84 protein-coding genes, 1 tRNA gene, 1 pseudogene and 1 riboswitch are annotated in these 107,692 nt (G+C 72.1%); of the genes and pseudogenes, 47 read left to right on the top strand and 39 right to left on the bottom strand.

The window, feature by feature from the left end; all coding sequences use genetic code 11:
- Positions 1–246 precede the first annotated feature (246 nt).
- The 3 genes from DVR05_RS22555 (at position 247) to DVR05_RS22545 (ending at position 4,395) form a co-directional block, all read left to right on the top strand.
- Positions 247–528 (top strand): hypothetical protein, encoded by a 282-nt coding sequence (locus DVR05_RS22555; RefSeq protein ID WP_369974571.1) that lies wholly within the window; start codon positions 247–249, stop codon positions 526–528.
- 64 nt (positions 529–592) lie between these two features.
- Positions 593–3,121, top strand: coding sequence for a hypothetical protein (locus tag DVR05_RS22550; RefSeq protein WP_116247911.1), 2,529 nt, complete (start codon positions 593–595; stop codon positions 3,119–3,121).
- Positions 3,118–4,395 carry a PQQ-binding-like beta-propeller repeat protein gene (locus DVR05_RS22545; protein ID WP_157982512.1) on the top strand — a complete coding sequence of 426 codons (1,278 nt, stop codon included), beginning with the start codon at positions 3,118–3,120 and terminating at the stop codon, positions 4,393–4,395. The genes DVR05_RS22550 and DVR05_RS22545 overlap by 4 nt, the downstream gene beginning before the upstream one ends.
- 278 nt (positions 4,396–4,673) lie before the next feature.
- Here DVR05_RS22545 and DVR05_RS22540 read toward each other — a convergent pair.
- Positions 4,674–5,870, bottom strand: a pseudogene (locus DVR05_RS22540) (IS3 family transposase).
- 68 nt (positions 5,871–5,938) lie between these two features.
- Here DVR05_RS22540 and DVR05_RS27575 point away from each other — a divergent pair.
- Positions 5,939–6,274: a helix-turn-helix domain-containing protein gene (locus DVR05_RS27575; protein ID WP_232832267.1), complete on the top strand. Its 336-nt coding sequence runs from the start codon at positions 5,939–5,941 to the stop codon at positions 6,272–6,274.
- A gap of 47 nt (positions 6,275–6,321) precedes the next feature.
- Here DVR05_RS27575 and DVR05_RS22530 read toward each other — a convergent pair whose 3' ends face one another.
- The 7 genes from DVR05_RS22530 to DVR05_RS22500 all read right to left on the bottom strand — a co-directional run bounded on the left by DVR05_RS22530 (position 6,322) and on the right by DVR05_RS22500 (position 15,425).
- On the bottom strand, positions 6,322–7,680 hold the full coding sequence (locus DVR05_RS22530) for a site-specific integrase (RefSeq protein WP_116247909.1): 1,359 nt from the start codon (positions 7,678–7,680) through the stop codon (positions 6,322–6,324).
- A gap of 292 nt (positions 7,681–7,972) precedes the next feature.
- Positions 7,973–8,048, bottom strand: a tRNA-His gene (locus DVR05_RS22525).
- 67 nt (positions 8,049–8,115) lie between these two features.
- On the bottom strand, positions 8,116–8,766 hold the full coding sequence (gene orn / locus DVR05_RS22520) for an oligoribonuclease (protein WP_116247908.1): 651 nt from the start codon (positions 8,764–8,766) through the stop codon (positions 8,116–8,118).
- 82 nt (positions 8,767–8,848) lie between these two features.
- Positions 8,849–10,711, bottom strand: a complete 1,863-nt coding sequence (locus DVR05_RS27570; RefSeq protein ID WP_116247907.1) for a DUF2510 domain-containing protein — start codon at positions 10,709–10,711, stop codon at positions 8,849–8,851.
- 93 nt (positions 10,712–10,804) lie between these two features.
- Positions 10,805–11,440 (bottom strand): hypothetical protein, encoded by a 636-nt coding sequence (locus tag DVR05_RS22510; protein ID WP_116247906.1) that lies wholly within the window; start codon positions 11,438–11,440, stop codon positions 10,805–10,807.
- 159 nt (positions 11,441–11,599) lie between these two features.
- Positions 11,600–13,357, bottom strand: a complete 1,758-nt coding sequence (locus tag DVR05_RS22505; RefSeq protein WP_116247905.1) for a substrate-binding domain-containing protein — start codon at positions 13,355–13,357, stop codon at positions 11,600–11,602.
- Positions 13,358–13,688: 331 nt separating this feature from the next.
- A complete protein-coding gene (locus DVR05_RS22500) occupies positions 13,689–15,425 on the bottom strand; it encodes a substrate-binding domain-containing protein (protein WP_116247904.1) in 1,737 nt (578 codons plus the stop codon).
- A 408-nt stretch (positions 15,426–15,833) separates the two neighbouring features.
- On the opposite strand from DVR05_RS22500, the gene DVR05_RS22495 reads away from it, so the two are divergent.
- The 5 genes from DVR05_RS22495 (at position 15,834) to DVR05_RS22475 (ending at position 21,519) form a co-directional block, all read left to right on the top strand.
- Positions 15,834–16,421 (top strand): hypothetical protein, encoded by a 588-nt coding sequence (locus DVR05_RS22495; protein WP_116247903.1) that lies wholly within the window; start codon positions 15,834–15,836, stop codon positions 16,419–16,421.
- A 59-nt stretch (positions 16,422–16,480) separates the two neighbouring features.
- On the top strand, positions 16,481–17,299 hold the full coding sequence (locus tag DVR05_RS22490; RefSeq protein ID WP_116247902.1) for an RNA methyltransferase: 819 nt from the start codon (positions 16,481–16,483) through the stop codon (positions 17,297–17,299).
- A gap of 148 nt (positions 17,300–17,447) precedes the next feature.
- Positions 17,448–18,368, top strand: coding sequence for a 2-hydroxyacid dehydrogenase (locus DVR05_RS22485; RefSeq protein ID WP_116247901.1), 921 nt, complete (start codon positions 17,448–17,450; stop codon positions 18,366–18,368).
- A 142-nt stretch (positions 18,369–18,510) separates the two neighbouring features.
- Positions 18,511–20,181, top strand: a complete 1,671-nt coding sequence (locus DVR05_RS22480) for a bifunctional 3'-5' exonuclease/DNA polymerase (protein WP_116247900.1) — start codon at positions 18,511–18,513, stop codon at positions 20,179–20,181.
- 165 nt (positions 20,182–20,346) lie between these two features.
- A complete protein-coding gene (locus DVR05_RS22475) occupies positions 20,347–21,519 on the top strand; it encodes a C40 family peptidase (RefSeq protein ID WP_116247899.1) in 1,173 nt (390 codons plus the stop codon).
- Positions 21,520–21,887: 368 nt separating this feature from the next.
- On the opposite strand, the gene DVR05_RS22470 is transcribed toward DVR05_RS22475, so the two are convergent.
- Positions 21,888–23,687: a gamma-glutamyltransferase family protein gene (locus tag DVR05_RS22470; RefSeq protein WP_116247898.1), complete on the bottom strand. Its 1,800-nt coding sequence runs from the start codon at positions 23,685–23,687 to the stop codon at positions 21,888–21,890.
- Between the two features lie 393 nt (positions 23,688–24,080).
- Positions 24,081–25,607, bottom strand: coding sequence for a hypothetical protein (locus tag DVR05_RS26760; RefSeq protein ID WP_157982511.1), 1,527 nt, complete (start codon positions 25,605–25,607; stop codon positions 24,081–24,083).
- Positions 25,608–25,866: 259 nt separating this feature from the next.
- Here DVR05_RS26760 and DVR05_RS22460 point away from each other — a divergent pair, with 259 nt between their 5' ends.
- Together DVR05_RS22460 and DVR05_RS22455 are read left to right on the top strand one after the other, a co-directional pair.
- A complete protein-coding gene (locus DVR05_RS22460; RefSeq protein WP_116247897.1) occupies positions 25,867–26,832 on the top strand; it encodes a glycerophosphodiester phosphodiesterase family protein in 966 nt (321 codons plus the stop codon).
- A 123-nt stretch (positions 26,833–26,955) separates the two neighbouring features.
- Positions 26,956–28,200, top strand: a complete 1,245-nt coding sequence (locus tag DVR05_RS22455) for an alanine racemase (protein ID WP_116247896.1) — start codon at positions 26,956–26,958, stop codon at positions 28,198–28,200.
- Between the two features lie 121 nt (positions 28,201–28,321).
- Here DVR05_RS22455 and DVR05_RS22450 read toward each other — a convergent pair whose 3' ends face one another.
- Positions 28,322–29,917, bottom strand: coding sequence for a beta-N-acetylhexosaminidase (locus DVR05_RS22450; RefSeq protein WP_198659297.1), 1,596 nt, complete (start codon positions 29,915–29,917; stop codon positions 28,322–28,324).
- Between the two features lie 483 nt (positions 29,918–30,400).
- Here DVR05_RS22450 and DVR05_RS22445 point away from each other — a divergent pair, with 483 nt between their 5' ends.
- The 3 genes from DVR05_RS22445 (at position 30,401) to DVR05_RS22435 (ending at position 32,962) form a co-directional block, all read left to right on the top strand.
- Positions 30,401–31,297 (top strand): DMT family transporter, encoded by an 897-nt coding sequence (locus DVR05_RS22445; RefSeq protein ID WP_198659296.1) that lies wholly within the window; start codon positions 30,401–30,403, stop codon positions 31,295–31,297.
- A 10-nt stretch (positions 31,298–31,307) separates the two neighbouring features.
- Entirely contained in the window at positions 31,308–32,537 is a 1,230-nt protein-coding gene (locus tag DVR05_RS22440) for a glycosyltransferase (protein WP_116247894.1), read from the top strand.
- A gap of 95 nt (positions 32,538–32,632) precedes the next feature.
- A complete protein-coding gene (locus DVR05_RS22435; protein ID WP_116247893.1) occupies positions 32,633–32,962 on the top strand; it encodes a hypothetical protein in 330 nt (109 codons plus the stop codon).
- A 48-nt stretch (positions 32,963–33,010) separates the two neighbouring features.
- Here the strand turns inward: DVR05_RS22435 and DVR05_RS22430 are convergent, their stop codons facing one another.
- Positions 33,011–33,973, bottom strand: coding sequence for a LysR family transcriptional regulator (locus tag DVR05_RS22430; RefSeq protein ID WP_116247892.1), 963 nt, complete (start codon positions 33,971–33,973; stop codon positions 33,011–33,013).
- A gap of 132 nt (positions 33,974–34,105) precedes the next feature.
- Here DVR05_RS22430 and DVR05_RS22425 point away from each other — a divergent pair, with 132 nt between their 5' ends.
- Positions 34,106–35,434, top strand: coding sequence for a pyridoxal phosphate-dependent aminotransferase (locus tag DVR05_RS22425; RefSeq protein WP_116247891.1), 1,329 nt, complete (start codon positions 34,106–34,108; stop codon positions 35,432–35,434).
- Between the two features lie 106 nt (positions 35,435–35,540).
- On the opposite strand, the gene DVR05_RS22420 is transcribed toward DVR05_RS22425, so the two are convergent.
- Positions 35,541–36,797, bottom strand: a complete 1,257-nt coding sequence (locus DVR05_RS22420) for a glycosyltransferase family 1 protein (protein WP_116247890.1) — start codon at positions 36,795–36,797, stop codon at positions 35,541–35,543.
- Between the two features lie 215 nt (positions 36,798–37,012).
- Here DVR05_RS22420 and DVR05_RS22415 point away from each other — a divergent pair, with 215 nt between their 5' ends.
- Both DVR05_RS22415 and DVR05_RS22410 read left to right on the top strand, forming a co-directional pair.
- Positions 37,013–37,267 (top strand): DUF6457 domain-containing protein, encoded by a 255-nt coding sequence (locus DVR05_RS22415; protein ID WP_116247889.1) that lies wholly within the window; start codon positions 37,013–37,015, stop codon positions 37,265–37,267.
- A 180-nt stretch (positions 37,268–37,447) separates the two neighbouring features.
- A complete protein-coding gene (locus DVR05_RS22410) occupies positions 37,448–38,872 on the top strand; it encodes a sodium:alanine symporter family protein (RefSeq protein WP_116247888.1) in 1,425 nt (474 codons plus the stop codon).
- A gap of 104 nt (positions 38,873–38,976) precedes the next feature.
- On the opposite strand, the gene thiD is transcribed toward DVR05_RS22410, so the two are convergent.
- From thiD to DVR05_RS22395, 3 genes are all read right to left on the bottom strand, one after another.
- Positions 38,977–39,780 (bottom strand): bifunctional hydroxymethylpyrimidine kinase/phosphomethylpyrimidine kinase, encoded by an 804-nt coding sequence (gene thiD, locus DVR05_RS22405; protein WP_116247887.1) that lies wholly within the window; start codon positions 39,778–39,780, stop codon positions 38,977–38,979.
- Positions 39,769–39,868, bottom strand: a riboswitch (TPP riboswitch). It overlaps the preceding gene by 12 nt.
- A 48-nt stretch (positions 39,869–39,916) precedes the next feature.
- The gene (locus tag DVR05_RS22400; protein ID WP_116247886.1) at positions 39,917–40,846 is read right to left on the bottom strand and encodes a DUF368 domain-containing protein; all 930 of its coding nucleotides are present in this window, start codon (positions 40,844–40,846) and stop codon (positions 39,917–39,919) included.
- Positions 40,847–41,280: 434 nt separating this feature from the next.
- Complete coding sequence (locus DVR05_RS22395; protein ID WP_116247885.1) at positions 41,281–42,963, bottom strand: acyl-CoA synthetase; 1,683 nt, start codon at positions 42,961–42,963, stop codon at positions 41,281–41,283.
- A 376-nt stretch (positions 42,964–43,339) separates the two neighbouring features.
- Here DVR05_RS22395 and rocD point away from each other — a divergent pair, with 376 nt between their 5' ends.
- On the top strand, positions 43,340–44,614 hold the full coding sequence (gene rocD, locus DVR05_RS22390; protein ID WP_116247884.1) for an ornithine--oxo-acid transaminase: 1,275 nt from the start codon (positions 43,340–43,342) through the stop codon (positions 44,612–44,614).
- 25 nt (positions 44,615–44,639) lie between these two features.
- Here the strand turns inward: rocD and DVR05_RS22385 are convergent, their stop codons facing one another.
- On the bottom strand, positions 44,640–45,956 hold the full coding sequence (locus DVR05_RS22385; protein ID WP_116247883.1) for an SGNH/GDSL hydrolase family protein: 1,317 nt from the start codon (positions 45,954–45,956) through the stop codon (positions 44,640–44,642).
- A 48-nt stretch (positions 45,957–46,004) separates the two neighbouring features.
- Positions 46,005–47,264 carry an 8-amino-7-oxononanoate synthase gene (locus tag DVR05_RS22380; RefSeq protein WP_116247882.1) on the bottom strand — a complete coding sequence of 420 codons (1,260 nt, stop codon included), beginning with the start codon at positions 47,262–47,264 and terminating at the stop codon, positions 46,005–46,007.
- Between the two features lie 361 nt (positions 47,265–47,625).
- Between DVR05_RS22380 and DVR05_RS22375 the strand changes: the two genes are divergently transcribed.
- The 3 genes from DVR05_RS22375 to DVR05_RS22365 all read left to right on the top strand — a co-directional run bounded on the left by DVR05_RS22375 (position 47,626) and on the right by DVR05_RS22365 (position 50,670).
- Positions 47,626–48,963: an adenosylmethionine--8-amino-7-oxononanoate transaminase gene (locus DVR05_RS22375; protein ID WP_116247881.1), complete on the top strand. Its 1,338-nt coding sequence runs from the start codon at positions 47,626–47,628 to the stop codon at positions 48,961–48,963.
- Positions 48,960–49,670 carry a dethiobiotin synthase gene (gene bioD, locus DVR05_RS22370; protein ID WP_116247880.1) on the top strand — a complete coding sequence of 237 codons (711 nt, stop codon included), beginning with the start codon at positions 48,960–48,962 and terminating at the stop codon, positions 49,668–49,670. Before DVR05_RS22375 ends, bioD begins: the two co-directional genes overlap by 4 nt.
- Before the next feature lie 274 nt (positions 49,671–49,944).
- The gene (locus tag DVR05_RS22365; RefSeq protein ID WP_116247879.1) at positions 49,945–50,670 is read left to right on the top strand and encodes a bifunctional 2-polyprenyl-6-hydroxyphenol methylase/3-demethylubiquinol 3-O-methyltransferase UbiG; all 726 of its coding nucleotides are present in this window, start codon (positions 49,945–49,947) and stop codon (positions 50,668–50,670) included.
- A gap of 52 nt (positions 50,671–50,722) precedes the next feature.
- Here the strand turns inward: DVR05_RS22365 and DVR05_RS22360 are convergent, their stop codons facing one another.
- Positions 50,723–51,229: a DUF3291 domain-containing protein gene (locus tag DVR05_RS22360; RefSeq protein WP_198659295.1), complete on the bottom strand. Its 507-nt coding sequence runs from the start codon at positions 51,227–51,229 to the stop codon at positions 50,723–50,725.
- 123 nt (positions 51,230–51,352) lie between these two features.
- On the opposite strand from DVR05_RS22360, the gene DVR05_RS22355 reads away from it, so the two are divergent.
- Positions 51,353–52,828 (top strand): PLP-dependent aminotransferase family protein, encoded by a 1,476-nt coding sequence (locus tag DVR05_RS22355; protein ID WP_116247878.1) that lies wholly within the window; start codon positions 51,353–51,355, stop codon positions 52,826–52,828.
- Positions 52,829–52,915: 87 nt separating this feature from the next.
- Here the strand turns inward: DVR05_RS22355 and DVR05_RS22350 are convergent, their stop codons facing one another.
- Entirely contained in the window at positions 52,916–53,527 is a 612-nt protein-coding gene (locus tag DVR05_RS22350; RefSeq protein WP_017598778.1) for a superoxide dismutase, read from the bottom strand.
- A 951-nt stretch (positions 53,528–54,478) separates the two neighbouring features.
- Here DVR05_RS22350 and DVR05_RS22345 point away from each other — a divergent pair.
- The 3 genes from DVR05_RS22345 to DVR05_RS22335 all read left to right on the top strand — a co-directional run bounded on the left by DVR05_RS22345 (position 54,479) and on the right by DVR05_RS22335 (position 59,285).
- Positions 54,479–55,525 (top strand): O-methyltransferase, encoded by a 1,047-nt coding sequence (locus DVR05_RS22345; RefSeq protein ID WP_116247914.1) that lies wholly within the window; start codon positions 54,479–54,481, stop codon positions 55,523–55,525.
- Between the two features lie 77 nt (positions 55,526–55,602).
- Complete coding sequence (locus tag DVR05_RS22340) at positions 55,603–57,636, top strand: glycosyltransferase family 2 protein (protein ID WP_116247877.1); 2,034 nt, start codon at positions 55,603–55,605, stop codon at positions 57,634–57,636.
- 5 nt (positions 57,637–57,641) lie between these two features.
- Entirely contained in the window at positions 57,642–59,285 is a 1,644-nt protein-coding gene (locus DVR05_RS22335) for a glycosyltransferase family 2 protein (protein ID WP_116247913.1), read from the top strand.
- A gap of 72 nt (positions 59,286–59,357) precedes the next feature.
- Here the strand turns inward: DVR05_RS22335 and DVR05_RS22330 are convergent, their stop codons facing one another.
- From DVR05_RS22330 to DVR05_RS22315, 4 genes are all read right to left on the bottom strand, one after another.
- Entirely contained in the window at positions 59,358–59,813 is a 456-nt protein-coding gene (locus tag DVR05_RS22330; protein ID WP_116247876.1) for a MaoC family dehydratase, read from the bottom strand.
- A 68-nt stretch (positions 59,814–59,881) separates the two neighbouring features.
- Positions 59,882–61,072 carry an enolase C-terminal domain-like protein gene (locus tag DVR05_RS22325; protein ID WP_116247875.1) on the bottom strand — a complete coding sequence of 397 codons (1,191 nt, stop codon included), beginning with the start codon at positions 61,070–61,072 and terminating at the stop codon, positions 59,882–59,884.
- A gap of 237 nt (positions 61,073–61,309) precedes the next feature.
- Complete coding sequence (ald, locus tag DVR05_RS22320; protein WP_116247874.1) at positions 61,310–62,431, bottom strand: alanine dehydrogenase; 1,122 nt, start codon at positions 62,429–62,431, stop codon at positions 61,310–61,312.
- Positions 62,432–62,587: 156 nt separating this feature from the next.
- A complete protein-coding gene (locus tag DVR05_RS22315) occupies positions 62,588–63,820 on the bottom strand; it encodes a dihydroorotase family protein (RefSeq protein ID WP_116247873.1) in 1,233 nt (410 codons plus the stop codon).
- Between the two features lie 370 nt (positions 63,821–64,190).
- Here DVR05_RS22315 and DVR05_RS22310 point away from each other — a divergent pair, with 370 nt between their 5' ends.
- Positions 64,191–66,314, top strand: coding sequence for a cytochrome c oxidase assembly protein (locus tag DVR05_RS22310; RefSeq protein ID WP_116247872.1), 2,124 nt, complete (start codon positions 64,191–64,193; stop codon positions 66,312–66,314).
- Between the two features lie 127 nt (positions 66,315–66,441).
- On the opposite strand, the gene DVR05_RS22305 is transcribed toward DVR05_RS22310, so the two are convergent.
- The 5 genes from DVR05_RS22305 to DVR05_RS22285 form a co-directional block, all read right to left on the bottom strand.
- A complete protein-coding gene (locus DVR05_RS22305) occupies positions 66,442–66,867 on the bottom strand; it encodes a hypothetical protein (protein WP_116247871.1) in 426 nt (141 codons plus the stop codon).
- Positions 66,868–66,901: 34 nt separating this feature from the next.
- A complete protein-coding gene (locus DVR05_RS22300; RefSeq protein WP_116247870.1) occupies positions 66,902–69,901 on the bottom strand; it encodes an AAA family ATPase in 3,000 nt (999 codons plus the stop codon).
- Positions 69,901–71,046, bottom strand: coding sequence for an exonuclease SbcCD subunit D (locus tag DVR05_RS22295; RefSeq protein WP_116247869.1), 1,146 nt, complete (start codon positions 71,044–71,046; stop codon positions 69,901–69,903). Before DVR05_RS22295 ends, DVR05_RS22300 begins: the two co-directional genes overlap by 1 nt.
- Before the next feature lie 80 nt (positions 71,047–71,126).
- The gene (locus tag DVR05_RS22290) at positions 71,127–71,786 is read right to left on the bottom strand and encodes an O-methyltransferase (protein ID WP_116247868.1); all 660 of its coding nucleotides are present in this window, start codon (positions 71,784–71,786) and stop codon (positions 71,127–71,129) included.
- 71 nt (positions 71,787–71,857) lie between these two features.
- Entirely contained in the window at positions 71,858–72,571 is a 714-nt protein-coding gene (locus tag DVR05_RS22285) for a metal-dependent hydrolase (protein ID WP_116247867.1), read from the bottom strand.
- Between the two features lie 236 nt (positions 72,572–72,807).
- Here DVR05_RS22285 and DVR05_RS22280 point away from each other — a divergent pair, with 236 nt between their 5' ends.
- The 10 genes from DVR05_RS22280 (at position 72,808) to egtD (ending at position 84,467) form a co-directional block, all read left to right on the top strand.
- Positions 72,808–74,649 carry an ABC transporter substrate-binding protein gene (locus tag DVR05_RS22280; protein ID WP_116247866.1) on the top strand — a complete coding sequence of 614 codons (1,842 nt, stop codon included), beginning with the start codon at positions 72,808–72,810 and terminating at the stop codon, positions 74,647–74,649.
- Positions 74,646–75,716 (top strand): ABC transporter permease, encoded by a 1,071-nt coding sequence (locus DVR05_RS22275; protein ID WP_116247865.1) that lies wholly within the window; start codon positions 74,646–74,648, stop codon positions 75,714–75,716. Before DVR05_RS22280 ends, DVR05_RS22275 begins: the two co-directional genes overlap by 4 nt.
- Positions 75,713–76,699 carry an ABC transporter permease gene (locus DVR05_RS22270; protein ID WP_116247864.1) on the top strand — a complete coding sequence of 329 codons (987 nt, stop codon included), beginning with the start codon at positions 75,713–75,715 and terminating at the stop codon, positions 76,697–76,699. The genes DVR05_RS22275 and DVR05_RS22270 overlap by 4 nt, the downstream gene beginning before the upstream one ends.
- Positions 76,696–77,709, top strand: coding sequence for an ABC transporter ATP-binding protein (locus DVR05_RS22265; RefSeq protein ID WP_116247863.1), 1,014 nt, complete (start codon positions 76,696–76,698; stop codon positions 77,707–77,709). Before DVR05_RS22270 ends, DVR05_RS22265 begins: the two co-directional genes overlap by 4 nt.
- A complete protein-coding gene (locus DVR05_RS22260) occupies positions 77,706–78,863 on the top strand; it encodes an ABC transporter ATP-binding protein (RefSeq protein WP_116247862.1) in 1,158 nt (385 codons plus the stop codon). The genes DVR05_RS22265 and DVR05_RS22260 overlap by 4 nt, the downstream gene beginning before the upstream one ends.
- 29 nt (positions 78,864–78,892) lie before the next feature.
- The gene (locus tag DVR05_RS22255; protein WP_116247912.1) at positions 78,893–79,825 is read left to right on the top strand and encodes an arylamine N-acetyltransferase; all 933 of its coding nucleotides are present in this window, start codon (positions 78,893–78,895) and stop codon (positions 79,823–79,825) included.
- A gap of 209 nt (positions 79,826–80,034) precedes the next feature.
- Entirely contained in the window at positions 80,035–81,336 is a 1,302-nt protein-coding gene (gene egtA / locus DVR05_RS22250) for an ergothioneine biosynthesis glutamate--cysteine ligase EgtA (protein WP_116247861.1), read from the top strand.
- Positions 81,333–82,685 (top strand): ergothioneine biosynthesis protein EgtB, encoded by a 1,353-nt coding sequence (gene egtB, locus DVR05_RS22245; protein WP_116247860.1) that lies wholly within the window; start codon positions 81,333–81,335, stop codon positions 82,683–82,685. The genes egtA and egtB overlap by 4 nt, the downstream gene beginning before the upstream one ends.
- On the top strand, positions 82,685–83,440 hold the full coding sequence (egtC, locus tag DVR05_RS22240) for an ergothioneine biosynthesis protein EgtC (RefSeq protein ID WP_116247859.1): 756 nt from the start codon (positions 82,685–82,687) through the stop codon (positions 83,438–83,440). Before egtB ends, egtC begins: the two co-directional genes overlap by 1 nt.
- Before the next feature lie 52 nt (positions 83,441–83,492).
- Positions 83,493–84,467: an L-histidine N(alpha)-methyltransferase gene (egtD, locus tag DVR05_RS22235; RefSeq protein ID WP_116247858.1), complete on the top strand. Its 975-nt coding sequence runs from the start codon at positions 83,493–83,495 to the stop codon at positions 84,465–84,467.
- A 4-nt stretch (positions 84,468–84,471) separates the two neighbouring features.
- On the opposite strand, the gene DVR05_RS22230 is transcribed toward egtD, so the two are convergent.
- Positions 84,472–85,200, bottom strand: a complete 729-nt coding sequence (locus tag DVR05_RS22230) for a VIT family protein (RefSeq protein ID WP_116247857.1) — start codon at positions 85,198–85,200, stop codon at positions 84,472–84,474.
- Between the two features lie 60 nt (positions 85,201–85,260).
- On the opposite strand from DVR05_RS22230, the gene dapB reads away from it, so the two are divergent.
- On the top strand, positions 85,261–86,004 hold the full coding sequence (dapB, locus tag DVR05_RS22225; RefSeq protein ID WP_116247856.1) for a 4-hydroxy-tetrahydrodipicolinate reductase: 744 nt from the start codon (positions 85,261–85,263) through the stop codon (positions 86,002–86,004).
- A gap of 44 nt (positions 86,005–86,048) precedes the next feature.
- Here dapB and DVR05_RS22220 read toward each other — a convergent pair whose 3' ends face one another.
- The 3 genes from DVR05_RS22220 to DVR05_RS22210 all read right to left on the bottom strand — a co-directional run bounded on the left by DVR05_RS22220 (position 86,049) and on the right by DVR05_RS22210 (position 88,251).
- The gene (locus DVR05_RS22220) at positions 86,049–86,534 is read right to left on the bottom strand and encodes an NUDIX hydrolase (RefSeq protein WP_116247855.1); all 486 of its coding nucleotides are present in this window, start codon (positions 86,532–86,534) and stop codon (positions 86,049–86,051) included.
- A gap of 184 nt (positions 86,535–86,718) precedes the next feature.
- The gene (locus DVR05_RS22215) at positions 86,719–87,591 is read right to left on the bottom strand and encodes a 1,4-dihydroxy-2-naphthoate polyprenyltransferase (protein ID WP_116247854.1); all 873 of its coding nucleotides are present in this window, start codon (positions 87,589–87,591) and stop codon (positions 86,719–86,721) included.
- 105 nt (positions 87,592–87,696) lie between these two features.
- Positions 87,697–88,251: a GNAT family N-acetyltransferase gene (locus tag DVR05_RS22210; RefSeq protein WP_116247853.1), complete on the bottom strand. Its 555-nt coding sequence runs from the start codon at positions 88,249–88,251 to the stop codon at positions 87,697–87,699.
- A gap of 77 nt (positions 88,252–88,328) precedes the next feature.
- On the opposite strand from DVR05_RS22210, the gene DVR05_RS22205 reads away from it, so the two are divergent.
- The 9 genes from DVR05_RS22205 to DVR05_RS22165 all read left to right on the top strand — a co-directional run bounded on the left by DVR05_RS22205 (position 88,329) and on the right by DVR05_RS22165 (position 99,110).
- Entirely contained in the window at positions 88,329–88,709 is a 381-nt protein-coding gene (locus tag DVR05_RS22205; RefSeq protein WP_116247852.1) for a phage holin family protein, read from the top strand.
- Positions 88,710–89,056: 347 nt separating this feature from the next.
- Positions 89,057–90,028, top strand: coding sequence for a 4-hydroxy-tetrahydrodipicolinate synthase (gene dapA / locus DVR05_RS22200; RefSeq protein WP_116247851.1), 972 nt, complete (start codon positions 89,057–89,059; stop codon positions 90,026–90,028).
- A complete protein-coding gene (locus DVR05_RS22195; RefSeq protein ID WP_116247850.1) occupies positions 90,025–91,710 on the top strand; it encodes a ribonuclease J in 1,686 nt (561 codons plus the stop codon). Before dapA ends, DVR05_RS22195 begins: the two co-directional genes overlap by 4 nt.
- Before the next feature lie 228 nt (positions 91,711–91,938).
- Positions 91,939–94,440 carry a DNA translocase FtsK gene (locus DVR05_RS22190; protein ID WP_116247849.1) on the top strand — a complete coding sequence of 834 codons (2,502 nt, stop codon included), beginning with the start codon at positions 91,939–91,941 and terminating at the stop codon, positions 94,438–94,440.
- 179 nt (positions 94,441–94,619) lie between these two features.
- Positions 94,620–95,687: a helix-turn-helix domain-containing protein gene (locus tag DVR05_RS22185; protein WP_116247848.1), complete on the top strand. Its 1,068-nt coding sequence runs from the start codon at positions 94,620–94,622 to the stop codon at positions 95,685–95,687.
- A gap of 288 nt (positions 95,688–95,975) precedes the next feature.
- On the top strand, positions 95,976–97,415 hold the full coding sequence (gene rimO, locus DVR05_RS22180) for a 30S ribosomal protein S12 methylthiotransferase RimO (RefSeq protein ID WP_116247847.1): 1,440 nt from the start codon (positions 95,976–95,978) through the stop codon (positions 97,413–97,415).
- Positions 97,412–98,017 (top strand): CDP-diacylglycerol--glycerol-3-phosphate 3-phosphatidyltransferase, encoded by a 606-nt coding sequence (pgsA, locus tag DVR05_RS22175; RefSeq protein ID WP_116247846.1) that lies wholly within the window; start codon positions 97,412–97,414, stop codon positions 98,015–98,017. Before rimO ends, pgsA begins: the two co-directional genes overlap by 4 nt.
- The gene (locus tag DVR05_RS22170) at positions 98,014–98,550 is read left to right on the top strand and encodes a CinA family protein (protein WP_116247845.1); all 537 of its coding nucleotides are present in this window, start codon (positions 98,014–98,016) and stop codon (positions 98,548–98,550) included. Before pgsA ends, DVR05_RS22170 begins: the two co-directional genes overlap by 4 nt.
- Positions 98,551–98,753: 203 nt before the next feature.
- A complete protein-coding gene (locus DVR05_RS22165; protein WP_116247844.1) occupies positions 98,754–99,110 on the top strand; it encodes a helix-turn-helix domain-containing protein in 357 nt (118 codons plus the stop codon).
- 108 nt (positions 99,111–99,218) lie between these two features.
- Here the strand turns inward: DVR05_RS22165 and DVR05_RS22160 are convergent, their stop codons facing one another.
- From DVR05_RS22160 to DVR05_RS22140, 5 genes are all read right to left on the bottom strand, one after another.
- Entirely contained in the window at positions 99,219–99,683 is a 465-nt protein-coding gene (locus tag DVR05_RS22160) for an Rrf2 family transcriptional regulator (RefSeq protein ID WP_116247843.1), read from the bottom strand.
- 253 nt (positions 99,684–99,936) lie between these two features.
- The gene (locus DVR05_RS22155) at positions 99,937–101,406 is read right to left on the bottom strand and encodes a glycoside hydrolase family 3 protein (RefSeq protein WP_116247842.1); all 1,470 of its coding nucleotides are present in this window, start codon (positions 101,404–101,406) and stop codon (positions 99,937–99,939) included.
- 201 nt (positions 101,407–101,607) lie between these two features.
- Entirely contained in the window at positions 101,608–102,489 is an 882-nt protein-coding gene (locus DVR05_RS22150) for a carbohydrate ABC transporter permease (RefSeq protein ID WP_116247841.1), read from the bottom strand.
- On the bottom strand, positions 102,486–103,472 hold the full coding sequence (locus DVR05_RS22145; RefSeq protein WP_116247840.1) for a carbohydrate ABC transporter permease: 987 nt from the start codon (positions 103,470–103,472) through the stop codon (positions 102,486–102,488). The genes DVR05_RS22150 and DVR05_RS22145 overlap by 4 nt, the downstream gene beginning before the upstream one ends.
- Before the next feature lie 92 nt (positions 103,473–103,564).
- Positions 103,565–104,851, bottom strand: coding sequence for an extracellular solute-binding protein (locus tag DVR05_RS22140; RefSeq protein ID WP_116247839.1), 1,287 nt, complete (start codon positions 104,849–104,851; stop codon positions 103,565–103,567).
- Between the two features lie 254 nt (positions 104,852–105,105).
- Between DVR05_RS22140 and DVR05_RS22135 the strand changes: the two genes are divergently transcribed.
- Positions 105,106–106,314 carry an ROK family transcriptional regulator gene (locus tag DVR05_RS22135; RefSeq protein ID WP_116247838.1) on the top strand — a complete coding sequence of 403 codons (1,209 nt, stop codon included), beginning with the start codon at positions 105,106–105,108 and terminating at the stop codon, positions 106,312–106,314.
- Between the two features lie 48 nt (positions 106,315–106,362).
- Here DVR05_RS22135 and DVR05_RS22130 read toward each other — a convergent pair whose 3' ends face one another.
- Complete coding sequence (locus DVR05_RS22130) at positions 106,363–107,670, bottom strand: serine/threonine-protein kinase (protein WP_255423107.1); 1,308 nt, start codon at positions 107,668–107,670, stop codon at positions 106,363–106,365.
- Between the last annotated feature and the right edge of the window lie 22 nt (positions 107,671–107,692).

Raw genomic sequence — 107,692 nt, 5'->3', positions numbered from 1 at the left:
AAGAACAAAGCGGGTGCTACGAGCCGCTCCAGAGACAAGCAAGCAGCTTAAACGCCAAGCTAGGGCCTGTGGTGACTCACCCCTCGCGTGCAGATGGCTATAGTGTCGCCTACTCCCTGTAGTTGCGACATTGCTGCTGCGTGCCGTGTAACGACCCTTTTGGTGCGTGTCTTCGACCTGAGAGAGGCTGTCGGTATGTCAGGTGAGTCCGGTGGGAATCCGATCGAGGGCTATGAGGGCGCTCAGTTGGCTGAGGCTTTGGCCGAGTCCATGGCGGGGCTGGCCGACATGTTCGACCTGATCATGGAGGACGCCGAGACCGTCGCCCAGCGGGACGAGGTCTCCTCGGCGCTACGGGCGTACAAGGAGGAGTACGGCCCGGCCATCGTCGAGGTGCAGGAACACGGTCTGCAGCTCGCCGAGAACATCCAGGCGGGTGCCTCAGAGATCGCCCGGAATGACCAGGAGGCCGCCGGAGACTACCAGACCCCCTGGGACCTCGGCGTGAACCTGCAAGTCAACTTCTGACCCGCCAGCCCTGCCTGGCCACCCCTTCCCCCGCCACCCCCTCCCCCTGACAGCAGAGCGAACGATGGCCTCCTTCGACATCTCCTTCCTGGCCCGAACCACGTCCGCGAACCCCGAGGCGATCCGAACCCGAGCAGAGGAGCTGGACACCCTCCAGTCCCGACTCCTGGGCAGGGCGGACGACCTCGACGCCGACTTCAACGACACGGCCACCCAGTTCACCGACCTCATGGCCTGGAACATCCAGGCCCAGTCCGCCGAGGAACTCCAGCTGTGGCGGGACGCCGGAACGGCGATCGTCTACGCCTCCTCCATGATCGAGATGTGGGCGCGGTACGTGGAGGACTTCAAGGAGGAACGCTCGGCGCAGATGTCGGAGTGGTGGGAGTTCCTCAGGACGAAGCGGGCCGAGATCCCGGACAAGTACCAGGGCCAGACCATCACCGCGACCTACCCGGAGCGGGAGGGGCTGGGCTGGTTCGGTGACGAGAACAAGTGCCGTGACATCTACGACGAGGTCGTTGCCAAGGTGGCGGACCTGGAGGAACGGGAGCGCACCAACTATCAGGCGTTCGAGGACAACGCTGACGAGGTCGCCGACAAGCTGCGGCAGGGGCCCACGAAGGCCAACGTTCAGGCGCTCATCGATGCGGGGATCAACTCCTTCGCCTTCTACAACCTCGACCCGAACCATTACACGATGCTGGTCGATGGCCAGGAGCTGACCGAGGAGAACGCAGAGGAGTGGGCCGAGGAGCTGGGGGACTACTGGTCCGGCGAAAAGCCTCTGGACGAGCGCTATCACGAGCTCATGCTGATGATGAGCATGATCAATGCCAACGCCATGCAGGCCCAGCAGGGAGGCACGGGCTATCGAGAAGAGGAGATGGACTTCCTCCGAGCCTTCTACGACAGCCTGGAAGAGGCGAACCCCAACGGCAACGGCGCGCTTGGATTCCCTGCGGTGATGGAGGGCGACCATCTGACCGACGAGGAGCGTGAGCACGCGCTCGGTGTGCTTGGTGACGGAATCCTTGCTCTGTCAGATCACCGCCTTGGCGGGGGCTACTACGACCTGCCCGAGAGCGTACGCAGGGCAGCCGAAAGTCCGGCACTTCAGTCCCCGAACTCCACCGAGATCTACATGATCGATGAGTGGGCAGAGGACGCAGGTGCCCTGGCCGACCTACTCCGCCACACGAACCCCCATCTGGAAGGCGGCACCGGTTTGTCGAGCACTCTGATGCTCTCCATGGGTCTCTACGCGGGAGGAACGGAGTCGAACTTTGATGTCTGGTTGAGCCAGGAGGACGCGGGGTCCCTTCTAGACGCCTCGACTCGGAACGACGACGCGAACCACGCCATTCTCACCGGTGACTTCGTCCATCCCAACTTCAAGGATGAGAACGGGGAGTTCATACCGAACCTCGTACACGACTCTGCGGAGGGCATGCTCGACCACGCGCTGACGTCGTTGTTCACCTTCGATTGGGACGATGGTGGTGAGTCGGTTCGTGGCCTGACCGACTGGATTGCTGAGGACGCCGCTGATCCCGAGGATCGTGTACCCCCGAACGAGAACTCGGAGGTCCGCTCGGAACTCTCCCCTGAGGAACAAAGGTCCGCTGAAGCTCTCGCGGCGCTGGTGGAGCGTATGGAGGACGAGGACTTCAGGGAGGCTATGTTCTCCACCGGCCATGAGGTCACGGGCGATGACGACGTCACGTGGCGTGACGTTGCCGCCGGTCACCTCAATCCAGAACTTGCTGACTCCTGGTCCGACGTCTTCACCTCCTACATGGACGTCTTCGCCAACACGGAGGGCTTGGGCGACACCGACGATGAAACCGATTACAGCACGCGCTGGGACGACGAACAGAACCGCGTGTATCTGAGTCCGGACGGTCGACGGCACTTCATGGAAATCATCATGGGTGATGCCGACGCTGCGCAGAAGACCTACAACGAGGTCGTTTACTACGGGGCGGAGACGATGGGGGACTTCTCCCTGGCCGACGGACCGCGGGACCACGGCGGGGCCAACTCCTACGGTTCTCTGCTCGGGTTGGTCGACGTGGCGTTGGAGAACGAGAGCGAGCGTCGGTCGACTGACAACACTGAGGCTGTCAACCACGCGAACAAGGTGCGCAACGCGGTCGTGGACACCATCGGTGGATTCGCCGGGGACAGGAACGTGCCCGGAGTCGTTGTCGAGGTGGCGAAGTTCCTAGCCAAGGAAGCCCTTGAGATCTCGGACAATCCACCTGCAGGTGACAGCATCGATACCGCGGGCGACTGGATGCCACAAGAGGACATGCAGCTTCTCGCCATCACTGCTCTGGCGGCCAACGACCCGGATGTCATGGACGCCCTGGAGGAACTCCACCCCGGCGCCGTCATGGGTGAAGGGGAGGACCGCTATATCCCCCTGGATCCCCATGAATGGGACATCAACGAGGAGAGCCAGGACGCCGCACTAGCCAATATGTACGACTATGTCGACGAGAGGCCGTGGGTCGATGGCGAGGGGAGCACGAAGAGCGCGGTCGATAACTTCTTGGGGACCCTGGGAATGGCGTGGGGCAAGTGGTGAACGGCGGATTCGTGATGGGTGTGACGGGACGAACCCGGTTGTTGACGGTGGTGTGCGCTTCTCTGCTTCTGCCTTTGGCCGGTTGCGGGCTGTCCTCAGGTACGGGGCATTCTACGAACGACGATGTTCGGGAGCTCGCCTACCCCGAGCGGGTCGAGCGGGTCGGTTGGGAGTGGGAGGTACCGGAAGGGGCTCGACTCGTCGATACCGTTCCGGTGCCCGTCGGCATTGCCGTTCTCCTGGATGACGGCTTCGTCGTGCTGGCGGGGGACACGGGTGAGGAGTTGTGGGAGTACCGCGCGGGGGAGGATGCCCGTGCGGCGTACGCATCGCACCTGGGTGACTATCTGGCTGTCGAGATCGAGGATCCCGAGGACGGTTCCGCATTGGTTGAACTCGATCCGTCCACGGGGGAGGTGCTGCAGGAAGTCGCGGTCGAGGAGGCCACCAGCAGTGACAGGGGGATCGATGAGGGGTCTTTCAGCCGGAACGTGGCCGATGGTGTGAGGGTTGCTCGCGACCCCTTCGACGATCCCGCATTGAGAGCGCTCTCACTGGAGACCGGTGAGGCCCTGTGGGTTCAGGAAGAGCCCCCTGAGTGCACCACGGTCGACGGTCCGAGCAGGGACACCACCGCAGCCAGTGTCCTTGGCGAGGTCGTCCTGGAGGGGTTCTTCTGCACCGGCGGTGAAGATGGCGCCGGTCTGCTCGGCCGGAACCTGGCGACGGGTGAGGAGCTGTGGCGGTTTGAGGAGGACTTCGGGCCCTCCGAGCCTGACCTGGGCGCCCCCGAGCGCCGTTACGATCCCCTCACTGATCGGTACCTGGCGGAGAGGACCCTGAACGGTCCCACTCGAGTGTTCGATGTGGTGACCGGTGAACTCCTCGGTGAGTGGGAGGGGGCGGTGATCGGTGTCCTGGAGGACGAGTCGGTCGTCGTCCTGTACGCAGAAGAGGGTGAGTACCGGAGGGAGGACCTGTCGGGGGAGGTCCTGAATGCAATGCCCATTCCCAGCGGGGCCAGTCGGTCGGAATACCCAGCGGTCTTGGAGGGTGGTGTTATCGGCCACGGGCGCGACACACGCGATCAGGAGGTGCAGGTGTGGTTCCACGCATGGGGGAACGATGGTGAGCCTTCGGCGATTGACGTGAGCGATGCGGCTCTAGAGGACGACAAGGCCGCTCTGTCCACCACCGCTGTTCCCGGTGCTGTCGTCCTCAGTTATTCAGAGGACGGTGACGAGGGGCGGGAGGTCCTCCTCGGGCTGACATGAGGTGGTAAGCGGGAACAGAGGCTTTGGTGGATGCCTCGTGCCCGTCGTGATGTCCTGCTGTGCGGCTGATAGGAACCCGCGGCCCGTATCTACTTCGTGCCGGGTGTGATGGAGCCTTTGATGGGTGCTGGAACTCGGACTCAATCGTTAGGGGTGCCAGTGAGGAAACCGGCGGGTGTTCCGTGTCGGCCTAGGTCATGCAGGCGTGCCAAGGCACTGGCCCGGACCTCCTCAAGCCCTACCACGGGGCTTCCCCCCGAAGTGTGGACACACTCTGATCAGGCAGCGAGCCCCAGGCTAACCGCCCGCTGCTCGTAGACGAGCGGGCTGAGCTGCCCGTTCGCCGAATGCCGCCGTCGGGTGTCGTAGCGGCCGATCCAGGAGAACACCGCCAAGCGGGCCGCCCTGGTGCTCGCCCACCGCTTCAAACCCCGCCCCACGAGCGTCTCCCGCTTGAGCGTGGCGTTGAACGCCTCGGCCGCGGCGTTGTCCGCGCTGGAGCCGACCGCGCCCCTGGAGCGCACCACACCCCATCGGTCGCACACCGCGGCGAAGGCCGCCGACGTGTACTGGGTGAGTTCAACCGGTCGTTGCAACACCGGGCTGTTGGAGTGGAACACCGCCCCGGCCAGGGACCCGCGCTCGGCCCGGGCCGCCTCCAGCGCGTCCGTGACCAGGTCGGTACGCATGTGATCGGCGATCGATCAGCCCACCACCCGGCGCGAGAACAGGTCGATCACCGTCGCCAGATACGCCGAACCGGCCTTTCTCCACGGGCAGGTAGGTGATGTCACCGACGTAGCGGGTGTTTGGCTCGGTGGCGGTGAAGTCCCGCTCCAGCAGGTCCGGGACCGGCTGGTCGCAGGGGGCGGGCACAGTGGTGCGCACCCTCTTCCTCAGGTGCAGGCCGACGATCCCGGCCTCACGCATCAGGCGGGCCACCCGCTTGTGGTTGACCCGGTGCCCCTGCTCCCGAAGCTCAGCGGTGATCCTCGGCTCCCCCATCGCCGGATCGGCCTCGTGGACCTCGCGGATCTTCCCTGTGAGCTGCGCGTCCCGTGCCGACCGCTCCTGGCGTGCGGATCGGCCCTTGTGCCAGGCGTAGAAGCTCGACCGGGACAGGCCCAGCACCGTGCACAGCCGCTTGACGCCAAAGACGCCCCGGAACTCCTCGACGAAACCGAAGCGGCTCACGGTCTCATCTCCTGCGCGAAATAAGCGGCCGCCCGGCGCAGGATCTCCCGCTCGGTCTTGAGTTCGGCGTTCTCCTTGAGCAGCCGGGCGATCTCGGCGTCCTTGATCGCTTCCTCTGCCGCCCCGGGTGCTTCGGCCTTCTCCGCGGCCCGCACCCAGCTGCGCAGTGTCTCGTGGTTCACACCCAGCTCGGCGGCGATGTGCGAGATCGGCCGATCGCTGGAGCGCACCAGCTCGACCGCGTTGCGCCGGAACTCCTCCGGGTACTTGTAGGTCCCCACCAGGACATACTCCTCTCCTGGACTCTCATCCAGTGTCCGGTATGTCCACTACTCGGGGGGAACGCCCGATGAGCGACGCCAGTTCCGCACCGTCCGCCGTGACGAGAGCGAGGGAGGTGCGCGTGGTCGACGGCGAGCGACCTGACAACGATCACGAAGACAGGGTGCCGGAGCGGTTGTTGACGATCCCGGAGGCGGCTCGGGTGTTGGCAGTGCCCGAGTCGTGGTTGCGTGAGCGGGTGCGGTTGCGTCGGGTGCCGCATCGCAGGCTCGGCAAGCACGTTCGGTTCTCCAGCACCGATCTGGAGCAGATCGTGGAACGGGCCGCACAGCAGGTGGCCATCAGGAGGCGATCTTCCTATCGGTGGCCGCACGCACCGTACGGACAACAGGGAGAGCGGTAGAGCACCGGTGGGGCGGGTGAACACCCGCCCCACCGGCATATCCGGGGTCAGGAGATCAGGCGTAGGCGTCGTTCACCGTCGGGGTCGGTCCACGGCCCGGTGGGCGGGCCGTCGATGGCCTCGATCATGGTGTCGTCGATGTCGGTGACCAGGTGCCCGTACCGGTCCATCGTCGTGGTGATCGACGTATGCCCCAGGCGGCGCTGGATCTTGAACACGTGCACGTCCTTGTCGATCAGCCACGCCACATGGGTGTGCCGCAGGTCGTGGATACGCGGCTTCTTCCCCAACCCCCGCTTCTGGGCTTCCTTGACCCCGGGTACCCACCTGCGCCCGTAGAACGAGCTGTGTCGCCACCAGGATCCCTGCTTGGTGGTGAACACGAACTTCTCCGGTCCCTTGCCCTCCAAGCGGGGGCGGATGAGGTCGATGGTGCCGGGGGAGAGCGGGATGCGCCTGCGCGAGCTGCGGGTCTTGGGCGCACCCAGCTTGAAGGTGTTGTCGCTCTGGCGCTTCCACGCCCGCCGCACGTCCAGATAACCGCGCACCTGCGGCACCCCGCCCGGGCCGATGGTTCGGGTGAGGGTGATGTCGCGGACCTGGAGCGCGGTGAGTTCGCTGTAGCGCATCCCGGTGCGCACGAACACCTCCACCATGTCGCGGACGTCCTCGGCCATGGAGTCCCGCAGCAGCGTGAGCTCCTCGCGGGTGAGGAAGCACATCTCCCAGTCACCCTCGCCGTCGTCGATACGGGGTAGGCGGGTGCGCGAGGCCGGGTTCGACGGGCGTAGGGGTGGGTCTTCTCGGACGGCGGCCTCGCAGACGGTGAACAGCAGGGCGTGCAGGTTGTGGATCGACTTGGGGGACAGGGGTTTGCGCAGCCATCCCGGTTCCTTCTTGCGGCCTCGGCTGGGTGAGTCGGTCCGGTACGGGGCCGTGGGGTCGGGAGTGCCGATGCGCAGCTGGTTGACCCAGGCCCGCACGTCCTTGGGTTTGAGCTGGGACGTGTCGCGCAGGTTCACCTGCCCGAAGTGGGGGAGCAGGTGGTTGGTGAGGTCGCGGTGGTAGTCGGCGCGGGTGCGTTCCTCGATGCCGGTCATCGAGTCGATGAGTTCGCGGGCGAAGTCGGCGAACAGCACCGGATCCTCTTCGGGATCATCGTCCTCCTCGTCGGCCTTGACCCAGCCGTGGCCGGGGACCCACCCCTCAGCCCACCCCTGCCGGGGGATCCAGTTCTCCGGCCACTGATGGCCCGCTGCTTCGACGTGGAGTTTGAAGGTGTGGGCGTCGGCGTGGACGTCGAACGGCTCGGACTGGGGCGCTCCGCCACGTGTGCCGCCCAGGTGCCATTTGACCCAGTAGCGGGTGCGCCCGTCGGCCAGTGTGCGCTGGTTGATGGTTGCCATGGGGGGACCATCGCTTGGGTGGGCGGCGAAGCGAAGGGAATCGGCGAAAGATCTTCGAGAACCTTCGACCCGGGCGCCACTATGGTCGTTTCGTGCGCATGTATCCCGGGATGTCGGGCTATTGCCCCGGCCTGTGCACCCGGGTGCACCCACGCCCGGGGAGTGAGTGACGGGATGGGTGGTGCGCACCCGCCGGGGGAATCTTTGCCGCCGTGCACCCGCTGGTGCACCCCCGGCAACGCGAAAGGCCCTGACCGGCGGACGTTTCCGCAGGTCAGGGCCTTGTCGGCTCTGGGGTGAGTGACGGGACTTGAACCCGCGACTTCTTGGACCACAACCAAGTGCTCTACCGGCTGAGCTACACCCACCATGTCCGCCCGACCTCGCGGCCTTGCGTACATCCAGAATCTTAGCGGACTCTGAGCACTGCTTCGATCAGTTTTCGGTGTTTCGGCGATCCGCGGCGCTCTCCCGGGCCGACACGCCGGTGCCGCCCGCCGCCACCTCGGCCGCGATGGCGCGCGCCGTGGTGGAGCTGGGGCCCGGTTCGGGCACGAACACCGCCGCACGGTAATACCGCAGCTCACGGATGCTTTCGGTGATGTCGGCCAGGGCGCGGTGGCCGCCGTTCTTCTCCGGGCTCGCGTAGTACACACGCGGGTACCAGCGGCGCAGGAGTTCCTTGATGGAGGAGACGTCCACCATCCGGTAGTGCAGGAACTCGTCGATGCGTTTCATGTCACGTGCCAGGAAGGTGCGGTCCGTGGCGATCGAGTTACCGCACAGCGGTGCCTTGCGCGGTTCCTTCACGTAGCGGTGGATGTGCTCGAGGACCCGGTCCTCCGCCTCCTTGAGGGACACGCCCTTGTCCAGTTCCTCCAGGAGGCCGGAGGTGGTGTGCATCTCCCGGACGAAGTCGCCCATCTGGTCCAGTGCGGCCTGCGGCGGTTTGATGACGATGTCCACACCCTCGTCGAGGATGTTCAACTCGCCATCGGTGACCAGACACGCCACCTCGATCAGCGCATCGTGTTCGAGGTCGAGCCCCGTCATCTCGCAGTCGATCCACACCAGACAGTCATTCATACCGGTCAGCTTAGGCCGTGGCGGGAGCGGTGGGGATGGCGAAGGGCGGCCGGACCGGTCCGGCCGCCCTTCGTGACGGGGGTCAGATCCACACGTACTGGCCGGGGAAACCGACGTTGAGGACTTCGAACATCCAGTCGTAGGTGCCCGAGAACTGGAGGTAGGCCAGGGCGACGACGGCCACGAGAACAAGGAGGAAGGTGGTGCATCCGCAGCCGCATCCGCCGCAACCGCCCTTCTTCTTCCGCTGACCCTCAGGCGGAGGGTGGGGCCGCTGCGGCGGCTCTCCGCGACCGCCCGGCCCCTTGCGCCGTCCCCACCGCGAACGCCGGGGAGCGCCGGGCTGTCCGGGGGCGCCCTGGGGCGGCTGCCCGCCCACGGGAGGCTGGCCCGGGGCCGGAGGAGGCGGGTACGGCCCCTGGCGGGGGTAGCCCTGGGGCGGACGGTTCATCTGGTGCGGCGGCGGAACGGGACCACCCTGGGGCGGGCGGCCCGCAACGTTCTGCCCCGCGGGCGGCGGATAGCCGGGGGGCGCGTTGTATCCGGGAGCGTTCGGGGGCTGCTGGTACCCCGGACGCTGCTGGTACGGGCCGGGCTGCGGGTACCCGTAGGGCGGGGGCGGGGCGCCGGGTCCCTGCCGGGGGCCGGTGTACGGCTGTTGGGGTGCGCTGGGGGGCTGCTGGTACCCGTGCTGGTTCGGGTGGCCGGGGTAGGGCGGATACTGCTGGGACGCTCCCGCCGGGTGGGACTGCTGGGGGCCCGACGGCTGACCCGGGTACGGCTGCTGGGGGCCCGACGGCTGCCCGGGATAGGGCGGGTACGGCTGCTGCCGCGGGTGGTGGTCGTGGGCCTGCTGCGGTCCCGTCGCCTGACGCTGGTGCGGCCGCTGGGGACCGGACGCGCCCTCCTGGCCGGGACGCGGCTGTTCGGGTGGCGTCTCCTGGCGGGGAGCCCCCTGTTCCTGGGCCTGCTGGGGGGTGTCGCCCCCCGGAGCCCGCGCCGCGGCCCGGGCGGCCTCCTCCGCTCGCTTCCGGGCCTCCGCCTCCTTACGGGCGTGCTCCTCCTCGGCGGCCTTACGGCGCTGTTCGCGGCGTTCCTCGCTGAGGTCGGCCCATCCGTCCTTCAGGTTGCCGAGGAACCGGTTGAACCGGCCGCCCCTGCGCTCCTTCGGCTCCTCGGCCGCCCCTCCGGACAGCATCGGGTCGTCGGGGTCGAAGACCGCCGTGCCCGGTACCTCTCCGATCTCGTGCGGATCGAACACGGCGGTACGGGGGGTGTCGTCGATCTGGTGGGGGTCGAGCACCGCCGTGCGCGGGGCGTCGTCGATCGCGTCGTCGGTGATGTTGGAGGTGGGAAGCTCGTCCTCGGTGAGGTCGGCGGTCGGAAGTTCGTCCTCGTCCGTACCCGGGACGGGCAGGTCGGCGGGGTTGACGCGCACGGTCGCGCCCATGGCGCCCAGGTCCGCGGTCGGTTCCTCGTCCTCCCGGTCGCGCCCGGGCAGGTCGGCGGGGTTGACCCGGACCGTGGCGTCCATCCCGCCCGGGTCCGCCGTGGGGACCTCGTCCGCGGGCTCGCCGGAGTCGCGGATCACGGAGGGGTCGATGCGCACGGTGTCGGGGTCCTCGTCCACCGGGGCCGGGGTGGTGGAGGCTCCGGGGGCGTGCGCCCAGGACGGGTCGATCCGCATCGTGCTGGGCTCGTCGTCCACCGGCGTGGGGGCGGAGGACGGGCCGAGCCGCACGGTCCCCTCGTCGTCGGAGGGGTCGTGCTCCCCTCCGTCCAGTCGCGCCGTGTCCGCCTCCGCGTCGTCCGACGTACCGGAACCGCCCTGGAGTTCGCTCAGCGAACGGGTATGCCGCGTCCACGCCTCACCGTCCCACCATCTGAGCGTCTGCGCGTCGCCGTGCGGGTCCGCGTACCAACCCGGCTCGATAGTTCCACCCATGGCGGACAGACTAAGGGGTCGTAGCGTCGGGGGAGACCATCGGAGTCGGAATCCCTCCGTCTCCGACCACGTGGTCCCGCAGGTCGGCAGCCCTCACGGGATCGCCGACGGTTCCTGCGCCGGCTGACGCGGTGCCGGCGGCGGTCGAAGCTCCGACTCGGCCGCGACGGGGGCGGCGAACAGCCGGGTGCCGTCCAGCGCCCCCGGTCCGGCGGACGTCGACCCGGGTACCTGGTCGTGGCCGAAGTGCCCCCCGCGCGACCACGCCCGGGCCAGCTCCGCGACCGGTGTCCCTCCCCGCCCGGGAGGCCCCGCCGGCCACCGGCGCGGGACGTCCCAGGAGTCCAACCAGGCCAGGATCGGTGCCAGTCCGTGCATCGGGCCGTCGGTGAAGGGCTCCTCGGGCCGGGCGACCACCGCCACCGTCAGGCACACCCGCCCCTCGTGCCCGTGGTCGACGTGGAGCGAGTACCGGTTCGTGCGGCCCAGCGGCATCCGGCTGCGGCGGGTGGCGGCCAGCGACTGCACGACCTCACCGGTGAGCGGGTTCCACACCAGGTGCACCGACCGCCCCTCCTCGACCAACCGCAGTGCCTCCTCACGCGCCGACCACGCGTCGGGGCCGGAACCGGTCACCGTCCACACGGCACGGGGCGCACCGATCCCCGACGGCCCCGGGGCGGCGCCGCCGTCGATCCGTTCCGCGCCGGGCATCCACGCGTCGAACATGGCAGTTCCCCATCCGGTCGTCGTGCGTCCGGGCACCTCCTGACCGGGGCGGCGCCCGGACGGGTCCGGACCTCCACTGAGTACGCCAAGAAGGAGGAGAAGTCCATAGCCCTTTCCCACGCGGACAGGGTCATGTCACCCGCCGGTACCTCAGGGCCGCTACTCCTCGTCGTCCCCGGAGATGCGCAGGGAGAACGCCTGGAGGAAGATCTCACCGATCTCGGTCGGGTCCTCCGTCATGTACGCGGCGCCACCGGTGGCGGCGGCGATCCGCTGGAGCGGCTCCAGGTTCTGCACGTCCGGGCCGAACGCGATCGTGATGATCGGGATCGGGCGCGCCGGGCTCGCGATGTCCTCGAGCTGGGACAGCAGCTCCTCCAGTTCCAGTCCGCCCGGATTGTCGTTGTCCCCGTCCGTGAGCATGAGGATGACGTTGGTCCGGTCGGGCCGGTAGGTCCGCGCCATCTCCTGGTAGGCGGCCAGGTAGGTGTCGTACAGCGCCGTGTCGCCCTGCGGCAGGGGGGTCAGTGCGGCCAGGGCCGACGCCAGCACGTCGCGCTGGGGCGTCCCCTCCTCGTCCGTCGCCTGGAGTTCGCGGATCGGGGCGAGTTCCGAGTAGTGGAGGTTGTTGTTGACGTTGGTCGAGAACTGCCACAGCCCGAGCTCGGAGGTGGGCGTGAACATCTGGAGCCCCTCGGTGGCCGCCGCGCTGGTCACCTGCATCCGGGTCATCCCGGTACCGGGCACCTCGGCGAGCATGGAGCCCGAGACGTCCACGATGGTGAGCACCCGCGAGTCCATCTTCAGCTGGTTCCAGGTGCGGATCAGCTCGGTGACCGATCCCTCCGACGGCCTGGGCAGTTCGTCGGGGGCCTCCTCGCGGAAGCCGAAGTCCGCGGTCAGCACCGAGGTGTCCACCTCTCCCTCGGGGCCGCGGAACCCGTGGGTCAGCAGGATCGACCGGGCCCCGTCGGAGCGCACGGCGCCTCGGAACACCTCCGCGGCGCGGGTGATGTCGCTCTCCTCGCTGCGGACCACGTAGGGGTAGTCGAGGTAGTAGGTGCCGCCCTCCAGGTAGCTGGCCCGGGCGGTGGCGTCCTGGTGCGCGCTGTTGTAGCGCCACACGGCCTGCTCCGACATGATCATCACGGGCGGGGCCTCCTCGGTTCCGCCGCTGAGGGCGAGGAAGGCCGAGTCCTCGTCGGGCGAGGCGCCCTGGTGCAGCGCCTGGAGGGCCGCGGTCATGCGCGCGTTGTAGGTGGCCTCGTCGGGGCTGCCCTCCTCCAGGGCCCCGTTCAACAGGTAGAGGGTGCCCAGCCCGGTCGAGCTGCGCGCGGGGTCCACCACGCGGACGGTGCGGTCGCCCTGTTCCCCGGGGGCCGCCGTGGGGACCACGTCCGTCCAGCTGCGTTGGGTGTCGTCCTCGGCGAACTCGGTGAGTTCGGCCAGAACGAGCGGGGAACGGGCGACGGAGGTGCCGGTCTCGGTGATGACGGCGTCACCGGACTGGCTCCGCACCAGGCGCGGCCACACGGAGGAGTCGGGGATCCACACGTCCGAGTCGGTGTCGCCCATGGTCGCGCCCGCCCCGGTGATGCCGAAGGCGACGTTGGCGGAGTCGACCTGGCGGATCTCGGCGTGCACGCACCGCCCGTCCACGGTGTTCTCCTGGGCGTTGAAGTCCGTGGCCAGGCTGTCGAGGGCGGGGGCCAGCTCGGGGCTGACCGCCACGTCCAGTCGGATGTCCGAACCACGGCAGCCGTCGGTCTGCCCGAACATGTACACGCCCGCGGTGGCCAGGGCGACCACGATCACCAGTGCGGCGGCCAGGGCGGCGAAGGCTCCGCCGCGTCCACGGCGGCGCCGTCCCCGGCTCGGGTAGGGCTCTTCTTCGTATCTTCCGCGGTGACGTCCCACAGCTTTCCTCACGGGGTGGTGTACGGACGGGGGTCGGGGGTCGGCGCCCGGTCGGTCGCGCCTGTTCGGCGCTGGGTGGGGGACCGGCCGGGTGTTACTGGTCGGAACAGTACTCGTGCCGGTCAGGCCGGGTGCGGGTCGCACCGGCCGGTCCGGTGCGACCCCGCGGGGCCGCGTCCACTGTGATCGGCGTCGCGTTCCCGGTCACACGGGGGGATTCGGACGGAGCGGTCACCGACCGGCGTCCGGAAACGGTTCGTCCAGAAAACCGATCCGATATCCAATCGCAATCGCCTCGCGTTCGTTCGGAGCCGGAACCCGGTCCCAATGGTCAGTTATCGCAGTTCGGCACGCACAACCGCCGGGAGATCGAACTGAGGAAGATGTCTCCGATCTCGTCGGGGTCATCGGTCACGAACAGGGATCCGCTCGTGGCGGCCGCGATCTGGCGCAGTTCGGCCTCCTCGGACTGCGCCCCGAAGGCGATGATGAACATGCTGACCGGGCGCCGGGGGTCGAACCGGTCCTGTAGGGCCGCGACCAGCTCCGCGTGCGAGATCTCGCTCGAACCGTCGTCCCGGCCGGCGGTGAGCAGGATGACGCTGTTGATCTTGTCCTCGTGGTAGTTGTCCTGCACCTGGTCGTAGGCGTCCAGGATGTTGTCGTACAGCCGGGACTCCCCGCCGCGGACCGCGATCTCCTCCGCCACGTCGATGAGCTCCTGGCGTCTGGTGATGTCGCCGCTGCCGGACGACTCGCCCAACTGGCGCATCCCGGCGGCCTCGTCCCGGCCCTGGCGTCCGTACCGGTCCGACAGCAGCCACAGGCCCATGTCGGTCTCGTCGGGGAAGAGGGAGAGCCCCAGCAGGGCCGCCCGCTGGGCGACCTCCATCCGGCTGGGCCCGCCGTCGAGGTCCTGGGCCATGTTCTCGGAGGTGTCGGCCAGCACCAGGGAGCGGCTGGGCATCGACAGCCGGTTCCAGTCGGTGACCGAGGTGAGCAGCGCGTCCCCGGTGAGGTCGTCGTGCGTGGGCGGCTCCTCCGGAACGTCCCAGGGCTGCGCCTCCAGGGAGCGGGGGACATCGCCGCCGGGGCCGCGGAAGCCGAGGTCGCGCAGGTGTTCGCGGTGCTCGTCCCCGCGCAGGACCTCGTACAGGTCGGCGGCGGCCGACCGGAGCGCGGGGTCGTCGGTGGTGGTGACATAGGGGTAGTCGAGGCTGACCGTGCCCTCGGCGGGGTACCGGGCCACCAGCTCCGGCGCGGACGGCGCGCGCTCGTCGTTGTAGGAGGCGACCGCCTGCTCCGGAACCACGATCACCGGGTCGATCCGCGCGTCGGCCGCGGGGGAACCGGTGAAGAAGGTCGCCAGGTCGATCTCGCCGAACGCGCTGTCCAGCTGGACGTCCCGGACGAAGTCGGTCATGGCGGTGTCGGCCTCGTCCCCGGCGCCCAGGTGGCGGCGGACCGCGTGCATGACGGTCATACCGTCGGCGCCGCGGTTGGGGTCGACCATGACCAGGGGGCGCTCCGGGTCGCGCTCTCCGGGCAGGACCAGCGTCCAGCTCGCCTCCCCCGGGTCGGGGAGGCCCTCCGTTCCCGCTGGGGCGGTCATGACCACCGGCGAACTGGCGAGCGAGGGCGGATCGGTCTCGATGCTGTGCGTACCGCCGCCGGACACGCGGGCGAGCTCGACCCACACCGAGGATTCGGGCACCCACACGTGGGGGGCGATGGTGGAGTCGTTCCCCCGCCCCCCGGACAGGGCGGTCATGATGCGGTGCGGGGCGATCTCGTCGACCTGGGCGTATACGCAGTCGCCCCCGTAGTCGGGCTCCGCGTCGTTGAACTCGGTGGCGGCCGCGCGCAGGACCGGGGCGATGCTCTGCGTCGCGGACACGCGGAGGTAGCGGACGTCACCGCAGCCGAGCGCGTTCAGCCCGACCGGGATCGCGACCGCCGCGAGGGCGATGACCGCGACGGCGACGGCGGTGAACCCCAACGGTGACCAGGCCACCCGGCGTGTGGCGGACCGGGTCGGTGCGGGGAAGCGATGACGTCCACTGGGCAACGGGGATCTCCGGGGCGTAGTGGGGCGCGGCCCTCCGGCGGCGTCGCCGGAGAACCCGGTGGTGCGTGGGTCCGTGCGGCGCCGGGCCGTCGGGCGTCCGTACGAGGACGTGAACCATCGTGCGGCGAACGGCGTCACACAGGGTGAATCACGACCGACCAGCCGAATGTGACGAACGAAACTTCACCAGGACCTTACTCGTTGGTAATGGGGGAGCGAAAGTGGCCGAACGCCGACGTCGGACCGCCGCGTCCGGTCGGCGCGCGGAGACCCCTTTGTTACCGTGCCTCCCACAGAAGTACTCCGATCCCACGGATAGGCTTGGGCCTCTCCCGTCCCCCGCGGCAGACCCTCTCCCCTTCCGTGCCGCGGACGTCCGTGTGACCACCGACCCCCGAGGGTTATGGCATGTCCCAACAGCACCGAGACCACCGGAGCCGAGGCACGCTCGGCACCGCCCTGCTCACCGGCGCCTGCTGTGCCGGGGCGCTCGCCTACGCGATGCTCGCGGGCCCGTCGCTGCTGCCCGCGGAGGACGTCCAGGCCACGTCGGCGATGAGCCCGGACCTGGTCGGTCCGATCGCGGATGTCCCCGAGGCGAGGGTCGAGACCGGGCCGGTCGGTCAGCTGCGCATCCAGGTCAGCGACCGCGACCGTGCGTGGGTGCAGACCCTCGACTGCACCGGTGACCTGGAGGAGGACCCCCAGGCCTGCGCCGAACTGGCCCGGGTCGCCGCCGAACTCGACGGCGGGCACGGCGGGACCGGGAGGTACGGCGACGCGACCGCGCGCACGGCCACCGCCGACGGCACCGAGGAACTGTTCACCGAGGTGCGCGCGGGGACCGTGTGCACCGACCAGGTCTACGGGCCCCAGCGGGCCACGATCGAGGGCACCTGGGAGGGGCAGGAGGTCTCGACGACGCTGAGCCGGACGGGCTCCTGCGAGGAGGCGCGCTGGCAGCGGCTGCGTCCCCTCACCGAACAGCTCGGCTGAGACCGGTCAACCGAGGACACGGGGCCTCCCGGGTCGCGGAACCGGGATAATCGTCCTCCATGAGCGTCATCAGGGTCACCGACCCCGCCGATCCCCGCCTGGCCGACTACACCCGGTTGCGCGACGTCAACCTGCGCCGTCACCTGGAGGCCGAGCACGGACTCTTCATGGCCGAGGGCGACAAGGTGATCCGGCGCGCGGCCGCCGCCGGGTTCGAGCCGCGCAGCTTCCTGCTGACCGAGCGCCGGGCCGAGGCCCTCGACGACGTGGTCGCCGGCTCCGCCGCCCCGCTCTACGTGGTCGGCGAACAGACCGCCCGGCAGCTCGTCGGCTTCGACCTGCACCGGGGAGCCCTCGCCGCCTTCCACCGCCGCCCCCTGCCCGGGCTCGACGACGTCCTGACCGGGGCGCGCACGATCGTGGTGCTGGAGGACCTGGTGGATCACACCAACGTGGGTGCGATCTTCCGCAGCGCCGCCGGGCTCGGCGTCGACGCCGTGGTGCTCGCGCCCCGCTGCGCCGATCCGCTCTACCGGCGGGCGGTCAAGGTCTCGATGGGCGCGGTGTTCACCCTGCCCTACACACGGCTGGACGACTGGTACGGCGGGCTGGACACCCTCCGGGCGGTCGGTTTCCACCTCATGGCCCTCACCCCGGGGGAGGGGTCCCTGCCGCTGCGCGACGCGATGTCCGCACTCGGCCCCGACGACCGGGTCGGCCTGTTGCTGGGGACGGAGGGGGACGGCCTGTCCTCGCGCTGGCTGGAACGGGCCACCGCGCGGGTGCACATCCCGATGGCCGAGCGGGACGTCGACTCGCTCAACGTCACGGCGGCGGCCGCCATCGCCTGCTACGAACTGGCCCGATTCACCGGGTGACGTGCACGGCGGCCCCGCCTCCGGTCGCGGCGCGTCGGTCACACATGCCCTAGGGTGGCGCGTGACACGGATCTTGAGGCGTGTTCCCGGGAGCGCGTCCGAGACGCTTCGGAAGGGCGCGCCGCGGTAGAGCGGAGGGTACTGCCACATGGGCGGCCGAGCACTCGTGCAGTGGGAGCAGAACCGGGTGAACGCCCCCGATCCGCGCAGCGTGGACCTGTACACCGGCGGCGCCGCTCCGGAGTCGGGCCTGGACGAGGTGACCTTCTACCAGGTGCCCTACGCGCCCTCCACCCAGGGCGTCGACGAACGGCTCGACATCATCGGGCGGATGCCCGCCCTGGAGGTCGTCCAGCTCGTGTCCGCGGGCTACGAGCACGTCCTGGATCTGCTCCCCGACCACGTGACGCTGTGCAACGGGCGCGGCCTGCACGACGCCAGCACCGCCGAGCACGTGCTCGCGCTGATCCTCGCCGCCCAGCGCGACCTGCCGAGATGGGCCCTCGACCAGCACGACCACCGCTGGAGCCCCGTCCCGCTCCGGTCGCTGGCGGACTCGCGCGTGATGATCGTCGGCTACGGCAGCATCGGCGCGGCCGTGGAGAGCCGCCTGCTGCCCTTCGAGACCGAGGTCGTACGGGTGGCCAGCCGCGCCCGTCCCGACGAGGACGTGCACGGTGTCGACGAACTGCACTCCCTCCTGCCGGAGGTGGACGTCGTCGTCCTGGTCACCCCGCTCACCGAGAGCACCCGGGGGCTGTTCGGCGCCCGGGAGTTCGCCCTGCTGCGGGACGACGCGCTCGTGGTCAACGTGGGCCGCGGTCCGGTCCTGGACACGGCGGCGCTGCTGGCGGAGAACGGGCGGGTGCGGGCCGCCCTGGACGTCACCGACCCGGAGCCCGTCCCCGTCGACCACCCGCTGTGGGAGGCGCCGGGGGTGTTCCTCACGCCGCACGTCGCGGGCGGGTCGGCCGCCTTCTACCCCCGTGCCCGCGCGTTCATGGACCAGCAGCTCGCCCGCTGGGCCGCCGGTGAGCCGCTCGCGAACGTGGTCCGTCCGGGGCGCTGACACCTCCATCGACCGGGTTCCGTCGCGGGGCGACCCCACCGGCGTCCCCGTCGACCAGGCACCCGGCGGGGTTTCAGGGGACATTAACGGCTTTTGGTTGGTCTTTAGGGGTTTTGTCGGTGTCAGCGGCCACAGTGGAACCATGCGCATAGCGGTGGTCGCCGACGGCGAGGGCGGCGGCTGGCTCCAGGAACTGGAGCACGCCCCCGGCCCGGTCCGCCGCGTTCCCGACCTCGCCGACGCCGCCCGGCGGGCGGAGGACGAGCGTCCCGAACCCCCGCGCTGGGTCTGGTCGGCCAGCGAGGACGTCTACCCGGACCTGGTCCGGGCCGGGGTGCGCGTCGCGCGCTGCCACGACGTCGCGCTGACCGAGGCGCTCCTGCTCGGTTACCACGCACGCCACGGTGAGGCCCACTCCCTGGGAGCGGCCTGGGCCCGGTTGCACGGCCTCCCCGTCCCCGACGACCCGGTCCGCCCCCTCGGTGAGGGCATCGCCGCGCAGCCCGCCCTGTTCGAGGCCGACCGGTCCACACTGCCCCCGGGAACCGACCGCCTGGCCGCCCTGGTCGAGGTCCACGACGACCAGCTGCGCCGTCTCGCGGAGCTGCCCCACCCCCAGCGGATGCGACTGCTGACGGCCGTGGAGTCGGCCGGCGGCCTGGCCGCCGCCGAGATGAGCCACGACGGTCTGCCCTGGCGGCCCGACGTCCACGACGAGGTCCTCACGGAGTTGCTGGGCCCCCGGCCGCACACGGGGCAGCGCCCCGCGGTCCTGGCCGAACTCGCGGAGCGCATCAGCCGCACGGTCGGACGCGAGGTCAACCCCGACTCACCGGCCCAGGTGCTGCGGGCCATGGCGTGGATCGGCCATCCCGTCGAGTCGACCCGCTCCTGGGTGCTGGAACGCGTCGACCACCCCGTGATCCCCCTCCTGCTCCGCTACAAGGAGCTCTCCCGTCTGTACTCCGCCAACGGCTGGACGTGGTTGGACACCTGGGTGCGGGAACGTCCCGGCCCCCGCGGTGAGCGGCTCGGCCGCTTCCACCCCGACTACGTGGTCGGCGGTGTCGTCTCCGGCCGTTGGGCCACCCGGGGCGGCGGCGCCCTCCAGATCCCCAGGGCGGTGCGCTCGGCGGTACGGTCCGACCCCGGCTGGGCGCTCGTGCGTGCCGACGCCGGGCAACTCGAACCCCGTGTCCTGGCCGCCGTGTCCGGGGACGACGCCCTGGCGGCCGCGGCCGCCGAGGACGACCTCTACGCCCGCATGGCCGCGCACGTGGGCGGTGACCGGGAACGGGCCAAGATCGGCATGCTCTCGGCCATGTACGGTCAGACCTCCGGAGACGCCGCACCCCTGCTGCGCACCATGCGCCGCCTCTACCCCCGGGCGCTGGAGTACGTCGACCAGGCCGCCCGGACCGGTGAGAACGGCGGGATCGTCCGCTCGTGGCTGGGCCGGACCTCGCCCGCCCCGCAGGGGTGGGCCACCACCGTGTCCGGTCCCGACGGGGACCGCCGCCGTCGCGCCCACGGCCGCTTCACCCGCAACTTCGTCGTCCAGGCCACGGCCGCCGAGTGGGCGCTCGTCCTGCTGGCCGCGCTCCGGCAGCGCCTGCCGTCCCTGCCGGAGGGCGCCGGGATCGTCTTCTTCGTCCACGACGAGGTCGTCCTCCACGTCCCCCGCGAGCGGGTGGAGGAGACCCTCGCCGCCGTCGCCGACGCCGAGACCCGCACCAGGACCACCCTGTTCGGAGACACCCCGGTCCGTTTCCCCCTGGACACGGTCGTCACGGACGACTACGCGAAACGCTGACCCAATCCGGACACGGGGCGTTACGGGTCCGGTAACGGACGGCGTGGACTTCTTGCAAACTGGCCCGCCTGCACCCATTCTTGGACGCGGACGCAACCGTCAGCCCGCTACCACAGGGGTACCCCCACCCCTTGCGACGGTACACAGAAAGGGTGAGATCCCCCCGTGCGGAGCCGTTTCAGATCATGTGCGGGAACCACGGCCGCCTTCGCGGTCGCCTTCACCGCCTTCGGGGCGACCCCCGCGTGGGCGGACCCGGTCGTGGAGGACCGGCCCCCCATCGCCGACCAGCTCGCCGAGGACCACCAGAACACCAGTGGAGTCGACCCCCGCGGCTCCGCCACCCCCGCCCCTGACGTCGCCGATGCCGAGGCGCTGCGGCGCGACGCCCGTGTGGCCCCGTTCCGTGAGGCCCGCAGCGTCGAGTACTTCGCCGTGGCCCCCGACAGCCTGCCCCGTACGGTCGTCGACGCGGTCCGCGACATCGAGGACGTGGAACACGTCCTGACCGTGGACGCCGCGCGCGTCGGGATCGACGGCGAACCCACCTCCGTGCTGGGCGTCAACCCCTCCAGCTTCCGCAACCACGCCCCCGCGCCGTCGGCGGAGTCCGACGAGATCTGGCAGGGCGTCGCCGAGGGCCGTATCGCGCTGTCCAACACTGTCGGCACCGAGCGCGAACTCGACCTGGGCAGCGAGGTCAGCGTCGCGGGCGGTCACGGTGAGGTGGACCTGGAGGTGTGGACGCACGCCACCTCCGGTATCGCCGGGATCGACGCCCTCGTCTCCCGGGAACGCGCCGCCGAACTGGGCATGCCCAAGGGCAACGCGTTGGTGATCTCGGCCCCCGACGCCGACCTGTGGGCGCTCTACGACGCGCTGTCGGACGCCCTCGGCGAGGACGTCTCCCTCCAGTTGGTCGCCGACGCCGCCGAACCGGCCGAGCCGGGCGAGGCCATGCCCTCCTCGGTGATCGAGGAGGTCATCGCGCACGCGGAGAGCCAGATCGGTGTGCCCTACGTCTGGGGTGGTGAGACCCCGGAGGGCGGCTTCGACTGCTCCGGGCTGCTCCAGTGGGCCTTCCGCCAGGCAGGAGTGGAGATCCCCCGCGTCACCCACGACCAGTGGAACGCCGGCGAGCGGGTCGACTTCGAGGACGCCCAGCGCGGTGACCTGCTGTTCTGGCGGTCGGACCCGACAGCGCCCGACTACATCTCGCACGTGGCCATCTACCTGGGCGACGGCATGATGCTGGAGGCGCCGCGTACCGGCCTGAACGTACGGGTCACCGAGGTGCGGACCGCGAACTTCGCCGGAGTGGTGCGCGTGCGGACCTGAGGCCGCGGCCCCGCACCGTCGGGGAACGAGAGCGGGCCGCGGCGTCACCGCACTGGTGGCACCACGGCCCGCTCGTCTCTCCTTGTCCGAAGAACCCAGCCGGGAGGGGAAGGCAGGTCTCGGTTCAGGAGGGGGACAGGGTCGTCGCTGAGGGAGGGGGAGTCAGCGCACTGACCCTGTTTTCGGTGGTATTGAGTTCTGCGGGTACACGCCCGGATCAGCGCCGGGGCCCGTCGCACAGGGTCTACATAAGCAGTGCCCGGACGATTTGGCAAGGGGATCCGCACAGCTGGGCGCCCCCTTCCGGCGCGTGCTCGGCACACGTCGCCCGGACCTCGCCCAGGTGTTCGGCCGCGTTCTCCTGGCGTTCAGCGTCCCACCGCGTACCCCTGCGATCCGCGCGCGTCGGCGGCGGCCCGAAGCTCACCCGTGTCCGGATCGCGCGCCACGGCGGCCAGCCGGCCGAGCGTCCAGGCGTCGGCGACCTCGACCCGGTGCCCCCGACCGACCAGGTCGGCGATGACGTCCTCACCGATCCCGGGTTCGACGATCAGGTGTCCCGGCACGGTCTCCCTCGGGTGGAAGGAACTGGGGAAGGCGCTGGTGTGGAACATCGGGGTGTCCAGCGCCTCCTGGAGGTCGTCGACCCCGTGGAGGATCCGCAGCAGGGCGGTGAACGTCCACTGGTCCTGCTGGTCGCCGCCGGGCGTCCCGATCGCGAGGACCGCCTGGCCGTCCTCGCGGGTCACGAGGGTGGGGGACAGGGTGGTGCGCGGCCGTTTGCGGGGCGCGAGGACGTTGGGGGAGGCGGGGTCGAGCCAGAACATCTGTGCGCGGGTGCCGAGCGGGAAGCCCAGGGCGGGGATGACCGGTGAGCTGCTGAGCCACCCACCGCTCGGGGTGGCCGAGACCATGTTGCCGTGCGCGTCGACCACGTCCACGTGACAGGTGTCGCCGCGCCGGTCGGCCGGTGTGGCGCCGGTGGGGCCGACCGTGGGCTCGCCGGTGGTGCGGTCGCCGGGGGTCGCGCCGACCTCGTACAGGGGCGGGATGAAGGGGGCGCGTCCGGCGACCGGATCGGGTCGCGGCACGGGGACGGCCCGACGGTCGTCGACGCGGGCGGCGAGCCGGGCGGCGTGGTCGGCGGAGAGGAGCTCCTTGAGGGGGACGTCGACGTGCTCGGGGTCGCCGTACCAGGACTCCCGGTCGGCGAAGGCGAGTTTGGCGGCTTCGGTCACCCGGTGCACGAACTCGGCGCTGGTCCCCTCGCGGACGTCGTGGCCGGTGCCCAGGGCCTCGGCGATCCGCAGTTGCTGGAGCATGACCGGCCCCTGTCCCCACGGGCCGGTCTTGTGCACGGTGTGCACGCCGTGGGTGACGCTCACCGGGTCCTCGAAGGTGGCGCTCCAGTCGGCCATGTCCTGGGCGGTGAGCAGGGCCCGGCGGGGCACCCCCGACCCGTCGGGGACGGGTGCGGCGAGGAACGCCCCCACGGCCTCGGCGACGAACCCGTGCGACCAGGCGCGCCGGGCCGCCTCGATCTGGGTCTCGCGGTCGGAACCGGCGTGTTCGGCCTCGGTGACGATCCGACGGTAGGTGGCGGCCAGGGCGGGGTTGCGCAGGCGGGTTCCGCGCCCGGGGGCGGAGCCGTGGGGGAGGTAGACCTCGGCCGATCCGGGCCAGTGCCGGGTGAAGACCGGGGCGAGCGCGGTGACGGCCCCGGCGATCCGTTCCAGGACGGGGTAGCCGCGTTCGGCGAGGCCGATGGCGTGGTCGAGGACCTCGCGCACGGTCATGGTGCCGTGGTCGCGCAGGAGCAGCATCCAGGCGTCGAAGGCTCCGGGGACGGTGGCGGCGAGCACGCCGTTGCCGGGGATGAGGTCCATGTCCGCGAAGGCGTCCGGGGTGGCGGCGGCGGGGGAGACCCCCTGGCCGCACAGCACGCGGGGGGACCCTCCGGCGGGTTGGAGGAGTGCCGGAACCTCCCCACCGAGCCCGTTGAGGTGGGGCTCGACGACCTGGAGGGTGAAACCCGCGGCGACGGCCGCGTCGAAGGCGTTACCGCCGCGTTCGAGTACGGACATGCCGGTGGCGCTGGCGAGCCAGTGGGTGGAGGCGACCATTCCGAAGTCGCCGCGGAGCTGGGGGCGCGTGGTGAAACGGGGCATGGCTCTCCTCGGGGGTCGGGGACACCCGCCCGCTCCGGCGGACCCCGGGTACCGCGCGGACGTGACAGCGGTCACCGGATAGGGGCGTCGAGCCGACCGTATCCCAGGGCCGCGGCCCGTGGCGCTCTGTCCACAGGCCAGTGGCCCGAGGCTGGCGTCTCGACCCAACCCCGGGCCACCATTGGTATAGGGGCGCCCACGCTCCGCCCGCCTCGTGCTGCCCGGCCGGAGGCTCTCCCCCCGGCCCGGCCGGTCGGCACCCGGCCACGGCCACGGTCACGCGCCGCCCGTGCGGCTTCGGACCGCCCACGGCCGCGCGCTCAGCCGGTCACCCGACCACGGCCGCGCCCCGTTCCGGTCCCGCCTCGGCCGGGCCCCGCGGATCCGGCCGCCTCACGGCACCTCCATCTCGAAGCTCCACGGCAGGGAGTTCCACAGCTCCTCCCACTCCGCGTCGTCCATCGGTTCGAGACCACCGGCCTCACCCGGCCCGGACGCGTGCGTCTCGGTGGCCGAGTGGACGATCTCCTCCATGCCCTCGGTCGCCTTGGCCTCGGCCTCCTCGATCAGCCGGGCGATCAGGTCGGCGATCTCGGCGAGCACGGCCTCGATGTCGGAGCGCCGCATGTCGAGGCTGTCGGCGCAGTGGTCCGTGGCCGCGTTCTTCTCGACCTCGGTGCCGTGGTACCAGACGGTGGCGAGCAGTTCGTCGCGCTGCTCGTCGGTCAGCTGTGCACGGCTCAGCGGCTGCTCGGTGGTGTCGCCGGAGACGGCGGACGTCGATCCCCGGTCCTGCTCGGCGTCGGTGTAGTCGAAGACCACGAACTCGTCGATCAGGCACTCCTTCACCCGTCGGGAGCTGGTCGTCTCGGGCTGGTCGGATCCGGTGTCCGCCTCCTCCGCCCCGGACGCGTCGCCGCCGGTCGCCGCGACGTCCTCGGCGGTCACCTCGACCGCGTCGCCGTCCTCGGCGGGCACCTCCACCGCGGCCACCTCCTCGGCGGTCACCTCGACGGCGTCGGTGTCCTCCTGCTCCCCGACCGCAGCGTCCTGCGCGGGCGCCTGCTCCGCGCCGGCCTCCGCGGTCTCGCCCCCCGTCTCCCCGAGGGCGTTCGATCCCGCGACCTCCTCGACCGAAGCCTCCTGAGCGGGCTCTTCGGCTTCCTCAGCCTCCCCCGTGCCTGCGGCTTCCTCGGCTGCCTCGGCCTCGACAGCCTCCGTGGCCTGTTCGGGCGCCTCCACCTCGGCGGTCTCTCCGTTCTCCTCAGCCGCCTCGGACTCGCCGGTCCCGGTGCTCTCCCCGGCCTCACCCGTGTCGTTCTGGACGTCCTCCTGCGCCTCCTCCGAGGCCCCCTCGGCATCCGGCGCAAAGGCCCCGACCACCGACTCCGCCATCCGCCGCAGCTCGTCGCCGTTCCACCGCTCCGGCCGCAGATGGATGGTGACCGCGACCCCGGGTTCCTCCAGCCAGAACATGTCGCCCGTGGACTCCGAGACGTAGGCCTCGCGCTCGGACCCCTCGCCGCCCTCCATCCGTTCCAGTCCGCGGTCGGGCAGGTGGGCGTACCGCAGGTCGCGCAGGTCCTCCAGGGTCTGGACCCGCTCCGATCGCAGGATCATCACGCGCCCGTAGAGCTGGTCGGGGCCCTGCACCCAGGAGATCTGCGACTGGCTGTTGCCCCGTCGGTCCGTCAGTGAGGAGGCGTTGAGCCCGAACCTGTCCAGTCCGGGGGGCAGGTAACCGATCTCGAACCCGTCGATCCGGTACGAGGAGACCGCCTGCTCGACCACCGGCCAGTTGATCACCCGCGGGTCCTTGTCGTCCGCCGCCACCGCCGGTCCCGCGAGACCTGTCAGCCCGGTGGTCGAGAGCGTGGCGGCGCCCAGGAGCGCGACCCACCTCGTGTGGTGCTTGCGCATCATCGTTCCTTCCCATCGACTACTACTAGTGATGGTTTCAGGACTCTAGGTGATTCGCGGGGGGCTCTCCAGTCAAAACCGGTACATGACGTAATTCATTCGCTTCATTGGGTGAAAATCCGGGAAGGGTGTGACCTGCCCCGTACCAGAAGATGGGATGCCCATTACCCGACGCTCCGCGCACGGTCATCGAGGGGTCACCATCCGCATCCACCCTGATGGAGCAATTCGGCCAGTCCACGCGAACTTGGGAGGTCCGGTGCGCCGCATCGGAATCGTCGTCGGAGCCGCTTCACTCTTCATCACCGCCAGCGCGGGCGTCTCGGCCGGGGCTCCCGGCCTCGACCCCCGAGAGTCCACCGCAGAGTCCCTCGCCGTCCAGCACCCCGTCTTCGACCGCCCGCTGGTCGCCGTCTCCCACCGCGGCGCCTCGGGGCACGCACCGGAGAACACCCTCGCCGCCATCGACGTCGCCCGCGAACTGGGCGCCGTGACGGTCGAGGTCGACGTCCAGCTCACCGCGGACGGCGAACCCGTGATCATGCACGACACCACCCTGGAGCGGACCACCGACGTCGAGACGGTCTTTCCCGACCGCGCGCCCTACCGGGTCTCGGACTTCACCATGGCGGAGATCCGCCGGCTCGACGCCGGAAGCTGGTACGACTCCGCCTTCGCGGGAGAGCCCGTCCCCACCCTGGGGGAGGTCCTCGACCGGATGGAGGAGCACGACCTCAACCTCCTCCTGGAGCTCAAGGAGCCCGCGCGCTACCCCGGCATCGAACGCGCCGTCGCCGAGGAGCTGTTCGAGCGCGAGGGGTGGTTCCGGCGCAACCCGCCGTGGGAGCCCCGCCGTCTGGTCATCCAGAGTTTCGACTGGGAGTCGGTCCGCGAGTCCCAGGACATCCTGCGGTCCGTTCCGCACGGCCTGCTGGGTGTGGTCCCCGAGGACCGGATCGACGACTACGGCTGGGCCGCCATGATCAACCCGAACCACAGGCACATCGACGCCGACTACGTGGGCCGGGTCCAGGAGGCCGGAATGGAGATCATGCCCTACACGATCAACGACCGCGCCACCATGGACGCCGTCCTGGAGATGGGGGTCGACGGTTTCATCACCGACTACCCCGAGGTCGGGCGCGAGGCCATCGACGACTTCGGCGCCGATCGCACCGAGGCGCCGTCCACGCCGCCCGCGCCTCCGGTCGCGGCGCACGACTGACCCCCGGCCGCCCCGCGCGCCTGACGCCGGTGGGATGATCGGACCGACCGACACCTCCCCCGCTCCGGCCCCGAACCTCGGGGCCGGAGCGGGGTACCGGCACACAGGAGGCGTGGACGCACCGTGACCGATCGGCTCGACATCCCGAGTGAACACGTCGACTGGCGGACCAAGGGGTTCTGGTGGCCGGGCGAGCCCGTCACCCTGGAGGAGTTCGCCGCCCGGCGGTTCCACCTCTTCTCTGGTCCCTTCACCTGGCCGCTCATGGTGTTGCGCGCCTCCGCGCTCGACCGCAACATCGCGGCGCTCGCCGCGTTCTCCGAGCGGCACGGCCTGCCGCTCGCACCGCACGGCAAGACCTCCATGGCCCCCGCGTTGATCCAGCGCCAGCTGGACGCGGGCGCCTGGGGGATCACCGCCGCCACCGCCAACCAGGTCCTGGCCTACCGCCGTTTCGGGGTCCGTCGGATCATCCTCGCCAACGAACTCCTCGACCGGGCGGCACTGCGCTGGGTCGCCGACGAACTCGACCGCGACCCCGACTTCGAGTTCCTCTTCTACGCCGACTCCACCGAGGGCGTGGCGGCAGCCGCCGGGGCCCTCGCCGACCGCCCCACCGGACGCCCCCTGCGCCTCCTGGTCGAACGCGGCGTTTCCGGCGGGCGCACCGGCTGTCGTACCCGCGAACGGCTCCTCGCCGTGGCGCGCGCCGTCGTCGCCGCGCCGGGCCTGGAGCTGGCCGGGGTCGCCGGTTACGAGGGGCCTCTGGGCGACGACGCCGACGCCGTGCGCGCGTTCCTCCGTGACCTGGGCGGCGACGCCGCGGCGCTCACGACCGAGCACGGCCTGGACCGGCCGGTGCTGTCGGTGGGCGGCAGCGCCTGGTTCGACCTGGTCGCCGAGGAGATCGGCGGTCGCGAGGACGTGCTGCCGATCCTGCGCAGCGGCGCCTACGTCGCGCACGACGACGGCCTCTACCGGCGCACCACCCCCTACCGCCGCCTCCCCGAGGGACCCGACTCCCTGGAGGGCGCCCTGGAGCTGTGGGCGCGGGTGGTGTCCGTGCCGGAGGAGGGACTGGCCATCGCCGCGCTGGGCCGCCGCGAGGCCAACCACGACCAGGGTTTCCCGATCCCCCGTGCGCTGCGGCGCGCCGACGGAACGACCGTGCGGGCCGCGGGCGCGGCGGTCACCGGTCTCAACGACCACCACGCCTACCTGCGGATCCCGCCCGAACTGGGCGTGGCCCCGGGGGACCTGGTCTCCTTCGGGATCTCCCACCCGTGCACGGCCTTCGACCGCTGGCGCGTGATCCCCGTGGTGGACGACCAGGACACGGTCGTGGACGCCGTCGCCACCTACTTCTGACCCCGTCCGGCCCCTGACCCCGTCCGAGGCCGGGGGCCGAAACCCCGCCGCCGAACCCCGCCCCGGGCCGCGGTGCCCGGGTCCGTGCGGCGGTGGTCGGGCGCCCGACCACCGCCGCAGGTCACCAGCCGCTGACCCCCGGGCGGGTCTGCCACGGGTGCGGTCCGTCCAGCGGCCGGTACTCCACCCCGGCCGCGTCCAGGCGGTCCAGGTGTCCCCGCAACCGGGGCTCGAACTCGGCGTAGTCGCGGTCACCGGAGGACCACACCTGCTCGGCGAAGGCGACCACGCGCGGGAACACCATGTAGTCCAGCCTCCGGGGCGAGTCGATGTGCTCGGTCCACACGTTGACCTGGGCGCCCAGGACGTGTTCGGCCTCCGCCTCGGTCAGGCCCTCGGGGACGGGCTCGGCCGTGTAGACGTCCTCGGTGCGCAGGAGCGTGCCGACCGGGACCGGCTCGTCGGGGGACTCGGACTGCCGGTAGTCGAGGTAGGACGTCGCGGTCGGGGCCATGACCACGTCGTGCCCGGCCCGGGCCGCGGCCACTCCGCCCTCCTGGCCGCGCCAGGACATCACCGTCGCGCCCGGTGCCAGCCCCCCTTCGAGGATCTCGTCCCATCCGACCAGCCTGCGCCCCCGTGCTGTCAGGTACTCGTCGAACCGGCGGATGAACCAGCTCTGGAGCTCGTCCTCGTCGGCCAGCCCCTCCTCGCGGATCCTCCGCTGGGCGGACTCGCTGTCCTTCCACTGGGTCTTGGGGCACTCGTCGCCGCCCACGTGTACGTACCTGCTCGGGAACAGCTCCAGCAGCTCGTCGAACACGTTCCTGTAGAAGTCCAGGACCCCGTCGGTGACGGCCAGGACGTTGTCGCTGATCCCCCACCGGGTCCACACCGGGATCCGGCCGCTCTCACCCAGCTCGGGGTAGGCGTGGATGGCGGCCTGGGAGTGGCCGGGGACGTCGATCTCCGGGACCACCGTGATGTGACGGGCCGCGGCGTGGGCGACGATCTCGCGGATGTCGTCCTGGGTGTAGAACCCGCCGTGGGGACGCCCGTCGAACACGGCGGGCGTGCCGGCGCCCACCTGGCTCTCGGTACGCCATCCACCGTCCTCGGTCAGCTTCGGGTACCGCCGGATCTGGATCCGCCATCCCTGGTCGTCGGTCAGGTGCAGGTGCAGGACGTTGAGTTTGTGCGCGGCCAGCAGGTCGATGAACCGCAGGACCTCGCGCTTGGGGACGAAGTGCCGCGCCACGTCCAGCATCACGCCGCGCCAGCGGAACCGGGGGGCGTCGGTGACGCGCACGGCGGGCAGGGTCCACTCCACACCGTCGAGCGGCGCGCCGCGGTAGACGTCCGCGGGCAGTAGCTGCCGCAGGGTCTGGGCGCCGTAGAACACCCCCGCCGGGTCGTGGCCGACGACGATGGCGCCCTCCTCGTCCACGATCAACCGGTAGCCCTCCGGGCTGAGTCCGGCCCCGGGGTCGACGCTGAGCCGGATCCGCGCGTCGTCCTCGTCTCCGGTGGTCAGGGGGAGCCCAGTCGACGCGCCGAGTTCACGTTGGAGCCACGCCAGCGTTCCCCGGGCCTCGGGGTCCGCGGACACCCTGGTGGCCGTGGTGAGTGTGAATCCGTCGGAATCGCCTGGAACCGCCTGGTCGGGGCGTGGGATCAGTGGCCGGTCATCGAGACGGGGGGAGGAAGTGTCGGGCACGGTGGGGCGCTCCTATCCGGTCTAGACCAATAGTGGACATCCTGCCATGCGCGCGCCGTGGGGCGCACCCTCCCGGGCGTGCTCGTCCGTCGTGCCCGCGGGGACGACGGGCCGGAGGCCGCGTCCCCGCGGAGGGGCGTCGGACCGACCGCCGGGTCCCGTCCCGCCTCGTCCGCGCGGACCCCGTCGACCCGTACCCGGAGCGGTCCCTGACCCGCCGTCCGGGTGGGGCAGCCGGGTCCGACCTGGGCCGGAACACCACCGTCGACCGAGGGCGCCGCGCCCGACCCCCGAGACGGGGTGGGGCGAGCACCACCCGGCGGACGGGGGCTGGCGTTATCGCCGAGGCGGGGAGCCCGTCCGTAACGTGGCGGCCAGATCCGGAGCCCGCTGGGCGAAGGGGGCGGACCGAGTGTCAGGGGATGCGACGATGAGGTCACGACGCGGAGCGCGGGCGGCGAACACCCGGCGGCGGTGGCACCGATGACGTGGTTCGCCCTCATCGCCGTGGCGGGGGCCTTCATCCTGGCGCTCGGCTCCGCGCTCCAGGAGCGCGACGCCGTCCGCGCGCCGGGACGGCAGGTCGCGCGGGCCGGGTTCCTGCTGCACCTGCTGCGCCAGCCCCGGTGGCTGGTCGGCAGCGGGGCGGCGGTCCTGGGCGCGGCTCTGCACCTGGTGGCCCTCAGCGGCGCCCCGCTGACCATCATCCAGCCGATCGGCGTCACCGGCCTGCTGTTCGCGATCGTCCTGTCGGCCCTGTTCAACCACCAGAGGGTGAGCACCTGGCAGATCACCGCCGGAGCCGCCGTCATGGTGGGTCTCGGGGGGCTCCTGTGGCTGTTCCCGCACGGGGCGGACACCCCGGTCATGGGGATCGGGACGGCGCTCCCCCTGGCCGGGGCCTCCCTCGGATGCGGACTCGCCGTGTACCTCACCGCGCACCGGATCCCCAGCGGCGCGCGCGCCCTGCTGCTCGCCCTGGTGGGCGGCGCGGCCATGGGCACCACCTCCGGCCTGGCACGCGTCATCGCCGCCAACGTCCCCGACGACTGGACGACCCTGTTCGGCTGGCTGACCCCGCTCGCCGTGCTCACCGCGGTCTTCGGCGCCCTGCTCATGCAGAACGCCTACCGGACCGGCCACTTCGCGGCGGCCTACGCCACGTTGCTCATCACCGACCCCGTCGTCGGCGTGGCCATCGGCGCGTTCCTCCTGGGGGAGGGGACCCCCGAGACCGTCGCCGAACAGGCGGGGGCCGCGGCCTTCGCCGCCCTGGCGATCGCCGGAACCATCGCCCTGGCCCGGACGCGCCACCGTAACCCCGAGGCCGCCGGGTCCGGCGGCCTCGTGCCGGACAACGCCCGTACCCCCACCCCTTGAAGGAGTCGCCATGGACCGGACCGACCGTGTGCTGCGTGTGCTCATCGCCACGGACACCTACCCGCCCGACGTCAACGGGGCGGGGTACTTCACCCACCGGCTGGCCGAGGGGCTGGCGGGGCGGGGGCACCGGGTCCACGTGGTCTGCCCCTCGGATCTGGGCGACCCCTACGTGACCGGCAACGGCGGCGTGACCGAACACCGCCTGCGGTCGGCCCCCATCCCGCTCCAGGAGTCGATGCGCATGGCCGTCCCCCTGGGCATCGGCGGCCACACGGCGCGGCTGGTGGCACGGCTGGACCCGGACGTCGTCCACGTGCAGAGCCACTTCACGGTCAGCCGGACCGCGCTGCGCAGGGCCCGCGCGGCGGGGGTGCCGGTCGTGTTCACCAACCACTTCATGCCGGACAACCTGTACGCGCACGCCCACCTGCCCCAGGGGGTGCACGCGGTGGCCGGGTCGGTCGCCTGGCGTGACATGGTGCGTGTCGCCCAGGCGGCCGACCACGTGACCACGCCGACCCCGCGCGCAGCCCGCCTGCTGCGGGAGAAGGGTTTCGCCCGGGCGGTGGAGGCCATCTCCTGCGGGATCGACCTGGAGCGGTTCCACCCCCGGGAGGAGGAACGGGCGGCGGCCCGGGCCCGGTTCGGGCTGCCCGACCGGGACACGGTCGTCTTCGTCGGCCGGCTCGACGCGGAGAAGCGGATCGACGACACGATCCGCGCCCTGGCGCGCGTGGCGCCGGAACGGGACGCGCAGTTGGTCCTGGCCGGGACCGGGCAGCGCGAACAGGAACTGCGCGCGCTCGCCGCCGGTCTCGGGATCGCCGACCGGGTGCGCTTCCTCGGCTTCGTCCCCGACGAGGACCTGCCGTTGGTCTACACGGCGGGGGACGTGTTCGCGATCGCGAGCGTGGCCGAGCTCCAGAGCATCGCGACGCTGGAGGCGATGTCCTCCGGGCTGCCGGTGGTGGCCGCCGACGCGATGGCGCTGCCGCACCTGGTCGAGGAGGGACGCAACGGCTTCCTCTTCCCGGCGGGGGACGTGTCCGCGCTGGCCGGACACCTGCTGACGGTCCTGGGGCCCCGCGACCGGCGTCGCGTCATGGGTGAGGCGAGCCGCGAGATCGCGCTGCGGCACGACCACCGCCGGTCGCTGGAGCGCTTCGAGGCCGTGTACACGAGTCTCGGGGCGACGGCGCCCAGACCCGTGCGCGTGGAGCGGGTTGTCGCCGCCTAACGCGGAGGTCGCCAAATGATGTCCGTTATGTCACTTTCCGCATTCTTTGCGAGGTGATCAGTGAACTCGGCCCCGATCAGGAAATACCTGACCATGTGTGGTTCGAGGGCATCAGCGGGCGGGCCGGAGTCGGCCGGATCGCCCGCGGCGGCAACGCGACGGAGGGCCTCACCGAGCGGCTGATCAGCGCCGAGCGGGAGGCCCACACCCACGAGCGCGACATGTCGGAGTTCGAGCGAGAACGCATCGATCTGGAACACCGGGTGGTGCGGATGGAGGCCGAACTCGAAGCCCTGCGGCGAAGGCGGTTGGAGGCCTACGCCCGGTGGTGGAACGCCAGGGACGACCGCGACCGCGCGCTCCACGTCTGCCGTCGACTGCGCCGACGCATCGACCGGACCCGCCGCCGCAGGGGTGAACCGTGACCCCGAGGCCGGGCCGGGTGCCGGAACCGTCCGCCGAGCGCCGACCACTCACACGTCCCGCACGGGACCCCGTACGGTCGGCCCCTGCCCGGACAGGCGCTCCCCGACCTCGGCGGCGGCGCTCCTCAGCGCCGCCAGTGTGACCTGCACCGCCGGACGACGCAGGGTCGCCGGGCGCAGCACCGCGTACACGTGCCGCTCCGGCGGCGAGTCGGGCAGCCGCCGGAAGGCCAGCCCACCCGGCGCGCCCACCATGGCCAGCGCCGGAACGGCCGCGATGCCGATGCCACGGGAGACCAGGCTCAGGATGGTGCCCAACCCCTCGAACTCCCAGGCCGCACCCGGCAGCCCGCCCACCTCGGCCAACAGGCGGTCCGTCCCGTAGCGCGACCGCTCGCCCCGGGGGGCCACGATCCACGACTCGCCGAGCAGACGTTCGAGCTCCAGCGGCTCCCCCGGATCAGCCAGCCGGTGGTCCTCGGGAACGGCCAGCACCAGCGGGTCGCGCAGCAGGTGGACGTGGCGGAGCCCGCTCTCCGGGCCGGGGCCCGGGTGCTGTCCGGTCCAGTCGTCGACCAGCGCGATGTCGACCTCGCGCGAACGCACCTTCTCGGTGCCCGTCGCGAGCAGGGTTTGGCGCAGCACCAGCTGCATGCCCTCGTACACGCGCAGCGCGGGGGCGAGCAGCGGCGCGAAGGCCACGGCGGCGGTCGGGAAGGCGGTCACCGTCACCACGCCGATCGCGACGTCCGCCTGTTCGGCCAGGACCGACTCGGTGGCCTCCACCAACGCGAGGATCTCCTCGGCCTGGGTCACCAGGAGTCGTCCGGCGTCGGTCAGTTCGGCGCCCCGGGCCGAACGGTCCAGCAGTGCCACCCCGGTCTCCCGTTCCAAGGTGGCCAGCTGCTGTGACACGGCCGAGGGGGTGTAGCCCAGGGCGGTGGCCGTGGCCGCGATGGTGCCCCGCACGCTGAACTCGCGGAGCAACTGGAGACGTCGAAGATCGAGCATAAGTTCAGCTTACGCTCAGCATCGAAAAGACTCGCTTGTACTGATGGAGCAACACGGGCAAGCTGAGCAGTGACAGACCGTCACCCCACGGTGCGGTCAAGCGCCAGATCATGAGCCGGAGATGAGTCTTCTATGACCGTCACTGTGTCCGCGACGCTCGCCGTCAACGAGGCCCTCGCAGAGAAACGACGCCAGGGGGTGCGCGTCCTGCCGCTCGGCTTCGGCGAGGCGGGACTGCCGGTCCACCCGGTGCTGAGGGACCAGCTCTCCGCCGGGAACGGCGCCAACGCCTACGGTCCCGTCGCCGGGACGCCCGCCCTGCGCGAGGCGGCCGCGGGGTACTGGGACCGGCGGGGGCTGCCCACCGATCCCGGGATGGTCATCGCCGGCCCCGGCAGCAAGCCACTGCTGTACAGCCTCCTCATGGAGATCGGCGGCGACACGGCCATCGCCGCGCCCAGCTGGGTGAGCTACGCGGCGCAGAGCCGTCTGCTCGGACGGCGGCCGCTCATGGTTCCCACGGCCACGGGGGAGGGCGGCCTGCCCCAGCCCGACCTGCTGCACGCGGCCGTCACCGGCGCCCGTGAACAGGGCCGCACCGTCAGCGCCGTGATCGTCACCCTGCCCGACAACCCCACCGGTACCGTGGCCGGGCCGGACACGGTACGCCGTCTGGCCGAGGTGGCCCGCGAACTCGACCTCGTCATCATCTCCGACGAGATCTACCGCGACCTCGTCCACCCCGCCGCACCCGGTGGGACACCGGCCGAGGTGCGCAGCCCCGCCGAGTACGCGCCCGAGCGCACCGTCGTCTCCACCGGCCTGAGCAAGAACCTCGCCCTCGGCGGCTGGCGGATCGGTGTCCTGCGCCTGCCCGACTCCGAGATCGGCCACCGGCTGCGCGGCGGTCTGCTCGGCGTGGCCAGTGAGATCTGGTCGAGCCCGGCCGCCCCCGTCCAGGCGGCCGCCGCACACGCCTTCACCGAACCCGCCGAACTGGTCGACCACATCGGGCGCAGCTGCCGCCTGCACGGACTCGTCGCCCGTGCGGTCACCGACGTGTTCGTCCGCGCCGGGGCCGCCGTCGCCGCCCCGCGCGCGGCCTTCTACCTCTACCCGGACCTCGAACCGCACCGCGAGCGGCTGGCCGCCCTGCACGGGGTGACCACCGGCCCCGAACTCACCGGGGTGCTCCTGGAGCGGTACGGAATGGGCGTCCTGCCCGCCGCCGAGTTCGGCGAGGGGACCGAGGCCCTCCGCATGCGGGTCGCCACCAGCCTGCTGTACGGCGACACGGAGGAGCGCCGCTACGCCGCGCTGGCCGCCACGGACCCGCTGGCCCTGCCGTGGATCCGTGCGCACCTGGAGCGCCTGGAGGAGGTCCTGGACTCCCTGCTCGAGGGGGAAGCGACCCCCGCCGTTCCCGAACCCCAGGACGGAGCGGAGCCGCTGTACTGCTGAGGATCCGGACCGCGCCCGCCACGTGAAGGGGGCGAGGCGGACGCGTCCCACCGGCCTCCCCCGGGGGTCCCTCCGGGGGAGGCCCCGACCCGCCCGTCCGCTCCGCTCAGGACGGCCCGGTGCCGATGACGTCCGACAGGGGGTCGTGCGGGAGGCTCCGGGCGCCTCCGGGGGAGGCTTGGAGGCCGCCCCCGGCCAGTTCCCGGCTCGGCGCGATCACCGACCGGTAGTGGTCGATCAACTGCCCTCCGATCGCCTCCCAGGTGCGGGCCGACACCGACGGCCGGGCCGCGGCCGCCATCCGCTGGCGCACCTGCCGGTTGTGCGCCAGTCGTCCCACCGCGACCCGCAGTTCGCGCACGGAGTCGGGGGAGTACAGCAGTCCGTTGTGTTCGGGGACGACCAGGTCCACGGGGCCGCCGGAGTTCGGCGCCACCGCCGGGACCCCCGAGGCCAGCGCCTCCTGCACCGCCTGGCAGAAGGTCTCGTCGGCGCCGGTGTGCACGAACACGTCCATCGACGCGTAGAGGCGGGACAGCTCGTCTCCGGTCCGCTGCCCGGTGAACACGGCGTCGGGCAGCCGACGGCGCAGCCGTGCGCGCTCCGGACCGTCCCCCACGACCACCAGCCTGATCCCGCGCAGCCGGGCCACGTGGGTCAGCAGGTCCACGCGCTTGTCCTTGGCGAGGCGGCCGACGTAGCCCACGATCGTCTCACCGCCGGGGGCGATCCGGCGGCGCAGCTCCTCGTCGCGGTGCTCGGGAGAGAACCGCCGGGTGTCCACCCCGCGCTGCCACAGGTGGAGCCGGGGGAAACCGTGCTCGGCCAGGGTCTCCAGGGTGGCGGAGGAGGGCACCAGGGTGCGGTCGACGGCCGAGTGCACCCGGCGCAGCAGCGGCCACACGGTCTGGCCGCCGGGCAGCCCGTACCGGCCGGCGAACCCGGCCAGGTCGGTCTGGAACACGGCCACGGTCGGCAGGGCCCAACGGCGGGCCGCCTCCACGGCCGCGTGCCCGAGCAGGGCGGGCGAGGCCAGGTGCAGGACGTCGGGTGCGAACGCGCGGATGGCGGCGGTCATCGTGCGGCGGGCCGGAAGCCCGACCGGGAAGTCCCGGTAGAAGGGCAACGGCAGGGAGGGCAGTCGGATGACGGGGAAACCGGCGTAGGAGGCGGGGCCGTGGCCGGGGGCCAGGACCACGGCCTGGTGCCCCTCGGCGGCGAGCAGGTCGGCGACCCGACACACGGAGTTGGTGACGCCGTTGACCTGGGGGAGGAAGGACTCGGTCACGATCGCCACACGCAGCGGGGCGCGGTGGGACGCGGTCGGTCGGTCACTGGCGGGGGACGGGCGGTCCGGGGCCATGAGCAGAGCTCCCAACGCAAGGGGGATGACTGCCCCCGACGCTAGGTTGGGGGGGTGAACCCCCGTCGGGTCTCCGGGGAACCACGGCCGAAGGCCGGACGTGGTTTCATCGAGCGCGCGGTGACACGGGCCGGGCGACCGGGTGGCCGCCGAGTGGCCCGGCGGTGGATAGGATCGCCTTCCGTAGCCGTAGTACAACTCTAGGGAGTCGTTCGGTGACCCTCGTGGAATGGGCGGAGTTGGTCCGCGCCGAGCTGGACCTGACCGGGGACGACCCCGTGGACAAGGCGGACGTCGACCGCGTCCTCGACCTGGCCAGGGACGCCGCCCACTCGGTGGCGCGCCCCGCGGCCCCCCTCACCACCTACCTGCTGGGCATCGCGGTGGGCCGGGGAGCGGACCCCGACACGGCCGCCGCCGTCCTCAGCAGGCTCGCGCTGGCCCAGACGGACGGGGCGGCGGAGGCGTAGATCACCGTCGCAACGGTTGCGACGGGTGACCGTGACGCCATCGTGACGAACCGCTGCAAACCTGACACCACCCCTGGTGTCCCGGCCTGGTGGGCACCGCTCCCTCGGGAGGGGCGGTTCCCGCTGACCGCGGGCACACGACCATCCCCCGGCACCTGATCGTGATAGGGAGATCCCCGCATGGATCAACTCCTCGACATGGCTGGCCTCGTCAGCAAGATCATCTGGGGACCCTGGGTCCTCATTCCGCTGCTGCTCGGCGTCGGCGTGTTCCTGACCATCCGCCTGCGGCTGCTTCAGCTCTTCCGGCTGCCCCACGCCCTCTGGCTGGCCTTCGTCCGGCGTAAGGAGGACGCGTCCGTCGAGGGCGACATCTCCCACTACCAGGCCCTGAGCACGGCGCTCGCCGCCACCGTCGGTGTCGGCAACATCGCCGGTGCGGCCCTCGCCATCGGGGTGGGCGGCCCGGGCGCCCTGTTCTGGATGTGGATCGTCGGCTTCTTCGGGATGGCGACCAAGTACAGCGAGGCGCTCCTGGGCGTCATGTTCCGCCGCACCGACGACAAGGGTGAGCAGAGCGGCGGACCCATGTTCTACCTCAGGTACGGCCTGCCGGGCGGGCTCGGCACCACGCTCGGGGTGGCCTTCGCCGTCTTCGGCGCCGTGGCCGCGTTCGGTATCGGCAACGGCACCCAGGCCAACGCGGTGTCCCAGCAGATCACCAACATCACGCCGCTGGCGCCGTGGATGGTGGGCCTGCTCCTGATGGTCCTCGCGGGTTCGGTCATCCTCGGCGGTATCAAGAGCATCGGGCGTGTGGCCTCCGCCCTGGTCCCCCTGATGATCGTCGCCTACATCGGTATCGCCCTGATCATCCTCATCGTGAACTGGGCGGCCATCCTTCCGGCGCTCCAGCTCGTGGTCACCGACGCGTTCACCGGTACGGCCGCCAGCGGCGGCTTCGCCGGAGCGGGCGTCATGCTCGCCATCCAGATGGGCTTCGCGCGCGGCATCTTCTCCAACGAGTCGGGCCTGGGCACCGGCGCCATCGCCGCCGCGGCCGCCAAGACCACGCAGCCCGTCCGGCAGGCGATGGTCTCCATGACCCAGACCTTCATCGACACGATCATCGTGGTGACGATGACGTGCCTGGTCATCATCACCACCGGGGCCTGGCAGGGCGAGAACAGCCAGGACGGCTCGCTGCTGACCACGGACGCCCTGACCCAGGGGCTCGGCTCCATCAGCCCCGGACTGGCCCCGGTCGGCACCTACGTCGTGGCGATCGCCGTCGCGGTGTTCGCCTTCACCACCCTCCTCGGCTGGGCGTACTACGGCGAGCGGTGCGTGGAGTTCCTCGCCGGACGCAAGCTCGTCCTCCCGTACCGCCTGGTGTTCATCGCCGTCATCTACGTCGGATCGGTGGCCGCGCTGGACTCGGTGTGGCTGTTCAGCGACATCGCCAACGGGCTCATGGCGCTGCCCAACCTCATCGGCCTCCTGCTGCTGTCGCCGGTCGTCGTGGCCGAGACCCGGAGGTTCTTCGCCCACCCTGACTGGAGGAACCCGGACGCCGTCATGGACGACGTGCGTAAGGCCGGGTAGAGCTCACTCTCGGGGGAGCACGAGGACGAGGAGGGGGACCGTGCCCGGCGCGGTCCCCCTCCCGTGTGTCACACCGACCGCCACCGGAGGTGACGGCGCTCGCCCTACCACCAGGGGTGGAAGTGGTGCACCGGCCCCTGGCCGCCGCCCGCGTCGATCTCGTCGGCGCGCCGGATCGCCTCGGTCAGGTACGCCTTGGCGTCGGCGACCGCGGTGGCGGCGTCGGGGCGCTGGGGCAGGAGCGCGGCGATCGACGAGGACAGGGTGCAGCCCGTGCCGTGCGTGTTGCGGGTGGCCACCCGGGCGGCCCGGAACTCGACGGGACCGGAGTCCCGGGAGACGAGGACGTCGACGCTCTCCTCCCCGGGCAGGTGGCCGCCCTTGAGCAGGACCCGGCGGGGTCCCAGCTCCAGCAGCCGCTCGGCCTGGGCGCGCATCGCCGCCAGGTCGGCGGCCTCGGGTTCGTCGAGCAGGTCCGCGGACTCGGGGAGGTTCGGGGTGATCAGGTCCGCGAGCGGCAGCAGCCGCGTGCGCAGCGCCTTGACCGCTGAGGGCTCCAGCAGCCGGTCGCCGCTCTTGGCGACCATCACCGGGTCCACCACGACGTTGCGCAGCTCATAGCGGGTGATCGCGTCCGCGACCGCCTCGGTGATCTCGGCGGTGGCGAGCATCCCGACCTTGACCGCGTGGACGGTGGCGTCGGTGAGGAGCGTGTCCATCTGCTGGTTCACGAAGTCCACCGGGACGCCGTGGACGCCCGTCACCCCCCGGGTGGACTGCGCGGTCAGGGCGGTGATGACGGTCATCCCGTAGGTGCCGTGCGCGGAGAACGCCTTGAGGTCGGCCTGGATCCCGGCGCCGCCGCTGGGATCGCTTCCGGCGATGGACACGATGTTGTACGCGCTCATGGGCGTCCCTTCGCTAGTGCTAACTAGGGCAGGTTCGACGGGTGTGCTCTCAGCCGGGGGAGTCTCCCCGGCACCCCGCGCCGTCGGGGCGGCGCCGCCCCTGACGTTCCGTGGTTCTACGAGTGGTCCTACGACCCTAGTGGACCGGGGCGGAGTGGTGCTGGTGAGTGGTCCCCGTCCGGACCTTCTTGCGGTGCTCGTAGACGATGGCGGCGAGGACGATGACGAAGCCGACCGCCATGAGGGTCACGGTCAGCGGGATCTCGGTGGCGGGGAGGATCTCGCGGTCCTCGGTCTGCCACGGCCACAGGGCGCGCAGCGATCCGGCCATGAGGCCGGTCAGGACGACGAGGGTGATGTGGTGGTAGTTCTCCAGGAGGAACTGGAGAAGCTTGACGAACAGGGACAGGCCGGTGATCGCGCCCAGGGCGAAGGCCCCGATGTAGACGAGGTCGAGGCTGGCCACCGCGTCCTTGGTGGGCACGTACAGGCCGACCGTGACCAGGATGAACGAACCCGACACCCCGGGCAGGACGAGGGCGCAGACGGCCACGGAGGCGACGAGGAAGACGACCACCGGGTTGGCGGTCAGGTTCGCGCCGGGCAGCCCGGTCAGGGAGAAGGCCGCGACCGCGAAGACCAGCGCGACGAGGTAGTGCCATGCCTTCCAGGGCTTGCCGGAGCCGGAGTAGGGAACCCACAGGGAGGCGAGCACCAGCCCGAAGAAGACGGCGTGGGCGTACTGGGTGTGCTCCTCGACCAGCGGCGCGATGAGCAGCAGCGCCAGGATGAGCGCGACGGGCATGCCGACGAGCGCCGGGACGAGCACGCTCCAGTTCACGAGGCGGAACTGCTCCTGGGCGCGCTCGGGGCCCCGGCCGCGCGGGACGTCGGTGAGGTAGCGCTTGATGCCGCTGACCAGGTGGCCGGCGCCGCCGATCAGGTCGTCGTAGAGGCCGACGATGAGCGCGACCGTGCCGCCGCTGATCCCGGGCAGGGCCTCCGAGGTGCCCACGGCCCCGCCGCGCACCGCGTTGAAGATGAAGGAGCCTACTGACTTGGCCATCTGAGTTGTGGGGCGCGGGCCCGGATGTTCCGGGAGGGGGCGCGCCGTCCTCCGTCCTAGTGGTGTCACCGTACCCACCCTCGACCGGGTGGAGAGGTGGCGTGAAGGGATTGTCTCGCGGGGTCCTGGTCCCGACCGCGCCCGGTCCGACGCGCTGATCCCCCGGGAGGGTTCACCGGGTGGTCCGGAACCGGGTGTGGGGGTACTCGGGGTGGCCGGGTGTGGTCAGTCTAGCGGCGCGGGTGGCCGGGCAGAGCGCTTGCGACGGACCTGAAACCGGGTTTCGGCCGGTTGCGTGGGCATTGTCTTGGTAGCCGAAATGTGGTGCTCCGTCGCGTGGGGGTGTGCACCACCGCGCCCCGGTGGTGCCGAGGCACGTCGGGACCCCTGGACCCGGGGGAAGCGCGAGACGTCCTCTCGGGGCGAGGGAGGGATCAGAGGGCGGCGTGTTCCGGCGCCGCCCCGGAGGCTCCCTCCGGCCCGGTGTCCCTCCGCGCCACGGAGGTCGCCCACCGGTAGTCCTGTTTGCCCACCGCGGTCCGGCGGACCCTGTCCACGACGTGCACGCTGCGCGGGACCTTGAACCCGGCCAGGCGCCCCCGGCAGTGCGCGCGCAGCTGGTCGGCGCCGAGTTCGGCCCCGGGCGCCAGGGAGACCAGGGCGGTCACCCGCTGGCCGAGCCGCTCGTCCGGCGCGGGGACGACGATCGCGTCCTCCACCAGCGGGTGCGCCTTGAGGACCGCCTCCACCTCCTCGGGGTAGACCTTCTCCCCGGCGGTGTTGATGACGACGCTGCCCCGGCCCAGCAGCATGACCGAACCGTCCCGCCCCCGGGTTCCGTAGTCGCCCGACAGGGCCCAGCGCCGACCGTCGGCGTCGACGGGGAAGGTCCGCGCGGTCGCGATCGGGTCGTTGTAGTAGCCCAGGGGGATGCGGCCGGTGCGCGCGATACGGCCGACCCGGGTCGACCCCGGCCGCAGGGGGCGCAGGGAGTCGTCCAACACCGCGATGCTGCCACCCATGGTGAAGCTGCGGCCGTCCGCCTCCCCTTCGTGCCTCTCGTCCTCGGGCGTGGTCGCCGACCCGCACACACCGGTCTCCGAACCGCCGTAGGCGTCGGCCAGGGCGACGTCCTCGCGCCAGGCCCGCCACAGGGCCCGGACCGTGGGGGTGAGCGGTGTCCCGCCGGAGCGCACGGAGGTCAGCTCGGGGCACAGACCGGGCTCGGTGAGCAGGTGCCGGGCGAGCGGTCGCGCCATGGCGTCCCCGACCAGCTGGACCACGTGCACACCCTCGCGGTGCGCCAGTTCCAGGATCCGGTCCGGACGGAAACTGCGGTCGGTCGAGAGCACCACGCGCTTGCCGCACAGCATCATGCTCAGGGCGTTCCACTGCCCGGCCGCGTGCATCAGCGGTCCGAGGACCAGCATCCGCTGGGGGAAGCAGCGCGCGGCGCGTTCGGCGACGTCCTGGGGGGTACGGGCACGCGGTTCACCCGGGGCGCGCCGTTCCAGGGCCGCGCGGAAGATGTCGGCCTGCCGCCACAGCACCCCCTTCGGATAGCCGGTCGTGCCGCCCGTGTAGAGGAGGTAGTGGTCGTCACCGGAGGTGGCGGGCAGGAGGGCCGGGTCCGGGGAGACGGCGGCCAGGGCCTGCTCGTAGTCGGTCCCGTCCAGGTCGGCGTCGCGCACGCCGCCGTCCTCGATCAGGAGTACGTGGCGCAGGCGCGGCAGGTCGGGCCGGACGGCGGTGACCTTGGCGGCCAGGGAGTCCTCCGCGATCAGCGCGACCGAGTGGGAGTCCGACAGGACGTGCCGCAGTTCGCCCGCGACGTAGCGGTAGTTCACGTTGACGGGGACGGCGCCCGCGCGCAGCACCCCGATGAAGGACTCCACCCACTCGGCGCGGTTGAACGCCAGGATCGCCACGTGCTCGCCGGGGCGCACCCCCGTTTCGACCAGGTGCGCCGCCAACCGGACGGAGCGGTCGTGCAGGGTCCGGTAGGTGAGGCGTCGGGGACCGGCGACGAGTGCGACGCGGTCGGGGACGGCCTCGGTCACGGCGGTGAGGAGGCGGGGGAGGGAGAAGGGGGCGTCGGGGGACGCTGGGGTGGGCACGCCGGACCTCCCTGGAACGGATCTCGGGCCGACCTCGGCCGGGCGCCCACGCGGACGTCCCGACCGCCGCGGCGGGGTGGCTGATGAGCCGACCGTACCCCGCAGGGAGGGGGTCGATCGCGGTCGGGGCTGTGGAGCGCGTCACCCGGGTACTCCCCGCAGGTCACGTCGTGCGTCGAGGGCCCCGTTCACCGGGCCTGCGGTGCGGTGCGCGACCGGGTTTCGGGCGTGGGCGCGACACTGTGATCTGCCTTACCTCTTGTGTGCTCACCGGATCATCTGCTCAACTCTTGGGGACCTCCGCCGCCGGGCTCTACCGGGCCCGTTGGTGGGTATCTACTGTCTGACATCGGTCAATGGTGATCGGAGCGGCTAGATGAGCAACACCCGCAACCTGGGTCAGCAGGACTCCGCCGGAAACCCCGGCGGACAGGCACTCTCCAGTGAGGAGCACATCGAGCTCGCGCGGACACGGTCCGCCCACAACTACGCGCCCCTGCCGGTCGTGATCGCCGAGGGCCGGGGCGCCTGGGTGACCGACGTGGAGGGACGCCGGTACCTGGACTGTCTGGCCGGGTACTCGGCCATGAACTTCGGGCACCACAACCCCGACCTGCTCGCGGCGGCGCACCGGCAGCTGGACCGGGTGACGCTCACCAGCCGGGCCTTCTACAACGACCAGTTCGGGCCGTGGGTCAGCGCCCTGGCCGACATGGTCGGCAAGGAGCGGGTCCTGCCGATGAACACCGGCGCCGAGGCGGTGGAGACCGGCATCAAGGTGGCCCGCAAATGGGCCTACGAGGTCAAGGGCGTACCGGAGAACCGGGCGACCATCGTCGTGGCGGGCGCCAACTTCCACGGGCGCACCACCACGATCATCTCCTTCTCCTCCGACCCCGAGGCCAAGACCGGCTTCGGACCGTACACCCCGGGCTTCCGGTCGGTGCCCTACGGGGACGCGCGGGCGATCGAGGACGCGATCGACGAGACCACCGCGGCGGTGCTGATCGAACCGGTGCAGGGCGAGGCGGGCGTGATCGTCCCGCCGCAGGACTACCTGCCCCGCGTCCGGGAGATCTGTGACCGCAACCGCGTGCTGTTCATCGCCGACGAGGTGCAGGCGGGCCTGGGCCGGACCGGGACCATCCGGGCGTGCGAGCACAGCGGTGTGGTGCCCGACGCCTACCTGTTCGGCAAGGCGCTGGGCGGCGGCATCCTGCCGGTGTCGGCCATGGTCGCCGACGAGGACGTGCTCGGCGTCATCCAGCCGGGTCAGCACGGGAGCACGTTCGGCGGCAACCCGCTCGCCGGGGCCGTGGGGCGCACGGTGGTCACGATGCTGACCGAGGGGCCCTACCTGGAGAACGCGCGGCGGCTGGGCGAGGTGCTCGCCCGGAGGCTGAAGGAGTTCGTGGGCGACGGCGTGGTCTCGGCCCGCAGCATCGGCCTGTGGGCCGGGGTGGACGTGGACCCGGCGCTGGGCACCGGCAGGGAGTTGTGCCAGCGCCTGGCCGAGCACGGTGTCCTGGTCAAGGACACGCACGGCTCGACGGTGCGGATGTCCCCGCCGCTGGTGATCAGCGAGGAGGACCTCAACTGGGGGCTGGACCGGTTCGGCGAGGTGCTCGCCGAACTCAAGGCACGCGCGTAGCGGCGAGCGGGTCCGGACAGGGGCCCTACCGCCCGGCCGGGGCCTCGGTCTCCTCCCCGACGTCGTCGCCCTCGGGGGACGGAGCCTCGGAGGCCGAGGTCCCGGGGCGGACGAAGGGTCCGCCGAGCTCGGACGCGAGCAGCTCCTTGTCGACGTTGTCCAGGGTCTCCCGGGCCACGTACAGCGTCCGCTCGGGCCCCTCCTCGATCTGGCGGCGCACACGCTCGGCGATGGACATCTGCCCCTGGGCGGTGGGGTGGAAGCTCGCCCGGTCCACCCGCATCCCCTCGCCGAGGCGGCCGAGGACGATGCCGTTCAGCCACGCGTCCTCGGCACTGACCTCGAACCCCGCCAGCGCGGAGAAGACGTTGACGTACTCGACACTGCCCACGTCCCGGCTGCCGTAGATCTGGCCGTCGACGCGGTAGACGACGTCGCGGATGCGTTCGTTGAACCGCTCTCCCACCGAGTTCAGCCAGATCTGGTCACTCGTGGTCAGCGTGTAGTACATGCCCGGCGGTTCCTCCGGGAACAGCCGCGGGTAGCCGAGGACGAGGATCCTGGCGTCGGGGGCGCGGTCGCGGATCTCACCCAGGATCTCGGTCAGGGTCTCCTCGAACCGGTCCATCCGTTCGAGGATCTCCTCCTCCTGGGCGGTGCACACCCCGTTCTCCAGGAGCGGCATGCGCACGATACAGGTGCGCAGGACGGGGATGAACCCCAGGTCGTTGCCGCCGATGCCGAGGGTGACCAGGGACGTGTGCTCGGTGACCCGTTCGATCTGCGACTCCGGTGTGCCGATCTCGGCGAGCATGTCCGCCCCCTTGTGGCTGCTGCACGCGTAGAAGGCGAGCGCTCCGGTGAAGGAGAACTCCTCCGCGATGACCCGGGGGTAGGCGTGCTCGGAACGCCAGCAGCCGCCGGGCTCGGCGGTGACCGGGTCGTAGTCGCCCGCGCCGTCGCCCGAGGAGTAGGAGTCGCCCAGCGCGACGTAGTTCCCCCACAGGGCGGCCTCGCGGGGCTCCATCCGGACGCGCCAGTCGTCCTCCTCGTCCTCGGTGATCGGCGGCAGCTCCTCGGCGGGGCAGACACCACCGGTGGCCCGGCACCAGAGTTGGAGGAGGCCGCTCCGGCCGGCGGGCACCACCAGGGTGACCACCAGCGCCACGACCAGGACGGCGGCGGTGACGAGGATGACGCGGGCACGCCGCCGGCGTCTGCCGCCGCGCGGCCGGGGCCCGGCGTCTCCGGCGGGCCCCTCCGGTTCGGTGGAGGGGGTGGACGTCTCGCTGTCGGGTTCGCGGTGCTCGGGGGTCGACGGTTGGTCATCGGGGGCTGACACTGCCGCTTCCGCCTCCCACGTCCGGACGGGTCCTGTGCAAGCGTCAGACTACCCGGGGCGGTTCGTCGCGATCACGTCCACGACGTGCCGAACCTGGGCCTCGGTGAGCGTGGCCCGCGCGGTGAGCCGTAGCCGGGACCGGCCGTCCGGGACCGACGGCGGGCGGAAGCACCCCACCCGCACTCCTGCTTCCAGGCAGGCGCCGCGCCAGGCCACCGCCTCCTCCGGGGAGGGGGCCATCACCGACACCACCGCCGCGTCCGGAGTGCTGACCTCCAACCCCCGTGCGCGCAGCCCCTCGGCCAGGCCCAGGGCACGGGCGCGTACCGTGTCGGCCCGTTCGGGCTCCTCGCGCAGCACCCGCAGGGCCGCCAGTGCCGCCCCGGCCGCCGCGGGGGCCAGCCCGGTGTCGAAGACGAACGTGCGGGCCGTCTCCACCAGGTGCCGCACCACCCGGCGCGGCCCCAGCACCGCGCCCCCCTGGGAACCGAGGGACTTGGACAGCGTCACGGACACCACGACGTCCTCCGCCCCGCACAGCCCGGCCAGCGCCGCGGCGCCCCGGCCGCCCGGACCGACGACGCCGAGTCCGTGCGCGTCGTCGAGCAGCAGGGCCGCGCCGTGCTCCCGGGCCGTCCGGGCCAGGGCGGGGATGTCGGTGAGGTCGCCGTCGACCGAGAAGACGGTGTCGCTGAGGACCAGGGACCGGTCCCGGGAGCCGACGAGAGCCTTCCCCGCGCTGTCGGGGTCGGCGTGGTCGAAGAGGGCGACCCGTGCCCCGGCGGCCTTGGCCAGGCGGGCGGCGTCGATGAGGGAGGCGTGGTTGTGGCGGTCGCTCGCGATGAGGGGGGCGGGGTCGCCGTCGGGGTCGGGGGCGGCCAACGCGGTGACCATGGCGAGGTTGGCCGCGTAGCCGGAGGAGAAGACGAGGGCGGCCTCCGCGCCGTAGAAGTCGGCGAGCTCGCGCTCCAGTTCCCCGTGGAGCTCGGTGTCCCCGGTGACCAGGCGCGAACCGCCCGCCCCGGCCCCCCACACGTGGGCGGCCTCGGCGGCGGCCCCCACCACCTTCGGGTGCAGCATCAGCCCGAGGTAGTCGTTGCCGGCCAGGTCGAGGCGGTCGTCGCAGGCGGTCCGGGGCACGGTGCGCCGGGTCAGACCCGCCTCGGCCCTGCGCCGTGCCGCACCGTCCAGCCAGGCGAAGGGGGCGTTCGACCAGCGTTCACCGCCGGTGCCCGCGGCCCGCGTCGGGCTCGCGGCCCGCAGCGGCCAGGGGCGCGGGGGGACGGTGGCGTTCGCGAGGCGTTCCATACGAGCGGGGGTCCTCCTCTGGTCGAAGCCGGGCATCCGGACACCGGGGCGGGACGGGGCGGGCGCGCTCGGCGCCGTGCGTCACGCGGGTCGCGGACCGCCTCCACCTGGCGGGACCGACCCAGCGGCGGCCAATCCCGCTGGGTCGGTCCGGTCCATGTGTGCCAGGGAGGCGTCTACGACTCTGCCGGTCGCGGGGTGTGCGCGTCACCCGTGAAAGCCCACAAACTTCCATGCGGAATCCTGGTAGGACCGCACGGGACCCCACTGGTCCGGTCCGTGAACAATGGGGTGCCGCGACGGTCCGACGCCCACACCACCGTGAGGAGGAAGGGGCCCGCCCCGGCCCCGAGAACCACCCATGACCTCCACCGAGCACACGCCCCCGCGGCGCCCGGTCGATCCCGCGCGGGTCAGCGCCCTCGACGGCGCCCACCTGTGGCACCCCTACACGACCGTGCCCGCCGCCGAACGGCCGTACGTGGTCACCGACGCCGAGGGCGTGCGCCTCACACTGTGGTCGCAGGAGGGGACCCACGAGGTGGTCGACGGGATGTCCTCGTGGTGGTCGGCGATCCACGGCTACCGCCACCCCCGGTTGGACGCGGCCGCGCGCGACCAGTTGGCGGCGTTCAGCCACGTGATGTTCGGCGGACTCACGCACGCCCCGGCGGCCGAGCTCGGCGAGGCCCTGGTGCGGATCACGCCTGACGCGCTGGACCACGTGTTCCTGGCCGACTCTGGGTCGGTGTCGGTGGAGGTCGCGATGAAGATGTGCCTCCAGTACCACCGCTCGACGGGGGGCTCCGGACGGCGTCGGTTCCTCACCTGGCGCGGCGGCTACCACGGGGACACGTTCCACGCCATGAGCGCCTGCGACCCCGACGGCGGCATGCACGCGCTGTGGGGGGACGTGCTCCCCGGCCAGGTGTTCGCTCCCGCGCCGCCCGCCGGTTTCGACACCGAACCCGACGCCGACTACGTGGCCGGATTCGAGCGGCTCGCGCGCGAGCACGCCGACGAACTCGCCGCGATCATCGTCGAACCCGTGGTCCAGGGCGCGGGCGGGATGCGCTTCCACCACCCGGGGTATCTGCGGGAGCTGCGGCGGATCGCGGACGACCTGGGCCTGCTGCTGGTCTTCGACGAGATCGCGACGGGCTTCGGGCGCACCGGCGAGTTGTTCGCCGCCGACCACGCGGGTGTCACCCCCGACGTCATGTGCCTGGGCAAGGCGCTGACCGGCGGTTACATGACGCTCGCGGCGACGCTGTGCACCGCGCGGGTGGCGCGGGGGATCGCCGGGGGCGAGGTGCCGGTGCTCGCCCACGGCCCCACCTTCATGGGTAACCCCCTGGCCTGCGCGACCGCCCTGGCGTCGGTGGAGATCCTGACCGGCGGTGACTGGAAGGGCGACGTGGCCCGGGTCGAGTCGGGGCTGCGCGAGGGGCTCGCCCCGGCCGAGCGGTTGCCCGGGGTGCGTCAGGTGCGCGTCCTCGGGGCGATCGGCGTGATCGAGCTGGAGGAGCCGGTGCGGATGCGCGAGGCGACGCGGGCGGCGGTGGCGGCCGGGGTGTGGCTGCGGCCGTTCCGCAACCACGTGTACGCCATGCCGCCCTACGTGAGCACGGCCGAGGACGTGGCCGCGATCGCGGCGGGGATGGTCGCCGCGGCCGAAGCCTCGTTGGGGGTGCGATGAGTGTCCTGGTGGTGACCGGTACCGGTACCGAGGTGGGCAAGACCGTCGTCACGGCCGCCGTCGCCGCGCTGGCGCGGGCCCGGGGGCGTGGGGTGGCGGTGGTCAAGCCCGCCCAGACCGGGGTGGGGCCCGGGGAACCCGGCGACGTGGACGAGGTGGCGCGTCTGGCGCCGGGGGTGACCGCGGTGGAGGTGGTGCGCTACCCGGAGCCGCTGGCCCCGGCGACGGCCTCCGTGCGGTGCGGCGCCGAGCCGCTGGACGACCGGCGGGTGGTCGAGGCGGTGCGTGAGCTGGACCGCGACCACGACCTGGTCCTGGTGGAGGGGGCGGGCGGGCTGCTGGTGCGGTTGAACCCGGCCGGGAGGACGCTGGCCGACGTGGCCGCGGCCCTCTCCGCGCCCGTCCTGGTGGTGGCGCGTCCCGACCTGGGCACGCTGAACGCGACGGCGCTGACCGCCGAGGCCCTGCGCACGCGCGGACTGGTCCCGGCCGGGGTGGTGGTGGGTGCCTGGCCGAAGCGGCCCGACCTCGCGATGCGGTGCAACCTCACCGACCTGCCGACCATGGGCGCGGGTGACCTGGTCGGCGTTGTGCCGGAGGGGGTCGGGCGGTCGGCCGCGCCGGAGTTCGCGGAGGTGGCCCGGCGGAGCCTGGCCCCGGCCCTGGGCGGGGCCTGGGAGGCGGGGCGCGTCGGGACCGGCGGATAGGGGCGGACCGGAGCCGGGGCGCGGGACCGGTCCGCCCCTCACCCGCGCGAGTCGGAAGCCTCGGCTCGTCCACAGGAACACATCGCCCCTCGCCCCGGCGCGCCGCACCGGGCTGGGCTCGGTTTCGGGGGAACTTCAGCCCGGTGCCGGGGATCGACGATCCCGCCGACATCGAGCATCCCGCGACCCGCGCGGGTACGCCGGTGCCCTTCGGGAGCTGTGGGAGACGGGAAACGGGTGGCCGTGCCCTCCTGCGGTCCCTACCGTCGGCCGTATGGCTGACGAGTGCTTCGGACATCCGCGGCTCGCCGCGCTCTACGACCCCCTGGACCCCGACCGCGGTGATCTCGACCCCTACCTGCGGATGGCGGAGGAGTTCGGGGCGCGGCGCGTGCTGGACATCGGGTGCGGGACGGGCGTGTTCGCGCTCCTGCTGGCCGGTCGAGGGATCGACGTCGTCGGTGTCGATCCCGCCCGGGCCTCCCTCGACGTCGCCCGGGCCAAGCCGGGCGCAGACCGGGTGCGGTGGGTTCACGGTGACGTGTCGGCGCTCCCGCCGCTGCGGGTCGACCTGGTGACGATGACGGCCAACGTCGCCCAGGCCGTCGTCGACGCCGGGGTGTGGCGGATGACCCTGCGGGCGGCCCACGGCGCGCTGACGCCCGGCGGACGCCTGGTGTTCGAGACGAGGGATCCGGCCAGGCGGGCGTGGGAGGAGTGGACCCGCGAGGCGACCCACCGGGTGACGGAGATCCCCGGGGGCGGAGCCGTCGAGAGTTGGGTCGAGGTGACCGACGCGCGGCCGCCGCTGGTGACGTTCCGCTGGACCCACGTCTTCGCCTCGGACGGTCGGGTGCTGACGTCGGATTCGACGCTTCGCTTCCGCGAACGCGGTGAGGTGGCGGAGAATCTGGCCGCGTGCGGCCTCGCGGTGGAGGACGTCCGCGACGCCCCGGACCGGCCGGGGAGGGAGTTGGTCTTCCTCGCCCGCCGTCCGTGATCGCGTCGGGACCGAGGCCGGGGCGCGTGGGACGTGCCCGGTTCGGGGTCGGTCAGGCCGGGCGGGGCACCGGGGAACGCAGCGTGAAGGCCCGCGCGCCGGGGCCGTGTTCGCGCAGGTGGGCCGCGCGCCGTTCGGCCTCCTCGACCGTCACCTCGGCCGCGCCCTCCGTCTCCCACCACAGCGTGCGCTCCAGGGTCGGGAACGCCCCGGTCGTCGCTCGGAAGGCCAGGATGTCGGGGTGCGCGGCGTGTACGAGGTCACGCAGGTCGGTCGGGGACCGCCACAGGGCCACCGTCCGGCGACGGTTCCCCCCACCGTCGAAGTGGACCTGGCCCAGGTGGCCCGGGGCGCTCCGCGCGCGTTCCCGGAGCGCCCCGACCAGCGCGTCCAGAGCCCGGTGGTCATCGGTGTCCGTGGTCAGGGTGAGTGCCTCCACCAGCACCGGACCGCGGACCGCGTGCGCCGGGGTCGGTTCGGCGACGGGTCGCTGGGCGGGGAGGCGGTGGTGCGGAACGTGCGTGGACCGGTTGTGCTGCTGTGGGACGAGGGACGGCATCGGGACTCCCCGCAATCAAGTGGACTGAAATCAAAAGGTCCATTTTGGCTCTGGTGGTCTGATCGACTCCGATGCCAGTATCGAAGCGGTGCGGCACGGCCGACAGATCCAATGGAGCGGAAAATGGACTCTTCTCGTCAGGCGGCCACGCTCGTGGACCGCCTCGGCACGTGGGCGGCCGGCGGTGGCCCGCTCTACCGGCGGCTCGCGGACGCGTTGCGCGGGCTGGTCACCGAGGGCACGCTCGTGGCCGGGGAGCGGCTCCCCTCCGAGCGGGCGCTCGCCGCCGCCCTGCGGATCAGCCGGACCACGGTGGTCTCCGCCTACGACGCCCTGCGGACGGAGGGCATCCTGGACAGCAGGCAGGGCAGCGGCACCCGGGTCAGCTCCAGCATCGGCCCGGTGCCCTCCGACGGCTGGGCCCCCGGCAGCGTCGCCAACCCGATGTACCAGAACCTCCTCCGGGACACCCCGCGCGTCATCTCCGTCGCGTGCCTGCGCACCCCGGCACTGGAGGTCGTGGAGGAGGCCGTCCGCGAGGTGGTCGCCCGCGACCTCCCCGCGCTCATGGCCGAGGACACCTACCACCCGCGAGGGCTCCCCGTGCTGCGGCGGGCCCTCGCCGACCGCTACACCGACCAGGGCCTGCCGACCACGCCCGACCAGATCGTGGTCACCACCGGAGCCCACCAGGCGGTGGCCCTGGTCGCGCAGCTCTACCTGCGCGAGGGATCACCCGTGGTCGCCGAGGATCCGGGGTTCGCGGGCTGCCTGGACCTCATGCGCGACCGGGGCGCCCGCCTCCTCCCGGTCCGTGTCGACGACCACGGCATCGACCCGATCGGCGTGCGCCGCGCCATCGCCGAGCACTCCCCGCACCTGATCTACGTCATGCCCGCGTACCACAATCCGACGGGCACGCTCATGTCCGCGTCCCGCCGTCGTGAACTGGGGGAGCTGGCCGCGCGGCACGGCGTCCCCGTCCTGGAGGACAGCGCCTACACCGGTATCCGTGCCCCGGACGAGCCCCCGCCGCTCGCCGCGTTCGCCCCGCGCGGGGCCGAGGTCATCACGGTCGACTCGCTCAGCAAGGTCGGGTGGGCGGGGCTCCGGCTGGGCTGGCTGCGGGCCCCTGTGGAGATCGCCAGGCGGCTCAGCCGCCGCAAGGTCCTCGCCGACCTCGGCAGCCCGCTGCTGGAACAGATGGTCGCCGTGCGCCTGCTGCCGCGCTACGACCGGCTCGCCGCCGAACGCTCCGCGCAGCTCGTCCGGGCACTGGAGCACATGGAGGGGATGCTGCGCGCGTCCATGCCCACGTGGCGGTGGCGGCGGCCCACCGGGGGAGCGGCCCTGTGGGTGCGTCTGCCCGGGGTCGACGCCCGCGAGTTCGCCCAGGTCGCCCTCTCCCACGACGTCGAACTCGTCCCCGGCCACATGATGTCGGCCAGCGGTGAGGACCGCTTCTCCGAGTACTTCCGGCTGCCCTTCGCCTACGACGAGGCCACCAGTGAGGAGTTGGTCTGGCGGCTGTCCCGGGCCTGGCGGGAACTCGACCGCCACGGGCCGGTGGTGGACGACCCGGCCCGCCTCGTGGTCTGAGGCACCCGGGAGACGGAGCGGGGGCGGCACTCCCGGCCGGGAGTGCCGCCCCCACCTCACCCGTGCCCGGGCGGCGCCGCGTGCGTCCTAGAACGCGACCTCGCGGGCCTTGGTGAAGCGCTCCTGGACGTCGGCCCAGTTGACGACGTTCCAGAAGGCCTTGACGTAGTCCGCCTTCACGTTCTTGTACTGGAGGTAGAAGGCGTGCTCCCACATGTCCAGCATCAGCAGCGGGGTGGTGCTGTGCGGGATGTTGGCCTGCTGGTCGTACAGCTGCTCGATGATGAGGCGCTGGCCCAGGGGCTCCCAGGCGAGGATCGCCCAGCCCGAGCCCTGGATGCTGTTGGCGGCGGCGCCGAAGTGGGCGCGGAAGGCGTCGAAGGAACCGAACTGGTCGTCGATCGCGGCGCCCAGTTCACCCTCGGGCTTGTCGCCGCCGTTCGGGGACAGGTTCTGCCAGAACACCGAGTGGTTGACGTGCCCGCCCAGGTGGAAGGCGAGGTTCTTCTCCAGCATGGGGATGGTGCCGAAGTTACCGGACTCCCGGGCCTCCGCCATCTGCTCCAGCGCGGTGTTCGCACCGGCCACGTAGGCGGCGTGGTGCTTGGAGTGGTGGAGCTCCATGATCTGGCCCGAGATCCACGGCTCCAGGGCCGTGTAGTCGTAGGACAGCTCGGGCAGCGAGTATGGCGCAGACATCTCTGACGCACCTTTCCAATGACGCGATTCGTCGTGTTCACCAGCGATGGGATCGCTAGGCAGCAAGCTATCAGCCAGGGCGCCGGGGACCCGATGTCGCACTGTTTACACACCGGTTCGGGAATAAGCCGGAGCCCGGCCGGGGGACCGGCGGCCCGTCGTCACCGACCGTGGGTGTCCGGTCGCCGGGGCACTCGTGAGGTGGTGGCTGGTACCCCGGGCGCGTGGCCGCCGTTGGGTTGTTACCCCGAAGACGCGTGGTCGAATCATCACATCTTGGGTTGTTTGTCGGTGAATCCCACGGGCGGCCGCTCATTTTCGGTCCCGAGCCGTGTCACCCGTCCATCGCGGGCGTCACGACGGCGTTGGCCACGTGTCCTCTCCTCATCCACCGCATCGGTGACACGGAACAGACAACGCCGGGTTCGGCCGCGCGTTCGCGAACCCGGCGGCGTGCCCGGACCGGTCGGTGTCTCCCCGTTTCTGCGAGGCCCGCCCCGCCATGTCCGTCTCCGTTTCCAGCGTCCCGTCGTCACCGGCCGAGGGCGTCCCCGCCTCCTTTCCAGGCGACGCTCCGACGGCGGGTTCCGGGGCCGGAATCGAGGGTCCGGGCGCCCTCGCCGCCCCCGCCGACGCCGAGGGCGCCCGGCGGTGGTCGGCGTCCCCGCGCCTCCCGGGAGCCCGTGCGACCTTCGGGGGTTCGAATCTGGTGTGGGGGAGTTTCGGTGATGAGCGGGTGAACAATCAGGGAATTACTGCTACTTCGGGTTTTGATCGCCCTCCAGAAGGGAGCGGGCATTCCGTCGAACCGTTAGTGTCACAAGCGTCATTCACCTTATTTCCTCCTAGGCTGGGAGAGCGCTCGGCACCGGTCGCCAACGCACGGCAGGAGCTCCTGCCGGACCCCCCACACCCCCCAGACCGTGTCAGAAACCCGTGGAGGTCGACACCATGCGCCTACTTCGCCGCCATCCTCTCCCGTTCCTCGTCGCCGCCATGCTCGCGGCGGCGGCCGCGGCCACCCCCGTGGTCCTGGGGACTCTCGGCACGGTCACCCCGGCCGAGGCGGTGCTGCTGGCCGGGACGCTCCTCCTCGGGGGAACGGTCTGCGCCCTCGGCGCCGCGGTCTACCTCCTCCACCGTTCCGTGCGGGCGCTGCCAGCGGCCGTGGCGTCCCACACCCGGACCGTGACCGAGGCGCTGGGCCGCGACCGCCTGGAGACGGTCCGGGCCATGGACGCCGTCCGCGCGCGGGTGGACCGGGTACACGACCACTCCCTGCCCAAGCTCTCCCGGGAGATCCGCCGCGCGGTCACCGTCCAGGGACGGCACGACTACGAGCAGCAGGTCGCCTGGACCGAGTTGCGCGAGACGCTGGACACCGCCGCGTTCATGCCGCCCCTGCGCGGCTGGGCGGCCTCACCGGACGTGCTGCGCGTCCTCGTCCGGCACATCGACCGGCTCCGTCCCGACCTGGTGGTGGAGTTCGGCAGCGGCGCCTCCAGCGTCTGGCTCGGATACGCGCTGCGCCGGGCGGGCGGGGGCCGGCTCGTCGCGATCGAGCACGACGCCCGGTACGCCGAACTCAGCCGCGACCTGGTCACCGCGCACGGACTCGACGACATGATCGAGATCCGCCACGCCCCCCTCACCGAGATCGCGCCGCAGGAGTCCACGGTCGGGGACGAGACCGTCCTGACCGCCGACCGCTGGTACGACGCGTCGGTCCTCGCCGACCTGGAGGGCATCGGTCTGGTCTTCGTCGACGGCCCGCCCCAGGCCACCGGTCGTCAGGCCCGCTACCCGGCCGTGCCGACCGTGCTCCCGCACTGCACCGAGGACGCCGTCATCGTCCTGGACGACGCGGACCGCCCCGACGAACAGGCCATCGGCGACCGATGGCTCGCCGAACACCCCGAACTCCAACGCGTGGAGGAGTACACGGAGAAGGGAGCACACGTGTTCAGCCGCAAGGCCGTCGACCCCGCGGCGAGGTAGATCCGTCGCCACGTGTGCCCGCCGCCCCGCCCACCCCCGACCGTCGCCGTTCGCCGTCCACCCACCCGAGGTCACCGATGATCACCACCGCCGTCCGGAAGGCCCTGCGCACCCGCGGCCGTGAACCCGCCGTGCTGTGCCATGCGGGCGCGCACGAGACCGCGCGCGCCCCGCTCGCCGGACTGCCGTTGAGGGACACCGACCTCCTCGTCGACCTGGACGCGCACCCCCTCGGCGAACCGGTCCGCCAGGGCGACCCGGAACAGGAGGTGGGGCTGGTCGCGATCGTCGCGGCCACCCCGACCGACCTGCACAGGGCGGTCACGGTGAGCACCCACCTGCCGCGCGCCGTGCACGTGATCGTGGCCCTGGTCGCCACGTCCGGGCACCAGGAGCCGCCGATCCCCGCCTCCCCCGGCATGGGGGACTGGCGCGACCTCCAGGAGATGAGGGTCCGCCGGATCGACCGCGGTGGCTGGCTGTGCGAGCTGTTCTTCCCCAACGCGGTCGGGACCGCCCAGGTCGTCGACGCGGTCATGCACGGTACCCGCGGCCGCCGCCGGGGCCCCGCGATCTCCCCGCTGCCCGTACTGAACGGCCCGGAGGGCGCCCTGTGGCGCCCGGGAGACACCAGGACCGGTGGAGTGGGGGTGTCCGGACCCGTCCCACTGCGCCGGGTGACCCCCGTCGCGGACGTGGCACTACGCGTGTCCGACCGACCCGCCGACGCCGCGCCCGGCTGGGAGGACACGACCGTCCCCGTCCTGGACCGCCCCGCCACGGGCAACGACGCGTGGGAGGGCGTCGTCGCGCCGGGCGGCCGCGCCAGGGCCCGTGCGATCAACGCCGCGGGGGCGGCTTCGGAGGACTCCCGGGCCCACGCGATCGCCCCCGTCGACGAGCTCACCGTCAACCCCGTCGGTTTCACCGCTGACGCGAAGGACACGTGGGGCGATCTCACCTCCGCCGCCGGGCGCGCCGTCGTCCGGGAGGGGCGGAAGGACCTCGTGGCGGTCGCACCGGACGGGACGGTCACCGACGTCGACCTGTCCCGCCTGCGGCACCTGCGCGGCGTCCGTGTGGACTGGTCCGGGCACACGGGCCCCACGGCCGCCGTCCGTGCGGTGGCGTCCCTGGCGGCGGGAGGGGTTCCCCTGGTCAGCGGACCCGTTCCGGCGTGGGCCGCCGGACTCGGTCGCCCCCTCACCGACCTCCTCACCGGTGCGCGCGAGGCCGACCTGGCCGACCGGCTCCTGCGTGAGGAGTACAGCGTCCGGCTGCGCCGTGCCGCCCTGCGCACCCACGGCCACCGTGCCCGGTGGAGCGCCCTGGCCGCCGAGGCGGGCGTTCCCCTTCCCCCCAGCCCGACGGTGTCGGTGGTCCTGTGCACGCGGCGTCCGGAGATGGTGGGGTTCGCGCTCGCGCAGATCGCCCGCCAGCGCGGGGTGGACGTGGAGGTCGTGCTCACCTTGCACGGTTTCCCCGCCTCGCTGCCCGAGGTGGCCTCCGCCGTCGCCGACTTCCGGGCCACCGGTGTTCCGCTCGTCGTGCACGAGGCCGTCGCCGACCAGATCTTCGGCACCGTACTCAACGACGCCGTCGCCCGGACCTCCGGGGACCTCGTCTCCAAGTGGGACGACGACGACTGGTACGGCCCCGACCATCTCGCCGACCTCGTCCTCGCCCGCACCTACTCCGGAGCCGAGCTCGTCGGCTGCGGCCAGGACTTCGTCTACCTCCAGGAGGTCGACGTCACGGTCTGGCGCAGCCGTCGGTCCGAGTCGGTCTCCCGGTTCATCGCCGGAGGCACCATCCTCACCGACCGGGCGGTCCTGGAGGAGACCGGGGGCTTCCGGCCGTTGCCCCGCGCCATCGACACCCAGCTCCTCATCGCCGTCATGCGGGGCGGCGGACGCCTCTACCGCGCCCACGGGCTCGGCTACGTGCTCCGCCGCACCGGCGGCGGACACACCTGGTCCGAGGACATGGCCTTCTTCCTGCACAACTACACCAAGCAGTGGTTCGGCTGGCGGCCGAGCAGCCTCCTGGAGGGCGAGCCCTCGCCTCTCGGTCGGTCCGCTGTCAGCGAGCACACGGGGGGACTCCGTTGACCACCATGGACACCGGCCGACAGCCGGACGCCGACGCACCTCACGAGGAAGGGACACCACCGCGCGGAGAGGGGGACTACACCGATCAGCCACGGCTGTGGCGCAATGACTACTCGCCGCTTCGGCCTCCGGTTCTGGGGGAGTGGACGCCGACTCTGTCGGTGAGTGTGGTGATTCCCGCCTACGGGGAGCCGGAGAAGTTGGCGTTGGTGTTGGCGTCCTTGGCGGGGCAGAGTTATCCGGTGCATCTGATGGAGGTGGTGGTGGTCGATGACGGTTCTCCCGAGCCGCTCGTCCTGCCCGAGGTGCGTCCGGAGAACACGCGGTTGGTCAGGTCGGCTTCCGGTGGGTGGGGTTCGGCGCACGCGGTGAACACGGGTGTGGCCGCCTCGTCGGGGCAGGTCGTTCTGCGCCTGGACGCGGACATGGTGGTCTACCGCGAGCACGTGGAGTCGCAGATGCGTTGGCACCACCTCATCGACTACGGGGTGGCGATGGGGCACAAGCTCTTCGTCGACTTCGATCCCGCCGCGATGACCCCCGAACACGTTCTGCGCGAGGTCGGCGAGGGGCGGGCGGGCACGCTGTTCGACCGTGAGGCCGCCGACCCGCACTGGGTGGAACGGATCATCGACGCCAGCGACGGGCTGCGCACCGCCGCCCAGGCCTACCGGGTGTTCACCGGGGCCACCGGGTCACTCCACCGACGTCTGTTCGACGCCGCGGGGGGCATGGACGCGGACATGGTGTTGGGCGGCGACACCGAGGTCGCCTACCGCGTCGCCCAGCAGGGGGCGGTGTTCATCCCGGACCTGGACAGCAGTAGCTGGCATCTGGGCCGCTCCCAGATGCAGACCCGACGCGACGCCGGGATGCGGTACCGGTCCCCGTACGTGGCCAACCGGGTCCCCGACTTCCGCCTGCGCCGCAAACGCCCCGACCGGGTGTGGGAGGCGCCCTACGTGGACGTGGTCCTGGACGTGGGCGGGCGCACGTTGGAGGAGGTCGACACCACCGTCTCCGCCCTGTTGGGCGGTACCACCCCGGACATCCGGGTGTGGCTGGTCGGCCCCTGGGGCGAGCTGGACGAGGGGCGACGCTCACCGCTGGACGAGGAGCGCCTGGACCTGCGGCTGATCCGGGAGACCTTCCGGGGCGACCCCCGGGTTCGACTCGCCGAGGGCGAACCCGACACCGACGCCCGAGCCACCTTCGTCCTGCGCATGCCCGTCGGCTCCACACCCGTGCCGACCGCGCTGGCCGACCTGGTGCAGACCGCGGACCGGCAACAGGCAGGTCTGCTGTGCGCGCCGATGCCCGGGGCGACGAAGGCCGGGGACGGGGTGCTGCGCCTGGAGCGCACCTCAGCCTACGCCCGTGCCCGCCACCTGGCCCCCGGGGCGACCGGCAAGGAGCTGGACCTGCTCGTGGAGGAGGTCCACGGCACCCACTGGACACCGGGCGAGGAGTTCGTCACCGCGGGGGACGACACCACGGAGCCGGCCTCGCCCGCCAAGCTCCGCAAGGAGTTGGACCGCGCCCTGGCCGAAGTCGAACGGTTGCGCGCACGGGCCAGGCGGGCCGAGCGCAAGCTGCGCTGGTTCACCCCGGGGCTCGGACGGAGGATCCTGCGCAGGATCGCCCGCTGACCGCGGCCCCCGCCACCACCGCCGGTGGCGGGGCGGTGCCGCGGCCGTGGCAGCACGTCGGCGGCGGTGGGCTCAGGGCACCCAGAGGCCCAGGGCCTCGGCCACGAGCGCGGGCCGCTCCTTGCCCTCGATCTCCACCGTGTGCGTCATGGTGACGAGCACGCCCTTGGAGTTCTCCTGGACATCGGACAGGACGACACCGTCCCGGATCCGCGAGCCCACCGTGACGGGTTGGAGGAAGCGCACCCGGTTCAGCCCGTAGTTGATCGACATACTCGGTTTCTTCGTCACCGAGACGATCCGCGGGGCGAAGTAGGCGAGCATCGACAGGGACAGGTACCCGTGGGCGATGGTCGCGCCGAACGGGCCCGCCGCGGCGCGCTCGGCGTCGATGTGGATCCACTGGTGGTCACCGGTCGCGTCGGCGAACAGGTTGATGCGGTCCTGGTCGATCTCGATCCACTCGGTGTGGCCCAGGTGCTCGCCCTTGGCGGCGGCCACCTCGTTGATATCGGCGAATACGCGCACGACGCCTCCTGGGTCTGGTCCGGAATCGGGGGCCGGACGGTGCACCCACTCTACCTAACGGTGTTCGGTTATGGGGTGGCGGCGTCCTCCCGACCGGAGCCCTCCGATCGGGAGGGGCGTGGCGTGCGCGCCCCCGACCGCGTGTCGACCGGGAGTTCCCGTGCCCCGTCGGCGTCCACCAGGAACGCACGGGCCGTGCGCGCGGCCACCAGCGACCGGTCCACGCCGTGCCCCAGCCCGCTCTCCGCCAGCGGTACCGGAAGCACGCCGTCGTGCGCCCGAACCGGAGGCACCACCAGGTCACGCCCCCGGGTTCCGGCCGGAGGAGCCTCCACCGGCAGTGTGGCCCCGGTCAGCGACGCCAACGCGACGGTGGCCGCCCGGCCCACACCCGTCATCGCCGACGATCCGCACCAGACCCGCCAACCGGCGTCCACGGCCCGATCCACCGCGCGGCGGGCCGAGGTCAGCCCGCCCAACCGAGACGGGTCCACGTTCGCCGCGCCACCCGCCTCCATCCGGATCGCCGTGCCCAGCGCCTCCACCGAATCCAGTGAGCGGTACAGCGCCACCGGCGTCCGTGCCGTCGCCGCGAAACGGGCGTGGGCGCGCAGGTCGTCCGGGGCGAAGGGGTCCTCGATCGCCAACAGGTCCAGCTCGTCCAGGACACGCAGGGCGTCGAGGTCGGCCGGGCTCTCGGTGTAGCGTCCGCCCGCGTCCACCTGGAGGACCAGGAACGGGAAGGCGGCCCGCACCGCGTGCACCACGTCGGCGTCCCAACCGGGGCCGACGGGCAGTCTGATCCGGCGGAACCCCGCACCCACCTGGCGGTTCACCTCGGTGACCAACGACTCCACCGTCGCCTGCTGCGGCAGCGTCACGCCCGCGGTCAACGCGGTGCGCTCGCCGCCCAGGGCGTGTGCCAGCGGGGTTTCCCGCTGGTGGCTCCACAGGTCCCAACAGGCGGTGTCCAGTGCGCCGACCACCGCCGGGTCCCACGGCAGATCGGCCCAGGCGTCGGCGACCTCGGTCGGGCGTCTCCAGTCGTGGGCGAGCAGTGCCGGGGCGAAGGCCGAGACCAGCCCCTCCCACTGCGCGGGGGTCGCGGACGGGACCTCACCCCAGCCGCTGACCCCGTCGCCGTCGGCCACGCGCACCAACACCGGCCCGCTGGCGCCACGTCCTCCGGACGGGGCACGCAGCCGGACCAGTTCGACTTCGACGATCCTGGTCACGGTCGCCGATCCGGTGTGTGCCACGCTCTCCCACCTCGGTGTCTTCCGGCCTCCCGCTGGTCCTCGGCCCTGTCACGGCCGGAAACGGGCTGTCGATTCGACGGTACCCGCGGCCGACCGGACCGACCACCCCGTACGGTGCGGCGAAGACCACCCGGACGCCCTGGTCGGAGCCCGGAGCACGCGAAGGGGCCGACCGCTCCGACGTCGTCGGTCGCGGTCGGCCCCCGGGTCCGGATCAACCCCGTGGCGGCACCGGGGTCAGTCCTGGGCGAGGATCTCGTCCAGCTCGCGGTGCTTGAGCCCGTGCGCCTCGGCCACCGGCGCGTACACGACCTCGCCGTCGAAGGTGTTCAGGCCACCGGCGAGCGCGGCGTCGTCGCGCAGGGCCTGGCGCCAGCCCTTGTCCGCCAGCGCCACCGTGTAGCGCAGGGTGTCCTTGGTGAGCGCGTGCGTGGAGGTGTTCGGCACCGCGCCAGGCATGTTGGCCACGCAGTAGAACACGGTGTCGTGCACGGTGAAGGTCGGGTCGGCGTGCGTGGTGGGACGCGAGTCCTCGAAGCACCCGCCCTGGTCGATCGCGATGTCGACCAGGACCGCGCCCGGACGCATGCGCGAGACCAACTCGTTGGAGATGAGCTTGGGGGCCTTGGCGCCGGGCACCAGCACGGCGCCGATGACCATGTCCGACTCCAGGACCGACTGCTCCAGCTCGAAGGCGTTGGACACGACGGTCTTGACCTGGCCCCGGTACAGCTCGTCGACGTGCCGCAGCTTGTTGACGTTCAGGTCCAGGACGGTCACGTCCGCGCCCATACCCACGGCGATCTGGGTCGCGTTCAGACCGGACACACCCGCGCCGATGACGGTGACACGCGCCGGGCGCACGCCCGGGACGCCGCCCATGAGCACGCCGCGCCCGCCGTTGGGGCGCTGGAGCGTCACGGAGCCGACCTGCGGGGCCAGGCGGCCCGCGACCTCGGACATCGGGGCCAGCAGCGGCAGCGACCCGTCCGGCAGCTGCACGGTCTCGTAGGCGATACCGGTGACCTTGCGGTCCAGGAGGGCGTCGGTGCACTCGCGGGACGCGGCCAGGTGCAGGTACGTGAAGAGGGTCTGGCCCTCACGCATGCGGTGGTACTCGGCCGGGATCGGCTCCTTGACCTTCAGGATCAGGTCGCCGTAACCCCACACCTCGTCGGCGGTGTCCAGGATGACGGCACCGGCGGCCTGGTACTCCTCGTTGGTGATGGAGGAGCCCACACCGGCGTCGCGCTCCACGGCCACCTCGTGGCCGCGGCGGACCAGCTCGTGGACTCCTGCGGGGGTGATGGCCACCCGGTACTCGTGGTTCTTGATCTCACGGGGTACGCCGATGCGCACGGTTCCTCCAACTGGTATCTCCGTTGATATCCCCACTGTGACCTGGGGAGGTGCCTCTCCGCTATCGGCAACATGCATGCCTGTCAGCGACCTTGTTGACATCATGTAATGCCGGAGTGTGGGGTGGGACACGGGAGTGCGCGCAGGAGGGCACACTCAGGCCCTCGGAGCGGTCACATCGGTGATCCTGTGTCCCCCGATCCACACCGGTCCCACCGCACCGGTCAGCTCCCGGCCCGCGTACGGTCCGGGGTCGCTCGCGGGAACGGGCACGCGCCGGGTGCTGTCGAAGCCGACCAGGTCGGCGTCGAAACCCACCGCGATCCGCCCCTTCCCGGCCAGCCCCAACAGGTCGGCCGGGGCGCCCGCCGTCCACCGGGCCAGCTCGGCCAGCCCCCGCCCCCGCCTGGCCGCGGCCGTCCACAGCGCCGACAGGCTCCACTCCAGCGTGTACAGGCCGTGGGCCGGAAGGTGCCCGGACCCCACGGTGGTGATCTGCGAACGGTCCCCGGCCAACAGCGCGCTCCACAGCGCCTTGCGGTTGGCCTCCGACCGCAGCGGCGGACGGCACACGTGCGCGATCGGCTCGGCCCCCGGCGTCTGTGCCGACAGGCACAGGTAGTGCGGACAGGTCTGCGCGGTCAGGCCGACGCCGATCGAGCCCGCCGCCGCCAGGAGCGCGGCGCACTCGGCGGCCGTGAAGGGGGTGACGTGCGTGCGCGCCCCGGTCACCCGCGCCGCCGCGATGACCCGTTCCATTCCGCGCCGTTCCGCCCGGGGCGGGCGCTGCTCCGCCGACACCGGGGGCGTCCCCAGCTCCTCGACGTCCTCGGCGTGTACGAACAGCACCGCGTCCAGGGTCGCCAACTCCGCCATCGCCTTGCGCAGTTGGGCGTCGTCCAGGGCGGCCAGATCCGGTGCGCCGCCGTCCGACAGCGAACCGTGGAAGGCCACCGCGCCGGCGGCGCGCAGGTCGGCGAGGTCGAGCGGACCACTGCCCAGCGTCACCCCACCCAGGAAGTAGACATCGACACCGGCCCCCGCGGCCGCGCGCTGGTGCACCTGGAGGGAGTCCGCGCAGGTCACAGGGGGGCGTGCCGGGGCGGGTGCGGCGACCACACTGGTCACTCCGCCGCGCAGGGCGGCCGCGCCCACCGACCGGTAGCACTCGGCCAGGTCGCGGCCGGGTTCGTGGACCCCGGTGCCCAGGTCGACCGCCCCCGGCAACAGGGCGATCCCTCCCAGGTCCGTGACCTCCCGCGCGGGCATCGGCGCGTCGTAGTCGTCCACGGCCTCGATCCGGCCCTCCCGGATGCCCACGCTGCGCGGGCCCACCCCCTCGGGCGCGACCACGCACCTGGACCGGACCACACTGTCGAACTCGGTCATGCTCGTCCCTTCGAGCGCTCGCGACGAGAGGGTGTGCTGTGCGTCGCGTGCACGACGCGACAGGAGGGAGAGGTGGGAGTCCGGCGGCGGAGGGACGCCGTTCCGCCGGAGATGCCGAGCGTATCGCGGCGGGGCCCGCCAGAAGGCGAGAACACGGATTCCCGTCCGGGGACTCGGCCCCGCACACGCGCACGAACGGAGAAGGACCTCACGCCACCCCGGGGCGACGTCGGGTAGTCAACGGTTTAACCTGGAACGCGGTGTTCCCCGTGCGAACCCCGCGAGACCGATCTCGGACAGCCGCGCGGCGGCCGCCACGGCCCAGAGCGCTGACCAGTCCATCCACCAGACCTCGACGACGGAGTGGCGCGTGGCTCCTCCCGCACAGCAGACGACCCCGGCCAAGGGGGCCTCGGACGCCCCCGGGACCTCGTTCATAGCCCTTCTCGCCGCACCCGCGGCGATCCTGTGCGTCACCGCACTGTGCCTCACGCTCGTCCTGGGCGGGGCCGCCTTCCCCGAGCTCATCCCGGGGCTGCCGGACGCGGGTCAGGGCGTGCGCTGGGGACTGCCGATGGCCAAGCTGGTCCTGGACGCCTCCGGTGTCCTGACCATCGGCCTGCTACTGCTCGCGACGGTCCTGCTCCCCTCCGACCAGGGGCGGCTGTCCGAGCAGGCCCGGTTCTACGTGCACGGCGCCACCTGGGCCGCGCTGGCGTGGGCCGTCGCCGCCGTGTTCACCATGTACTTCCAGGCATCGGAGTTCCTGGCGCGCTCCTTCGGCCAGGTCAGCGTGGACGAGGTCACCGCGTACGCGGGCTCGGTCTCCGGCGGCGTCGCCCTGATGTTCGTCATCCTCATCACCACGGGCATCGCGCTGTTCGGCCGCACGGTCACCTCTGCCACGGGCGGCCTCTGGCTGTTCGTCGCCGCCCTCGTGGCGGTGACCCCCCCGGGCCTGACCGGCCACTCCGCCTCCTCCGGGTCGCACGAGCTGGCCGTCACGGCGCTGGCCATGCACGTCGTCGCGATCTCCGCGTGGGTGGGCGGCCTGGCCGCCGTCACCTACCACGCGATGCGCAAGGACGGACAGGACCCGGTGGTGGCCGTGGCCCGGTTCAGCCGTCTGGCGCTGTGGCTGTACATCGGCGTGGCGATCAGCGGTGTCGGCAGCGCGCTGGCCCGGCTCTACTCGGTCGGCGACCTCTTCCTGACCGAGTACGGCCTCATCATGGTCGTCAAGTTCGCGCTGTTCGGCGTCCTCGGACTGCTCGGCTACCTGCACCGCCGGTACGCGCTCCGCAAGATCCACGGTGCGCCCGACGGGCCCGAGGGGGCCTCCTTCCAGCGGTGGATGTTCCTGCTGCTGGCGGGGGTCGAGGTCCTCATCATGGCGGCCGTCGTCGGGATCTCCGTCGGTCTGGGGCGGACCGCGCCCCCGCCGCCCCTGGAGAGCGAGGTGGACCCGGCCGCGGCGATCCTCGGCTTCCCCGTGCCGCCGCCCATGGACGTGTGGAACGTGCTCACGCTGTGGCGCCCGGACCTGTTCTTCATCATGCTGGTCGTCGTCGCGGGCGGCCTGTACGCGGCGGCCGTGGTCCGGCTGCGGCGCCGCGGAGACACGTGGCCGATCGGCCGCGCGGTCTTCTTCGCGCTGGGGCTGCTCACCATCGTCGCCACGCAGCTGAGCGGCTTCGCCACCTACGCGATGGTGCTGTTCTCCGCGCACATGATCCAGCACATGATGCTGGCCATGCTCGCCCCGATCCTCCTGGTCCTGGGCGCGCCGGTCACCCTCGCGCTGCGCGCGCTCAAACCGGCCCGACGGAGGGGTGACCGGGGGCCGCGCGAGTGGCTGACGCTGTTCCTCAACAGCCGGTTCTCCAAGGTGGTGACACACCCGGCGTTCGCCGCCCCGATGTTCGTGCTCAGCCCGTACGCGCTCTACTTCACCCCGCTGTTCGGCGCGCTGATGCTCGACCACCTCGGGCACCTGTTCATGAGCGTCCACTTCCTGCTCAGCGGTTTCCTCTTCTACTGGATCATCGCGGGCGTGGACCCGGCACCCCGGAAGGTGCCCTACCTCCTGCGGTTCCTGCTGTTGCTGCTGGTGATGGGCTTCCACGCCTTCTTCGGCATCGCGATCATGGAGCAGGCCCAGCCCGTCGCGCCGGAGTTCTACGACCAGATCGAGGTCCCGTGGCTGGAGAGCCGGGCCGAGGACCAGTACATGGGCGGCGGCGTGGCCTGGGCGCTCGGTGAGATCCCGACCCTGCTGGTGACGATCGCCATGGTCAGGCAGTGGTTCCAGGACGACGAGAAACAGGAGCGGCGGCGGCAGCGGCACAGCGCGCGCGGTGACTCCGACGACGCCGATATGGACGCCTACAACGCCTACCTCGCCGAGCTCGACCGCCGTTCGCGGGGGGTGGCGGCCCAGCCGGAGGGCGCCTCCGCCGACCACGCGGACGGCGCGCCGGACGCCCGGAACTGACCGGGGCCGTCCGGAACACTCTGGTACGGCCCGGACAGCCGGAGAGGAGGCCCTTCCTCCGCCCGCCGGGGACACGGACGGGGGCGCGCCCGCGCGGGCACGCCCCCGGCACCGGTGCGGGGAACGGTCAGACGGTCAGCGCCGCCACCCCCGCCCCCAGCAGCCCCAGCGCGACACAGATCACCACCGCCACCGCGACGACCGGCAGCGACGGACGCAGGGCCGCGAGGGCGCCGGCGCCGTTCGCCGCCCGACGCCGCGCAGCCAGGGGCAGCAGGACGATGTTCACGGCGCACACCACCGCGGCCACGCAGGCGGCCGTGGCGAACGCCGCCCAGAACCCGGCACCGCCGGAGAGCGCACTGGCCGCGGCGAGCGTCGGCAGCAGCACCAGCAGGACGACCGAGGCGACACCGAAGCCGGTGCGCACCTTGGGTGAGGTCGCGTTCCCGCTTCCGGCGACCACGAGGAGAAGACCGATGAGGGCCGCCGTGATGACGGCGCCCCCGATTCCGAACACGGCGATGTTGACCAGCGAATTCACGCTGGTCATTCTCGCACCGGAACGCTGGTGGCCCGACCCGGGGTCAGCCGACGTGCTCCACGCGCGAACCGGACGCGCCCTTGATCACCCGCAACCGGGTGCCGACCCGTTGCCGCAGGTCGGCGACGTGACTGACCACACCCACCGCGCGGCCCCCGTCACGCAGCCGGTCGAGCACGTCCAGGACCTCCTCCAGGGTGTCCTCGTCCAGCGTTCCGAAACCCTCGTCCACGAACAGCGTGTCGATGTCGGTGCCGCCCGCCTCGGCGCTCGCCACGTCCCCGAGCCCCAACGCGAGCGCCAGCGAGCTGAAGAAGGTCTCACCCCCCGACAGCGTGGCGGGGTCCCGTTCCACCCCCGTCCAGGCGTCCACCACCCGCATGCCCAGGCCGCCCGCCGAACGCGAACGCCCGTCGCCCGCCGCCTTGTCCACGGTGTACCGGAGCTCGTACCGGCCGTCCGACATCGTCCGCAGCCGGTCGTTGGCGGCCGCCACCACCTGTTCCAGCCGCGAGGCCAGCACGTAGGCGGACAGGCGGACACTGTCGGCGTTGTCGGCCGAGGTCCCGGCGGCCAGGGCGCGCATGCCCTCGGCCACGGTGTAGCGGCGCAGCACCGGTGCACACCCCTCCAACGCCCGGGCGAGCTCCTCGCGCAGGGCGGCGAGCCGCCGGGCCCTCTCCTCCAGCGTGCTCCGCCAGGCCACCGCGTGGTCCGCGGCGGCCGCGGCGCGGTCGGCGGCGTCGGCCAGCGACTCCAGGTCGGGTACGGGCTCGGCCCCGGCGGCGACCAGGTCGGGGTCGGCCAGCGCCGCCTCCGCGGCCGCCCGGTCGTCGTCGAAGGCGCGGGCGCGATCGCGCAGCTCCCGGCGGCGCCGATCGTCGAGCGCCGCCTCCCACACCTGGGCCTCGGAGTCGAAGCCGGCCTCGGCGCGCTGCCGTTCGGCCTCGGCCACGGCCATGCGCAGCTCCTCGGCGGCCCGGTCACGGTCCTGGACGGCGTCGGCGGCGGCGCGGAGCAGGTCCGCCTCCTCGGTCAGCCGGGAGATCCGCTGGCCGATCCCGGGATCGTCGCCCCGCGCCCCGTCCAACAGCTCCGTCAGCCGGGTGTGCTCGGCGGCGGCGTTGGCGCGGTCGGTCTCGATCCTGGCCTCCGACCGGGTCAGCTCGCCCTCCTCGGCACGGGCCCGGTCGAGGTCGGCGGTGAGCTGTTCCAGCGTCTCCTCCAACCGTCGCCTCTCGGCCGCGGCGGCACGCGCCTCCTCCAGGGCGCGGGTGTGGGCGGCCACCTCCTCCCGGGCGGAGGCGGGAGCGCGCCCCTCGGCGCGCTCCAGGGCGGCGGACCGGCGTTCGCTCAGCGCCGTGGCGTGGGCGCGGGCCTCCGACCGGCGGGCGTCCGCCGCCCCCGCCGCGGCCTGGGCGGCCTTCTCCTCCTCGGCCGAGACCAGGCCCTCCTCGGCGGGCCGCGCGGGCGCGGGGTGGTCGGGCGACCCGCAGACCGCGCACGGCTCCCCCTCGGCGAGCTTGCCCGCCAGTTCGGCGGCCATGTGGGTGATCCGCCGTTCCCGCAGGCGGAGCGCGCGGTCGTGCGCCTCCTGCGCGGCGTCGACGGCGGCGCGGTGGCGATCCTCGGCCGCGGCGAGCTCCCGGCCCAGGCGCTCGTACTGGTCGGCGGCCTCCAGACGCCGTTCCGCCGCGGCCAACGCCGTCCGGGCCGCCTCGACCCGGCCCGCCTGGTCGCGGATCTGGCGCAGTTCGCCGGCCGCCTTCTCGACCTGGGGCGGTAGCGACACGAGCCGCTCGCGGACGCGCCCGATCTCGGCCCGGACCCCGCCGAGGCGATCGGTGAGCCGGGCGACCTGGTCTCCCAGGGAGTCGCGGCGTTCGGCGTCGCCCCGCAGCAGCTCCAGGCGGGCGAGTTCGTCGCGGCGCTCGCGTTCGGCGTCCGCCAGGACGGTCAGCGGACGTTCGGCCGTGTCCCCGGCGGCGGCCACGTCCTCCACCCCGGGGAGAGCGCAGACCAGGGACGAGCGCTCGGCGACGGTGAGTTCGGCCTTGTCGAGCTCGGTACGGCGGTGGTCGCGGGCACGCAGGAGGGGCAGTACCGTCTCGGCGCGCTCGGCGGCGGCCAGCCGTGCGTCGATCCCCGCCCGCTCCTCGGCGCCCCGGGCGAGCTCGTCCCGGCGCCGCCGGGCGAGGGCGAGCCGGTCCTGCCGTGCCCTGGTCTGGCGGCCCGCGGTCAGCGCCGCCTGGGCGGCGTCGCGCGACTCCGTGGCCGCCGCGGCCACGAGCGCGGCGTCCCGGGCGGTCCCGGCCGTGACGGCCGCGAGCTCGGCCGCCCACGCCGACAGCTCCTCGGGCAGCTCGGGCGGGGTCGACCGACCCGCCTCACCGATGCGTCCGGCCACGGCGCGCACGCGTTCGTTGGCCGACTCCACCTCCAGCCGCAGACGGTGGGCGTGCCCCTTGAACCACTCCTCCACGTCCCGGAAGACACGGGTGTTGAAGATGCGCTCCAGGGACTCGCGGCGTTCCTCGGCCCTGGCCCGCAGGAAGCGCGCGAAGTTCCCCTGGGGCAGCAGGGCGACCTGGCAGAACTGGTCCAGGGTCAGCCCCAGGAGGTCGCCGACGAACTGCCCGGCCTCGTCCGGGCGGGTGGTCACGCCCTCCCAGCGCCCGTCGACGAGTTCGGTCACCACGACCTTGGCGTTCTCCGTCCGGGTGCCCGAACCGCGTTTCTTGGGGCGCTCCCAACGTGGACGGCGTTCGATCCGGACGCGTCTGCCGCGGATGGTGCACTCCAGGGTGACCTCGGGGACGCGGTCGGGCGGCGCGTGGTCGCTCTTGGGCGAGCGGTCCTCGCGCCGGGCCCCGGGAACCCTTCCGTACAGCGCGAAGCAGACCGCGTCCAGGACGGAGGTCTTGCCCGCGCCGGTGGGGCCGTGGATGAGGAAGAGACCGCCCGCGCTGAGGCGGTCGAAGTCGACGCGCACGGTGTCGGCGAAGGGGCCGAACGCCCGGACGGTGAGTGTGTGCAGCCGCATCAGCGCATCCCCTCCTGGATCCGGACCTGCTCGACCGCCGCGTGCACGAGCGCGGCCTCCTCCGCGGTGACGGGGGTACCGCGGGCCCACTCGACGAAGTCGGCGACGACCTCGTGCTCGCCCCGGTCGGCGACGGGAGCGGCGACCGGGCGGTTCTCGGGCGTGGCGCCCTCGGGGGCGAACTCCAGCAGCAGGGTGTGCGGGAAGCGTTCACGCAGCCGGTCCATGGGGTGGGCGGGGCGGCGCGCGTCGGTGAGGGTGATCTGGAGCCAGTGCCCGGTGTGGGACTCCCATTCGGGCTTGGTCAGCAGGTCCTCGATACGCCCCCGGATCCGGGCGAGCGGACGGGGGACGGGGGCGGCGACGAACTCGGCGCCGACCAGGCCGTCGGCGTCCAGGTCCACCAGCCAGCAGCCCTTGACGTGCCGTTCCTCGGAGAAGGAGTAGGCGAGCGGGCTGCCCGAGTAGCGCACGGAGGGTGTGATGGTCTGGCGGCCGTGCAGGTGGCCGAGGGCGACGTAGTCGACGCCGTCGTAGATCGACGCGGGGACGTGGGCGGCGCCGCCCACGGCGATGTCGCGTTCGCTGTCGGAGGGTTCGCCGCCGGTGACGAAGGCGTGCGAGAGGACGACCGACCGGGTGCCCGGCCGCTGCGCGAGGTCGGCGCGGACGAGGTCCATGGCGTGCCCGATCGCCGCGGGGTGGCCGCGTTCGGGCAGGTCCCAGTGGTGTCGGGCGATCTCCGGTTCCAGGTAGGGGATGCCGTAGAAGGCGACGGGACCGTGGTCGTCGTCGATCACCACGGGGGTCCCGACACCGTCCAGGGAGCTGCGCAGGTGGATGCCGGAGGCGTCGATGAGGTCCGTGGCGAAGGACATCCGGGCCATGGAGTCGTGGTTGCCGCTGATGAGGACCGCGCGGGCCCCGGTGGCGCGGATCCGGCTCAGCGCCCGGTCGAACAGACGGACGGCGTCCACCGGGGGGAGCGCGCGGTCGTAGAGGTCGCCGGCGACCACGACGACGTCGACGCGGCGGGTCTGGACGGTGTCGACGAGGTGGTCGAGGAAGGCCGCCTGGGCGTCGATGAGGTTCTCCCGGTGGAAGGAGCGGCCCAGGTGCCAGTCCGATGTGTGCAGCAGGCGCATGGCACTGGACGATACCGAAGGTCGCGGTGGTTCGCCGGGGAGCCCGGGCGGCCTGTGGACACCCCGCCGGGTCGGCGCGGTCAGTGCTTCCTGGCGAGGGTGAGTCCGTCGCCGACGGGCAGCAGGACCTGGGTGACGCGGTCGTCGGCCATGAGGTGGTCGTTGAAGTCGCGGATTCCCTGGACGGTCTCGCTGGTGTCGTCGGGGTCGACGACGCGGCCGTGGAAGAGCGTGTTGTCGGCCAGGAGGAGGGCGCCGGGCCGCATGCGCGGGACGAGCTCCTCCCAGTAGCCGATGTAGCCGGGCTTGTCCGCGTCGACGAAGGCCAGGTCGAACCGCGGCTCCTCGGGAAGGGCGCGCAGGGTCTCCAGCGCCGGGCCGAGCGCGAGGGTGATCCGGTCGGCGACCCCGGCCCGCTCCCAGTAGCGGCGGGCGACGGACGTCCACTCCTCGCTGATGTCGCAGGCCAGGAGGGTTCCGTCGGCGGGAAGCGCGCGGGCCAGGCACAGGGAGGAGTAGCCGGTGAAGGTCCCGACCTCCACGATGTCGCGGGCGCCGATCGCCTGGGCGAGGAGGGTCATGAACGCGCCCTGCTCGGGGCCGATCTGCATGCCCTTGACCTCGGGGAAGCGGCGTTCGGTCTCCTCGGCCAGGTCGGTGAGCACGTCGTCGGCCGGGGCGCTGTGGGCGGCCAGGTAGGAGTGCAGTTCCGGGCTGATGGTCTCCGTGGTTCGAGTCACGGGGCCACCCTAGCCCGCTCCGGACGACCGGTGGGCCCGACCGCGCGCCCGTGGACGCGTGCGACGCGCGGTCAGTAGGCGGGGAGCAGCTCCGGCCAGTCGAAGAGGTAGATCGAGTAGACGATCACCCCCGTGGTCAGCAGCGGAGTGACGACCTTCTGCTCCACGGGGCCGTTGGTGACGAACCCCTGGTTCTGGCCGATCCGTTTCTTGGTGAACGGCCAGAAGAGCGGTACGCCCATCCTGGTGATCATGTCGCCGAAGAAGTGCAGCACGCACCCGAAGGCCACCGCCAGCCCCAGCCATGTGTAGTTCACACCCGACGCGAACAGCGCGAGGGTGATCGCCGCCGTGCCCAGGGCGTTGATGACGCCGGACGCCGCCCGGTTCTTGTCCAGGCCGAAACCCAGACCCTGGAGGGCGATGCCGACCAGCAGGAACACGAACACCTGCACCGCAAGCTCCGACCACAGGGCCAGCAGCTGGACCAGGACGCCCATGAGGGCCGCGAAGAGGAACGAGTGCGTGCCCATCCGGTGGCCCCCGAACGCCCACGCCAGGATCCCGCTCATGGACTCGGTGACCTTTCCGTAGGTCTTGGTCACCGTGGCGCTCTTGTGGTCCAGGTCGGGCAGCAGGGCCGCCCCCGCGCACACCAGGGAGCCCGCGATGATCTCGCCCGGGCCCAGGTCGAAGCCGAGTCCGAGGAATTCCCTGCCCTGGACGAGCGGAACGACCGCCATCCAACCGACCACGCCGCTCAAGGCGTGTGAGTGCCCCATCATGGCGGGAACCGTAGCGGAGTAGAGCATTCCCCGCGAATCGCGGGGGTGTTCCGGGCCGCCGCATCCGGCACACGGGCCCCCTCGAACCCACGGATGACGTCACCGCCGTACCGATCGCGTTCCGTTATCCACACCTTGCCCCGAAGGTGATTGACGCTCGTCACCGCGGATTGGTAAACAACCAACATCCCCCCAGGTGGCACACCACTGAGCCCACGATCCCGACAGGGGCCGCCATGCACACCCACCCCCGTCCCCGTCCTCCAGGCGCCCACCTCCGGCGCGCGGCCGCCACGAGCGCCGCGCTGCTCCTCATCGGGGGCTCCACCGCGGTACCGGCCACGGCCGGGACCGCCGACCTCGACACGTTCACGATCGCCGTGACCCAGCAGGTCGACACCTTCAACCCCTTCATCGCCCAGCTGGCCGTCACCACCAACGTCCTCGGCCACGTCTACGACACCCTGGTCACCGTCGACCCCGAGACCAACGAGCCCGCCCCGGCGCTGGCCCAGCGGTGGCGGGCCAGCGACGACGGCCTCACCTGGACCTTCGAGCTCCGCGACGACGTCGTCTTCACCGACGGGGAGCCGCTCACCGCCGACGACGTCGCCTGGACGCTCACCACGATCATGGAGAACGACACCGCGGCCGTCGCCTCGGGCAGCTACGTCGCTGGGTTCGAGTCCGTCACCGCCGCGGATGACCGCACGGTCGTCGTCGAACTCGCCGAACCCCAGGCCACCATGGAGTCCCTCGCCGTTCCGATCGTCCCCCGACACGTGTGGGAACCGATCCTGGAGGAGGAGGGCGACGCCTTCGCCGACTACCCCAACGAGGAGTTCCCCGTCGTCGGCAGCGGCCCCTTCACGCTGGTCGGCCACGATCCGGGTGAGTCCATCACCCTGGAGGCCAACCCCGACCACTGGCGCGGCGCGCCCGGCTTCGACCGGGTCGTCCTGCGCTACTACTCCGAGAAGGACGCGGCGGTCGAGGCCCTGCGCGGCGGCGAGGTCACGTTCGTCTACGAGCTGACCGAGGCCCAGGCATCCTCGTTGGAGGACGTCGACGGCATCACCGTCAACCACGCAGACGGCAAGCGCTTCCAGGCCTTCACCATCAACCCCGGCGCCCGGACCCAGGACGGCGAGGCGTTCGGCGACGGTCACCCGGCCCTGGCCGACCGCACACTGCGCCAGGCCATCGTCATGGCCGTCGACAACGACGAGATCGTCGAACTCGCGCACGGCGGGCAGGCCGTCGCCGCCGGGGGGTACATCCCCGCGCGCTACGCCGACTTCCACTGGTCGCCGGAGGGGGAGGAGGACTTCCTCGCCTTCGACCCCGACGCCGCCAACGCCATGCTCGACGAGGCCGGGTACGAGCGGGACGAGGACGGCGTGCGCGTCTCGCCCGACGGGGACCGGCTCGAACTGCGCATGCACGTCCACCGGGACCGCCCCGCCAACGTCAACGCTGGGCTGATCCTCGTCGAGCGCCTCGCGGACATCGGCGTCGAGGTGGAGAACCTGACGGTCGACCCCGGAGTGCTCAGCGACGCCCTGTACGCCGCCGAGTACGACCTCATCTTCACGGGGTGGACGGTCAACCCCGACCCGGACTACGTACTGGGCATCCACACCTGCGGGGCGCTCCCCGAGGAACCCGGCACGATGCAGGGCGACGCCTACTTCTGCGACGAGGAGTACGACGAGCTCTACGCAGCGCAGCTCGCCGAGTACGACCGGTCCGCCCGCGCCGGGATCGTCCACGAACTCCAGGAGGTGCTCTACCGCGAGGCGGTCGTCAACGTCCTCGCCTACCCCAACATCATGGAGGCCTACCGCAGCGACCGGGTGTCCGACATCCAGATCCAGCCGGACCCGGGCGGCAACATCTGGGGCCAGGACGGTTACTGGGCCCTGTGGTCGGCCCGTCCCGTGGCCGCGGCCGACTCCGGCGGGGGCGCTGTGTCCACCGGGATCCTGGCCGGGGCCGGGGTGGTCGCGGTCGTGCTGGTGGCCGCTGGCGCCCTCGTTCTCATCCGCCGCCGAGCCACACTGGAGGACCGGGAGTGACCTCGACCCCCACCACGACGGGTGACCCGGCGGCGCAGGGACCGCCGGACGCCTCCCCGGCGCGCGACCGGGCCGGCCCCGGGCGCGCGTGGCGGGTGCTCGTGTACGTGTCCGGGCGGCTGCTGACCGCCGCGGTCTCCCTGGTCGCGGTGGTCGTCGCCGGGTTCTTCCTCTTCCGCGTCCTGCCCGGCGACCCGGTCCGAGCCATGACCGAGGGGCGTGAGGTCACCGCCGAACAGCGTGAGGAGCTGCGCCGCCAGTTCGGGCTGGACCAGTCGTTGTGGCAGCAGTTCCTCGACTACTGCGCCGGGCTCGCCCGGTTCGACCTCGGCACCTCCTTCCAGTACCGCGAGCCGGTGGCCGACCTCATCCTCGAACGGCTCGGCCCCACGGTCCTGCTCGCCGGCACGGGGACGGTCGTGGCCGCCCTCCTCGGCCTGTTCCTCGGCACACGGGCCGGATGGCGGCCGGGCGGGCGCGCCGACCGGGTCCACACCGCCGTGGCCCTGTTCCTCTGGTCGGTGCCCACGTTCTGGCTGGGGCTGCTCCTCATCGTCGTCCTCGCCTCGGGGCGCGGGTTCGTCCCCGGCCTGTTCCCCACCGGCGGCATGGTCTCCCCGGGGGTCTCCGGGGCCCTGGACACCGTGCTGGACACCGCCTGGCACATGGTGCTGCCGGTCGCCACCATGGTCGCGGTGATCTACGCCCAGTACCTCATGATCATGCGCTCGTCCCTGATGGACGAGAAGGGGGCCGACTACCTCACCACCGCCCGCGCCAAGGGTCTGCGCGACGGCCTCGTCCGCCGCAGGCACGCCGTGCCCAACGCCCTCCTGCCCACCGTCACCCTCGTCTTCCTCAACCTCGGCCAGGTCGTCTCCGGCGTCATCCTTGTCGAGACGGTGTTCTCCTGGCCGGGGCTCGGTCAGCTCTTCTACTCCGGCCTGCGCGTGCCCGACCTGGGGCTCGTCCAGGGACTCTTCGTCGTCTTCGCGGCCTCGGTGATCCTCATGAACCTGCTCGCCGACCTGGTGTACCCCCTGCTCGACCCCCGGGTGCGGCCGTGAGCGCCCCCACCGGGCGCGGCTCCCGGCCCGATCCCGGCCCCGAACGCGCGACCACACCCGTCCCGGCCCCTCCCCGGCCCACCGCGCTCGCCTGGCGCCGCCGACGGGCGGCCCTGGCCGCCTTCGCGCGCTCCTACGCCCGCCACCGCGCGGGCCTGGTCGGGCTGGCGGTCCTGCTCGCCATCAGCGTGCTGGCCCTGGCCGCGCCCCTGTTCGTCGACGAAGCCGGACTGAGCATCACCCGGGCGCCGGGCGACCCCTACGAGCCGCCGAGCTGGCGCCACCCGCTGGGCACCGACAACTTCGGGCGCTCGGTCCTGGACCTGGTGGTGTGGGGGGCCCGGGTCTCGCTCACGGTGGGTTTCCTGGCCACATTCGTCTCCGTCGCCCTGGGCACGGTCATCGGGATCACCGCCGGACACTTCGCCTCCTCCGGCGGCCTGGCGGGAAGGGCCGTGTCCACCGTCCTGATGCGGATCACCGACTGGTTCCTCGTCCTGCCCACCCTCGTCCTGGCCGTGGCGCTGGCCGCCGTCCTGCCGCGCGGTGTCGGCACCATCGTCCTGGCCATCGGCCTCACCGTGTGGCCGCCCACCGCCCGCCTGGTCCGGGCCCAGACCCTCGCGGTGGAGGCCAGACCCTACGTCGAACGCGCCCGCGCCCTCGGCGGAGGCCACGCGCACGTCATGGTGTGGCACGTCCTGCCGAACGTGACGCCCGTGGTGCTCGCCCAGACCACCCTGCTCGTGGCCACCTCGATCATCGCCGAGTCCACCCTGTCCTTCCTCGGCATGGGCGACCCCGCCACCGTGTCGTGGGGCGGGGTCCTGGAGGCGGCGCGCAACGCGGGGGCGATCAGCGCGGGGATCTGGTGGTACATGATCCCGCCGGGGCTGGCGATCGCCGTCGTCGCGCTCTCCTTCACCCTGTGCGGGCGCGCGGTCGAGTCCGTCCTCAACCCGCGACTCCGGGAGGCGCGTTGACCACCCTGCTCGACGTCCGCGACCTGCGTGTCACCTACCGCGCCCCGGGCGGCGACGTCCCGGCCGTGCGCGGGGTGGACCTGACCGTGGAGGCCGGGGGCACCCTGGGGCTGGCGGGCGAGTCCGGCAGCGGCAAGTCCACCGTCGCCCTGGCCCTGCTGCGGCTGCTGCCGGGAACGGCGCACACGACCGGCGAGATCCTGCTGGAGGGGGAGGACGTCCTCACCATGCGGTGGGGACGTCTGCGCGCGGTCCGCTGGGTGGGCGCCGCCGTCGTCTTCCAGGGCGCGCTGCACGCCCTGAACCCCGTCCGCCGGGTCGGCGACCAGATCGCCGAGCCCATGCTGATCCACCGCACCGTCGCCCCCGGCCGGGTCCGGGACCGCGTCGCCGAACTCCTGGAGCGGGTGGGACTGCCCGCCTCCCGCGCGGGGGACCACCCCCACCGTCTCTCCGGCGGCCAGCGGCAGCGGGTCATGATCGCCATGGCGCTGGCGTGCGAGCCGCGTCTGATCATCGCCGACGAGGCCACCACCGCCCTGGACGTGATGATCCAGGCGCAGGTCCTGGAGCTGCTCGGGGGACTCACCTCGGAGCAGGGCATCGGCATGATCATGATCAGCCACGATCTGTCGGTGCTCGCCGCGCACTGCGACCGGTTGGCCGTCATGTACGCGGGCCGCGTCGTGGAGCAGGGGCCCGCCACCGAGGTCGTGCGGGATCCGGCGCATCCCTACGCGAGCGCCCTGAGCTCCGCCTTCCCCCGGATCGGGGACCCCGCCTCACGCCTGGCGCCCCGTGGGCTGCCGGGCGAGCCGCCGGACCCCGCCGCCCCGCCGCCGGGGTGCGTGTTCCGACCGCGCTGCGTCTCCGCTCAGGACGTCTGCGCGGCCGTCGACCCGCCCCTGTACCCGGTGGCCCCCGACAGCGACGGGCGCTCGCCCCGCCACGCCGCGTGCGTCCACGTCGGTCCGGTGCGCCCCGGACCCGAGCGGAAGGAGCTTCCATGACCCGCGCCGACGGTTCCCCGGGGGTGCCGCCCGGCACCGTGCGGACCGGCGCCCACCCGCCCCCGTCGGTCGAGGAGTCCCCGACCGGCGGCTCCGGCGTCCGACCCGTCCTGAGCGCGCGCGGTGTGCAGGTCGCCTTCGGGGCGGGCGTCGCGCCGGGTGGCGGTCGGACCGTCCGCGCCGTCGACGGGGTCGATCTCGACGTGGCGGCGGGGGAGATCGTGGCCCTGGTGGGGGAGTCCGGGTGCGGTAAGACCACCTTGGGCCGGGTGCTGCTCGGCCTGGAGCGGCCGACCCGGGGAAGGGTGCTCTTCGAGGGCCGACCGCTGCGTTACGGCAGCCGCCACCTGCGCGGTTTCCGTCGCAGGGTCCAGCTGGTGCTGCAGGATCCGACCGGATCGCTCAACCCGCGCCGCACCGTGTACGAGGCGGTCGCCGAGGGGCTGCGTGTCCACGGGGGAACCACGGCCGAGGAGCCGGAGCGGGTCGCCCGGGCGCTGGCGCGGGCCGGGTTGCGTCCACCGGAACGGTTCCTGGCGCGCTACCCGCACGAGCTGTCGGGGGGACAGCGCCAGCGGGTCGTCATCGCCGGGGCGTTGGTCCTGGAACCGGAGGTCCTGGTCGCCGACGAACCGGTGGCCTCCCTGGACGCCTCCGTGCGCGGGGAGATCCTGCGCCTGCTGCTGGACCTGCGCGCCGAACTGGGGTTGTCGGCCCTGGTCGCCACGCACGACCTGGGCCTGGCGTGGAACATCGCCGACCGTGTCGCCGTGATGTACCTCGGCAGGGTGGTCGAGGTGGGCGGGGTGGAGGAGGTGCTCGCCGCGCCCCGCCACCCCTACACCAGGGCCCTGTTGTCGGTGCTGCCCGAGACCGAGGGCGCGCCGACGGTGTTGTCGGGGGAGCCCCCCGACCCCGCGCACGTGCCGCCGGGGTGCCGGTTCCACCCGCGCTGTCCGGTGCTGGCCTCGGGCGAGGCGGAGCGGGCGGGGGTGGCCGACCGGTGTCGGACGGTGGATCCCGCGGTCCTCAGGGGAAGCACCGTGCCGGAGGCGTCGTCCGAGGCCGGTGCCGGACACCGGGCCGCCTGTCACCGGGTCGCCGACGCCCGTGGCCGGATGCGGCCACCGGACCGTGCCGACGTGGGGGAATAGCGCCCGTGAAGCCCCGGTTCGGGGTGGACATGGCTACGGAGAACCCCGTCACCGACGGCACCACGAGTACCCGGACCGCCCCTCCCGAGGCGCCCCGCCCGGACGCGTTGTTCACCGAGCGCGACTTCTGGCGCGGCCGGGAGCTGGACCTGGAGCTCTACCTGGAGCGGATCGGGTTGGCGGGCGACCTGCCCCCGACCCTCGACACCCTGCGGGCCCTGCACCGCGCCCACCTGGCCGCGATCCCCTTCGAGAACCTCCAGATCGTCCTCGGCCGACCGATCCTCCTCGACGTGCCCGCGCTGACGGACAAGATGGTCCGGCGGCGCAGGGGCGGGTACTGCTACGAGCAGAACCTCCTGTTCGCGTCCGTCCTGGACCGGCTGGGGTTCACCTTCACCGCGTTGTCCGCCCGGGTCCTGGTGGGTGCGCAGGGGCACCCCCGGCCCTCCACCCACGCCCTGCTCAAGGTGGACGTGGACGGTACGCCGTGGCTGGCGGACGTCGGGTTCGGCGGCGGCGGGATGTTGGAGCCGTTCCCGTTCGTCGACGGCCACCAGGCGCGCCAGGGAGGCTGGGGTCTGCGCCTGGACCGCGTGGACGACATCAGCGCGGACGAGTGGTTGCTGCGCGGCTTCGACGGGGCGGGGTGGGGGCCGCTGTACTCCTTCACCACCGACGCGCGACTGCCCCAGGACTACGCGATCTTCAGCCACTACCTGGCCAGCCACCCCCGCTCTCCGTTCACCGGGCGGTTGATGGCCCAGACCATCGGCTCGGACGTCCAGCGCCTGCTCATGGACACCACCCTGTCCACGATCGGACCCGACGGCTCCCGGACCCAGACCGAGGTGCCGGTCGAGGAGGTCGGCCTCGTCCTGGACGAGGTGTTCGGCATCGGGCTCGACGCGGGGGAACGGGCCGGGGTCGAGCAGCGGCTCCGGGAGTTCACCAAGGAGTGACGCTCATCACACAGGCGGCGGGTGTGCCCTCCGCACCCGCCGCGACACCCGGTGTCACCGGCTCCGTCGTCGCGTACACAGCACCAGACACCTGGCGTATCTGGATTGTTCATCGGATTTCTGGTCGTTTCCCATGTTCGACCTCATTGACTCATGGGCAGGACCCTTGAGGTGTCACCCGAGGTGCGGGGTACCGAGAGGGGCGTCCCATGGCACGCATCACCACGGACGACGTACACGACTACATCAACGGGGTCTGCTTCAAGACCGGGCCTCCGGGCAAGGTCGGAGCCGAGACCGAATGGCTCGTCACCGATCCCGCCCGCCCGACCGAACCCGTCCACCTCGCCCGCCTCACGGACGCGTTGGACACGACCGAGACCCTGCCGGCGGGGAGCCGGATCACCTTCGAACCCGGCGGACAGCTCGAACTCAGCTCGGCCGCCCGACCCGGCCCAGCCGAGGTCCACGAAGCCCTGGCCGCGGACCTCGACCACGTCGGCAAGAACCTCGGGGAGGCCGGACTCCAACTGTCCGGGGCCGCACTCGACCCGGTCCGCCCGCCGCTGCGCCAGCTCCGTTCGGCCCGCTACACCGCGATGGAGCGCTTCTTCACCAACCACCGCCAGCCCAGCGGCCGCACCATGATGTGCAGCACCGCCTCCGTCCAGGTGTGCCTGGACACCGGCGCCGACGCCGCCGACCTGCGCTCCCGTTGGGAACTCACCCACCGCCTCGGCCCGGTGCTGGTCGCGGCGTTCGCCAACTCCGCGCTCTGGCGCGGCCGCCCGACCGGCTGGAAGTCCACCCGTTGGGCGATCTGGGCAGCCACCGACGCCTCCCGTACCCGACCGGTCCTCGACCGCGGCGACCGGTCCGACCCCGCCACCGCGTGGGCCGAGTACGCGCTGGCCGCCAGGGTCATGGCGATCCCCGAGGCCCCCGGAGGCGACGGCCGCTGGGTCGCCGACCCCGGCTGCACCCTCGCCGAGTGGATCGCTGGTCGGGGCCCCCGCCCCGCCACCCTCGCCGACCTGGAGTTCCACCTCAGTACGCTCTTCCCCCCGGTGCGCCCCCGCGGTTGGTGGGAGCTGCGCATGATCGACGCCCTCCCCCACCGCTGGTGGCCCGTTCCGATGGCGCTGACCGCCGCCCTGCTCGACGACCCCGCGGCCCGCGCGACCGCGGAGGAGGCCACGGAGCGGCTGTGCGGGGGGGAGGCCCCCAGCCCCCTCCTGTGGCTCAGGTCGGCACAGCGGGGTGTCACCGACCCCGAGATCGCCGCCTGCGCCCGGACCTGCTTCGACGCGGGTGTCCGCGCCCTGCCCCGCATGGGCGCGGCGCATCTGGCCTCCCTCGTCGACGACTACGCGGACCGGTACACGCGGCGCGGGCTGTCCCCGGCCGACATCGGCCCGCGGGCCCCCGGTCCCCGCGGTGCGGGGCCGGGGACGCCCGGCACGGGTCCGGATCCAGTCCACCACTCCGAGTCACGTGGAGGAGCACGGTGAACCACGAACAGGAGCGCGCCAAGGAGCGCATCGCCCTCGAGCTCGAACACAGCCGCCGGCGCAGCAACGGTCTGACACTCGACGCCCTGAACGACGAGGGGCTGCTCGCCCAGCACTCCAAACTCATGTCGCCACTGGTCTGGGACCTGGCGCACATCGGCAACTACGAGGAGCAGTGGCTACTGCGTGCGGCGGGCGGCCGCGAGGCGCTGCGCCCCGACATCGACCACCTCTACGACGCCTTCGAGAACCCGCGCGCCGAACGGGTCACCCTGCCGCTGCTCACACCGGACGAGGCCGCCGACTACAACGACCGGGTGCGCCGCGAAGTGCTCGACGTCCTGGACAAGGCCGACATCGCCCCCGTCGTACCCCGGCAGCGTGAGGGCGTCGACGGCCACCGCGCCCTGCTCGACGCGGGGTTCGTCTTCCACATGGTCATCCAGCACGAACACCAGCACGACGAGACCATGCTCGCCACCCACCAGCTGCGCAAGGGCGAGCCCGTGCTCCTGGACGGCTCCGGAGGGGTGGCCGCGCTGAGCCCGCCCGCGGAGGCGGAGGTGCTCGTTCCGGCCGGGCCCTTCACCATGGGCACCACCGACGATCCGTGGGCCTACGACAACGAACGCCCCGCCCACACGGTCGACCTGCCCGCCTACTGGATCGACACCCGCCTGGTCACCAACGCGGAGTACCTGCGGTTCATGGCCGACGGCGGCTACCAGACCCGGTACTGGTGGACCCGCGAGGGGTGGGAGTGGCGGCAGCGCCGGAACGCCGTCTCCCCGGCCTTCTGGATCCGTGAGGGCCAGGACTGGTCGCGCCGCAGGTTCGGCCGCCACGAGATGGTGCCGCCGGAGGAACCCGTGCAGCACGTCAGCTTCCACGAGGCGCAGGCCTACGCGCGCTGGGCGGGCAAACGCCTGCCCACCGAGGCGGAGTGGGAGAAGGCCGCCCGGTTCGACCCCGCGACGGGGCGGTCGACGCGTTATCCGTGGGGCGACGACGAACCGGGGACCCGCCACGCCAACCTGGGCCAGCGCCGCCTCGGCCCCTCACCGGCCGGACGCCACCCCGACGGCGCCTCCCCGCTGGGCGTGCAGCAGCTGATCGGTGACGTGTGGGAGTGGACGTCCACGACCTTCGACGGATACCCGGGCTTCCGCGCCTTCCCGTACCGCGAGTACTCCGAGGTGTTCTTCGACGAGGGGTACAAGGTGCTGCGCGGCGGCTCGTGGGCCACCCACCCCACCGCGGTGCGCTCGACCTTCCGCAACTGGGACCACCCGATCCGGCGGCAGATCTTCAGCGGTTTCCGCTGCGCCCGCGACGCGGAGTCCTACTGATGTGCCGCCACCTGGCCTACCTGGGGCCGCCGCGCACGGTGCACGAGCTGCTGTACGCGGCGCCCCACTCCCTCCACGTACAGTCCTGGGCGCCGCGCATGCAGCGGCACGGCACCGTCAACGCCGACGGGTTCGGCGTCGGCTGGTACCCCCGGGGGGAGGCGTCCGAGGGGTGGACGCCCGAGCCGCTCCGCTACCGCCGCGCCATGCCCATCTGGGGTGACGCCTCCTTCGCCGACGCCGCCCGGTCCATCGCCTCCGGGTGCGTGGTGGCGGCCGTCCGCGACGTCACCGCCGGGTTCGGCTCCGAGGAGTCGGGGGCCCAGCCCTTCCGAGCCGACCGGCTGCTGTTCAGCCACAACGGGGCGGTCAAGGACGACGAGGCGCTCACCGCCGCCTTCGCCGCGCCCCCGCCCACCGGTGCCATGGACGCCCGTGCTCCGGTGGACTCGGCGCCGCTGTTCGCGCACACCCTCCGGCTGTGGCGGTCCTCGGGGGACCTCGCCGGGACGCTGGCCGCCGTGGTCGGCCACGCCCGTGAGCACTCCGAGGGGCGCTACAACCTGCTCGCCAGCGACGGTGAGTCCATCGTCGGGACGGCGGCGGGGGACACCCTGTTCGTCCTGCGCGAGAGCGGGGGAGGGGTCTTCCTGGCCTCCGAACCCTTCGACGACGACCCCGGCTGGTACCCGGTCCCCGACGACTCGGTGGTGGTCGCCACGGCGCACGGTACCGAGATCACGCCGCTGCGCTGAGCGGACGCTGGACGATCCCCCGGGTACACCCCATAGGGACACAGGAGGCAGTATGTTCCGGATTGACCGAAACCTGACCGCTGACGACCTCGACAAGGCCCTCCGCAGGGACGTGGCCGAAGGGCTCACCCTCCGGCCCAAACAGCTCCCGCCCAAGTGGTTCTACGACGAACGCGGCAGCGCCCTGTTCGAGGAGATCACCGAACTCCCCGAGTACTACCCCACCCGCACCGAACGGTCGATCCTCGAAGAACGCGCCGACGAGATCGCCGCCGCCGCCGACGCGGAGGCGCTCATCGAGCTCGGCTCCGGCTCCGGCGTGAAGACCCGCCTCCTCCTCGACGCCATGCGCCGCCACGGCCGCCTCACCCGGTTCGTCCCCGTCGACGTCAGCGGCGACTTCCTCGCCGCCTCCGCCTCCAGCCTCGCCAAGGACTACCCGGGCCTGGACGTCCACGCCGTCGTCGGCGACTTCGAGGAACATCTCGGCCTGCTGCCCGTCGGCGAGGACGGGGGCCGCCAGATCCTCGCCGTCCTCGGCTCCACCATCGGCAACCAGGAACCACGCGCCCGGGCCGCCTTCCTCCACGACATCCGGGGCGTCCTGAGGTCCGGTGACTCCCTCCTGCTCGGGGCCGACCTCGTCAAGGACCCCGGACGCCTGGTCACCGCCTACGACGACGCGCGGGGCGTCACCGCCGCCTTCAACCGCAACGTCCTGTCGGTCATCAACGAGCGACTGGGCGCCGACTTCCGCCCCGCCGCCTTCGACCACGTCGCCCTGTGGAACGCCGACCAGGAGTGGATCGAGATGAGACTGCGCTCCCGCACCGACCAGCGCGTCCGGGTCGCCGACCTCGACCTGTCCGTCGACTTCGCCGAGGGGGAGGAGATGCGCACCGAGATCTCCGCCAAGTTCCGCCGCGAGAAACTGGGCGGGGAACTCGTCGCCGCCGGGTTCACCCCCACGCACTGGTGGACCGACCCGGCCGGGGACTTCGCCCTGGCCCTGGCCGCAGCCCACTGAACGCTCACAGCGCCGTCATCGTCCCCAGGAGGGTTCCGACCAGGTACGTCACCAGCATCGCGAACGCCCCGCCCACCATGGACCGCAGTGCCGCCCGCGCCGGCACCGCGCCGCCCAGCCGGGCGCTGACGGCGCCCAGCACACCGGTGGCCGCCAGGACCGCGACCACCGTGATCGTCAACCGCCAGGCGTCCGGGCTGAGCAGCATCGCCGAGAGCGGCACCAGGGCGCCCAGCGCGAAGGCGAACAGGCTCGATCCCGCCGCCTGCCACGGGCTCACCCGGTAGGGGGTCAACCCCAGCTCCACCTCGGCGTGGGCCCTCAGCGCATCCCGCGCGGTCAGCGCGCGCGCCACCTCGCGCGCGAGCCGCTCCTCCAGCCCCCGTGCGCGGTACAGGCCGACCAGCTCCTCCAGCTCACCGGCCGGATCGGTGGCCAACTCCCACCGCTCGCGCGCCAGCGCCGCCCGTTCGGTGTCGCGCTGCGTGCTGACCGAGACGTACTCCCCGGCGGCCATCGACAGCGCCCCCGCCATCGTCCCGGCCACCCCCGCGATCAGCAGCGCCCCGCGGTGCGGCGTCGCCCCGGCCACCCCGACGACCAGGCCGGCCATGGACACGATGCCGTCGTTGGCGCCGAGCACCGCGGCGCGCAGACGGTTCAGCAGGGACCCCAGCCGCCGCTGCTTGCCGTCCGCTCCGTCGCGCCCGCTCCCGGGCCGTGGCCCCGTCATGGCGCCATCGTCGCACGTGACCGGTCGGGAGACCGCCAGCGACTCCGGTACGGTTGTGCCGTGTTCAAGGTAGGAGTTTTCGGCGCCGATGGGCGCATGGGGTCAGAGGTCGTCAAGGCGGTACAGGGCGCCGACGACATGGAACTCGTCGCGGGGATCGACCGCGCCGCCGACCGCGACGCGGTGCTGGGGGCGGACTACGTCGTCGACTTCACCCACCCCGACGCGGTGATGGACAACCTGGAGTGGCTCATCGACCACGGGATCCACGCCGTCGTCGGCACCAGTGGATTCGACGAGGCCAAGCTCGACCGGGTGCGCGCCATGCTCGCGGCCAAGCCGGGCGCCAAGGTGCTGATCGCCCCGAACTTCGGTGTGGCAGCCGTGCTCATGATGCACTTCGCCCGCAAGGCCGCGCCGTACTTCGACTCGACCGAGATCATCGAGCTGCACCATCCCCACAAGGCCGACGCCCCCAGCGGAACCGCCTACCGGACGGCCGAACTGGTCGCCGAGGCCCGGCGGGAGGCGGGCGCGGCCCCGATGCCCGACGCCACCACCTCCGAGATCGCGGGCGCCCGCGGCGCCGACGTCGACGGCGTCCGCGTGCACGCCCTGCGCATCTCCGGGCTCATCGCCCACCAGGAGGTCGTGTTCGGGACCGACGGGGAGACCCTCAAGATCCGGCACGACTCGATGAACCGCACGTCCTTCATGCCGGGCGTGCTCCTGGGCGTCCGCAGGGTCGCCGACCTGCCCGAGCCGCTCACCCTGGGCCTGGAGCCCCTGCTCGGCCTGGACTAGCACGCTGGTTCCCGGTCCGCGGGACGCAGCGGACCGGGAACCGCTCACTGCGGGGGCGGCAGCACCGGTCTGCCGTCCTCCAGGTAGAGCGGTCCGCCCCCGTCGGCGACGGTGAGCGCCGCGAGCATCCGCCGGGCCGTGTTCGGGGACAGGACCTCGTGCAGGTCGCCCGGGTCGTGCCAGGCCCACCCGGACAGCTCGTCGGCGGGCAGGCGCAGTTCGGCGTCCTCGGGCAGTTGCGCGGTGAACAGCCACTGGAGCGCCGTGGTGCGCGGCGGGCTCGCCGGGACCCAGTCCACGACCGCCACCCGCAGCACGCGCGCCTCGACCCCCAGCTCCTCGCGGAGCTCGCGGCGGCAGGCGGCCAGCGGCGACTCGTCCGCCTCGATGACCCCTCCGGGCACGCCCCAGGGCCGCTCGGGGACGTAGGTGCGTCTGACCAGCAGCACGCCGCCGGACTCGGAGCGGATCACGGCCCCCGCCGCTCCCCGGGTCGCGGGCAGGCCCGCGTAGAACTCCTCCTCGGTCACGCCACCGACCCTAATACGCGTGCTCGGAGCAACACTTCCGGGTGCCTGTCGATCGGCCTCCAGCGTCCTAACCCTCGGGCTCGGAACGCGCCATTGGGCGACGACGTCGGCCGGACGCCCACACCACGATTTTCACCCGCTCAGGGTGGCGCCGCCAGGCGCTCGGATAACTAACCCCGGATCCTCAGCCCAGGGCCAGACCGACCGAGAACAGCACCCCGAAGGCCAACTGGAGCCTGCCGGTCTCGCCCAGCCCCAGCACCAGGTCGCGGCCCACCTGACCGCCCAGGACGCGTCGCGTCGGCCGCACCGCCAACGGCGCCGACAGCACCACCAGCGGGACCCACCAGTACACCGGTGTCAGCACCAGCGCCACCGCGTACACCGCCGCGATCGCGCCCGCGAACAGGCGGCGGGTGCCCGCCTCGCCCAGTCGCACGGCGAGCGTGATCTTGCCGGTCTCCCGGTCCGTCGGGATGTCCCTCAGGTTGTTGATCACCAGCACCGAGCACGACAGCAGCCCCACCGGGACGGCGGCCACCCACGCCTGCCACGGCGCCGATCCCACCTGGACGAACACGGTGCCGACGACCGCCACCAGGCCGAAGAAGACGAACACCGACACCTCGCCCAGGCCCCGGTACCCGTACGGAGACCGCCCGCCGGTGTAGTACCAGGCCGCGGCGATCGCGGTGGCGCCCACCAGCAGCAGCCACCACGACGACGTCGCCACCAGCACCAGACCCACCACGGCCGCGAGCGCGAAGCTCGCCAGGGCCGCGGCCAGCACCTGCCGGGGCGGGGCCAGCCCGCTCGCGGTCAGCCGGACCGGACCCGTCCGCTCCGCGGTGTCGGTGCCCTTCACGCCGTCGCTGTAGTCGTTGGCGAAGTTCACCCCCACCTGGAGCGCCAGCGACACCACCATCGCCAGCAGCGCCTTCCACCACACGAACCCGCCCAGGGCGAAGGCCAGGGCGGTGCCGACCGCCACCGGCACGATCGAGTTCGGCAGCGTACGGGGGCGCGTCCCCGAGACCCATTCACTGACCGTGGCCACGCGCGGTCCCTCCACACTCGACGGCGGCGCCCAGCCCGTCCGGGCGCACGGTGATCCGACCTTTCCACGGTAGTCCCCGCTCAGCGCGGGGTGCGCAGCCGGTCGCTACACACCGATCGCCGCGTGCAACCGCACCATCGTCAACGGGCGTCCCAGGTCGATCTCCCGGCGGGCCCCGTCCGGACGCCACCCGGACGACTCGAAGAAGGCACGCAGTGCGTTGTCGGCCTCGGGCACCCACACGTACACGGTGCCGAAACCGGACTCGACCAGCTGATCCACGCACGCGTTCAGCAACCGGCTCCCGTGCCCCCGCCGGGTCGCCTCCGGAGCCACGTGCAGCGCGAACACCTCCGCGTCCTTCCCCGGCCACAGGTCCGGGTCACCGGCCGGGCCGAACGCGGCGAAGCCGACGACCGTGCGGGCCCCCGCCTCCTCGTCCGTGGCCACCACCAACCGGTGCCGCGAGGTCGGCGGCGACGCCAGCGCCGACGCCCACTGCTCACGGAACCGTTCGCGGGCCTCCCCGCCCCCCATCTCCGTCAGCACATCGTCGGGTAGCAGCTCCCCGTACACCGACCGCCACGACGCCACCTGGACGGCCACGACGGTGTCCACGTCGGCGGCGCGGGCGGGGCGGACGAACTGGGCAGTGGACACGGTCGGGCCTCCTCGGGCGGCAAGATGACCAACGCCGGAGTTTCCGGACCTTGCCATGGCATGGGAACATCTACGTCGTGAGCCTCATTATCAGAGTTATCGTGAACGCGCTCGCCCTTTGGGCGGCTGTCTACCTCATCGACGGGATCGAGGTCGCGACCCAGGACACGACCGAGCAGATCCTCGTCTACCTTGGTGTCGGTGCGATCTTCGGCCTGGTCAACGCCGTCATCAAACCGATCGTCAAAACGGTGGGGTGCCTGTTCTACGTCCTGACCCTGGGACTGATCGGGCTGGTCGTCAACGCGCTGCTGCTCCTGCTCACGAACTGGATCGCCGGACTCTTCGGGGTCCCCTTCCACATCGACGGGTTCTGGCCCGCCTTCTGGGGGGCGATCGTCATCGCGATCGTGAGCTGGCTGGCCAGCCTGTTCCTCCCGGACGGTAACGACGACTGACCGTTCACCCTCCGTCCCGCCGCGCTGACCTGCGAGCGGACCCCGGACCCGCCCGCGTGGCGCGGGTCCGGGATGGGTAGGTTCACATTCCGGGCCATCAACCTCGACCCACGAGGACGGCGGCCCGCGCAGACCTGACCCCGCGACCCCACACGCGGGGCGCACCAGATCTTTCCCGCGACCGGAACGGATTCCGCCGGTCGCGGTGGCGGACGCGAAGCGCCGCCCGCCCGTGCCCGGACACGTCCGGACCGCGGGCACGTCCAGCTGTTGACGCACACCGAGAGGAGGAGGGGCACACCCGGGCCCACCGCCCCGCAGCGGCGGCCCGAACGCCTTTCACAGCGATGGTGGACACCAAGAACCGCCCGTTCGGCAAGATGCTGACCGCGATGGTCACGCCCATGCTCGATGACGGCGAACTCGACTACGAGGGCGCGGCCCGTCTGGCCACGTACCTGGTCGACGAGCAGCACAACGACGGCCTCATCATCAGCGGTACGACCGGCGAGTCGCCCACGACCAGCGACGACGAGAAGGACCGCCTGCTCCGCGTGGTCCTGGAGGCGGTCGGCGACCGCGCCACCGTGGTGGCCGGGGTCGGCACCAACGACACCCGCCACAGCATCCGGCTCGCCAAGGCCGCGGAGAAGGCGGGCGCGCACGGCCTGCTGGCCGTGACGCCCTACTACAACAAGCCGCCGCAGGAAGGCCTCATCCGGCACTTCACCTCGATCGCGGACTCCACCGACCTCCCGGTCATGCTCTACGACATCCCGCACCGCACCGGGACGCCGATCGCCTCCGAGACCCTCGTCCGGCTGGCCGAGCACCCGCGCATCGTCGCCAACAAGGACGCCAAGGACAACGTCGGCGCCAGTTCCTGGGTCATGGCCCGCACCGACCTCGCCTACTACTGCGGCACCGACATCCTCAACCTGCCGCTGCTGTCGGTGGGCGCCGCCGGGTTCGTCAGCGTCGTCGGTCACATCGTCGGCTCCGACCTGCGCGAGATGATCGACGTCTACGAGGCGGGCGAGGTCAGCCAGGCCCTGGCCATCCACCGCCGCCTCACCCCGGTCTACACGGGGATGTTCCGCACCCAGGGCGTCATCACCACCAAGGCCGTGCTCAACCTGTTCGGCCTGCCCTCCGGCCCGGTGCGCACACCGCTGGCGGACGCCTCCTCCGAGCTCCAGGCCCTCCTGCGCGAGGACCTGGCCGCCGCGGGCGTCAAGGGTCCGATCGGGCTCGCGCCCCACCAGGCCGTCCCGGCCAGCGCCGTCAACGTCGAGCGCCTGGCGGAGGGGTCCGTATGAGCCACCCCCACCCCGAACTGGGGCCCCCGCCGCCGCTCGGCGAGGGCGTGCTGCGCGTCGTGCCGCTGGGCGGACTCGGCGAGATCGGCCGCAACATGACGGTCTTCGAGTACGACGGCCGCCTGCTCATCGTCGACTGCGGCGTCCTCTTCCCGGAGGAGGAGCAACCCGGCGTCGACCTGATCCTGCCGGACTTCGACCACATCCGGGACCGGCTCGACGACGTCGAGGCGATCGTGCTCACCCACGGGCACGAGGACCACATCGGCGGCGTGCCCTTCCTGCTGCGCGAGCGCGAGGACATCCCGATCGTCGGCTCCAAGCTCACCCTGGCGCTGATCACCGCCAAGCTGGGCGAGCACCGCATCAAGCCGGAGACGGTCCTGGTCGAGGAGGGGGAGCGACACGACTTCGGCCCCTTCGACCTGGAGTTCTTCGCGGTCAACCACTCCATCCCCGACGCGCTGGCGATCGGCATCCGCACCCCGGCCGGGACGGTGCTGCACACCGGCGACTTCAAGATGGACCAGCTGCCGCTGGACGGACGCCTCACCGACCTGGGCGGCTTCGCCCGGTTCGGCGACGAGGGCGTGGACCTGCTGCTGTCGGACTCCACCAACGCCGAGCAGCCGGGCTTCGTGGTCAGCGAGCGCGACCTCAACGAGGCCATCGACAAGGTGTTCCGCACCTCCGACAAGCGCATCGTCGTGGCCTGCTTCGCCTCGCACGTGCACCGCGTCCAACAGGTGATCGACGCCGCCGTCAAGCACGGCCGCAAGATCGCGTTCGTGGGCCGGTCCATGGTCCGCAACATGAACATCGCGCGCGACCTGGGCTACCTGAGCGTGCCCGGGGACACCATCATCGACGTCAAGCAGCTCGACCAGCTGCCGCCCGACGAGGTCCTGATGGTGTGCACGGGGTCGCAGGGCGAGCCGATGGCCGCGCTGAGCCGCATGGCCAACCGCGACCACCAGATCCGCATCGAGGAGGGCGACACCGTCCTGCTCGCGTCCTCGCTGATCCCGGGCAACGAGAACTCCGTCAACCGGGTGATCAACGGCCTGACCCGCTGGGGCGCCAGGGTCGTGCACAAGGGCAACGCCCTGGTGCACGTGTCCGGGCACTCCTCCGCCGGTGAGCTGCTGTACGTGCTCAACATGGTGCGACCGCGCAACTTCATGCCGGTGCACGGCGAGTGGCGGCACCTGCGCGCCCACGCCGACCTGGCCAAGGCCACCGGAGTCCCGCAGGACCGGATCTGCATCGCCGAGGACGGTGTCGTCGTCGACCTGTACAAGAACCGGGCCAAGATCGTCGGTGCGGTCCAGGCCGGGTACGTGTACGTGGACGGTTCGTCGGTCGGCGACGTCTCCGAGGCCTCGCTCAAGGACCGCCGCATCCTCGGCGAGGAGGGGTTCATCTCCGTCGTCGTGGCCGTGGACTCCACCACGGGCAAGATCCTCGGCGAGCCCGAGATCCACACGCGCGGCGCCGGGATCGCCCCGGACGCCTACGACGACGTCGTGGACAAGCTCCAGGCCGCCCTGGACAAGGCCGCCAGTGACGGTGTCAACGACCCGCACCAGCTCCGGCAGCTCATCCGCCGCAGCGCGGGCCGGTGGGTGAACGAGACCTACCGCCGTCGTCCGATGATCATCCCCGTCCTGGTCGAGGTCTGACCGGACGGTCGCTTTCCGTGTACGGCCCGAGGCGCGATGTGCGACCTCGGGCCGTACGGCGTTCCCGGGACCGGTTCCGTGCCCCGGAGGGCGGACCGCGCACCCGGTCCGCGCGACACGCCGACGCGGAACCCCGCCGGGACTGGACTTCCTAGTAGGCTGCCCGCCGTGGCGGGGCGCCCTGCCCGCCGGACCGAACGAGCCGCTCCCCTGGAGGTGCGACCCCCGATGGCCACGCGTGCCAAGTCCTCCGGAGGGTCGGGGCGCAAAAAGCCCGCCAAACGGCGCTCCTCGCCCCCCGTGATGCCCGACGGACCCATCGCCTTCGTCGTGACCCTGTTCGGGCAGTTCCTGCTGGTGCTGTGGAAGGTCGTCGCGCACACCGTGGGCGGAGCCGCGCGGGCCGTGGGGCGCAGCGCCCGCGACCTCGACCCCGACCTGCGCAGGGACGGCGCCGGGCTGGTCCTGCTGGCCGCGGGGATCCTCATCGCCGGCGCCGTGTGGTGGCAGAGCGAGGGCCTGCTCCTGAGGGCCACCCGCACCGTCGTCGTCGGCGGGTTCGGGACCTTCTCCCCGATCCTGCCACTGCTGTTCCTGCCCCTGGCCATCCGGCTGATGCGCACCCCCTCCAGCGCGCGGGAGGGCGACGCCGGCCGTCTGTTCATCGGCTTCAGCGCGATCATGCTGGGTCTGCTCGGTCTCATCCACATCGGCCACGGCGTCCCCCAGCCCTCCGAGGGGCTGGCGGCGCTGATGGACTCGGGCGGGCTCATCGGCTACGTCGCCTCCGGGCCGCTCAGCGCGATCGTCACCCCGTGGCTGACCGGACTGCTCCTCGTGCTCATCCTGGTCTTCGGCGTCCTGGTGGTCACCGCCACGCCCATCCGGCGCATCCCCGACCGCCTCCAGACCCTCTTCGGCGCCCTCCTGGAGCGCGACACCGGCCCCGACTCCGGGCTGGGCATCCTCGGCGCCGACCCCGGACAGGACAGGGCCAAGCCGCGCCGCAAACCGCGGCGCAAGCGCACCGAGGAGACCGTCGCGGGCGACCACGAGCGCCCCTACGACAGCCCGGTCCTGCCCAGCGATCCCGACACCGAACCCCTCGCACCGGCCCTGACCGACGAGGAGGAGGCGGCGGAGCGCCCCCGGCCCAAGCGCAGGGGCAGGGGCGGGTCCGGCGCGGACGAGCACTCCCCGACCCCCGCCCCCTCACCTCCGCCGGCCGCCACCGAGCAGCTGTCCATCCCCTCCCGGGTCGTGGACGGCGACTACGACCTGCCCGCACCGGGCATGCTCAAGCCCGGCAGCCCGGTCAAACCGCGCACCAGGGCCAACGACGAGGTCGTCGAGGCGCTCTCCGGCGTGCTCACCCAGTTCAGCATCGACGCCGAGGTCACCGGGTTCACCCGGGGGCCGACGGTGACCCGCTACGAGATCGAACTGGGCCCGGCGGTCAAGGTCGAGAAGGTCACCGCGCTGACCAAGAACATCTCCCTGGCGGTCAAGAGCGCCGATGTGCGCATCCAGTCGCCGATCCCCGGCAAGTCCGCGATCGGCGTGGAGATCCCCAACACCGACAAGGACATCGTCAGCCTGGGCGACGTCCTGCGCTCCCCGGCGGCCACCTCCGACGACCACCCCATGCTGGTGGGCCTGGGCAAGGACGTCGAGGGCACCAACGTGGTGGCCAACCTCGCCAAGATGCCGCACGTGCTGGTCGCGGGCGCCACCGGCGCCGGTAAGTCCACCTGCATCAACGGACTGATCACCTCGCTGATGATGCGCGCCACCCCCGACGAGGTGCGGATGATCCTGGTCGACCCCAAGCGGGTCGAGCTGACGATGTACGAGGGCATCCCGCACCTGATCACGCCCATCATCACCAACCCCAAGCGGGCCGCCGAGGCGCTCCAGTGGGTCGTGGGGGAGATGGACCGGCGCTACGACGACCTGGCCGCCTCCGGTTACCGGCACGTGGACGACTTCAACGCCGCCGTGCGCACGGGTGAGCTCAAGGCCCCGCCCGGCAGCGAGCGCGAGTACCAGCCCTACCCGTACCTGTTGGTGATCGTCGACGAGCTCGCCGACCTGATGATGGTCGCCCCGCGCGACGTCGAGGACGCCGTCGTGCGCATCACCCAGCTGGCCCGCGCCGCCGGCATCCACCTGGTGCTGGCCACCCAGCGGCCCAGCGTGGACGTGGTGACCGGGTTGATCAAGGCCAACGTGCCCTCGCGGCTGGCGTTCGCCACCTCCAGCCTCTCCGACAGCCGGGTCATCCTCGACCAGCCCGGCGCGGAGAAACTGGTGGGCAAGGGCGACGCGCTCTTCCTTCCGATGGGGGCGGGCAAGCCCATCCGGCTCCAGAACGCGTGGGTGTCGGAGAAGGAGATCCGGGGGATCGTCGAGCACTGCAAGAAGCAGTCCGAGCCCGACTACCGCGAGGACGTCGCGGCGGGGGAGACGAAGAAGAAGGAGATCGACGAGGACATCGGCGACGACCTCGACCTGCTGCTCCAGGCGGTCGAGCTGGTGGTCACCACCCAGTTCGGGTCGACGTCCATGCTCCAGCGCAAGCTTCGGGTGGGCTTCGCCAAGGCGGGCCGCCTCATGGACCTGATGGAGAGCCGCGACGTCGTCGGCCCCAGCGAGGGGTCCAAGGCCCGCGACGTCCTGGTCACCCCCGACGACCTGCCCGGCGTCCTCGCCGAGATCCGCGGCGGCTGACCGCGGCCGGCCCCGGTCGCGGACGACCGCGCCGGCGCGGAACCTCCCGGCCGGAAGCCGGAGGTCTGTCCGATTTGGTGTGATCTTTGGGACGTCCTTGGGCGTGGTGGCCTGCGTGTTCGAGCACGGAATAGCAGAGTGGTTCGGTGTGAGCGCACAAAGTAGCGGGGGGAGCGCGCATGGCGACGATCGGTCAGACCCTGGCGGCGGCGCGGGTGGCCGCGGGACTCACGGTCGCGGACCTCAGCACCCGTACACGCATTCGGGAGCAGGTCCTGCGCGGTATCGAGCGGGAGGACTTCGTCCCGTGCGGAGGCGACTTCTACGCGCGCGGGCACATCCGCGGTATCTGCCGGGTCCTCGGCCTGGATCCCGCGCCGCTGATCGACGAGTTCGACCGTGAGCACGCCCATCCCGGCGCGGCCGCCTTCGTCCCGCCCGCACGACACCCCGCCGCCGGGTCCTCGGCGGACCGCGCCGCGACCGAGGCCGCGCGCGGTCAGGCGTGGGGGGAGGAGTCCGCGGAGACGCACACGGCGGTGCGCCGTCTCGGCGGGGAGGACCACGACCCCGGTGACCGGTCGGAGCGGTGGGGGCACTTCGAACGCCGCCAGCACGTGCGCGGACGCGTCCGCCAGGGTCGGCGCGCGCGGGGGCGGGCGGCCGCCGTCCCCGGACCCCGCCGCACCGCCGAAGGGCAGCGGCGGCGTCCCCCGGGCGAACCGGGCCCCCGGCCGCGCCCGGCGGTCAGTGCGACCCGGACCAGGCGCGGCGAGGCGGTCCGCCGCCACTGGCCGTGGGCCGTGGTCGGCGTCATCCTCGTCCTGGGCGTCCTCGTGGGCGTGCACGCCTGGGAGGAATGGGAGGGCGGCAACCCGCTGCGCGCGGCCTTCGACCGCGGATCGGACACGGTCGACTCCTCGGTCACCGTGCCGGACGTCCCCGTACCCGCGGAACGGCCCTCGATCGACGAACCGGTGTTCGAGGAGCCGGAGGAGGTCACCATCGCCGTCACCGCCTCCGACCGCAGCTGGATCAAGGTCACCGACCCCGACGGGAAGGACCTGTTCACCGGGTTCCTCCTCGACGGCGACACCGAGGAGTACGTGACCGAGGACACCATCGACCTGTGGGTCGGCAACGCGGGTGTGGTCAGCGTGGCCGTCGACGGGGAGGACCTCGGCACGCTCGGCCGCTCCGGGGAGGTCACCTCCGTCACCGTCGGAGCCGACGGCGTGCGGGGGTAGGGGTTGTCCCGGGGCGCCCGCCTCGGGGGCGCCGTGCGGGCACCGACAGGGTTCCCGGAGATCGGGGCCGCGCCGTAGGCGTCCGTTGGGGGTGGCGGCGGGCGGCGGGCGGGACGAAGCGGAGCAAGGGCCCAAAAGCAAGCACGGTACGGTCGGGTGACGCGTCCACGGTAGTGTGGTGGGTCGTGGGTGGTGCCGCCAGGCGCCGAGTCGCGCGCGAGGCCGGACCGGATCCGCCGCGCCGCGTACCCGCACACCACGTCGAAGCTCTCCCACACCTTGGAAGCCATGTCATCGCGCCGTACTGTCTCGCTCGTCACCCTGGGGTGTGCGCGTAACGAGGTCGACTCCGAAGAGCTGGCCGGACGCCTCTCCGAAGGCGGATGGGAACTCGTGGACGGTGACGCGGACGTGACCGTCGTCAACACCTGCGGGTTCATCGACGCGGCCAAGCAGGACTCCATCCAGACGATCCTGGACGCCGCGGAGAACGGCGGCCGGGTCGTCGCCGCGGGCTGCATGGCCGAGCGCTACGGCTCCGAGCTCGCCGAGGCCCTGCCTGAGGCCCAGGTCATCGGGTTCGACGACTACGCGACCATCACCGACCGCCTCGACGACGTCGTCGCCGGGCGCACGCTCGTCCCGCACGACCCGCGGGACCGGCGCACCCTGCTGCCGATCAGCCCGGTGGACCGCGACGCCGCCGACGTCCACGTCCCCGGCCACGCGTCCTTCGCCGACGCCGAGGGCGCGGAGGGCACCGAGCTGCCCTACCGCGCGGCCGTGCCGCGGCGCCGCCTGAGCGGGGGGCCGGTCGCCAACCTCAAGATCGCCTCCGGCTGCGACCGCCGGTGCACGTTCTGCGCCATCCCCGCCTTCCGCGGGGCCTACATCTCCCGCCACCCCGACGAGATCGTCCGCGAGGCCGAGTGGCTGGCCAGCGAGGGCGTGCGCGAGGTCTTCCTGGTCAGCGAGAACTCCACCTCCTTCGGCAAGGACCTCGGCGACCTGCGGGCCCTGGAGAAGCTCCTGCCGCGCCTGGCCGCCGTGGAGGGCCTCGACCGGGTCCGCGTCAGCTACCTCCAGCCCGCCGAGGTGCGCCCCGGACTGGTGGACGTGCTCACCTCCACCCCCGGGGTCGTGCCCTACTTCGACCTGTCCTTCCAGCACGCCAGCGGCACGCTGCTGCGCCGCATGCGCCGCTTCGGCGACCGCGAGCGCTTCCTGGAGCTCCTGCGCACGGTACGCGAGCGCGCGCCCGAGGCCGGGGCCCGCTCCAACTTCATCGTGGGCTTCCCCGGGGAGACCGAGGAGGAGTTCGAGGACCTGGTCGCCTTCCTCAGCGAGGCCCGCCTGGACGCCATCGGCGTGTTCGGGTACTCCGACGAGGACGGCACCGAGGCCGTCGGCCACCAGGGCAAGGTTCCCGCCGAGGTGATCGAGGAGCGCGTGGAGCGGCTCAACCGGCTCTCCGAGGAGCTCATGGCCCAGCGCGCGGAGGAGCGGATCGGTTCGCAGGTCACCGTTCTGGTCGAGTCCGTGCTGGAGGACGGCGCGTACGAGGGCCGCGCCGACCACCAGGCGCCCGAGGTGGACGGCAGCACCATCCTCTACGGTGAGGGGCTGGCCGTGGGAGACCTCGTCCGGGCCACCGTGATCCAGGCCGCGGGGGCCGACCTCGTCGCGGAACAGGACGAAGCGCCGGACGGGGAAACCGGAGACAGATGAGCACCCACGATTCCGCGGCGTCGCCCGCCCCCCACGTTCCCCTGTGGAACATCGCGAACATCCTCACGATGAGCCGCCTGGTCATGGTGCCGGTGTTCGTGTGGTTCATGCTCCTGGACGGACCGTGGTGGCGGTTGGCCGCGTTCGCGGTGTTCGTGTTGGCCGCCGTCACCGACCGGATCGACGGTGAGCTGGCCCGCCGCCGCAACCTGGTCACCGACTTCGGCAAGATCGCCGACCCCATCGCCGACAAGGCGCTGACCGGCGCCGCGCTGGTCGTGCTCTCCCTCCAGGGCGACCTGTGGTGGTGGGTGACCATCGCCATCCTCGTCCGCGAGTGGGGCATCACCGTGCTGCGCTTCGCGGTCCTGCGCTACGGCGTCATGCCCGCCAGCCAGGGCGGCAAGCTCAAGACCGTCCTGCAGATCGTGGCGATCAGCCTCTACCTCTTCCCCGCGGCGCTGCTGCCGTTCAGCGTGGTGTTCGTCTGGGCCGCCCACATCGTGATGGGCGCGGCACTGGCGGTGACGGTCTGGACCGGACTCGCCTACGTGGTCGACGCGATCCGCCTCATCCGCGCCAGGCGAGGGCGTACGGCGTGAGCGAACCGCACGGCGCCCCGGGACTCGGCGGCGACGCGCTCACCGCGGCCGAGGCCGTCCACCGGGCGCTGCTGGAGCGCCGTTCCACCTGCGCCACCGCCGAGTCCCTCACCGGCGGGCTCCTCGGCGCCCACCTGACCGCCGTCCCCGGCGCCTCCAACACCTACCGGGGCGGGGTGGTCACCTACGCCACGGACACCAAGGCGGGCCTGCTGGGGGTTCCCGAGGACCTGCTGGCCGCCCAGGGGGCGGTCCACCCCGAGGTGGCCGCGCACATGGCCGCGGGCGTGCGCCGGCTGATGGGCGCCGACTACGGGGTCGCGGTGACCGGCGTCGCCGGGCCGGACCCCCAGTACGGGCGGCCCGTCGGGACCGTCTTCGCGGCCGTCGCCGCACCCGCCGGGACCAGCGCCGTCCGAGCGTTCCGTTTCACCGGGGATCGTTCGGGTATCCGCTACCACACGGTCGAGGGCGCCCTGGCGCTCCTGGAGTCGGCCGTCCGCGGCGACGCGGTGGGAGCCACCCGGTCCTAGGGTGTGTGTGGCGGGCGTACACCCCGCCGCACGACGCACGCCCTGGTCCTCCGGTCGGTCACCCTCTCCCGTACGACGGGAACAAAACCACTCCAGCTGGTGGTTCCCCCTCCAGCGAACAGGATGGCAAGAGGTGCCCGAATCGGGCGTGGGGCAGGTACGGTGTTGTATATGAAGGTCGCTACCGGCGGGAGGGAGCGCGAATGATGGTCCTGCTTCGTCACCTACTTGGTGACGTGCTCAGGCGGCTGCGACAGCGCCAGGGCCGCACCCTCCGCGAGGTGTCGGCCGATGCACGTGTGTCCCTCGGCTACCTCTCGGAGGTCGAGCGGGGTCAGAAGGAAGCCTCTTCCGAGCTGCTCTCCTCGATCTGCGGGGCACTGGGTGTCCCGCTTTCCCAGGTGCTGCGGGAGGTCTCCGACCAGCTCGCCCTCGCGGAACTCCAGGAGGCCGCGCTGCTGGGCGACACGGTCCCGACCGACCCCGTCGCGGCTCAGGACCTCGGCATCGAACCGGTACCGGATCGTGTTCCCCAGGTCGCCGACATGGTGGGGGTCTGACCTCCACGGATCCGTTCGTACATCCTCGTGACCACGTGAAGGAGCCGGCCACCCCGGGTGGCCGGCTCCTTCACGTGTCGGCGGGCCTCAGCCGCGGCCCGGCGGTCCTCAGGGGTGGGTGTGGTTCACCCAGGCGTCGGGGTCCTCGGCCAGGACCCGCACGGTCTCGGGCAGCTCGTTGGTGACCAGGTGCTGGAGGTTGACGCCCTCCAGGATCGCGCGCTCGCTGGCGCGCAGGGCGATCCACACCTGTTGGAGGCTGCGTGCCGCGCCGTCGTAGTCGACGTGCTCGGGGCGCTCACCGCGGACGTTGGCCAGGGGGCCGTCGACGGCGCGGATGATGTCGGCGAGGGAGATCTCCTCGGCGGGGCGGGCGAGCCAGTAGCCCCCGACGGGGCCGCGCTGGCTGCGCACCAGGCCGGCGCGGCGGAGCTGGGTGAGGATGTTCTCCAGGAACTTTCCGGGGATGGCCTGGGCGCGTGCGAGCTGCTCGGCCGTCACCGGCCCCTCACTGGCGACAGCGAGTTCTGCGGCCGCGCGTAGCGCGTAGTCGACCCGGGCTGAAAGGCGCATGCTGTGATTATGCCGTGGTTAGAAGGGCGAATGGGGCACCGGGAGTCGGCGGGTGCGTCGACGCCCGGGGTGCTACACGTTAAGAGTACTTCTCCTACCGGCTTTCGGGGACATGAGCGGGGTTGCCCCCGTCACGGCCCGGCCTCGCCGGCGGTGGCGGACAGACCTCCGGCCCGGCTCCTGGAGGGAAACGGAACCGGGCCGGGGGTTCGGGGCACACGTGGCGGCGCGGGGCCCGCGGAGGGGGCGGGCCTCACGCGCCCCCGGAGGAGGCGCCCGCCAGGGCGCCCAGGAGCTCCGCGGCGCTCAGGCCGTTGACGTGCGCGGCGCCGTAGGTGCGCACGTGGGTGCCGTGGTCGGGCCGCCAGACCGGTAGCCCCATCTCCACCACCACGGCGGTCGGCCGGGCGCTGAGCAGGCGCGTGACGAGCTCACGGGCCTCCGGGTACCGGTGGGCGTCGCGGACCACCACGACCAGGTCGCGGTCCCCGGCGTCGGCGAGCAGCCGCTCGGCGTGCGCGGGGTCGGGCGAGACCCGCTCCGTGCCGGGGAACCAGGGCCCCAGACCCCACGGGACCTCGCCCACGGCCATGCCGGGCGGGGCGTCCACCTCGACGACGTAGGGGTCGGACAGCGCCGGCAGGTCCCCCTCGACCCGGATCGCCCGCCGGGCGCCGGACAGGCCGATGCCGTCGGCCTCGGGGGGCGCGGCGCGGTGGGCCGCGGAGTCCCTGATCCAGGCGCGCAGCCGCAGGGTGTGCTCGGCGGCCTCCTCCAGGCGCTCTCCGGGCAGGCGGCCCTCGCGCACGGCCGTGACGAGGGCGGCCCGCACGGCGGCGATCTCGTCGGCGTAGACGAACCGGCCCAGGCACAGCAGGTCGCACCCGGCGGCCACCGCGCGCACACAGGCCTCGGGGATGCCGATCGACTCGCTGACGCCGCGCATCTCCATCGCGTCGCTGACGATGGTGCCGGTGAAGCCGAGTTCCTCGCGCAGCAGCCGCGTGACGACGTTCGGGGCGAGGGTCGCCGGACCCAGGCCGCCGAGGGCCGGGACCTCGATGTGCGCGGTCAGGATCGCCTGGACGCCCGCGTCGATCGCGGAGCGGAAGGGCAGGAGTTCGCGTCGGTGCAGCAGCTCGGCGTCGGCGTCCACACGCGGCAGGACGTGGTGGGAGTCCTGCGAGGTGGCGCCGTGGCCGGGGAAGTGCTTGGCGCACGCCGCGACACCGGCCTCCTGGAGGCCGAGTACGGCGGCGGCGCCGTGGCGGGCCACGAGTTCGGGGTCGGAGCCGAAGGAGCGCGTGCCGATCACGGGGTTGTCGTCGGCGACGTTGACGTCCACCGACGGGGCGAGGTCGAAGTTGAAGCCGAGTCGGGCCAGGCGCCCGCCGAGGGAGCGGTGGGTGGCCCGGGTCAGGTCGGGGTCGTCGACCGCGCCGAGGGCGGCGTTGCCGGGGTAGTCGCTGCCGTGGGCCTGCCCGATGCGGGTGACGTCTCCCCCCTCCTCGTCGAGCGAGACGAGGGGGGTGTCCGCGGCCTCGGCCAGCCGCGCGTTGAGGGCGGTGACCTGTTCTGGTCCGTCCAGGTTGTTGTGGAACAGGCAGACGCCCGCGATGCCGTCCGCCAGGCCCTCCAACACCCAGCGCGGGGCGTGGTGGGACTCGAATGGCACCAGGAGGGTGGCGTTGGCCAGGCGCTCCAGGGTCGGGTCGTTCGGCATGGCGAACTCCGTTCGGTGAGCGAGGGTGCCCGTGGCAGGGCAGACGTGTGGCGTAGGGGCGGGTAGGAGGGGGTCTGTCCCGGAGGCGTCGGTCGAGGGTCGGCGGCCCACCCCTCGCACGTGGCGCACCGGTGGGCGGTGGTGGGTGACGGGTGGGCCCGCGGAGAGCCGTCGCGGACCCGCCCGTCACCGGGGAGGGGCTCAGCCCTTGACCGCGCCCATGGTCAGGCCGGAGACCATCCGTCGTTGGACGAACAGGAAGAAGATCATCACCGGGACCGTGAGCAGGGTGGAGGCGGCCATGATCGACCCCCACTCGATGGAGACCGCGCCGAAGTAGTACTGGAGCGAGATCGGCAGGGTGTAGGCGCCGGTGTTGTTCTGGAGGAAGGTGAACGCGACCAGGAACTCGTTCCAGGCGGTGATGAACGCGAAGATGCTCGACGCGCCCAGGCCCGGCGCGACCAGCGGCATGAGGATGCGCCAGAAGACGGTCCATCCGTTGGCGCCGTCGATCGCCGCGGCCTCCTCCAGTTCCTTGGGCACCGCGGCCACGAAGTTGCGGACCATCAGGATCGTGATCGGCAGCATGACCGCCACGTAGACGACGAACACGCCCGACAGGTTGTTGACCAGCTCGACGTCCAGGGCCTGGCCCATGTGGAAGAAGTTCACGAACAGCGAGATGATCAGCGCCTCGACCGGCACCATCTGGATGACCAGCAGCATGATGATGAAGGCCGAGCGCAGCCGGAACCGGAACCGGGCGACGGCGACGGCCGCGAACAGCGACACCAGGGCGGCGAAGGCCACGGAGCAGATGGTCAGCAGGAGGCTGTTGGTCAGAAAGGACCAGAACGAGGTGTTCGGGATCAGGACACCCGAGATCACCCGCTCGAAGTGCTCGAAGGTGATCTCACGCGGGAACACGGTGGGTTCGCGGGTGAAGATCTCTCCGGTGGGGCGCAGCGCGGTCGCCAGGACCCAGTAGACGGGGAACACCGCGAAGACGAACACCGCGACGGCGGCGGCGTACATGCCGACGCTGCCGGCGATCTTGCGCAGCCGGTAGACGTTGTTCATCGGACCTCCCCCTGGCGGATCATCACGCGCAGGTAGTAGGCGGTGATCCCGAGCACCAGAACGGTCATGATCACGGCGATCGCGGACCCCATGCCGTAGTTCGGCGGGGTCGAGGCGAAGCCCAGCTGATAGATGTACACGGGCAGCAGCGCCACCTCACGGTTGTCGACGCCGTCGGCGAGGATGAACAGCTGCGTGAAGATGCGGAAGTCCCAGATCACCTGGAGGATCAGGAGCAGGGCGAACAGCGGGCGCAGCATCGGGACGGTGACGTTCCAGAAGGTCTTCCAGGCGTTCGCGCCGTCCATGCGCGCGGCCTCGTACAGCTCGTCCGGAATGCTCTTGAGCCCGGCCAGGACGCTGACCGCCACGAACGGGAACGACTGCCAGACCACGGTGACGATGAGGATCGGGAACAGCGTTCCGGGGTCGTTGAACCAGTTGAACTCGTTCCACCCCGATCCCACGAGCCAGTCCGGAAGGGCGTCCAGAAGGGTGTTGACCAGTCCGTAGCGGGTGTCGAAGAGCCACCGGTAGACGATCGCGGCGCTGATGACCGGGGTGGCCCAGGCCAGCATGAGGCCGAGGCCGAGGACCGTGGAGGCCCACTTGGGAAGCTTGTTGAGCAGGATGCCGACGAGCGTGCCGAGCACCATCGTGACGACCACCATGACCAGGCAGACCACGATGGTGTTGCGGAAGATCGTCCAGAAGCGCTCGTCGGTGAGCACCGAGGTGTAGTGCTCGAACCCGTTCCACTCCGCCTCGTCGCCCATGAGCTGGCGCAGGCCGTAGTCGTGGAGCGACATCCAGACCATCTGCACGATCGGCCACAGCAGGACCAGCGCCAGGATGGCCAGGGCGGGAAGGATGAGCAGGTAGGGGGTGAGGCGACGGCGGGTCCGCGTCGCCAGCCCACCGGTGCGCGCCCCGTTCCCCTTGCGCTTCTCAGCGGTGGAGGGGCGTTCCAGTGTTTGTGTCATGGGAAGTTCTCACCTGGCGGTTGGGCGGGGGTGGCCGCCGTGGTCGTCGGCGGCCACCCCCGTGCCGTGTGCTCGTGGCACGCGGGATGTGACTATTCGGTGGGGCGGTTGAGCGCCTCGGTGAGCTCTTCGTTCAACTCGGGCAGCACGTCGTCGGCGTCCTCGCCCTCGGCGAGACGGGCCACCGCGGTCTGGATGGTGGCCAGCTCCCACTGGACGTGGCCCCAGTTCGGGGTGTCCGGGAACAGGCGCAGGTCACCGCTGGCCTGCGTGGCGGCGCCGGCCAGGACCGGGTCGTTCTGGAACTGGTCGCCCTCCAGCAGGTCGCCGTAGGTCGGGAACATCGAGGAGACCTCGTTGTAGGCCAGCGCGTTGTCCTTGCTGTTGAGGACCTTGATGTACTCGAACGCGGCCTCGGGGTGCTCCGTGGTGTTCCACACGGCCAGGTCGGAGCCGCCGCCGAAGGCCGGGGCCATGCCCTCGGCGCCGGGGATCGGCGCCGTCGCCCACTGGTCGGCGTGCTCGTCGTTGATGTCCTCGAGCTGCGTGCGGGCCCAGGGACCGTCGATGAACATGCCGACCTCGCGGTTGACGAAGTCCGCGTGGGCGCAGTCGACCTCGTTCAGGCCGATGCACGCCTTGGGCGAGATGCCGTCGACGGTCAGGTCGGCGTAGAACTGGAGGGCCTCGGAGGTCGCCTCGGAGTCGAGGCGGCCGACCCACTCGTTGCCCTCGAGGGTGGCGAACTCGCCGCCGTTGGACCACACGAAGCTGGCGATGCCGTTGATGAAGTCCGTGGGGGCCGCGAAGCCGGGGACGCCGTACTCCTCCTCGATGTCGGTGGCGACCGTCTCCAGGTCCTCCCAGGTCTCCGGCGGCTCGTGGCCGAGCTCGCGGAGCCAGTCGGCGTTGTACCAGAGGGCGCGCACGCCGCTGTACCACGGAACGCTGTACTGGGCGTCGTCGAAGGTGCCGTTGGCGTAGGCGCCTTCGAGGAAGTCGTCGCGGTTCTCCCACTCCTCGGCGAACTCGGCGACATCGTAGAGGGCTCCGGCGTCGGCCCAGGTCGGGACCTGGTCGTTACCGATCTCGACGACGTCGGGGCCGCCGCTGACCAGGGCGGTCTGGAACCGCTGGGAGAACTCGCCCCACGGGATCCACTGAACGTCGACCTCGGTGTCGGGGTATTGCTCCTGGTACTGCTCGGTCACCGAGGCCATGAACTCGTTCTGGGCCTCGGTGGCGTCGCCCATACGCCAGACGGTCAGGGTCTCCGGCGCATCGGCCGAACCGCTGTCGTCGCCGTTGTCGGAACCGCCGGAGCACGCGGCCGCGAGCAGTGCCACGGCCGTGACCGCGGCGATCTTCGGGAACTTCATGTGTACCTGTCTCCCTTCGCACGACGCGCCGGGTACGACGCCTGTGCTCGAGGGGGCCTGGGATCATGGACTGATCCCGCCGCCTCGACGTCTTACTGGGGGATGTGCTCGGATAGCACGTTGGCCGCCCCGCCGGCGCGGGTACCGGGGAGTCCGATAGTAGGTCGGACCTGCCGGGACGTGACCTCCTGTGAGGTTGTGAGCTAAATTAACAGGAAACTTTCCTAATAAAAACAGGGTGAGGTGTCACGGTTATGTCTCAACGTCCGGGGACTCCCCGGCTGCTGCGCCAGCTCAACGACCGCGCGGCACTGGAACTGCTGCTGTCCGCCGGTCCGCTGACCCGGACGCAGCTCGGGACGAGGACCGGCCTGTCCAAGGTCACGGCCTCACAACTCCTCGCACGGCTGGAGGAGCGCGACCTCGTCCGTGTCGTGGGAAGCCAGGCCGGAGGGCGCGGACCGAACGCCGCCCTGTACGCCGTCGTGCCAGAGAGCGCCTACGTGGCCGCCCTCGACGTCAGCGCGCACCGCGTCACCGCCACCATCGCCGACATCACCGGTGAGGTCGTGGGCGACGTCACCGTCGACCCCAGCACCTCCGACGACCCCGTCGCCCTGGTGCACACCGCCGTCATGCGCCTGGCCGACACGGCCGGGGTCCCCCTCGACCGCGTACGGGCCTGCGTCATCGGCACACCCGGCGTGGTGGACCCCCGCACGGGCGACATCCGCTTCTCCTTCGACCTCATGTCCTGGCACGAGGGCGTCCTGGAGGCCCTGCGCGCCGACCTCAAGCGGTCGGTGGTGATCGAGAACGACGTGAACCTGGCCGCGCTCGCCGAGCACGCCTCCGGCGCCGCCGCGGGCGTGGACGAGTTCGTGCTCATCTGGCTCAGCGCCGCGGGCGGCGTCGGCATGTCCACCATGATCGACGGGCGGATACACCGGGGCCGCTCCGGCGGCGCGGGCGAGATCGGCTACCTCCCCGTGCCCGGCGCCCCCACCCCCGTCGAGGCCGGGGTCTCCGGCGGCTACGAGGCGATGGCCGCCACCGATGAACTGCCGCACGGCTTCCAGGCCCTGGTCAAATCCAGGGCGGTGGTCGCGCTGGCCCGGGAACACGGGGTCGAGGGGGCCGACGTCACCGAGGTCGTGGCGGCCGCGGCCCGCGCCGGAACCCCCGAGGCCGACGCCTTCCTGGACGTGCTCGCCGAGCGCCTGGCGCGCGGCGTCGCGGCGGTCAGCGTGATCCTCGACCCCGGGCTCGTGGTCCTGGGCGGGGACGTGGCCCGGGCCGGGGGAGACAAGCTCGCCGAGCGGATCCAGGCCGCGGTCGCGCGCATCGCCCCCAACGAGACCGAGGTCCGCATGGGCACGGTCGAGGGCAGCCCCGTGGTGCGCGGCGCCCTCCTGCACGCCCTGGAACGCGCCCGCGAGGAGGTCTTCTCCTCCACCGTCTGACGCCCCGCGCCGTGCCCCGACCCTCACCCGACGGGGCGCGGCCCCGGCTCAGCCGCCGAGCGGCGCGAACGAGTCGACGACCTCCGTCATGACCCGCTCGTAGTCGGAGAACTCCCCGGCGGGCACGGTGAACCGGATGATGTGGATCCCCACCCCGTCGACGGTCACCGTCTTCCACAGGCCGTGCCGGGCCCGCTCGGTGTAGTTCGCGCTCCGGTAGGTCCCCTCCAGGTAGGCCGTCCGCCAGCCCCGGGGCTCGTCGCCGTGCCCCCGTTCCAACCGGATCCGCTCCCAGTCCGTGGAGTCGGGGTCCGAACCGCTGGCGATGTTGAACTCGGTCTCCTCCAGCCAGTCCCACCCGGTGTACTCACCGCGGCCGGACCCGTCCAGGGAGAGCACCAGGGTGTCGATCCGGTGGTCCCCGGCCGGGCTGGTGAACGTCCGCCGCGCCCCGTCCCCGCCGTCCCCCATCCCCTGGTTGGCCATGGTGCTGCCGCGGTGCTCCCACCCCTCGGGGTAGCGCAGCGTGTACCCGGGGCCCTCGTAGGTGGCGAACCCGGTCCGCACACCGCGGGTGCCCAGGTAGACCGCGCTCCCGGTGCCGCCCAGCAACCCCAACCCGACCCCGGCGGCGATCGACAGCGCCCGGCGGCGGCCCGGCCCGGGCAGCGGTGGTGGCGGCGTAGGCGGCGAAGGGTCAGGTTCGATCATCGCGAGCGCCTCGCCCGCGGTGGGGCGGGCGTCGGGGTCCCGGTCGAGCAGGGCCTCGATCACGGTGCCGAGCCGACCCCCGACGGGACACGGCGGCACCGGATCGTTCATGATCGCCCTGAACGTGGCCATCGCGGACTCGCGCCGGAACGGCGAGTCGCCTCCGACCGCCCTGAACAGTGTGATCCCCAGGCTCCACAGGTCCGAGGCCGCCGGGGAGCCGTGCTCCCCGAACCGCTCCGGAGCCATGTACTCCAACGTCCCCAGGCGTGCCCCGCTCGCGGTCAGCGCGGTGCTGGCGTCGAGCACGCTGGCGATCCCGAAGTCGGTGAGGACGGCCCGGTCCGCGTCCTCGGCCAGCATGATGTTGGCGGGTTTGACGTCCCGGTGGATCACGCCCAGGTCGTGCGCCGCCCCCAGCGCCCGCAGCATCTCCCCGGCCAGGCGCTCCGCGTGCTCCGCGGTCAGCGGACCGCTCTCGCGCAGGTGCTGCTGCAGGGACCGCCCGCCCAGCAGCTCCATGACGATGTAGGGGTCGTCGTTCTCCTCCAGCACGTCGTGGACGGTCACCACGCAGGGGTGCCTGACCCCCGCGGCGGCCCGGGGGGGCTTAACCCTGGATCTTGGACACGCTGAACCCGACAGGTGTCGGGAGGAAGCGAGAATC

Origin of the sequence: Nocardiopsis sp. FIRDI 009 (genome assembly GCF_003386285.1) — a bacterium.
Taxonomy (GTDB): Bacteria; Actinomycetota; Actinomycetes; order Streptosporangiales; family Streptosporangiaceae; genus Nocardiopsis.
Note: the sequence above shows the minus strand (reverse complement) of the source record. Positions and strands in the feature narration are given on the sequence as shown.

What these genes read in the sequence shown, in the direction of transcription:
- DVR05_RS22165 (WP_116247844.1), top strand. Translation starts at nt 98,754, where the DNA reads ATGATGGTCCTGCTTCGTCACCTACTTGGTGACGTGCTCAGGCGGCTG.
- DVR05_RS22140 (WP_116247839.1), bottom strand. Translation starts at nt 104,851, where the DNA reads ATGAAGTTCCCGAAGATCGCCGCGGTCACGGCCGTGGCACTGCTCGCG.
- orn (WP_116247908.1), bottom strand. Translation starts at nt 8,766, where the DNA reads ATGAATGACTGTCTGGTGTGGATCGACTGCGAGATGACGGGGCTCGAC.
- DVR05_RS22295 (WP_116247869.1), bottom strand. Translation starts at nt 71,046, where the DNA reads ATGCGCCTGCTGCACACATCGGACTGGCACCTGGGCCGCTCCTTCCAC.
- DVR05_RS22195 (WP_116247850.1), top strand. Translation starts at nt 90,025, where the DNA reads ATGAGCCACCCCCACCCCGAACTGGGGCCCCCGCCGCCGCTCGGCGAG.
- DVR05_RS22470 (WP_116247898.1), bottom strand. Translation starts at nt 23,687, where the DNA reads ATGCCCCGTTTCACCACGCGCCCCCAGCTCCGCGGCGACTTCGGAATG.
- DVR05_RS22155 (WP_116247842.1), bottom strand. Translation starts at nt 101,406, where the DNA reads ATGCCGAACGACCCGACCCTGGAGCGCCTGGCCAACGCCACCCTCCTG.
- DVR05_RS22440 (WP_116247894.1), top strand. Translation starts at nt 31,308, where the DNA reads ATGGACCGGACCGACCGTGTGCTGCGTGTGCTCATCGCCACGGACACC.
- thiD (WP_116247887.1), bottom strand. Translation starts at nt 39,780, where the DNA reads ATGAGCGCGTACAACATCGTGTCCATCGCCGGAAGCGATCCCAGCGGC.
- DVR05_RS22495 (WP_116247903.1), top strand. Translation starts at nt 15,834, where the DNA reads ATGTCCCAACAGCACCGAGACCACCGGAGCCGAGGCACGCTCGGCACC.
- DVR05_RS22360 (WP_198659295.1), bottom strand. Translation starts at nt 51,229, where the DNA reads ATGCCGTCCCTCGTCCCACAGCAGCACAACCGGTCCACGCACGTTCCG.
- DVR05_RS27570 (WP_116247907.1), bottom strand. Translation starts at nt 10,711, where the DNA reads ATGGGTGGAACTATCGAGCCGGGTTGGTACGCGGACCCGCACGGCGAC.
- DVR05_RS22280 (WP_116247866.1), top strand. Translation starts at nt 72,808, where the DNA reads ATGCACACCCACCCCCGTCCCCGTCCTCCAGGCGCCCACCTCCGGCGC.
- DVR05_RS22315 (WP_116247873.1), bottom strand. Translation starts at nt 63,820, where the DNA reads ATGACCGAGTTCGACAGTGTGGTCCGGTCCAGGTGCGTGGTCGCGCCC.
- DVR05_RS22255 (WP_116247912.1), top strand. Translation starts at nt 78,893, where the DNA reads ATGGCTACGGAGAACCCCGTCACCGACGGCACCACGAGTACCCGGACC.
- DVR05_RS22410 (WP_116247888.1), top strand. Translation starts at nt 37,448, where the DNA reads ATGGATCAACTCCTCGACATGGCTGGCCTCGTCAGCAAGATCATCTGG.
- egtD (WP_116247858.1), top strand. Translation starts at nt 83,493, where the DNA reads ATGTTCCGGATTGACCGAAACCTGACCGCTGACGACCTCGACAAGGCC.
- DVR05_RS22490 (WP_116247902.1), top strand. Translation starts at nt 16,481, where the DNA reads ATGAGCGTCATCAGGGTCACCGACCCCGCCGATCCCCGCCTGGCCGAC.
- DVR05_RS22485 (WP_116247901.1), top strand. Translation starts at nt 17,448, where the DNA reads ATGGGCGGCCGAGCACTCGTGCAGTGGGAGCAGAACCGGGTGAACGCC.
- DVR05_RS22260 (WP_116247862.1), top strand. Translation starts at nt 77,706, where the DNA reads ATGACCCGCGCCGACGGTTCCCCGGGGGTGCCGCCCGGCACCGTGCGG.
- DVR05_RS22530 (WP_116247909.1), bottom strand. Translation starts at nt 7,680, where the DNA reads ATGGCAACCATCAACCAGCGCACACTGGCCGACGGGCGCACCCGCTAC.
- DVR05_RS22430 (WP_116247892.1), bottom strand. Translation starts at nt 33,973, where the DNA reads ATGCTCGATCTTCGACGTCTCCAGTTGCTCCGCGAGTTCAGCGTGCGG.
- DVR05_RS22305 (WP_116247871.1), bottom strand. Translation starts at nt 66,867, where the DNA reads ATGACCAGCGTGAATTCGCTGGTCAACATCGCCGTGTTCGGAATCGGG.
- DVR05_RS22190 (WP_116247849.1), top strand. Translation starts at nt 91,939, where the DNA reads ATGGCCACGCGTGCCAAGTCCTCCGGAGGGTCGGGGCGCAAAAAGCCC.
- DVR05_RS22185 (WP_116247848.1), top strand. Translation starts at nt 94,620, where the DNA reads ATGGCGACGATCGGTCAGACCCTGGCGGCGGCGCGGGTGGCCGCGGGA.
- rimO (WP_116247847.1), top strand. Translation starts at nt 95,976, where the DNA reads ATGTCATCGCGCCGTACTGTCTCGCTCGTCACCCTGGGGTGTGCGCGT.
- DVR05_RS22480 (WP_116247900.1), top strand. Translation starts at nt 18,511, where the DNA reads ATGCGCATAGCGGTGGTCGCCGACGGCGAGGGCGGCGGCTGGCTCCAG.
- DVR05_RS22445 (WP_198659296.1), top strand. Translation starts at nt 30,401, where the DNA reads ATGACGTGGTTCGCCCTCATCGCCGTGGCGGGGGCCTTCATCCTGGCG.
- DVR05_RS22340 (WP_116247877.1), top strand. Translation starts at nt 55,603, where the DNA reads ATGATCACCACCGCCGTCCGGAAGGCCCTGCGCACCCGCGGCCGTGAA.
- DVR05_RS22400 (WP_116247886.1), bottom strand. Translation starts at nt 40,846, where the DNA reads ATGGCCAAGTCAGTAGGCTCCTTCATCTTCAACGCGGTGCGCGGCGGG.
- DVR05_RS22350 (WP_017598778.1), bottom strand. Translation starts at nt 53,527, where the DNA reads ATGTCTGCGCCATACTCGCTGCCCGAGCTGTCCTACGACTACACGGCC.
- DVR05_RS26760 (WP_157982511.1), bottom strand. Translation starts at nt 25,607, where the DNA reads ATGCGCAAGCACCACACGAGGTGGGTCGCGCTCCTGGGCGCCGCCACG.
- dapA (WP_116247851.1), top strand. Translation starts at nt 89,057, where the DNA reads ATGGTGGACACCAAGAACCGCCCGTTCGGCAAGATGCTGACCGCGATG.
- egtA (WP_116247861.1), top strand. Translation starts at nt 80,035, where the DNA reads ATGGCACGCATCACCACGGACGACGTACACGACTACATCAACGGGGTC.
- DVR05_RS22345 (WP_116247914.1), top strand. Translation starts at nt 54,479, where the DNA reads ATGCGCCTACTTCGCCGCCATCCTCTCCCGTTCCTCGTCGCCGCCATG.
- DVR05_RS22145 (WP_116247840.1), bottom strand. Translation starts at nt 103,472, where the DNA reads ATGACACAAACACTGGAACGCCCCTCCACCGCTGAGAAGCGCAAGGGG.
- DVR05_RS22160 (WP_116247843.1), bottom strand. Translation starts at nt 99,683, where the DNA reads ATGCGCCTTTCAGCCCGGGTCGACTACGCGCTACGCGCGGCCGCAGAA.
- bioD (WP_116247880.1), top strand. Translation starts at nt 48,960, where the DNA reads ATGAGTGTCCTGGTGGTGACCGGTACCGGTACCGAGGTGGGCAAGACC.
- rocD (WP_116247884.1), top strand. Translation starts at nt 43,340, where the DNA reads ATGAGCAACACCCGCAACCTGGGTCAGCAGGACTCCGCCGGAAACCCC.
- DVR05_RS22375 (WP_116247881.1), top strand. Translation starts at nt 47,626, where the DNA reads ATGACCTCCACCGAGCACACGCCCCCGCGGCGCCCGGTCGATCCCGCG.
- DVR05_RS22150 (WP_116247841.1), bottom strand. Translation starts at nt 102,489, where the DNA reads ATGAACAACGTCTACCGGCTGCGCAAGATCGCCGGCAGCGTCGGCATG.
- DVR05_RS22550 (WP_116247911.1), top strand. Translation starts at nt 593, where the DNA reads ATGGCCTCCTTCGACATCTCCTTCCTGGCCCGAACCACGTCCGCGAAC.
- DVR05_RS22510 (WP_116247906.1), bottom strand. Translation starts at nt 11,440, where the DNA reads ATGTTCGACGCGTGGATGCCCGGCGCGGAACGGATCGACGGCGGCGCC.
- DVR05_RS22285 (WP_116247867.1), bottom strand. Translation starts at nt 72,571, where the DNA reads ATGATGGGGCACTCACACGCCTTGAGCGGCGTGGTCGGTTGGATGGCG.
- DVR05_RS22300 (WP_116247870.1), bottom strand. Translation starts at nt 69,901, where the DNA reads ATGCGGCTGCACACACTCACCGTCCGGGCGTTCGGCCCCTTCGCCGAC.
- DVR05_RS27575 (WP_232832267.1), top strand. Translation starts at nt 5,939, where the DNA reads ATGAGCGACGCCAGTTCCGCACCGTCCGCCGTGACGAGAGCGAGGGAG.
- DVR05_RS22355 (WP_116247878.1), top strand. Translation starts at nt 51,353, where the DNA reads ATGGACTCTTCTCGTCAGGCGGCCACGCTCGTGGACCGCCTCGGCACG.
- pgsA (WP_116247846.1), top strand. Translation starts at nt 97,412, where the DNA reads ATGAGCACCCACGATTCCGCGGCGTCGCCCGCCCCCCACGTTCCCCTG.
- DVR05_RS22420 (WP_116247890.1), bottom strand. Translation starts at nt 36,797, where the DNA reads ATGGCCCCGGACCGCCCGTCCCCCGCCAGTGACCGACCGACCGCGTCC.
- DVR05_RS22425 (WP_116247891.1), top strand. Translation starts at nt 34,106, where the DNA reads ATGACCGTCACTGTGTCCGCGACGCTCGCCGTCAACGAGGCCCTCGCA.
- DVR05_RS22380 (WP_116247882.1), bottom strand. Translation starts at nt 47,264, where the DNA reads ATGGAACGCCTCGCGAACGCCACCGTCCCCCCGCGCCCCTGGCCGCTG.
- DVR05_RS22365 (WP_116247879.1), top strand. Translation starts at nt 49,945, where the DNA reads ATGGCTGACGAGTGCTTCGGACATCCGCGGCTCGCCGCGCTCTACGAC.
- egtC (WP_116247859.1), top strand. Translation starts at nt 82,685, where the DNA reads ATGTGCCGCCACCTGGCCTACCTGGGGCCGCCGCGCACGGTGCACGAG.
- DVR05_RS22230 (WP_116247857.1), bottom strand. Translation starts at nt 85,200, where the DNA reads ATGACGGGGCCACGGCCCGGGAGCGGGCGCGACGGAGCGGACGGCAAG.
- DVR05_RS22135 (WP_116247838.1), top strand. Translation starts at nt 105,106, where the DNA reads ATGTCTCAACGTCCGGGGACTCCCCGGCTGCTGCGCCAGCTCAACGAC.
- DVR05_RS22335 (WP_116247913.1), top strand. Translation starts at nt 57,642, where the DNA reads ATGGACACCGGCCGACAGCCGGACGCCGACGCACCTCACGAGGAAGGG.